This window comes from Nocardiopsis sp. iso_186 (assembly GCF_056173365.1).
In genome coordinates, this window is sequence record NZ_CM149670.1 from 576,716 (window position 1) to 692,058 (window position 115,343).

A 115,343-nucleotide genomic window follows, 5' to 3' on the forward strand; every position below is an offset into this window, starting at 1 on the left:
CTCGCCAAGGAAGGCGCCTACGCCACGCTGCGTATGCCTTCCGGTGAGATGCGCCAGGTCGAGGTCACCTGCCGGGCGACCGTTGGACAGGTCGGCAACGCCGAGCAGTCCAACATCAACTGGGGCAAGGCCGGCCGTATGCGGTGGAAGGGCAAGCGCCCGACCGTCCGCGGTGTGGCCATGAACCCGATCGACCACCCGCACGGTGGTGGTGAGGGTAAGACCTCCGGTGGTCGCCACCCGGTCAGCCCTTGGGGTAAGTCCGAGGGCCGTACCCGCAAGCAGGGCAAGGCCAGCGACCGGCTCATCGTGCGTCGGCGTTCCAAGAAGAAGCGGTAAGGAGCACGTCTGATGCCACGTAGCCTTAAGAAGGGTCCCTTCATCGACCACCACCTGCTCAAAAAGGTGGAGGACCAGAATGCGAAGGACACCAAGAACGTCATCAAGACGTGGTCCCGTCGCTCCATGATCATCCCGGAGATGATCGGGCACACGATCGCCGTCCACGACGGGCGCAAGCACGTTCCCGTGTTCGTGTCGGACTCGATGATCGGCCACAAGCTCGGCGAGTTCGCTCCCACGCGCACTTTCCGTAGCCACGTCAAAGAAGACCGCCGCAGCCGCCGTTAACGGCTGCTGTTCTGGTCGATTCAGAACCAATTCCCCACGGTGCGTGGGGGTGAGAATTCCGTGAGCGAGGGAAAAGCGATGGGAACGAGGGCACAAGCGCGGTTCGTCCGCGTTACGCCCCGGAAGGCCCGCCGAGTGGTGGACCTTATTCGCGGGCTGCCCGCTGGCGAGGCTCAGGCGGTGCTCCGGTTCGCGCCTCAGGCGGCAAGTGAACCGGTGGGCAAGGTGCTCGCGAGCGCCATCGCCAACGCCGAGCACAACGACAAGCTGGAGCGCGAGTCGCTGGTCGTCAGCAGTGCGTGGGTGGACGAAGGACCGACACTGAAGCGTATCCGCCCGCGGGGCTTCGGCCGCGCGTTCCGGGTCACCAAGCGTACGAGCCACATCACCGTGGTCGTCGGACCGCGTGAGAGCGAAAGGACCCGATAGTGGGGCAGAAGATCAACCCGCACGGGTTCCGCCTCGGTATCACCACCGACTTCAAGAGCCGGTGGTTCGCCGACAAGCTGTACAAGGACTACGTCAAGGAAGACGTAGCCATCCGCAAGATGCTGACCAGCGGCATGGAGCGCGCCGGGATCTCCAAGGTCGAGATCGAGCGCACCCGTGAGCGCGTCCGCGTCAACGTCCACACCGCCCGGCCGGGCATCGTCATCGGCCGCCGTGGTGCGGAGGCCGACCGTATCCGGGCCGGCCTCGAGAAGCTGACCAAGAAGCAGGTCCAGCTGAACATTCTCGAGGTCAAGAACCCCGAGATCGACGCCCAGCTGGTTGCGCAGGGCGTTGCGGAGCAGCTGTCCAGCCGAGTCGCGTTCCGCCGGGCCATGCGCAAGGCGATGCAGAGCGCGATGAAGAGCGGGGCCAAGGGCATCCGTATCCAGTGCGGCGGTCGTCTCGGCGGCGCCGAGATGTCGCGCTCGGAGTTCTACCGCGAGGGTCGGGTGCCGCTGCACACGCTGCGCGCCGACATCGACTACGGCTTCTTCGAGGCCCGCACCACCTTCGGCCGCATCGGCGTGAAGGTGTGGATCTACAAGGGTGAGGCTCCCGCTACTCGGGCCGAGCGCGAGGCGGCCCAGGCCGCGCAGCGCGCGCCCGGTGGCGGTGGCGGCGGCGCTGGACAGCGTCGCGAGCGCCCGCAGCGTCGTCGTCGCGGTGGTCAGGCCGAGGGCAAGGCCGGTGCTCCGGCCGAGACCGCGCCTGCCGCTGAGAAGACCGGAAACGAGGGGAGCTGACCCATGCTCATTCCCCGTAGGGTCAAGCACCGCAAGCAGCACCACCCCAGCCTCAAGGGGCACGCAAAGGGTGGTACGAAGGTCAACTTCGGTGAGTACGGAATCCAGGCTCTGGAGTCCGCTTACGTCACCAACCGACAGATCGAGTCCGCGCGTATTGCGATGACTCGTCACATCAAGCGTGGCGGAAAGGTCTGGATCACGATCTTCCCGGACCGCCCGCTGACGAAGAAGCCCGCCGAGACCCGCATGGGTTCCGGTAAGGGTTCCCCGGAGTGGTGGGTCGCTCCGGTCAAGCCCGGACGTGTGATGTTCGAGCTGGCGGGTGTGCCGGAGCCCATCGCGAAGGAAGCTCTTCGCAGGGCGATGCACAAGCTGCCGATGAAGTGCAAGTTCGTGAAGCGAGAGGCGGGGGAGTAATGGCTAAGTCCCTGACCGCCACTGAGCTGCGCGACCAGTCCTCTGAGGACCTGGTCGGCAAGCTCAAAGAGGCGAAGGAAGAGCTGTTCAACCTCCGCTTCCAGGCCGCCACCGGGCAGCTGGACAACCACAGCCGGTTGCGCACCGTCAAGCGTGAGATCGCTCGGATCTACACGGTGATGCGGGAGCACGAGCTGGGCATCGTGTCACTTGCTGCCGGCGAGTCGGCTGAGAAGACGAAGGAAGCAGCCGAATGAGCGACAACGCAGTGACGCGGGACCAGGAGCGTAACTACCGCAAGGTGCGCGAAGGTTACGTGGTCAGCGACAAGATGGAGAAGACCGTCGTCGTGGAGGTGGAGGACCGCGTGAAGCACCCGCTTTACGGCAAGGTCATCCGCCGCACCACGAAGTACAAGGCCCACGACGAGGCGAACTCCGCCGGAATCGGTGACCGGGTCCGCGTGATGGAGACCCGGCCGCTTTCCGCGACTAAGCGCTGGCGCGTCGTGGAGATCCTGGAGAAGGCTAAGTAAGGGTTCGCAGACGCGATCCCTGACCCCCGGCCGGCGGCCGATTCGTGGAGATCGGCCGCCGCAGTGGGGTGGACCACCTAGCAAGCGCGGGTCGTGAACCCGCGCGCATATATCAGGAGCAGACGTGATTCAGCAGGAGTCGCGACTCAAGGTCGCCGACAACACGGGGGCCAAGGAGATCTTGACCATCCGTGTACTCGGTGGCTCGGGTCGGCGCTACGCCGGTATCGGTGACACGATCGTGGCGACCGTTAAGGACGCCATGCCCGGCGCCGGCGTTAAAAAGGGCGATGTCGTCAAGGCCGTTGTCGTGCGCACTACCAAGGAGCGCCGCCGGCCCGACGGCTCCTACATCCGCTTCGATGAGAACGCCGCCGTGCTCATCAAGGACGGTGGGGACCCGCGAGGCACCCGTATCTTCGGCCCGGTGGGCCGCGAGCTGCGGGACAAGAAGTTCATGCGCATCATTTCGCTGGCGCCGGAGGTGCTTTAGGCGATGAAGATCAAGAAGGACGACGAGGTCGTCGTCATCGCCGGCAAGGACAAGGGCGCCACGGGGAAGGTCAAGCGAGCCATCCCCAAGGAGCAGCGTGTCGTCGTCGAGGGCGTCAACCTCATCAAGAAGCACAAGAAGGCAAACCAGGCGGGCGGCCAGCAGGGCGAGGTCGTTACCCTCGAGGCCCCGATCCACGTGAGCAATGTCGCGCTCGTCGAGGACGGCAAGCCCACCCGTGTTGGTTACCGCTTCGAGGAAGACGGAACCAAGGTTCGGATCTCCCGCCGTACTGGTAAGGACATCTGATGACGGTTACGAACGAGGTCGAGGCTCCGGCGCTTCCGCGCCTGAAGGAGAAGTACCGCGCCGAGATCATCTCGGGTCTGCGCGACGAGTTCGACATCAAGAACATCATGCAGGTCCCCGGTCTCACGAAGATCGTGGTCAACATGGGTGTCGGCGAGGCTGCGCGGGACGCGAAGCTGATCCAGGGGGCCATCGCCGATCTTACGGCGATCACCGGCCAGAAGCCCAAGGTCAACCGCGCCAAGAACTCCATCGCGCAGTTCAAGCTGCGCGAGGGCCAGCCGATCGGCGCCAGCGTCACGCTGCGCGGCGACCGGATGTGGGAGTTCCTGGACCGGCTGCTCTCCCTGGCACTTCCCCGTATCCGTGACTTCCGTGGTCTGTCCCCGAAGCAGTTCGACGGTCGTGGCAACTACACCTTCGGTCTCACCGAGCAGGTCATGTTCCACGAGGTCAACCCCGACCGGGTCAACCGTCAGCGCGGTATGGACATCACGGTCGTCACCTCGGCGACCAACGATGACGAGGGGCGCGCCCTGCTCAAGCGGCTCGGTTTCCCCTTCAAGGAAGCGTAGGGGAGATAGAGATGGCTAAAAAGGCGCTCATCGCCAAGGCGAACCGGAAGCAGAAGTTCGAGGTTCGCGCGTATACTCGATGCTCGCGGTGCGGTCGTCCGCGCGCGGTCTTCCGGAAGTTCGGCCTGTGCCGTATCTGCTTCCGCGAGATGGCGCACCGGGGCGAGCTGCCCGGCATCACCAAGTCCAGCTGGTAAAGAGCTCTGCGCGGGCCGGCCTGATCCAGGCCGGCCCCGGGCTCGCCGGCAGGCAGGCGGCCTCCCCCTCGGGTCCGGCCGCCTCGGCAACACATATTCAACCGACAGGGCACTGTGACGGGTGCTGCGCACCGACGTCACCGTGCCCATGACCACGCCGTAGGTCCTAGAGGAACTCCCGCCCCAGGCGGGGGAACGGGCTCAGAGGAAGAGACCCGTCCTTGGGGAAACCACAGCGAGGAAGGGCCAATCGGCCATGACGATGACCGACCCGATCGCAGACATGCTCACGCGTCTGCGTAACGCGAATTCGGCGTATCACGACACCGTGACGATGCCGTATTCCAAGATCAAGGCACACATCGCCGAGATCCTCCAGCAGGAGGGGTACGTCCAGGGCTGGCGTGCCGAAGACGCCGTGGTGGGCCAGAGCCTCGTGGTGGACCTGAAGTACGGTCCCACCCGTGAGCGCTCCATCGCCGGCGTCCGCCGCGTTTCCAAGCCCGGCCTCCGGGTCTACGCGAAGAAGGACAACCTTCCGCGGGTCCTGGGCGGCCTTGGTGTGGCCATCATTTCGACGTCCGGTGGCCTGATGACTGACAAGCAGGCCAAGAAGAACGGCGTGGGCGGCGAAGTCCTCGCCTACGTCTGGTAAAGGGAGAGATTTCAGCATGTCGCGAATCGGTCAACTGCCGGTCTCGGTCCCTAAGGGCGTCGAAGTCACGATTGACGGGCAAGACGTCAAAGTCAAGGGGCCGAAGGGCGAACTGAAGCACACCGTAACCCTGCCGATCACGGTCGAGCAGGAGAACGGCGAGATCACGGTCGCGCGCTCGGATGACAAGCCGGAGACGCGATCGCTGCACGGTCTGACCCGTGCGCTGATCGCCAACCTCATCGAGGGCACCTCGAAGGGGTACAGCAAGACGCTGGAGATCCATGGCGTGGGTTACCGCGTCATGGCCCGCGGATCGAACCTGGAGTTCGCTCTCGGGTTCAGCCACCCGGTCGTGGTGGAGCCCCCGGAGGGCATCACTTTCAAGGTCGAGAAGCCGACCCTGCTGCACATCGAGGGAATCGACAAGCAGCTGGTCGGGCAGGTGGCGGCCAACATTCGGAGCCTGCGCAAGCCTGACCCGTACAAGGCCAAGGGTGTGCGCTACAAGGGTGAGCACATCCGCCGCAAGGCCGGAAAGGCTGGTAAGTAAGCATGGCGAAGAAGAGGTCGTCGCTTACTCGCAAGGGCACTGCCGCACGCTCGGCCTCCCGGTCGCGCCGGCACCTGCGGGTCCGCAAGAAGGTTCAGGGTACGACCGCGCGTCCGCGTCTGGTCGTCACCCGGTCCGCCAAGCACATCGTCGCGCAGATCGTGGACGACACCCAGGGCCTGACCCTGGCGTCCGCCTCCACCATGGATGCCTCCATCCGTGGCGACGAGAGCAAGAAGACCGAGAAGTCGCAGAAGACGGGCGAGCTGCTCGCCCAGCGCGCGAAGACCGCCGGCGTGACGTCGGTCGTCTTCGACCGTGGCGGCTACCGGTACCACGGTCGCATCGCCGCGCTGGCCGACGGCGCGCGCGCGGCCGGGCTGGAGTTCTAGTGATGACTCCTGCCAACCGCATTTTCATCGACGGGAAGAGGAACCACTAATGGCTGCAGCTCCGCGGCGCGGCGCCGGTGGCGAGCGGCGCTCTGGTGGCCGTGACGATCGCCGCGGCGGCTCCGCCGACAAGGGTGTCTCCTACATCGAACGCGTAGTGAAGATCAACCGGGTCGCCAAGGTTGTCAAGGGCGGCCGGCGGTTCAGCTTCACCGCTCTGGTCGTCGTCGGCGACGGCAACGGCATGGTCGGTGTCGGCTACGGCAAGGCCAAGGAAGTTCCCGCGGCCATCGCCAAGGGTGTCGAAGAGGCCAAGAAGAACTTCTTCAAGGTCGCCCGGATCCAGGGCACGATCGTGCACCAGGTCCAGGGCGAAGACGCAGCCGGCGTGGTCATGCTCCGCCCGGCCGCTCCCGGTACCGGTGTTATCGCCGGTGGCCCGGTGCGTGCCGTGCTGGAGTGCGCCGGCATCCACGACATCCTGAGCAAGTCGCTCGGGTCGTCCAACCCGATCAACATCGTGCACGCGACGGTGGCCGCCCTCAAGGGCCTGAACCGTCCCGAGGAGATCGCGGCCCGCCGTGGGCTGCCGATCGAGGACGTCGCTCCGGCCGCCATGCTGCGCGCTCGCGCGGAAGCGAAGGCGGGGGCTTAAGTCATGGCGAAGCTGAAGATCACGCAGGTCCGATCCAAGATCGGCGGCAAGCAGAAGCAGCGTGACACCCTGACCACTCTCGGCCTCGGACGCATCGGCAAGGCCGTGGTCCGCGAGGACATTCCTCAGGTCCGTGGGCAGATCAACGTTGTCGCGCACCTCGTCACTGTCGAGGAGGTCAGCTGATGAGCGAGAAGTACTCTCCGGACGAGCTGCTCAAGATCCACCACCTGCGTCCTGCTCCGGGCTCCAACAAGGCCAAGACCCGCAAGGGCCGTGGCGAGGCGTCCAAGGGCAAGACGGCGGGTCGCGGTACCAAGGGCACGAAGGCTCGCGGTAGTGTCCCCGTCGGTTTCGAGGGTGGCCAGATGCCCCTCATCCGACGGATTCCGAAGCTCAAGGGCTTCTCCAACGCCAAGTTCAAGACCACCTACCAGGTCGTGAACTTGGACAGGATCAGCGAGCTGTACCCCGATGGTGGCGAGGTCACCGTCGAGGGTCTGGTCGCCAAGGGCGCGGTTCGCAAGAACCAGCTCGTGAAGGTCCTGGGAACCGGCGAGATCTCCGTGGCCGTCCAGGTGAGCGTCAACGCGCTCTCCGAGGCTGCCAAGGAGAAGATCGTCGCGGCCGGTGGCACTGCCACCGAGCTGTAAGCGAGATTCCCACGTGGATTCATGGGGCGTCTGCCGGGTAAACCCACTAGATTGGGTGGACCGGCAGGCGCCCCTGTCTTTTCCGGGGCCGCGAATTCTTCGGAGCGCGACTCCTGTGTGACCTGGAGTGATCAATTTTGAGTCCACTCTGGTCCACACCAATCCGCGGATGGCTGCTAATCTGCCATCTGCTTGCCAGACTTCCGGGCTCTACGTTCTCGCGTAGAGCTGACGATTACGACGATCCAGGATCGGCCGCGATGTCTCGATTCGGTCCCGCTGCCGAAGCCTCGCAGGAGGAGACGTGCTAAGTGCGTTCGTCCGTGCATTCCGCACGCCTGACCTGCGTAACAAGCTGCTTTTCACCCTATTCATCCTGACCATCTTCAGGCTCGGCTCGGTTATTCCGGCCCCTGGGGTCAACCCTGCTGTGATCAAGCAGTGTGTTGAGCAGGTCACGGACCCCGCAAGCGGCTCCAGCTCGGTGTACTCGCTGGTCAACCTGTTCAGTGGCGGTGCGCTGCTGCAGCTTGCGATCTTCGCGTTGGGCATCATGCCCTACATCACCGCGAGCATCATCTTGAACCTGCTCACGGTGGTGATCCCGCGGCTGGAGAGCCTGAAGAAGGAGGGCCAGGCCGGGCAGACCAAGATCACGCAGTACACGCGTTATCTGACGGTCGCCCTCGCGGTCCTCCAGGCCACCAGCATGATCGCCATGGCCCGCAGCGGGCAGTTGTTCCAGGGAACGTCCTGTCAGGACTCCAGCCAGTACATGAACCAGGACCTGATCACCCTCATCACGATGGTCTTCGTGATGACGGCTGGTACCTGCGTCATCATGTGGTTCGGCGAGATGATCACCGAGCGTGGCGTCGGCAACGGCATGTCGCTGTTGATCTTCGCGCAGATCGTCGCGGTCTTCCCCTCCTCCATGATGCGAATCTGGCAGGAGCAGAGCGTGTGGGTCTTCGCCATCATCTGTGTGGCGGGCCTCTTCCTCATCACGACGGTGGTCTTCATCGAGCAGGCGCAGCGCCGTATCCCGGTGCAGTACGCCAAGCGGATGGTCGGTCGCCGGATGTACGGGGGAAGCTCCACCTACATCCCGCTCAAGGTCAACCAGGCCGGCGTCATCCCCGTCATCTTCGCTTCGTCGCTGCTCTACCTTCCGCAGCTCGCGGTCGGCCTTATGGGTTCCGACTCCGAGAGTCCGGTGGTGAACTTCCTCACCAAGTACTTCGATCCCACGGGGACCCACCCGGTCTACATGGCAACCTTCTTCGCCATGATCGTGGGCTTCGCGTTCTTCTACGTCGCGATTACCTTCAACCCCACTGAAGTCGCCGACAACATGAAGAAGTACGGTGGGTTCATCCCGAGTATTCGCCCGGGGCGTCCGACTGCCGAGTACCTGGACTACGTCCTCACCCGGTTGACGACCCCTGGTGCGCTGTACCTGGGTCTGATCGCGCTGCTGCCGATGTTGGCTCTGGGAGCGTCCGGAGCCTCTGCGAACTTCCCGTTCGGCGGTACCAGCATCCTGATCATGGTCGGTGTCGGGCTGGACACGGTGAAGCAGATCGAGAGTCACCTCCAGCAGAGAAACTACGAAGGTTTTCTGCGATAGATGCGTGCCGTATTGGTGGGACCTCCCGGTGCCGGTAAAGGTACCCAGGCCCAGATCCTGGCGTCAGAGTTGTCAATTCCGAAGGTGTCCACCGGTGACATCTTCCGTGCCAACGTCAGTGGTGGCACGGAGTTGGGCAAGCAGGCAAGCGCGTTCATGGACCGGGGTGACCTCGTACCTGACGAGGTCACCAACGCCATGGTCAAGGACCGACTGGCAGAAGAGGACGCGCGGGACGGCTTCCTCCTGGACGGCTTCCCGCGCAACGTGGCCCAGGCGCGAACCCTGGACACGATGCTCGGCGAGTTGGACAGCCGGCTCGACGTGGTCCTCGAACTCGTTGTCAACGAAGAAGAGGTGATCCGTCGTCTCGCCGAGCGCGCGGCGATCGACCACCGCAGCGACGACAACGAGGAGACCATTCGTCACCGGTTGGTGGTCTACCGCGAGCAGACCGCTCCGCTGGTCTCCTTCTACGAGGAGCAGGGGCTTCTCGTGAAGGTCAACGCCATCGGTTCGGTCGAGGACGTCACCGAGCGGGCGCTTGCCGCGCTGAAGAGCAAGGCGTGATGTTTCGTAAAGGTCAGTCCAACATCCAGCTGAAGTCTCCGGCTGAGATCGTGAAGATGCGGGCTGCGGGCCAGATCGTGGCCCGCACGCTCGACACCCTGAGGGCGTCGGTTCGGCCCGGTATGACGACCCTCGACCTCGACGAGATCGCCGAGCGCAGCATCCGCGACGCGGGTGCCGTGCCGTCCTTCAAGGGCTACCACGGCTTTCCGGGGTCGATCTGCGCCTCGGTCAACGAGGAGGTCGTGCACGGGATCCCCAGCGCCGAGAGAGTACTCGCCGACGGCGACGTCATCTCCATCGACTGCGGGGCGATTCTCGACGGCTGGCACGGAGACTCCGCCATCACCGTCGCGGTCGGTGCGGTCCCCGATGCCGACCTCGCGGGAATGGCCGTCTGCGAAGAGGCCATGTGGCAGGGCATCGCGATGCTTCGCCCCGGTAACCGACTGGGCGACATCGGACAGGCGATCGGTGGTTACATCGCCTCGCAGGGCCGCTACGGCAACGTCCGTGAATACGGTGGCCACGGCATCGGCACCGAAATGCACATGGAACCGCACGTCCTCAACTACGCGCAGACCAGCCGCGGCATCAAGCTGGTCGAGGGCATGTGCCTGGCGATCGAGCCGATGGTCAACCTCGGCTCCCGCCACGTGGTCCAACTCGACGACGGTTGGACCGTTGTCACCCAGGACGGCAAGCGTTCCTCCCACTTCGAGCACTCGGTCGCCATCACCGCCGAGGGTCCTTTGGTTCTCACCGCCCGGGCGGAGAACCGGGACAAGATCGCCGACATGGGACTGCCCGACCCCGGCTTCTAGTCCGTGGCCGTTTCGGGGCTCGCGGTATTCTTCGCGAGTCCCGAGCGAGCCTTAGACTGGGGGCCACGATGGTGGTCGATGAGGTGGTGTGACGGTGTCCGAGTCAAGTCCCGAACTCAGGGCGTCCGACGGCGACCGCGACCTTGTCGCCAAGCGCCTGCAGGAACACTTCGCACAGGGCCGGCTGGACAGCGACGAATTCAACTCCCGTCTCGGATCGGTCTACCGTGCTCGGACCGCCCAGGAACTCGCGCTGGTCACCGAAGACCTTCCCGAACGCGATCTCGCCGACCTTCCCGGTCTGGTCGCCGGCTCCCCCGCCGGTGCCCGTCAAGGGGGGCTGCTCCGCGATCCCGCCCTGGTCATTCCGTGGCTCACGTGGGCCGGCGTCAACACGCTCTGCTTCTCCATCTGGTTGATGGTCTATCTCGGCGGCGGCACGCACTATCCGTGGTTCCTGTGGGTGGCGATTCCCTGGGGAGTGGTCATGCTGTTCGTGACGGCCGGAGTGGTCGCTCTCAACCGCGGACACGACCCGCAGTCCTGAGCCCCTGTCCGGCGGCGTGTAGGTGGCCGGGGCACTCGGTCCGATCCGTTAAACTGACTGTGCCCACACTCGGGTTGTTGGGTCAGTCTGCCTCCATTCGCGTCTGACGTTCACGTTGGCGTATGCTATTGCAGTTGACCTGAAGTTTCAGTGTTCAATTTCGCAGCCGGATCCGAGATCTCCATCAACGGGGTTCGTCGTGTCCGGTGCTTCCCCCGCGTGCGGGGGTGATTTCAGAAGGCGTGGAGGATATGGCCAAGAAAGACGGCGCCATCGAGATTGAGGGCTCCGTTATCGAGTCCCTCCCCAACGCTATGTTCCGAGTGGAGCTCGACAACGGGCACAAGGTCCTCGCGCACATCAGCGGCAAGATGCGAATGCACTACATCCGCATCCTTCCCGATGACCGTGTGGTCGTGGAGCTCAGCCCGTACGACCTCACCCGCGGGCGCATCGTTTACCGCTACAAGTAGCTTCTCCGCTCGCGCGCAGACCGTCGAGGTTCGGCGCGCAGGTGGACTCAAGTCCCGGAGCAACCCATGAAGGTCAAGCCGAGCGTCAAGAAGATCTGCGCGAAGTGCCGAGTGATCCGCCGCAACGGCCGGATCATGGTCATTTGCTCGGACCCGCGGCACAAGCAGCGTCAGGGCTAGTCCAGCTCTTCTCGGCGGCATCTCGGGTCGCGCACGGCCGTCACGGCCCGGCGCGGCGCACATGAAGAATCTCGTTCCGATCCCGGACCGGCGCATCGCGCCTGGAAGGGACCACCCCCGGTCGGAGGCCGGGGCCTCGTCGATTGGGCGATGAGAGGAACAGGGACGGGACAGACCTCCGCAAAGCACAAAGGAGTTCGCCCAGATGGCACGCCTTGCAGGCGTTGACCTCCCCCGCGAAAAGCGGGTGGAGATCGCTCTGACCTACGTTTTCGGGATCGGCCGCACGCGCGCGACCGAAACCCTCGCCAACACCGGTGTCAACCCCGACACCCGCGTTCACGCCCTCACCGAGGACGAGCTCGTCAAGCTCCGTGAGTGGATCGACGCCAACTACAAGGTCGAGGGCGACCTGCGGCGCGAGGTCGCAGCCGACATTCGCCGCAAGATCGAGATCGGTTGCTACCAGGGCATCCGGCACCGCCGTGGCCTTCCGGTCCACGGTCAGCGCACGCAGACCAACGCGCGTACCCGCAAGGGCAAGAAGAAGACCGTGGCCGGCAAGAAGAAGGTCGGCAAGAAGTAGTCCGTCCGGACTCGACCGTTTTTACGGGTCCGGAAGTCACAACGGACCGATGATCTTGGGAGTTTGAGGAATGCCGCCTAAGGGCCGTCAGGGCGCCGCGCGTAAGGTGCGCCGCAAGGAAAAGAAGAACGTTGTCCACGGACACGCTCACATCAAGAGCACGTTCAACAACACCATCGTGAGCATCACCGACCCGACCGGTGCGGTGATCGCGTGGGCAAGCTCCGGGCAGGTCGGCTTCAAGGGCTCTCGTAAGTCCACGCCGTTCGCCGCCCAGATGGCGGCCGAGGCCGCCGCCCGCCGCGCTCAGGAGCACGGTGTGCGCAAGGTCAACGTCTTCGTCAAGGGTCCCGGCTCCGGCCGCGAGACCGCGATCCGCTCGCTCCAGGCGACCGGCCTGGAGGTCGGCTCGATCCAGGACGTCACGCCGGTTCCGCACAACGGCTGCCGTCCGCCGAAGCGTCGCCGGGTCTGATCCCGGTCCCATTCGCACCGGTTGTGCCGTCCGCCTCGGCCGTCAGGCTTGGGCGGCGGCCCGACCGGGCACCTTCAAGGTAATAGTTGCGGCTCCACGCGCCGTGGAGCCGGCCAGTGGCCGTCATATAGCGGGCGGCCGTGGGAAAGGAAGTAACGGACAATGCTGATTGCTCAGCGTCCCACCCTGATCGAGGAGTCGATCTCCGAATACCGCTCCAAGTTCGTCATCGAACCCCTGGAGCCGGGCTTTGGTTACACGATCGGCAACTCGCTGCGTCGGACTCTCCTGTCGTCCATCCCCGGTGCGGCTGTCACCAGCCTGCGCATCGAGGGCGTCGAGCACGAGTTCACCACCGTGCCCGGCGTCAAAGAGGACGTCACCGAGATCATCCTGAACCTCAAGGGTCTCGTCGTCAGCTCCGAGCACGACGAGCCGGTGCTGATGTACCTGCGCAAGCAGGGCCCGGGTGTCGTCACCGCTGCTGACATCGCGCCCCCGGCCGGTGTCGAGGTGCACAACCCCGAGTTGCACATCGCGACCCTGAACAGCAAGGGCAAGCTGGAGATGGAGCTGACGGTCGAGCGCGGCCGCGGTTACGTCTCGGCGACGCAGAACAAGCAGCCCGGACAGGAGATCGGTCGTATTCCGATCGACTCCATCTACTCCCCGGTGCTGCGGGTGACCTACAAGGTCGAGGCGACCCGAGTCGAGCAGCGGACCGACTTCGACCGGCTCATCCTGGATGTCGAGACCAAGCCGTCCATCCGTCCCCGTGACGCGGTGGCGAGCGCTGGTAAGACCCTGGTCGAGCTGTTCGGTCTGGCCCGTGAGCTCAACGTCAACGCCGAGGGTATCGACATGGGCCCCTCGCCCACGGACGCGGCGCTTGCCGCGGACCTGGCGCTGCCCATCGAGGACCTCAACCTCACGGTGCGCTCCTACAACTGCCTGAAGCGCGAAGGCATCCACAGCGTGGGCGAACTTGTCGCCCGCTCTGAGCAGGACCTCTTGGATATAAGGAATTTCGGCGCGAAGTCCATCGAAGAGGTCAAGCAGAAGCTGATCGACATGGGGCTTTCGCTGAAGGACTCCCCGCCTGGGTTCGACCCCACGAGCGCGGCCGACTCCTACGGATCCGACGAGGACGACCAGTCCTACGTCGAGACCGAGCAGTACTAGCCCCGAAGACCTTGGTCGGCGGCCGAGTGCGGCCGGACCGATCGCACACTAGGAGAACGACACATGCCCACGCCCACGAAGGGCCCTCGCCTGGGTGGCGGCCCAGCGCATGAGCGGCTCATGCTGGCGAGCCTCGCGACTTCGCTGTTCCAGCACGGTCGGATCAAGACCACCGAGGCCAAGGCCAAGCGCCTGCGCCCCTACGCGGAGAAGCTCATCTCCCTCGGCAAGCGCGGCGACCTGCACGCGCGTCGCCAGGTGATGACCAAGATCCTGGACAAGGGCGTCGTGCACGAGCTCTTCACCGAGATCGGCCCGCGCTACGAGAACCGCAGCGGTGGCTACACCCGCATCACCAAGGTCGGTCCGCGCAAGGGCGACAACGCGCCCATGGCCGTGATCGAGCTGGTCGAGGCACTGGCTGCCCCGGCTGCCACCACGGCTCCGGCCCCTGCGCAGGAGACCAAGGCCGAGGACACCAAGGCCGAGGAGAAGTCCGCCGAGGCCGCCTCGGAGGAGACCGCTGCTCCGGCCGAAGGCGATGCCGAGGCTGCGGAGAGCACCGAGAAGTAAGGCGCTCGACGCCTGTATTCGCACCACAGGAGTGCCCGGTCCCCTCAGGGGCCGGGCATTCTTGGTATCCAAGGGGAACGGCTGTTGAACGACGAGGAACAGGTCTGGCTCCGACTCGACATCTCCTACGACGGCACCGATTTCTCCGGCTGGGCCCATCAGCCGGGGTTGCGCACCGTACAGGGGACGCTCCAGGAGGCGCTTGCCCGTGTCTTGCGGTTGGAACAAGAAGCCGCCATCGGCTGTGCCGGGCGTACCGACGCGGGTGTGCACGCTCGGGGTCAGGTCGCGGAGGTCGCGATCCCTGCTCGGCTGTGGGCCGAGGAAGGCGACCGGTTGCTGCGCAGGCTGGCGGGAGTGCTGCCCCCCGATGTTCGTGTACGCGCGGTCGGCCGTGCACCAGAGGGCTTCAGCGCGCGTTTCTCCCCCTTGTTCCGCCGCTACGTCTATCGGGTCAGTGATGCTCCGGGCGGAGTCAACCCGCTGCGCAGGAACGACGTGCTGTGGCACCGCCACCCGCTGGATGTGGACCTGATGAACCGGGCAGCGGCCAAACTGCTCGGAGAGCACGATTTCGCAGCTTATTGCCGCAGGCGTGAGGGAGCCTCCACCATTCGCGAACTTCAGCGGGTGGAGTGGGAGAGGGAGGGGGAGCACCTCTACGCCGGTACGGTCCAGGCTGACGCGTTCTGCCACAACATGGTCCGTGCCCTGGTCGGTGCGCTCCTGGCGGTGGGCGACGGGCGTCGGGGCCCCGACTGGCCGGCCGAGGTCCTGTCGGCCCGGGTGCGCGACTCTTCCGTGCATGTGGTGTCGCCGCGGGGGCTCAGCCTTGAGGAGGTGCGCTATCCCTCCGACGGCGAGCTGGCGGCACGAGCTGCGCAGACCCGCCGATTCCGTACGCTCGCCCCGAAAGACGCTTCCTGAGCGAAGGGCGCCGGACCGCCGAGAGGGCGGGAAGGGCCGGCCGGTCCGCGTAGCGCAGGGTCCGTCGGTCGCCGCCGCGGTGGGGGTCCCACCGCGGCGGCTGCCCGATCTAGAGGGCCCGTTCTCCGAGCGGCCGTAGGGCCAGGTCGATGAACTCTTCACCGGTTTCGGCGAGTGCGGAGTCCGCCTCCTCCGGTGTGCTGCCGTCGGTGTTGGCGGTCAGGGTGAAGACGACGTAGCGGCCCCACAGCGCGCCGGACGCGTGACCGCCCGCGCCTTCGAGGCGTTCCGCACCCGTTCCCTCAGGTCCGGCGAGTCCGGCGAACCATTGCAGTTCGGCGGGGTCCTGCCCCTCGTGCACAGCCTTGGCGCTGACGGTGTCGGGAAGCGCGGCGACTCCTACCGTGACGGCGCGGGTCAGCGACTCGTTGACATAGGTGGCCCGGACCACTTGTCGGCACCCGTTGTCGTCGAGGACCTGCCCGAAATCGCCCTGTGCGGTCGTCTCGCACTTGTCGGTGTCGTCGTTGACCACCAGGGTGTATGTCTCGCCGCTGATTTCGACGTTCTCCTGGGCGAAGAGCTCGCCTGGTTTGAGCGGCGCGGGATCGGTGGATTCGTCCGAGACCAGGGTGGTGTCGAAGTCCGCGGGGTCCGGTTGACCGCCGCTGGTGGCGAGCAGGAACGCCCCGCCGCCACCGATGACCACGAGTGCGGCAAAGCCCCCCGCCATGGCGAGGGTCGTGCGGTCCACTCCGCTCCCTCGGCTGCCCCGCCCGTTTCTGCCGCCACCGCCACCGCCACCGTTGCGACCGCGACCGCCGCGTTTGCTGCGGCGCTCCTCGCTGTACTCGTCGAAGCCGGAGAGGTCGATCTGAGCGGTACTGGCGGTCTTCTCCTGGGGCGGCACTTCGTCGCGGAACATGGGGCGGCCGCCGTAAAGGTCCTCGCGTACGGGCGGGATGGCCTGGGTCGCGTCCTCATCGGGTACCGGCGGGATGGCCTGGGTGACGTTGTCGTCTTCGCGCACCGGCGGGATGGCCTGGGTCACGCCCTCGTCCGCGTCCGGGTACCGGCCCTGTCCGGACTGCGGTGAGAGCACGCGTCCCTGAAGAGGCTGGCCGTGCGACTCCGGCGGCGTCGGTTGTTGGGTGTGCCAGGTGGGTGGTTGGGCGGGGTTGGCCGGTGGCGGTGGAGGGCCCTGCGGGGTCCACGGCTGCTCGGGGGCCGCCCATTGCCCCGGGGGGACATGGCCTTTTGCAGGGGGCGCGGGAGGGAGGGCATTGAGGGAGGGGCGGGGGGCCGAAGGTGCCGGCGGTGGACCGCCGGGCTGCCCATAGGACCAGGGGGGCGGTTGTTGGGTGTGCCAGGTGGGTGGTTGGGCGGGGTTGGCCGGTGGCGGTGGAGGGCCCTGCGGGGTCCACGGCTGCTGGGGGCCGTGTTGCGATGGGAGATGGCCTCCGGTCGGGGTGTCCCAAGGGGGGTGGGGTTGGCCCGGGTGGGGTGCCGGCGCCCCCTGGGCGCCCCAGCTGTTCGCCGGGTGCTGCGGACCCGAGAAGGGCTGCTCCGCAGGCGGGGTCGGAGGACCGAGGGGGTCGTCGATGCGGTAGCTGTGCCGGGGCTGGGGCCCCGAGGAGGCTCCTGGCTGGAGGGGGTCGTCCCAGGGTGTGCCTTGGGCCGCCCGGTCCTCGTCGGAGTGGGGTGTCAGGGGGTGCTGAGGCCGGGCCGAGGGGGAATCGTAACCGTCGGCGGGCTCGTTCGAGTGCGATGCGATGGGAGAACTCCGGGGACTGTCCGTGGGCGGTGAGCGGCCCTCTTCGGGGACCCCGCTCCCGCCGCGTGGTGCGTCGCGAGCTTCGTATTCTCGCGCGCCTGAGGTCGGTTGGGAACTCTTCGACCGGTGGGGGCAGGTCGTCTGCTGCTCGCGTCGGAAAACGCCGTCCGATCTACGGTGTTCGGCTTCTCCTCGGTCAACTGTGGGACGGTGGGGCCGGGGGCGGCCGGGGGCACCGGGAGGGTATGGCCCCATCGGTCGATGCGTGGGTGAAACCGGGGGCGGAGCCCCGCTCCTGGACGTGCGCGTCCGGCAGGCACAGGTGCGGGTGCGCAGGTGGAGCGGAGCGCTGTTGCTGCCGCGGAGCATGGTGTCCGGTAGCGTGACCACCCCACTGCGGGTACGCGCTATGCTCGCGTTCGCGCCGGTAGTGCCTCTCCCATCCTATTAGGTGTTTGTCTGAGGCCAATATCCCAATACTGCATCGCGTGCCGGGGGCTTTCCGTGCCGCTCTCCGCTGTCGGACAGGCGTTCCTGGTGGGCGATGGTCAACGGCGGGACCAAACCACTCATCGGGCAAGGCATAATGAGAGTGGAGTAATCACGTGCCCCGGCAGGACCACTGGCCGGCCCATGAAAACAGACGTAAGCATCATGGGCCGTTTTGACCCGTAGCGTGTCCGGTGGTTATGATTCTCCGTCGTTGTGCGTTGAGTTGCCGTGGGTTCCCACTTGATCTCGTTGGGCGCCGATCACGCATCACTGTCTGCGCACTCAGACCATCGGGCCGACCTCCACACCGCGGGTGGTCCGGTCCAGTAATACGAGTTCCCCATTTCCGCTCGCGGAGATGGACACCGCCGACTGAGAAGGCAATACGATCGTGCGCACATTCAGCCCCAAGCCCAGCGATGTCCAGCGTCAGTGGCACGTCATCGACGCGTCCGACCTCGTGCTCGGCCGGCTGGCCAGCCACGTCGCCGTGCTGCTCCGCGGTAAGCACAAGCCGTACTTCGCGCCCCACCTCGACACCGGTGACTTCGTGATCATCGTCAACGCCGACAAGGTGGCGCTGACCGGTAACAAGCTGGTGCAGAAGCGGGCCTACCGGCACTCCGGCTACCCGGGTGGTCTGCGGTCGGTCTCCTACGGCGACCTGCTCGCGAAGAACCCCGAGCGCGCCGTCGAGAAGGCCATCAAGGGCATGCTGCCCAAGAACTCCCTTGGCCGCGACATCGCCAAGAAGCTCAAGGTCTATGCCGGGCCGGAGCACCCGCACCAGGCCCAGCAGCCGGTGCCGTTCGAAATCACCAAGATCGAGCAGCCCGCTTAGGCGTTCGCGAGACTACAAGGAAGCACGAGGAGAACCGTGGTCGAGCCCACCGGCATCGAAGACGTTCAGGAATTCGACGAGAACTCCGAGGAGTTCCCGGCCGAGTACACCACCGAGAGTGCCGAGGAGCCGGGCGGGGCGTACGTTCCCACCGCTTCTGGCCCCGGCGCCGGAACCGGCCGCCGCAAGACCGCCATCGCGCGCGTCCGCATCAACCCGGGTGCCGGCGAGTGGAAGGTCAACGGCAAGCCGCTCGAGGTGTACTTCCCGGACAAGGTCCACCAGCAGCTCATCAAGGAGCCCCTGGTCGCCCTTGGTTTTGAAGACGCCTACGACGTCTTCGCCCGCCTCAACGGCGGTGGCCCCAGCGGCCAGGCCGGTGCCCTGCGCCACGGCCTCGCCCGCGCACTCGCCGGGCTGGACCCGGAGAACAACCGTCCGCCGCTGAAGAAGGCCGGCCACCTCACCCGTGACGACCGCGAGGTCGAGCGCAAGAAGGCCGGTCTCAAGAAGGCCCGCAAGGCCCCGCAGTACTCCAAGCGGTAACAGCCCTCTGGGCTCTTGCCGACTGGTTCTCGCGGCCGCGACACCGATCGCGGTCGCGGCTACGGCCCGACGGCCATCCGGATCAATCCGGGTGGCCAGTGCGGGCCGTAGCTGTTTTCTGACCAGGTTCCCACGGGTGTACTCGGTCCCCCCCTTATCGAAATGGCGTCGTGTTCGCGCCGTCATCCTGACGAAACGAGGCGATTGTTTCGTGACTCGACTGTTTGGCACAGACGGAGTCCGCGGGGTCGCGGGACGCGACCTCACCGCCGCGCTGGCGCTCGACCTCGCGGTTGTGGCCGCCCAGGTACTGGCCACCGAGCCCACGGAGGGATCCCGGCCGCTCGCGGTGGTCGGCCGGGATCCCCGTGCCTCGGGTGAGTTCCTGGAGGCGGCGGTCGTGGCCGGTCTGGCCAGCGCCGGCGTCAACGTGGTTCGACTGGGCGTGCTGCCCACCCCCGCGGTCGCCTATCTCACCGGCGCGCTGAACGCCGACTTCGGCGTCATGCTCTCGGCCAGCCACAATCCCGCCCCCGACAACGGGATCAAGTTCTTTGCCCGCGGCGGACACAAACTGCCCGATGCCGTCGAGGACGCGATCGAGGAGCGCCTGGGGCGCACCGTCGCGGGTGCGGTCGGTGCTGACGTCGGCCGGGTCACCGACTCCTCCGACGGTGGCGAGCGCTACATCGAGCACGTGGTGAACTCCCTGCCGCAGCCGCTCACCGGTCTCAAGGTGGTCGTGGACTGTGCCAACGGCGCCTCCTCGGGCGTTGCCCCTGAGGCACTGCGTCGAGCAGGGGCCGAGGTCATCGCGATCGGCGACCGGCCCAACGGGCTCAACATCAACGAGGGCTGTGGCTCCACCCACCTGGAGACGCTCAGCGCCGCCGTCCGCGAACACGGTGCCGACGCCGGTATCGCTCACGACGGTGACGCCGACCGCTGCCTTGCGGTGGCCGCTGACGGTTCCGTCATCGACGGTGACCAGATCCTGGCCATCCTCGCCCTGGAACTGCGTGAGGCGGGACGACTGGCCGAGGACACCCTCGTGGTGACGGTGATGTCCAACCTGGGGCTGAAGCTGGCGATGAAGGAGGCCGGCATCACGCTGGTCGAGACGCTGGTCGGCGATCGCTACGTGCTGGAGGCCATGCGCTCGGGGTCCTACTCGCTGGGCGGCGAGCAGTCCGGGCACGTGATCCTCCTGGAGCACGCCAGCACTGGGGATGGTCTGCTGACCGGTCTGCACCTGCTGGCCGCCATGAACCGGCGCGGTCTCGCGCTGGCGGAACTGGCCAAGGTCATGAACCGGCTTCCGCAGGTACTGGTGAACGTGCGCGGGGTTGACCGTGCGCGCGCGGGAGTGTCCCCGGAGATCGCCAAGGCGGTCGCCGAGGCCGAGGCTGAGCTCGGCGGCACCGGACGCGTCCTGCTGCGCCCCAGCGGCACCGAGCCGATGGTGCGCGTGATGGTCGAGGCCGCCGAGCACGATCGGGCGCAGGAGATCGCAGACCGCCTCGCCGATGTGGTCAGGACGGCGCTCGCCTGATCCGTCCGTGTCGTCCGCCCCGCAGCCGGGCGGGACGGCACGGGCCCGGGCGAAAGAGCAAGGGGGGCGCGGCCGATCGGCCGCGCCCCCCTGCCGTTGCGATCCCGATTCTGTCCGGACCGCTTCGCCTTACTCCACGGTGACGCTCTTGGCGAGGTTGCGCGGCTGGTTGACGTCGTTGCCCTTGGCCAGGGCGAGCTCGGAGGCGAACACCTGCATCGGCACGGTCGCCACGATCGGCTGCAGCAGGGTGGGGACGGCGGGGATCTCGATGAGGGTGTCCGCGTACGGGCGGACCTTCTCGTCGCCCTCCTCGGCGATCACGATGGTCCGGGCGCCACGGGCACGGATCTCCTGGATGTTGGACACGATCTTGTCGTGCAGCACGCTGCGCCCCTCGCGGGAGGGAACCACCACGACCACCGGTACGCCTTCTTCGATGAGCGCGATCGACCCGTGCTTCAGCTCGCCGGCCGCGAACGCCTCGGCGTGCATGTAGGCGAGCTCCTTGAGCTTGAGCGCGCCCTCCATGGCGACCGGGTAGCCCACGTGGCGGCCCAGGAACAGCACGGTGTTGGCGCCGGAGAGGGAGCGGGCCAGGTCGCGCATCGGCTCCATCATCGACAGGACCCGCTCGACCTGCTCGGGCATGCCCGACAACTGCTCGATGACGGCGTTGACCTCGTCGCCGAACTTGAGGTTGCGAACCTGGGCGAGGTAGAGCCCCACCAGGTAGCAGGCGATCAGCTGGGTGAGGAAGGTCTTCGTGGCGGCCACTCCTACCTCGGGGCCGGCGTGGGTGTAGAGCACCCCGTCGGACTCACGGGGAATCGTGGAGCCGTTGACGTTGCAGATGGCCAGCACGCGGGCGCGCTGCTCCCGCGCGTAGCGCACCGCCATCAGCGTGTCCATGCTCTCGCCGGACTGGGAGATGGCGATGACCATGGTCTGGCGGTCGAGGATGGGGTCGCGGTAGCGGAACTCGCTGGCGACCTCGACCTCGCAGGGAATGCGGCACCAGTGCTCGATGGCGTACTTGGCGATCAGGCCGGCGTGGTAGGACGTTCCGCAGGCGATGATCACGATCTTGTTGATGTCGCGCAGCTCTTCGGGGGCCAGGCGCATCTCGTCGAGGGTGAGGGTGCCGTCCACGGCGACCCGGCCGAGCAGGGTGTCGGCGACCGCGCGGGGCTGCTCGGCGATCTCCTTGAGCATGAAGTAGTCGTAGCCGCCCTTCTCGGCGGCGGAGGCGTCCCAGTCCACGTGGTATTCGCGCACCGGAACAGGGGTGCCGTCGTAGTCGGTGACCGTGACGGAGTCGGGACGCAGTTCCACGACCTGATCCTGGCCCAGCTCGATGGCGTCGCGGGTGTGCGCGATGAACGCGGCGACGTCACTGGCGAGGAAGTTCTCGCCCTTGCCGCGGCCCACCACGAGGGGGGAGTTGCGGCGGGCGGCGACGACCAGTTCGGGGTCGTCCACGGACATCGCGACGAGGGTGAACGCGCCTTCGAGCCGGTGGCAGATTCCGCGCATCGCGGCGGCGAGGTCGCCGTCACCGCGGTCCTTGAGTTCCTCGCTCAACAGGTGCGAGGCGACCTCGGTATCGGTCTCGGAGAGGAACTTGCAGCCGCGCTCCTCCAGTTCCAGACGCAGCGAGGCGAAGTTCTCGATGATGCCGTTGTGAATCACGGCGACCCGGTTGTGGTTGTCCACGTGCGGGTGGGCGTTGACGTCGTTGGGTGCGCCGTGCGTCGCCCAACGGGTGTGCCCGATCCCGATCCCGTCGGCCGATCGCGGGCGGTTCTCCAGAGCGGAGCGCAGGTTCGCGAGCTTGCCCGCGCGCTTCTCGGTTTCCAGCTTTCCGTTGTTCAGGACCGCGACACCCGCGGAGTCGTATCCCCGGTACTCCAGTCGTGCAAGACCGCCCACAACGACTTCCAGCGCCGGTTGCGGCCCGACGTAGCCAACGATTCCACACATGAGCGTCAGAGTAACCAATAAAACGGGCCGAACGGACCTCCCGTGGACTAGTCCAATGAGGATTTTCGCAGGTAGCGGTATAGACCAGTTGGTTGTCGGTCGGCTCTCCGCCCAGGTGGGGCGCGGAGTCCGGGTGCTCTGGCGGTGCGTGGGCGAAGGACCGGGGCGGTGAAAAAAGTTCCGAGATCACAGGGGGAGTCCCGGCTAGCGCAACCAGCGCGCCCGGGTCACCAGGGCGCTTCGGCCCCATGCGCGGCCGAGCCCCCAGACGTCGCCCGCTCCGGCCGTTGCCAGGCCGACGCCGACGAGGGCGTAGATCAGGTAGTGGTTCAGCAGGGGGTTGTCCGCCATCGGAAGCATTGCGAGATAGGCCAGCACCATCAGCAGCGCGTTCACCGTCGCGGCGGCGCGCATACAGATGCCCAGGGTCAGCGCCACGCCGGTCCCCAGCAATCCCAGCATGAGGAGGGTGTTGACGCCAGGCAGTTCCGACACGGCACGGAAAGCGCCGGAGAACGGGCCGCGGGTGCCGCTGAGAGCGTTCATGCTCGGACTGTTGCCGGTCAACCAGGCACGGTCCGCTGTGGTGGGCAGTCCCAGGCCGAATGTGCGGTCGAAGAACGCCCACAGGTAGAGGAAGCCCAGGCAGATGCGGGTCACGGCCCAGGTCCGGCCGGCGGGTGGTCGGCCCGGGTCGCCGCGTTGGGCGCCCGGGACGGTCGCGGTGCGGCGAGGGAGGCGGGTCGCGGACATGACGGTCAGCTCCTGAAGAGGCGAAGACGTGGTCGTATCCGGTCACGATAAACCGCACTACGCAGCGAAAAAGGGGGTATTCGCCATCGCTTGATCCAATACGAGCGCGTTTTTTGCGTTGCACCGCGGGCAAGGAGGCTGTGCGGCCGTGTCCCACCTCTCCGGTGAGGAGGGTGGCGTACCGTCGCAGTTGACAGTGGTGCGGTGGTGCCCACGGACCGGGTGCCCGCCCGTCCGCGGAGGGCGGACGCGACGCCGCCGACCGGGCTCGTCTAGGGTGGGCAACCGTGTCTTATGCGACGAAAAACGGTTTTTCGACGCCGTACGTGGAGTTGGACCGATCCGCGTGGGCGGCGCTACGTGCGGCGACGCCCCTGTCGCTGACCGAGGCGGAACTGGAGATCCTGCGGGGTACCGCGGACCCGACCTCATTGGACGATGTCCGCGACATCTACCTGCCGTTGTCCAGGCTGCTGAACCTGTACGTCAAAGCCACCCGCCAGCGCCACGCCGCGGTGCGCGGGTTCCTCGGCGAGGACGACCGGCCCATGCCTTTTGTCATCGGGGTCGCCGGCAGCGTCGCCGTGGGCAAGTCCACCACCGCCAGGCTGCTGCGTACGCTGCTCGCCCAGTGGCCCGACCACCCCAATGTCGAACTGGTCAGCACCGACAACTTCCTGTACCCCAACGCGGTGCTGCAGGAGCGCGGAATCATGAACCGCAAGGGGTTCCCCGAGAGCTACGATCGCCGGGCACTGGTCCGGTTCGTCTCCGAGATGAAGGCCGGCGCCGCGCAGATGCGGATTCCGATCTACTCGCACCTCGCCTACGACATCCTGTCCGACGCGACCCAGACGGTGCACCGCCCCGACATCCTGATCGTCGAAGGCATCAACGTGCTCCAGCCGCCCCCGACCGGGAGGCTGGCGGTAGCCGACTTCTTCGATTTCTCCATCTATGTGGACGCCAGGGCGGAAAGCATCCGAGAGTGGTACCTGGACCGCTTCCTGGAGTTGCGGCGCACCGCTTTCGAGGACCCGCGCTCCTACTTCCACGCCATGGCGACCCAGGTCCCCGAGGACCAGGCACGCGAGTTCGCGTTGCGTACCTGGAAGTCCGTCAACGAGGTCAACCTCGTGGAGAACATCATTCCGACCCGACCGCGCGCCACCCTGGTGCTGTATAAGGGCGAGGACCACCACGTCCGTCGGGTTCGGTTGCGCAAGACCTGAGCGTTGTCGGGGGGCGGTCAGCCCCTCCCGCCGCGATGGCCACCGGGCCCCAGGCACCGGCCGAACGGGCCGGTGACCGAACGCAGCCGGTCCAGCGCAGGGTCCAGGTGGTCGCGGTGCCATAGCCCCGGACCGGAGGGGCCGGCAGTCGCCGTGTCGGTGAGCTCGACGTAGGACAGTCGCAGCGCGTGCAGCCGGCCCACCGCCTCGTGGTGTTCCCACCAGGAGGGGCACCATTCGGCCCCCGAACCGATGTAGACCGGTAGCAGGAAGTCGTTCACCCAGCCCACGAGCGCGGCGAGTTCCCCGCGGTACTCCTCGCGAGGCAGGTTGAAGATGAACCGCTGCGCGCTGGGGGCCTCCTCTGCTTTAGGGGGAGCGGGGGCCAGGTCACTGAGCTGTGTCTGCAGCCTGATGACGTCCGCGCCGAGCTTGTGCATGGCGTTCTGGAGCAGGGCGACGCGGTCGGTGAGGCCGCTGTCGGCCGTGACCCGGTCGTCGGTATAGGTCATGGGAGGGTCCCGTGCTGCTATTCGGTGCCGCAAAGCGGACATGTCGGGGCGCGAAAAGTAAATCAGGCTTCATCCGGTAACCGCGCACCCTAGGACATCCACGACCGTACGCGACACTCGGCGCCCTGGTACACACCGCCCGCCCCGCACGGGCGAACCGCGGCCGTCGCCGGGCGTGTTCGACCCCGGCCCGTCCGGTGGGCGGTGGCTCCGCCCTGCTGACAGGGTGCGGCGCAGCGTATCCGGCCTCCTGGGGCCACGCGCTCCGAGTACCCCGGCGCGCGTGGCCGGGACAGCGCTTCGGAGCATGTCCGGTGGGGCATGGGGGCAGAAGTAGTCCGACACCACACAGTTGGAGGACAAGGTGCGGCAGGCTCACACCGTGCAGACCGTGCGCGAGGCCGAGGAAGCGCTCATGGCGAGCCGGCCCGAAGGAGCGCTCATGCGCGCAGCCGCCGGTGGACTGGCCGCCGTGTGCATCCGGTTGCTCCCGCGCGTGTACGGCGCACGTGTGGTCGTTCTTGTCGGCGGTGGGGACAACGGTGGCGACGCCCTCTACGCGGGGGCCGCAATCGCGCGGCGCGGCGCGCGGGTCCGGGCGCTCGTCGCAGGCTCGGCCCCGCACGCGGCCGGGCTGGCGGCGTTCCGTGCGGCAGGCGGGGCGGTGGCGGCCGGTGCCGATGCCGCGACGGAGATCGGCGCAGCCGAACTCGTCGTGGACGGTCTGGTCGGTATCGGAGGTCGTGGCGCGCTGCGCGAACCGCACGCGACACTGGCTGCGCTGACCGGGGAGGCGGACGCGCTCGTCGTAGCGGTCAACCTGCCGAGCGGAATCGACGCCGACACCGGTACGGTCTCCGGACCCTGCGTGCGCGCCGACGTCACGGTCACGTTCGGTACCCACAAGCCAGGTCTGTTCGTCGATCCCGGAGCGAGGTACGTCGGGGTCGTCGAGTTGGTTGACATCGGACTGGGACCGCGACTGCCGGCACCGCGGGTGGTGTCGCCCCAGGTAGCCGACATCGCGGCGCTGCTGCCCGAGCCCGGGCCGGAGTCCGACAAGTACCGGCGCGGTGTCCTGGCCGTGGCCGCGGGAAGCGACCGCTACCGGGGGGCCGCGGTGCTCGCGGTCGGGGGAGCACTGCGCACCGGCGTCGGTCTGCTGCGCTACGTGGGACAGCAGGGGGTCGCCACCGAGGTGGTCCACCACTGGCCCGAAGCGGTCGTCTCGGTCCTGGACCCGACCGATCCCGCCGGCCGCCTCCCCCAACGGGTCGCGGCGTGGGTGGTCGGCCCGGGGCGGGGGCTGCACCCGACCGCGGCGATGGAACTCGAGGCGGTGCTCGCCACCGATCGACCGGTGCTGTTGGACGCGGACGCCATCACTCTGCTCGCCAAGCGTCCGGAACTGGTCAGCGATCGGACCGCCCCGACCCTGCTCACCCCGCACGCGGGCGAACTCTCCCGGCTGCTGCCCGACTCCACCCCCGCCGAGGTCGAGGAACACCGCTTGGACCACGTCGTCCGTGCGGCCGAGCGCTACAACTGTACGGTCCTGCTGAAAGGGTCCACGACCCTGATCGCCGCCCCCGGGCTGCCCGTCGTCGTCAATCCGACCGGAACCCCGCTGCTGGCCACCGCGGGAACGGGCGACGTGCTCGCCGGGGCGGCCGGCGCGCTCCTGTCAGCTGGACTGTCCCCTCCCGACGCGGCCACCTGCGCCGCTTACCTGCACGGACTGGCCGCCCGCCTGGCCCATGACGGTGCCCCGGTCTCCTCCTCCGACCTGATCGGTGCACTGCCCGTGGCCTTCGCGGCGATTCTGGGCAGCGACAGCGAGGAGGGAGTACCTGCCCGGGGCAGTAAAGTCGCAGACGGCACGCGCGGACGGGGAGGCAGACGGGGATGACGGTTTCGGTGCGAATCGACGAGGACGTCAACATCCCCACTCCCGACGGCGACCGGCGCTGGGTCGTCGGTGCCGTGATCATCGATCCCGCCGGGCGTGCCTTCGCTCAGCGCCGCGCACCTGACCGCGCGGTTTTCCCCGACTCCTGGGACATCGTCGGCGGACACGTCGAGCCCGGTGAGACGGTTGTCGAGGCGTTGTCCCGCGAGATCAACGAGGAGACGGGGTGGCGTCTCAGCGAGATCGTCGCCGATCTCGGGAGCCTGACATGGACTCCGGGTGACGGCGTCGAGCGCTTCGAGGTGGATTACCTGGTCCGCGTCGAGGGCGACCTGGCGGCACCCGAACTGGAGTGGGAGAAGCACACCGAGTTCGCCTGGGTCAACGAAACCGGCCTGGACCTGCTGGCCGATCACGACGACCCCTCCCATACCTTCACCGCCGACATCATCGCCCTGGGGCTGCAGCGCGCCCGTGCGCGACAGCACTAGCCGGACCCGGGACCCGGACCGAGCGTGCGGACCGGGAGGGGGCGTCCCCCCGAATACCCCGACCGTCCGTGCTCGCGGCGCTCCTCCTGGTGCCGTAGAGCTGGAGGTCGTCTCCGTTCACGCCTGCCCGCCGCTGGCGGCCGATGACCGGCGCCTGGAACGACTACCTCGCCGCGCTCCCCGCGGCAGCCCCGGCAGCTCCGCTCCGGCTGTTGGCCGGGACTTCAACGCCACCCTCGACCACGCGGCCCTACGCGACATCCTGGCCACCGGTTACCGTGACGCGGCCGCGACGACCGGCGACGACCGGCGACGACCGGCGCGCGACCTGGCCGGATTCCGGACCGCTGCCCGGGATCACCATCGACCACGTGCTCGTCAACTCCCGGGCGCACGCCACCGCCACCAGCCTGTATCCGGTTCCGGGCACCGATCATCGCGCCCTGCTCACCGAGTTGATCCCGCCGGCATCCTGACCTCGACGGGCCTTCCCCGGATCCGAAAAAAGGGATTCGTCCCTCGGGACAGAGTGCGGCACCCGCGATAACGTAGGCACTTCGCCGGACTCGGGGCCCGGCGCAAGGACGACCGGGCACCGGACACGAGAAAACGAGGGCCATGGACGAGCAGGCCATGCTCACGCGCGATCTCGTACTGCGGATCTGCGCCACCGCCACCGAGCTCGACCGGGGCTGGATCCGTACCGATCACAAAGTGGTCGCCCCGTTCACCGCCTCGCGCGACACCTCGCTGATGGAGCGCGTCGCAGCCGGCGCCCACGTACTGGGTGTGCACCGGCTGCTGATCTGCCGGACCCGCTCCGAGCACGCATATGAGTCGGTCATCCAGGTCAACGCCGATGCCCGGTCCCTGATCGCTGTCATTCGCGACTGGGGCGGAGAACCCACCGATTTCCTCGTCTGCCTGGAGGACTTCTCCGGGGCGGTTCTGATCACCGCGGGAGAACTCACCGTCGCAGCCGGTCCCGCCGACTACGTCCGGGCGCTCGTGGGACCCGACATCGCCCAGGTCCGGGCGGAGTTCGCCGAAGAGGCGCGCAGCCGACGCGACCCCGACCTCACCCGAGCGGCCACCCGTTACGGACTGCTGGACACCAGCGGCAAGCACTCTCGCGGGTCGCGGGTCCCGGGGCCCGATCCGGCCGAGCGCGCCGCCGATCGTGTGGCGGCCATGCGTGCCGACGCCCCGGGTGCCACCGCGCTGCTGCGCACCGTACGCGGTGTGTCCGGGTGGGCGATGGTGGTCGTCCTGGCGTTGGCGCTGGTGTTCGTACCGGGGACCTCGGGAGTGGTCCCCACCGTCCTGCTGATGCTCTGGCTTCTTGCCCAGCTCGCCTGGCTCGCCCGCTCGCGCACGGTCAGTTTCGCCGCGCTACTGCGGCTGCTCGTCCTGGGCGCCCTCAGCACCTGGCCCATCGCGTTCGCGGAGCAGGCGGTCGCCACCGTCGTGGGACTCGATCCCACCAACCGTTACGCCTACGCCTATGTGGCTGTCCCGGTTGAGGAACTCGCCAAATTCACGCCTGTTCTGCTGTTCTGGCTGGTCGCGCGGCGCCGTTTCAAGCGCTTCGCCGCCGTGGACTACCTCCTGGTGGCAGCGGCCTCGGGGGCGGGCTTCCACCTGGCCGAGACCCTCATGGCGACCCTGGTGGCCGGTGGCCCTGCCACCCCTCTCGCCGTGCAGGGCGGCCTGTTCTCCGTACTGCCCGGCTGGGTGGAACTGACCGGCCCCGGTGTCCACTTCTCCGGGCACGCGGTCACCACCGGCCTGGTCGGGGCCGCGTTCGGGCTGGCAGCGGTGGGCAGCCGCCTCTACGGCCGGTGGCTGTGGATACTGCCGCCGCTGGCTCTGGGAGCGGCCGCCCTCGAACACCTCAGCTACAACGCCTTCATCGCCGGCCTGGAGCCCACACAGGTCACCTCCGTGGTGTTCGCCCTCTACGGCAGCGGTGCAGCGACCCGGTGGCTACTCCTGCTGCTCCTGGCGGTCGCCGTCGTCCTGGACTACCGGACGGCCCGGTTCGCCGCTGACTCCGCCCCGCGGCTGCCGGGCCGGGCACCCCTTGCCGCGCTCACCACCCGTGCCCACGGGCGCGCGGTCTGGCGGCGCACCCATCTGCCCGGTGACATCGCTCCGGGGTTTCGCCGGATCGCCCTGGCCTGGGCCCGGTTCCCGGTGACCCTAGCCGAGACGGCCGCCTCCATCCTGCACGAATTCGCTGTCCAGGTGGTTGCGGCCCGGTGCGGGCCGGCCGCGCTCTGCACGGCATGGCGCTTCCTGTTGCGTCGGCGCGAACACGCCATGGGAGCGGCCCGTGCCGCAGGACAGCCCTGGAGACGTGTCCCCGACCGCGCGGAACTGGCCACGGTCGGGACCGGACTCAGCCAAGTCATCGGACTGGGAACCGCGCTCGCGACCACGATCGCCGGACTACTGCTCACCGCGCCGGCCCTCGGCGTCTTTGCCGGCCCCCACCCCGCCTACGCCGTGGTGACCACGCGGGCCCTGGCCGACTGGCTCACCGGACTCTCCACCGCTGACACCCGCTGGGTCTTCGCGGGCGGCCTCGCCCTGATCTGGCTCCTGGTCAGTGGATGGACCGTGCCGCGGTCCCATCCCAGCGTCAAGGACTTCCTGCGCGACCCGGGAGGCAACGCCGGCGGCCTCCTCGGGGCGCTCGCCCCCGGCCAGGTCGCCTACGCGATCACCGGCCTCGTCGGTCTGCTGCTGCCCCCGCGGGTGACCCGGCTGCTCCAGCCCGGGCCCCGCCCCGCCCCGCCGGCGGGCTGAGCTGGTGGTGGTCCCCGGCAGGGCACGGAACGCGGAAGCGACCGGTTTCGCATCCCGCCCCCGCCCCATGCCAGACTTGCTGGTATGCCTCCTTTCGCCGAAGCCAGGATCGACCTGGACGCGATCAGTGCAAACGTGGCCTCGCTCGCCGGACGGGCGCCGGGTTCGCGCGTCATGGGTGTGGTCAAGGCCGACGGCTACGGGCACGGGATGCTGCCCGCCGCTCGGGCGGCGCTCGCCGGCGGGGCCACGTGGCTGGGGACGGCTTTCGTCAGCGAAGCCCTGGCACTGCGGGCAGCCGGTATCGAGGTCCCCGTCCTCGCCTGGATTCTGCCGCCCGGTGAGCCGTTGGCGGCAGCCGTGGACGCGGGAATCGACCTCGGTGCCAGCGCGCTCGGGACCCTCGACGAGATCACCGCGACCGCCCACCAGACCGGTCGGCAGGCGCGGGTGCACCTCAAGGCCGACACCGGACTGAACCGGGGCGGCGTCGCCGCGGGGGAGTGGGAAGCCGTCGTGGACGCCGCGGCCCGTGCCGAAGCAGACGGACTCATCAAGGCCGTCGGAGTGTTCTCCCACTTCGCCTGTGCCGACGAGCCCGGCCACCCCTCCATCGGTGCCCAGCTCTCGGCGTTCCACAGCGCGTTGGAGATCGCGGACAAGGCCGGACTGCGACCCGAGGTGCGCCACATCGCCAACTCCGCGGCCACCCTCACCCTGCCGGAGGCACACTTCGACCTGGTGCGGCCCGGAATCGCCTCCTACGGGCTCTCGCCCATCCCCGCCCTCGCCGGTTTCGGCCTGCGCCCCGCCATGACCCTCTCGGCCCGGACCGCGTCGGTCAAACGAGTGCCTGCGGGCAGTGGGGTCTCCTACGGGCACCGCTACGTAACCGACCGGGAGACCGGCCTCGCCCTGGTCCCGCTCGGGTACGCCGACGGCGTACCCCGGGCGGCCACCAACATCGGTCCCGTGTTCCTCGGCGGCAAACGCCGCACTATCGCCGGCACGGTGTGCATGGACCAGTTCGTCGTGGACGTCGGGGACGACCCCGTGGCGCCGGGGGACGCCACCGTCATCTTCGGCGCCGGTGACAACGGCGAGCCCACCGCCCAGGACTGGGCCGACGTCCTCGACACCATCTCCTACGAGATCGTCACCCGGATCGGGGCCCGGGTGCCTCGCGCCTACGTCGGAGCCGCCCGATGAGCCCGGCGGACAACCGAGCGGCCAAGGTCGCCGTCGGCATCGTCGCGGGCGGCCTCAGCCTGCTCGCAGCGGGGGTCACCGGAGCCGTCGTCGCGGAGAAGCGCGCGGTTGCGCGTATCTGGAACCGGGCCGACCCCGAGGCGGGCGAAGGGTTCGGCCACCTGCGCGGGCGTCCCGTCACCGTGGTCGCCGACGACGGGGTCCCGCTGCACGCCGAGATCGACGGTGAGGAGGAGGAACCCACCGGTACCACCGTCGTCTTCTGCCACGGCTACGCGCTCAACCAGGACTGTTGGCACTACCAGCGCCGCGACCTCACCGGCACTGGGCGCCGCGTCTTCTGGGACCAACGCGCGCACGGCCGCTCCAGGCGCGGCCGGTCCGACAACACCACCGTTGACCAGCTCGGAGACGACCTTTACCGGATCATCGCCGCCACCGTTCCCCCTACGGATCGGGTGGTGCTGGTCGGTCACTCCATGGGCGGAATGACGGTGCTCGCCCTGGCCCATTCGCACCCGGAGCTGTTCGCCGAGCGGGTGAGCGGGATCGCCCTCATCGCCACCACCGGCAAGATCAACCAGGTCACTCTGGGGCTCCCTTCGGTGCTGGGCCGGGTCATCGGAGCCTCCACCGACCCCTTCATCCGCACGCTCGCCTGGCAACCGGGACTCGTTGACCACGGACGACAGGTCGGTCGCGAGCTGTCGTTCCTTTCCTCGCGGCTCTTCGGGTTCGGCACGGGCGAGGTGAGCGCAGCCGTCGTGGACCACCTGGACACGATGTTGCGCCAGACCTCGATCGAGGTCATTGCCGAGTTCTGGCCGGCCATCGCCAGGCACGACAAACTCGATGCGCTGCATGTACTGCAAGAAGTGCCTACCCTGGTGGTGTGCGGTGACCATGACCGCATCACGCCCATCGACAACAGCGAGGCCATCAGCGAGGCGCTGCCCGAAGCCGACTTCGTGCGGGTGCCCGGCGCCGGCCATCTGGTGATGCTGGAGAAACCGCAACTCGTCACCGACGCGCTGCGCACCCTGCTGGAGCGCGTGGCGGCGCATGCCGCGCGACCGAAGCCGTCCCTCCCGAACGTGTGAGCCAATGACTCGAACCCAACCCACCACCCCGACCGCCACCGTGACCCGCATCGCGGCCACCGACACCGCGATGCGCGGCCTGGGTGCAGTCGTGGGCCGGCAGGCGCGAGCCGGCGACCTCCTCATCCTCTCCGGGCCGCTGGGAGCGGGGAAGACCACCTTCACGCAGGGGCTCGGACAGGGGATGAGCGTGCGTGGACCCGTCACCTCACCCACTTTCGCCATCGCCCGCACCCACCCCTCCCTCGTCCAAGGGCCGGCCCTCGTGCACGCCGACGCCTACCGGCTCGCCGCGGCGGAGGAGATGGAGGACCTCGACCTCGACCTGAGCCTGCCCGAGTCGGTGACCGTCATCGAATGGGGGGAGGGCCTCGCCGAAGGGCTCAGCGACGAGCGCCTGGAGGTCGCCATCGATCGGCTCGCCGACGACACCCGCACCGTACGCTTCACCGCTGTCGGGGCCCGATGGGTCAACGCGCTCGCCGGACTCGGCACCGACGAACTCGAATAGGCTGGCTGACCGTGCTCCTCCTGGCTTTCGACACCGCCACCCCCGCCGTCACCGTCGCGGTCTGCGAACCCCACGGCGACGGTGTGCGGGTATGCGCCCAGACCTCTTCCATCGACGCCCGCCGCCATGGCGAGCTGCTGGCCCCAGGCATCCACGCGGTCGTCGCGGAGGCAGGTGCCACTCTCGCCGACCTCACCCACGTCGCCGTGGGAACAGGCCCTGGGCCCTACACCGGACTCCGGGTCGGCTTGGCCACGGGCCGGGCACTCGCCGACGCACTGGACATCGCCTGCGTGGGTGTCCCCACCCTGGACGCCCTCGCCTGGGAGTCGGGCCGCGGGACCCCGTTCATCGCCGCCACCGACGCCCGCCGCAAAGAAGTCTTCTGGGCCCGTTACGACGACGCGGCCACCCGGGTGAGCGAGATCGCCGTCAACCGGCCCGCCGAGGTCGGGACCGGGGGGCTGCCCGTGATCGGGCACGGCGCCCTTCTCTACCCCGACGTATTCGGGCAGACCGCCACCGACCCGCTCTACCCTTCCGCGGGCGCACTGGGTGAGGTTGCGGTGCGCCGCCTCCTCGCCGGCGAGCCGTTGGCCGAACCCAATCCGCTCTACCTGCGTCGTCCGGACGCCCAGGTGCCGGGTACGCCGAAGAAGGTTCGTCAGTCCATGACGCCGACCGCGGAGCGGTCACGATGACCCACCCGTTGCGGTTGATGAACCCCGCAGACGTCGTGGCCGTCATGGAGCTGGAACGCACACTGTTCCCCGCCGACGCCTGGAGCGAGGCGATGATGCGCGAGGAACTGGCCGAACCCAGTCGCTACTACCTCGTTGCCGAGAACCCCGGTGGTGAGGGCATCCTCGGCTATGCGGGGCTGCGCTGCGTCGCTCCCGAAGGCGATGTGCAGACCATCGCGGTCGCTGCCGGGAACGAGGGCAAAGGGATCGGTTCCGCACTGCTCGCCGCGCTCCTGGAGGAGGCCGCCCGGCGCGGTGTCCTCGAGATGTTCTTGGAAGTGCGCTCGGACAACCCGCGCGCCCAGGACCTGTACCGCCGGTTCGGTTTTGCCGAGATCGGTGTGCGGCGCGGTTATTACGTCGGTGCCGACGCCATTGTCATGCGACGCTCCGCCACGACGGTCGAGACCACCGGTAGGGGAATACGATGATCAGCACCGACCTGCCCCTGATCATGGGCATCGAGAGCTCTTGTGACGAGACCGGTGTCGCGTTCGTACGCGGATGCGAGCTGCTCGCCGACGAGGTCGCCTCCAGCGTCAACCAGCACGTCCGTTTCGGCGGTGTCGTGCCGGAGGTGGCCAGCCGCGCCCACCTGGAGGCCATGACGCCCACTGTGCGCAGGGCCGCCCAGCGGGCCGGGGTGAAACTGTCCGATGTGGACGCGATCGCTGTCACGGCCGGCCCCGGCCTCGCCGGAGCCCTGCTGGTCGGCGTCTCGGCGGCCAAGGCGTACGCCATGGCGTTGGGGAAGCCGCTGTACGGGGTAAACCACCTGGTCGGCCATGTAGCGGTGGACCAGTTGGAGCACGGGCCGCTCCCCAAACCGGTGGTGGCGCTCCTGGTGTCAGGAGGGCATACGTCCTTGCTGCTGGTGCGCGACATCGCCACGGACGTGCAACTGCTGGGCGAGACCGTGGACGACGCGGCGGGCGAGGCGTACGACAAGGTCGCCCGGTTGCTCAGCCTCCCCTACCCGGGGGGGCCGCCCATCGACGGTGCGGCGCAACAGGGCGACGCCAAGTCCATCCACTTCCCGCGCGGCAAGTGGGGTGACGGCAGCTACGACTTCTCCTTCTCCGGTCTCAAGACCGCGGTTGCCCGCTGGGTCGAGGACGCCGAACGCAATGGGCGGCCGGTCCCGGTCCCTGACGTGGCCGCGGCCTTCCAGGAGGCGGTCGTGGACGTGCTCACCCGCAAGGCCGTCGACGCCTGCCGGGAGCACGGAGTACAGCATCTGGTCATCAGCGGGGGAGTCGCCGCCAACTCCCGGTTGCGCCGTCTCGCCGAGCAGCGTTGTGCCGCTGCCGGAATCGAACTGCGTGTCCCGCGTCCCCGGCTGTGCACCGACAACGGGGCGATGATCGCTGCCCTCGGCGCGGAGGTTGTTGCCGCAGGTCTTTTGCCCTCCCCCCTCGACCTCGCCACCGACACCTCCCTCCCCGTCAGTCAGATCCTGGCCGGCTGACCCCGCCCTTCCCGCTGGAGCCGGCAGCCCTCTCAGGCGGTCGGGCAGTCCCGGCAACGCGGGCGCTGCTCCCCGACGGCCGGCGAGCAGCAGTCCTTTGCGGGCACCCCGCACGGGCCCGACGGTCACCACATCCGCGCCCGGATGGCGTTCCGGCTCCTCGCGCAATCGCAAGGCAAGGATGAACAGCGGAGGGGCCGCACCGGGACATCCGGTGCGGCCCCTCCGTGCGGAACGGGTTACTCGTCGTCCTCGTCGTCCAGGGCACGACGTCGCTTCTTGCCGTCGCGGCCCGGGCGCAGGAGAGCCTCGGCCAGAGCGAGCATGGTCTCCTCCAAGGAGGCCAGCCGCTTGGTCATGTCGTCGTGCGAGGTCTCCACGGCGTCACTGATGGTCTCCTCGAACTCGTGCCGGTCGGGGCGCGAGCGGAGTTCGCCCAGCAGCGGGTCCAGGGAGTCGCCCAGTTTCTTGTCCAGCGAGTCGAACCGGTTGCCGTGGTCGATGATCGGTCGGTTGACCAGTTCGGTCAGACGGCGGTGCACCTCGTTGACCTCCATGGAGGCCGGGAGCTGGCCGATGCGCTGGTTCAGCGACTCCAACCGGTCGTCGATGGCCTCCAGCCGGCCGTCCACCCCGTCGAAGTGTCCGTGGACACCCTCGAACTTGCCTTCGACACCGGTGACCCGTCCGTCGAGGCCCTCCAGGCGACCGCCCAGCCCGTCGAGTTTGCCTTCCACACCCTCGAAACTGCCGTCGAAGTGGCCTTCAAAGGTGTCGAAACGGTCACTGAGACGGCCCAGTCCATGCTCGAACTTCCCGGTCAGCGAGTCGTGCTGGCTCTCGACCTTGCCGGTGACCGTGTTCAGATGCCCGTCGATGCGGTTGGACAGTTCCCGTTCCTGCTGCTCAAGGTGGCTACGGACGGACGAACGGTGCTCCTCGAACAGCTCGACCAGTGCACCGTGCTGTTCGCCGGTCTTGGCGGTGAGGGCCTGGGCGTTCTCGTCCACGAAGGCCCGTAGTTCGGTCTGGCGGGTCTCCGAGCGTTCTGCCAACGCGGAGACCGCTCCAGCCGTCTGTGCCACCGATCCGGCGACCTCGGCGATCGCGGAGGACGCCTCGGTGTGGTTGGCGTCTAGGCGCGCACGCAATGTCTCGGCGGTCTCGGCCAGTTTCTCCGACAGCACCTCGTGCTGCTCCTCGTCGCGCTCGCGCAGTTCGGCGTGCTGTGTCTCCAGCCGTTCGTGCAGTTCCGACCGGTGCTTGCGCAACTGCTCGCGCATGTCGGCGAGCCGCTCGTTGGTTGCGGTGGTGAGGGCCGCCACGGCGGTGTTCGCGTCGGCCACGGCCGCGGTCGCCTCGGCGTGGTTCTCGTCGGCCTGGGTGCTGAGGAAGTCCGTGCCGTGGGTGATCTTGGCGCTGAGGTTCTCGCCGTGTTCGTCGAGTTTGGTGCCCAGGTTCTCGTGTTGGGTGTCGAGTTTGCTGGTGACGGCGCTCTGGTGGGTTTCGGCGAGTTCCCGGGTGGCCTCGTGGTGGGCGTCGAGCTTGGTGGTGAGTGCTTCGCCGTGTTCGTCGAGTTTGGTGCCCAGGTTCTCGTGTTGGGTGTCGAGTTTGCTGGTGACGGCGCTCTGGTGGGTTTCGGCGAGTTCCCGGGTGGCCTCGTGGTGGGCGTCGAGCTTGGTGGTGAGTGCTTCGCCGTGTTCGTCGAGTTTGGTGCCCAGGTTCTCGTGTTGGGTGTCGAGTTTGCTGGTGACGGCGCTCTGGTGGGTTTCGGCGAGTTCCCGGGTGGCCTCGTGGTGGGCGTCGAGCTTGGTGGTGAGTGCTTCGCCGTGTTCGTCGAGTTTGGTGCCCAGGTTCTCGTGTTGGGTGTCGAGTTTGCTGGTGACGGCGCTCTGGTGGGCTTCGGCCAGTTCCCGGGTCGTCTCGTGCTGTTCGGCGATGGCCTGGGTCAAGGCCGCGCGGCCCTCGGCGGTCAGGCGCTCCAGGGCCTGGCGCGCATCGGTGACGGCGCCGGTGACTGCTTCGTGCCGTTCGTCGAGGCTGGCGGTGAGCCCGGTGTGATGGGTGTCCAGGCTGCTGGCCAAGGCGTCGTGACGTTCGTCCAGCTTCGCGGTGAGCGCCTCGTGGTGCTCGGTGGCCCGGTCGAGAGACTCCTCGTGTTGTTGGTCCAAGCGCTCGGTGGTCGTGGCGACGGCGCTCTCCATCGTCGCCGCGCGGGTACTCAACGACTCCAGCGCCTCGTCGATGCGGTTGAAGCGCGCGTCCACGCTCGTGGCGAGGGTCTCCATCCGCTCGCCCAGCTCGTTCAGCCGACCGCTTGAGCGCGCCGATGTGTCACTGAGGCCGGCCAACCGACTCAGCGTCGTGTCGAGGTCGCCCGCGACCGCGGTGACGTCGGATCGAAGAGAAGGCAGGTCGGCAAGCGGCTTGACCCTCACTCCGACCTGTTCGATGTGCTCGGCGAGGGTCTCGGCCCATTCCGGCGGACGCGCGGACAGCTCGTCCACGCGGGCCTGCACGCCGGCCACGGCCTCGGCCAGGGCCGACAGTTCACGTTCGCGGAATTCGCGAAGGAGCCATTCCATGCCCTCAAGGCGCTGGCGCATCTCCTCGGTGATCGCGCCCTGTGACTTCTGCTCGGAGACGTGGTCCTGGGCAGCCCGGGAGAGCAGATCCCGCATCCGGTCGGAAATCCCGGTCTGACCTCCTCCATTGAGGAAGTTGTGGTTCGTCTGTTCCACCGAGGTGCTCCTTTTGATATGGCGCCTCCCGTCCTCATCAACCTCGGACGGGTGGTGTTCCCGTGGAAGTCTGGCAAGGTATGCGGCCGGCGAAAAGGGGGTCCGGCCCCCATGTTCGTGACGTTGGGCGATGGTCCGTCTACTTTGAGTAGGCGCTATGGCCATGCGGGACGGCTAGCGAGCCGGGTGCAGCCGGTCGGACTTGGGGATTGCCAGACGAATCCACGAGACAGGGGAGAAAGGATTCAGTGAGTTCAGTTTAACGACATGATCATGGTCCACCCCAAGGAAGTGGCGAAGATACCTGTTTTTGGGGAACGCCCTTGACTTGGTTATATGTTGCTTTCCTTGGCCTTCCGCGAGGCGTGGTGGGCGTGCGGGGTTCGCGTCCCCCGGCTAGGCGTCCCCGCTGACCTCGCTGCACAGCAGGTAGAAGGGGCGATCGCCGATTCGGGTGAGGACGACCACGGCCGATTCGGGTCCGGACGCCTTGAGGTCGCGGCGCAGTTTGTCCACGTCCACGGCGGAACCGCGTTTCTTAATCGTTATCTTTCCGGCGTCGCGTTCCCGCAGCGCCGCCCTGAGTCGCTTCAGGGAGAACGGCGTCACCTCGTGGACCACGTAGGCGCGGCAGAGCGGAGTGCGGACGAGCCGGTCCGAAGTGATGTAGGCGATAGCCGGATCGATGAGCGCGCCGTCCACCGCCCGTGCCGCCTCGGCCACCAGATGCGAGCGCACGACCGCGCCGTCCGGCTCGTAGAGGTAGCCACGTGGGGCGGAAACCTCGGGGGCGCCCAGGTCGGGATCGGCCGTCAGCGTGGTTGTCCCCGGTGTCGCGCCCTTGGTCCGGATCAACGTGGCGCTCCGGGTCGGGCCGGACTCCTCGACCAGCCCCCCGAACCACAGTGCGGCTTCCTTGACCTCCCAGTCCACCGATATCCACTCGGCGCTGACCTCCTTCGGCACCAGGTCGTGCGGGATGCCAGGGGCGGCTTTCACGCAGGCGGCGGGTGCTGCCTCGGCCAGCCGGGTCACGGTGTCCCAGGAGGGGGAGTAGGCGTGGGGGTTGAAGATCCGGCCGCGCGCGCCGCGTCTGGCGGGGTCGCAGAAGACCGCCGAGTAGTCCTCGGGGGCGACCGCACTGGCGTCACCGGCGCGGACCCGCGCCAGCCCGGTCAGGCCCATCGCCTCGATGTTGGCCTGGGCCACGGTCAACGTGAACGGATCCAGGTCCACGCCTTCGACGGCCAGCCCCTCCTCCGCCATGGCGATCAGGTCCGCGCCGATCCCGCAGCACAGGTCGCCCACCGGCGGCTCGCCGCCGGGGCCCAGCCGCGCCGCGAATCTGCCCGCGCGGTGCCGTGCGACCGGAGCCCTGGTCGCCTGCTCCAGTCCATTGGGGGTGAAGAACATCCGGTCCGCGGCCGGTCCGAATTTCTCCTTGGCCCGCCCGCGCAGCCGGGCTTGGGTGAGCGCGGCGTTGACGAGCTCGGTCGTCGGTACGTCCCAGTGGCTTTTCGCCAGTGCGGGGTCGGCGCGCAACCGAGTGGCGGCTTTCAGCGGATCGGCATCGATCTCAGCGGGGTCCAGACCCTCCAATACTCCGCGTCCTGCCGGTGTGAGCAGCGCGAGTAGCCCCGCTATCGGCCCGTTTGTCACCCTCGCGTTCCCCCGTGACCTGTTGTTTGACGAGCTGGATGCACGCGACTACTGTTCCATATTGGCACTCTCAAGGGTAGAGTGCTAACCGCGACGAGGCCGGTCTGGCACCCGCGACGACAGGCCGCCGTGGTCGCCCCTTTTACCTGCATGCCGTTTCACAATCAGCGATTCTGAAGGGGGAGGTCACACCGTGTTGACCGCCACCAAGACTGTTCTCAAGCCGCTTGAGGACCGCGTCGTCGTCCAGCCGCTCGAAGCCGAGCAGACCACCGCGTCTGGCCTGGTCATCCCGGACACCGCCAAGGAGAAGCCCCAAGAGGGCCGTGTCGTTGCCGTGGGCCCGGGTCGCTGGGACGACGAGGGCGAGAAGCGTATTCCGCTGGACGTCAAGGAGGGCGACCTCGTCCTCTACAGCAAGTACGGCGGCACCGAGGTCAAGTACAACAACGAGGACTACCTCGTGCTCTCCGCCCGCGACCTGCTCGCGGTCGTCGAGAAGTAAGACCTCGGAAAACACCTTTTCCGGGTAATGCATGACGGCGCGCGGGCGGGGTTTCACGACATCCGCCCGCGCGTCTTTCATGTGCCCCCGGCGGGCGGGGTCCACTCGCCCGCCGTACTTGACTTTGAGGAACCGAGGAACCCATGCCGAAGATCCTGGAATTCGAGGACGACGCGCGGCGCTCGCTTGAGCGCGGTGTGGACCGTCTCGCCAACGCGGTCAAGGTCACGCTCGGCCCGCGTGGCCGCAACGTGGTCATTGACAAGAAGTTCGGTGCTCCCACCATCACCAACGACGGTGTGACCGTCGCGCGTGAGGTGGAGCTGGACGACCCCTACGAGAACCTGGGCGCCCAGCTCGTCAAGGAGGTCGCCACCAAGACCAACGACGCCGCCGGTGACGGCACCACCACCGCCACGGTGCTGGCGCAGGCACTGGTGCGCGAGGGTCTGCGCAGTGTTGCCGCCGGGGCGTCCGGTCTCTCCCTCAAGAAGGGCATCGACGCCGCCGCGCGCGCCGTCTCCGAGACCCTGCTCTCCCAGGCCCGCGAGATCGGCGAGCGCGCCGACATCGCCTACGTCGCGACCAACTCCGCGCAGGACGAGCAGATCGGCGAACTCATCGCCGAGGCGTTCGACAAGGTCGGCAAGGACGGTGTCATCACCGTCGAGGAGTCCCAGACCTTCGGCATGGACCTGGAGTTCACCGAGGGCCTGCAGTTCGACAAGGGCTACATCTCGCCCTACTTCGTCACCGACGGCGACCGCCAGGAGGCGGTGCTGGAAGACGCCCTGATCCTGATCAACCAGGGCAAGATCTCCAGCCTCAACGAGCTGCTGCCGCTGCTGGAGAAGATCGTCCAGACCAAGAAGCCGCTGCTCATCATCGCCGAGGACATCGACGGCGACGCGCTGAGCGCGCTCACCCTCAACAAGCTGCGCGGGGCGCTCAACGTCGCGGCGGTCAAGGCGCCCGGCTTCGGTGAGCGCCGCAAGGCCATGCTCCAGGACATCGCGACCCTCACCGGCGGTCAGGTCATCGCAGAAGAGGTCGGCCTGACCCTGGAGAACGCCGAACTCGACGTGCTGGGCACGGCACGCCGTATCACCGTCACCAAGGACGCGACGACCATCGTCAACGGTGCGGGCGAGCAGACCGAGGTCACCGAGCGGATCAGCCAGATCCGCAAGGAGATCGAAGCCAGCGACTCCGACTGGGACCGCGAGAAGCTCCAGGAGCGTCTGGCCAAGCTGGCCGGCGGCGTGAGCGTCCTGCGGGTGGGTGCGGCCACCGAGGTCGAGCTCAAGGAGAAGAAGCACCGTCTCGAGGACGCCATCTCCGCGACCCGCGCGGCCGTCGAAGAAGGCATCATCCCCGGTGGAGGTGCCTCCCTCGTACACGCGGCCAAGGCGCTGGAGGACGGCCTGGGCCTCACCGGCGACGAGGCCACCGGTGTGGCCATCGTGCGTCGTGCGCTGGTCGAGCCGGCGCGCTGGATCGCGGTGAACGCCGGCGCCGAGGGCTACGTCGTGACCGCCAAGATCGCCGAGTTGGAGCCCGGACAGGGCTACAACGCGGCCACCGGTGAGTACGGCGACCTCGTCGCCCAGGGCATCATCGACCCGGTCAAGGTCACCCGCTCCGCCGTGCAGAACGCCGCGTCCATCGCCGGCATGCTGCTCACCACCGAGGTTCTTGTCGTGGACAAGCCCGAGGAGGACGACGAGGCCGCGGGCGGCCACGGCCACGGCCACGGTCACTAGGAGCCGAGCCGGTCGCGCCCGACGTTTCGTCGAATGGGCGATACCATGCGTGTCCCGGGCGCCAGCCCGGGACACGCGCGCTTTTCGGCACTACGACAGCAAAAGTCCCAAATGTAATCATTCTGTTGCCGAGAATCGTGACGTGTGACTCTCCACGAGTGGGCATCATTCGATATGTGACGGATCTACGCGTCGCGGGGGCCATGCTCGCGCAAAGACCTGCTGTCTTGCCGAAGGCGGACGATGCGGCGCTCGACCACCTGACATCGCTGGCCGTCCAGGGGGACGACGGAGCGATGGACTCGCTCCTCCGCGAGGTCCGCCCAATGGTGCTCAGGTACTGTCGAGCCCGGCTCGCCCGCGTCTCCGGTTACGCCCACTACTCCGACGATGTGGCCCAAGAGGTCTGCATCGCCCTGCTCGTTGCCCTTCCGCGCTACCAAGACCGCGGACGCCCCTTCGCCTCATTCGTGTTCGGTATCGCCGCGCACAAGGTCGCCGACGCGCTGCGCGGCTCCACTCGCGCCGACGTCCCCACCGATTCGGTCCCCGAACGTGCCGACGACGCCCCGGGCCCGGAAGAGTCCGTGGTGCGCACGGTGGAGGCCGAGCGGGCAAGGGCACTGCTGAGCGAACTTCCCGAGCAGCAGCGACGGCTGCTCGCCATGCGTGTGATTGCGGGTCTTTCTGCTGATGAGACGGGACATGTACTGGGAATGTCGCCCGGAGCGGTTCGGGTTGCCCAGCACCGAGCTCTGGCTCGGCTTCGGCAGGTGGCCCTGGCGAACCGCCTCTTCTAGCCGTTCGCGGTCGGCCGGCCACCCTGTCGCTTTTTCCGGTTCGCGCCGTGGTGGTCGGGGCCGGGCCCGTCGGACCGCAATTCCCTGCTGCGCAGTGCCCCGAGGCCGGGGGAGCCGTCGCCGCCGGTGAGCGGTCCCGGTGCTGTGAGTCTCCCGACTCGGAGTTTGGTCCCCGCCCGGTAGTGAGTGCGGCCTAGGATGAAAAGGCAAGCTGCCGCGCGGTTGGAAGGTGTCATGTCGCTGAATCAATCGGGGAGCTCACAGGACGTCCAGAAGGTGCTCGGTCCCGGCCTCACCTATGACGACGTCCTGCTGGTGCCCGCCTACTCCGACCTTCAACCCGGCGACGCCGAGCCCACGACCAGGCTCTCCCGCAACATCACGTTGCAAATTCCGCTGCTCTCGGCGGCAATGGACACCGTCACCGAGTCCCGGATGGCCGTGGCGATGGCTCGCCAAGGTGGAGCGGGCGTGCTGCACCGCAACCTCACCATCGAGGACCAGGCCGCCCAGGTGGACCTCGTCAAGCGGTCCGAGGCCGGCATGATCACCGATCCGGTGACCTGTAGCCCCGACGACACCCTCGCCGACGTCGAGGAGCTGAGTGCCCACTACCGGATCTCCGGCGCGCCGGTGACCGACGGTGAAGGTCGCCTCGTCGGAATCGTCACCAATCGCGACATGCGTTTTGAAGAGGACCGCACCCGACTGGTCCGTGACGTCATGACACCGATGCCGCTGGTCACCGCACCGGTCGGCGTGTCGCGCGACGAGGCTTTCGTGCTTCTGCGCGACAACAAGATCGAGAAACTGCCGCTCGTCAACCAGCAGGGCCGGCTGCGCGGACTGATCACGGTCAAGGACTTCACCAAGAGCGAGCAGTACCCCGACGCCACGAAGGACGCCGAGGGCCGACTCGTGGTGGGAGCGGCCGTCGGCGTCGGTGTTGACGCGGAGCAGCGAGCCCACGCCCTGGTCGAATCCGGTGCCGACTTCATCGTGGTCAACACCGCCCACGGGCACTCCACCGGCGTCCTGGAGATGATCGCCAAACTCAAGGCCAACACCAGGGCCGACGTCATGGCGGGCAACATTGCCACCCGTGCCGGTGCCCAGGCCCTGGTTGACGCCGGTGCGGACGCCATCAAGGTCGGTGTGGGTCCCGGCTCCATCTGCACCACCCGTGTGGTTGCCGGAGTGGGCGCGCCCCAGGTCACCGCGGTTCTTGAGGCAGCGAAGGCGGCCGGACCGGCCGGCGTTCCGGTCATCGCCGACGGTGGCCTCCAGTACTCCGGTGACATCGCCAAGGCGATCGTCGCGGGTGCCAGCGCCGTAATGCTGGGCAGTCTGCTGGCCGGGGTCGAGGAGAGCCCGGGCGAACTCATCTTCATCAACGGCAAGCAGTTCAAGTCCTACCGGGGCATGGGCTCGCTGGGCGCGATGCGCGGTCGCTCGTTCTCCAAGGACCGCTACTCCCAGGCCGATGTGAGCAGCGAGGAGAAGCTGATCCCCGAGGGCATCGAGGGGCAGGTCCCCTTCCGAGGCCCACTCTCGGCGGTCGCGCACCAGCTCGTCGGTGGCCTGCGCCAGTCCATGTGGTACGCCGGGGTGCGCACGGTCGCCGACCTGCGCGACCGCGGACAGCTCATGCAGATCACCTCGGCAGGGCTCAAGGAAAGCCACCCGCACGACATCCAGATGACGGTCGAGGCGCCCAACTACCACACGCGTCGCTGACCGGCGAAGACACGGGCCGTCTGCCCTCGTCTGCGGGCCGGGGTGCTCCCGGTTCGCGGACGGGCAGCGGCCCCGGTGCCGGCCGGCACTGGCGTTTTTGCTGCTCGGCGGTAAACTCGCCGCCGAGCAGTACCGGCCGGTGGGTAGCACCGGCTACACGGACCAAGAGGGGATCGAAGCGTTGGCTCAGGTTGAGATCGGGCTCGGCAAGAACGGGCGGCGAGCCTACGAGCTCGACGAGATCGGGATCGTGCCCGCGCGTCGTACGCGTGACCCCGAAGAAGTGTCCATCGCGTGGCAGATCGACGCCTACCGGTTCGAGACGCCTCTGGTGGTCAGCCCCATGGACAGCGTGGTCTCGCCCAAGACCGCCGTCGCTGTCGGAGAACTGGGCGGCCTGGGTGTTCTCGACCTCGAGGGCCTGTGGACCCGCTACGAGGACCCCGAGCCGCTGCTGGCCGAGATCCGCGAGCTCGACACCGTCGCCGCGACCAAGCGGTTGCAGGAGATCTATGCGGCGCCCATCCAGGAGGAGCTGATCGGCCGACGCATCGAGGAGATCCGCCAGGCCGGCGTCACCACCGCGGCCAGGCTCTCCCCGCAGCGCACCGCTCAGTACCACAAGGCCGTCATCGACGCGGGTGTGGACATCTTCGTCATCCGCGGCACCACCGTGTCGGCCGAACACGTCTCGGGGCGCGCCGAGCCCCTCAACCTCAAGCAGTTCATCTACGACCTCGACATCCCCGTCGTCGTCGGCGGCTGCGCAACCTACACCGCCGCACTTCACCTGATGCGTACCGGTGCGGCCGGCGTGCTCGTGGGCTTCGGCGGCGGTTCCGGCCACACCACCCGCAGCGTCCTCGGAGTCGCGGTGCCCATGGCCAGCGCGGTTGGTGACGTCGCCGCGGCCCGCCGCGACTACCTCGACGAGTCCGGCGGCCGCTACGTGCACGTCATCGCCGACGGTGGGATGACGCGCAGCGGTGACATCGCCAAGGCCCTGGCCTGCGGCGCCGACGCCGTTATGGTCGGTTCGCCCCTGGCCCGTGCGGCGGAGGCCCCGGGAGCCGGGTACCACTGGGGGAGCGAGGCCCACCACAGCGAGCTGCCGCGTGGGGAGCGGGTGGAGGTCGGTACCGCCGGCACCCTCCGCGAGATCCTGCACGGCCCCGCCTCCACCAGCGACGGCTCGATGAACCTCATGGGTGCCCTCCGACGCACCATGGCGACCTCGGGCTACACCGACCTCAAGGAGTTCCAGCGGGTCGAGGTCGTCGTCGCACCGCACTAGCGTGCCGGCCGCGTCGGGGCACTCCTCCGGCGCGGCCCGGCCCCCTGTCCTGCCGGGCTCTCCTCCCGGCCCGAACGCCACCGGATCTGCCTATGAGTGCCGGTGTCCAGTAGCCCCCGTTGGCCGTTTCCCTGTCCGGAATAGACCGAGCGAGGTGCCGGTGACCGTTTCCCCTCCCGTGGACGGTGCACGCCCCCAGCCCCCCGGGGCTTCCGCGACCGACCACTCCTGGAAACCGGTGATCGCGGCCTGTACGGCACTGGTTGCCGTGGCCGGAGTAACCGGGACGATCCTGGCCGGTGTGTCCACGGTCGTCGAGTCGGCTGCCCCCCGTTCGCTTCCGCCCGGCCCGACCGAGTCCGCCGGCAGTGTCGAGGCGGTGCGCGAAGACACCGCACCGCGTGAGCGCTCCGCCACCGAGGAGTCCGCCGACACCCGTCCCTCGCCCATGGCCGCCGAGGTCGCAGAAGAGGCCAGTCCGGAATGGCTGGACCGGGTCTCCGCCGCCACGGGGATTCCGCGTCGTGCCCTCCAGGCGTACGCCAACGCCCAGTTGCGGTTGATGAACGAGCAGCCGCATTGCCAGATCTCCTGGCCCACACTCGCCGCCATCGGCTCGGTGGAGTCCCGGCACGGCACCTATGCCGGCGGCGAGATCGGCCCGGACGGAGTGACCACGGTCAAGGTGATCGGCATCCCTCTCAACGGGGAGAACAACACCGCGGCCATCCCCGACACCGACGGCGGACGCCTCGACGGCGACACCGAGTGGGACCGTGCGGTCGGCCCCATGCAGTTCATCCCCACCACGTGGGAGATCTGGGGTGCCGACGCCAGTGGCGGCGATGATCCCGACCCGCACAACATCGACGACACCGCGCTCAGCGCGGCCCGGTACCTGTGCCACCAGGACCGCGTCCTGACCACCTCCGAAGGATGGTGGGCGGGGATCCTCTCCTACAACCAGTCCGAGCGCTACGGCAACGACGTCCTCGACGTCGCCAACGATTACGTCAACGCGCTGAGCTGACCTCCGCATCCGGTTCGCGATCCCGACGCGGCGCACCAGACCGACACCATCCAGGCGTTATAGCCTGATAGACCCGGGTACGCGATCAAGCGCAGTCGGACAGTCACCGGTCTGGGAGGGCGTGAGATGACGGTAGCGCAGATGGGGCCCAAGGAACGGTCGGCATCGCTGGAACACATGGCCGACAACGAACTCGACGTGCTGGTCGTCGGCGGTGGGATCGTCGGCGCGGGAGTGGCGCTGGACGCGGTGTCCAGAGGACTCTCCGTGGGACTGGTCGAGGCGCGCGACTTCGCCTCCGGAACCTCCAGCCGATCCAGCAAGCTGATCCATGGCGGACTGCGTTACCTGGAGCAGTTGGACTTCGAACTGGTGCGAGAGGCGCTCACCGAACGGGGTCTGCTGCTGGGGCGACTCGCGCCGCACCTGGTGCGTCCCGTGCCGTTCGTTTTCCCTTTCACCAAGCACTGGGAGCGTCCCTATATCGGAGCCGGTGTCACGCTCTACGACGCACTGGCCCTGACGGCTGCCCACTCGCGGGGGCTGCCCGGACACCGCCACCTCACCCGCAACGGCGCGCTGCGGGTCTTCCCCGCGCTCAAGCGCGACGCGCTGGTCGGCGCGGTGCAGTACTGGGACGCCCAGGTCGATGACGCCCGCTACGTCATTGCCCTGCTGCGCACCGCTGTCACCTACGGGGCCAAGGTCGCCCCCCGGGTGCAGGCCGTCGGTTTCCTGCGCGAGGGCGAGCACGTGACGGGGGCGGCGGTCGTCGATCTGGAAACCGGAAAAGATTTCCAGATCCGCGCCAAGCAGGTCGTCAATGCCGCAGGGGTGTGGACCGATGACATCCAGGAGATGGTGGGCGGCCGGGGCCAGATCCATGTGCGCGCGTCCAAGGGCGTGCACCTGGTGGTGCCCAGGGACCGCATCCAGGCATCCTCGGGGCTGATCCTGCGCACCGAGAAGAGTGTGCTGTTCGTCATCCCGTGGGGCCGGCACTGGATCGTGGGCACCACCGACACCGAGTGGGACCTGGACAAGGCGCATCCGGCGGCCAGCCGCACCGACATCGACTACGTGCTCGACCACGTGAACGCGGTGCTACGAGTTCCGCTGAGCAGGGACGACGTCGAAGGGGTCTACGCGGGGCTGCGGCCGTTGCTGTCGGGGGAGTCCGACAACACCTCCAAGCTCTCCCGCGAGCACATGGTCGCCCACCCCGTCCCCGGCCTGGTCCTCATCGCGGGAGGCAAGTACACCACCTACCGCATCATGGCCAAGGACGCGGTGGACGCGGTGGCCCACGGGCTGGGCGGTGGTGTGCCGTCCTCTGTCACCGACCGGGTGCCGTTGGTCGGCGCGGACGGTTATGCCGCGCTGTGGAACCGCCGGCACGTGCTGGCCCGACAGTCCGGCGTGCACGTCTCCCGGATACAGCACATGCTGCGCCGGTACGGCTCGATGATCCACGAGATCCTGGATCTCATCGCCGAGCGCCCCGATCTCAAGGAGCCGTTGACCGGCGCAGAGGACTACCTGCGCGTCGAGGTGGTCTATGCGGCCGAGTTCGAGGGAGCCCGGCACCTCGACGACGTGTTGTCCCGGCGTACCCATATCTCCATCGAGACCTGGGATCGCGGCCTTGCCGTGGCCGAGGAAGCCGCGGAGCTGCTCGCCGGTCCGTTGGGGTGGGAGGCCGACCAGGTTCGGCGCGAGGTGGAGTACTACCGCAAGCGCATCGAGGCCGAGCGCGCGGCGCAGGAGCAGGACAGCGACCAGGAGGCCGACGCTGTTCAGCACGGTGCCCCCGACATCGTTCCCGCAGCCAGGGGTTGAGGGCCCGGCGGAGGTGGTTTCGGTCAGGCCGACACCACCTCCGCTGAATCCGTCTCACTGCGTGCACTGCTGAATCCCCGAGACCACTCCGGACGCGTGATTTAGCAGGTCAGAAGCGTGGTTTCGAGGGCACAACGGACTCGCTTATCATCTGGGGTAATGCTCGGGTTCACCGGTTCTTTCCGGTTGCCGGTCGCACCGATTCCCTTTGCCAGAAGGGGTGCAGGGGAGTCGCACCGCTCCGGGGAGGTCCGGGGGGCAAGCCGTGGCGGGGGACGTCCCCGTTCGGCGAATCCGAGTTGAACACCTCCGTGAACGCCCTTGCCCGGTTGGCGGTGCGCTTATCGGTCGGTCGGTTTCCCCAGGTAGGGTTTTCCGACGTCCAACCGCAGTGGGATGCTCACGCGGTGTTTGCGGTGTTCGGCGACAAATGCGGCCCATGTTCGGCTCTGGGGCCCGCGCTCGCCGCGACCGCTATTCGGAGCCAACCTGGAATCTGCCCGGCATGTCACTGACGGCATGTGGGTCTTGGAGAAATTTGTGGTCACCCTCAGCGTCATCGTTCCTATCTACAATGTCGAGCGCTATCTCGACGAGTGCTTGAGGTCCCTGCAGCTGCAGAGCTGGACCGACCTCGAAGTGGTGATGGTCGATGACGGATCTCCCGATGACAGTGCGGTCATCGCCCAGCGTTTCGCCGAAGAGGACCCGCGCTTCACGCTCGTGCGGCAGAGCAACGGCGGCCTCGGCGCCGCGCGCAACACGGGGATCCGCAACGCCTCGGGTGAGTTCCTCTCCTTCGTGGACAGCGACGACGTCATCCCGCCCTTCGCTTTCGGCTACCACATGCGCAGTCTGTTGGAGAGCGGATCGGACTTCTCCACCGGAAACGTGCACCGGTTCAGTGAGCTCGGCACGCGCCAGTCGCCGATGCACCGCAAGATCTTTCAGACCACGGTCAAGAAGACGCACATCACCGAGCGCGACACGCTTCTGATCGACCGGCTTGCCACCAACAAGGTGTGGCGCCGCGCGTTCTGGGACGCCAACGAGCTGTGGTTCCCCGAAGGCGTGCTCTACGAGGACGTGTCCGTCGTGATCCCCGCGCACTTCCTCGCCGCAGCCGTGGACGTGCTCGCCTCCCCGGTCTACCTGTGGCGCGAGCGTCCCAGCGACGACAAGTCCATCACCCAGGACCGGCTGCACGTCAAGGGCCTGGAGGATCGCTTCCGCGCGGTCCGCGAGACCAGCGACTTCCTCGCCGCGCACCGCACCCCGCTCGACAAGCGCCGGTGGGACCGCACCGGCCTCGGCAGCGACCTGCGAATTTTCATGCAGGTCCTCGACATCGCCGACGACGAGTTCCGGCAGCGTTTCCTCGACCTCGGCAACGCCTACATGGACACCATCGACCCGCAGGTGTACCAGGAGCTCTCCGCGGCCGAGCGGCTGAAGTGGCACCTGGTGCGCCGCCGCATGCTGCCCCAGTTGCTGGAGGTCCTCACCTTCAACAAGAGCGTCGAGCAGAAGAAGGCCAAGGCGGTCCGGCACGGCGTCAAGTTCTACGCCGACTACCCGTTCAAGGACGATCCCGCGGTCGGGATTCCGCGCAGCATCTACCGCCTGGACCGCGAACTCGTGATCCGGCAGAAGGCCGAGGAGGTGCGCTGGGAGGACGGCAAGCTCGTCATCCGCGGTCGGACCTGCCTGAAGTTCCTTCGTCCCAACAAGCGCATCCAGCAGCACCTGCGGGCCCGGGCGGTCAACCCCGCCACCGGCGCCGAGGTCAAACTCGCCGTCACCATGCACCAGGCCAACGAGTTCCGCCTTCCCAAGGACGCCGTCACCGCGCGCCGTGACTGGGGCGGCTACGAGATCGTGGTGGACCCCGCGGCCCTCAGGAGCGGCGGCCAGTGGCAGCCGAGCGAGTGGTTCGTCAACCTCCTGGTCTTCAACCGCGGCCTCACCCGGCGCGAGCGGCTGGCCCGGCCCAGTTCCGGTGCTCCTCAGCGACCCGCCGCCCAGAAGGTGGGCGACGACGCCTGGGTGCGTCCGTCCTGGCGCGGGTCCGACGGTCTGTGCCTGGCGGTCAACCCGCTGCGCGCGCAGTTGGCCGGGCACCGCCTCGACGGCGATGTGCTCACGCTCGACGGAACCGTTGCCGCGCCCGCGGGGGCGGCCGCCTCGCTGCGGCTCACCCGGATGCCCGGCGACGTCACCGCCGAGGTCCCGATGGAGATCACCGCAGGGGGAGCTTTCACCGCCGGCGTCCCGGTGTCAGCCCTGACCGAGGGCTTCCAGCAGCGGCGCTCCGTCGTGGGCGGCCCGGTCACCTCCGAGCGCTGGGAGGTCCATGTCGTTCTCGACAATGGCGAGGCCATCCAGGTCTCCCTGGCCGACAACACGCGCGAGGACCGCTACCGCGTGCAGGACCACCAGATCGACGTCGAATGCAACAGCGCCGGATGGGCCTTCCTCCGGGCCGGGGTGGACCGCCCCTCGATCACCGACGTGTCGTGGGAGGGCGACCTGCTGCGGGTCTCGGGGGACTTCTATGCGGCCGACCCCACCGGCCTCAGCTTCGTGCTCAAGGCCAGGGGGCGGACCGAGGAGCGCTCGTTCCCGTTGGAGCTCGACGGCTCTCGCTTCTCCGTGACGCTGAGACCCACGGCACTACCCTCCTTCGGGGCGCAGATCCCGCTCGTCGCCGGGCAGTACCGGCTCCTCGTGCGCCGTACCACCGGGCCCAACGAGTGGCAGGACAGTTACGCCCAGATCCACCACGACCTCCTGCCCTCCCTGCCGGCCGCGACCGATGCCGCCGGCCGCACCGTTTCGCTGGACGCGATCCGCCACGACGTGCCGGTCCTGACCGTGGGATCCGCGTTGCGAGCCGAGGACCGCGGGAGCTACGCCCAGCAGCAGTTGCGGGAGAAGACCTATCCCCGCTTGCGCAAGCAGCCCATCGCCCCCGGCCTGCTGTTCGACAGCTACACCGGCAAGCAGTTCTCCGACAGCCCTCGCGGGATCTACGAGGAGCTGGTGCGCCGCGGGATCGACCGTCCGGCCTCCTGGCTGGTGCGCGACCAGCAGGTGGCCCTCCCCGACGGCCTCACTCCCGTGCCGCACACCAGTCGCGAGTACTTCGACGCGCTGGCACGGTCGGAGTTCATCGTCTCCAACGCCCACCTCCCCCTGTGGTTCGAGAAGCGCCCCGGCCAGACGGTCGTGCAGACCTGGCACGGCTCCATGCTCAAGCGCATCGGCTTCGACATCGAGCACGTCCAGTTCGCCAGCCGCAACTACCACGAGCGGTTGCGCCACGAGACCAAGCAGTGGGACTTCCTCGTCTCGCCCAGCCCCTGGGCGACCCCCATCCTGCAACGGGCCTTCCAGTTCGAGGGCGAGATCCTGGAGACCGGCTACCCGCGCAACGACATCTTCCACTCGCCTCAGCGCGACGCCCTCACCCGCGAGGTGCGTAAGCGGCTCGGACTGCCCGAAGGCAAGAAGGTCGTCCTCTACGCCCCGACCTGGCGCGACGACAAGTTCTACTCGCCCGGCAAGTACAAGCTGGATCTGCACCTGGACCTTCAGCGGATGTACGAGCGGTTGGGCGACGACCACGTGCTGATGGTGCGCCGCCACCCCAACATCGTGGACCGCGTCCCGGTCGTCGGCGAGGGCTTCGTGTGGGATGTCTCGACCTATCCCGAGATCCAGGAGCTTTTCCTGGTCACCGACCTGCTCGTCACCGACTACTCGTCGCTGATGTTCGACTTCGCCAACACCGGCCGGCCGATCCTGTTCTTCACCTACGACCTGGCGGACTACCGCGACAACCTGCGCGGTTTCTACTTCGACTTCAACGAGACCGCCCCCGGTCCGCTGCTCATGACCTCTGACGAGGTGATCGGGGCGATCGAGAACATCGACGAGACACACGCCGCCCACCAGGACAAGTACCGGGCCTTCGTGAAACAGTTCTGTCCTCTCGACGACGGGAAGGCCGCGGCGCGCATTGTTGACCGCCTGTTCCCGACGCTGGGCTGACCGAGCCGAGCGGTTCGTAACGCGGGGCCCGCGATCCTTCGCGGGCCCCTGACCCTTTCCGGGAGTGGCACATGAGAATCCTGCTGACCGGCGGAGCCGGTTACATCGCGACACACACCGCAGTGGAGTTGATCGCCCAAGGGCACGATGTCGTCCTCGTCGACAACCTCGTCAACAGCCACCCCGAGGCCGTGCGCCGAGTGGAGCGCATCACCGGGCGCACCATCGCCTTCCACGTCGGGGACTGCGCGGACCCGGAGGTACTGGAGAAGGTGTTCGCCGAACACGAGATCGACGCGGTCGTGCACTTCGCCGGACTCAAGGCAGTGGGCGAGTCCACCGCCCAGCCGCTGCGCTACTACCGCAACAATCTGGACGCCATGCTGACGCTGTGCGAGGTCATGGAGGCCCGCGGAGTGCGGCGTCTGGTGTTCAGCTCCTCGGCGACCGTCTACGGTGCCTGCGAGCAGGTGCCCATCACCGAGGACATGCCACTGGGCGTCACCAATCCCTACGGTGCCACCAAGCTGTTCGGCGAGCGGATCCTCACCGATCTCGCCGACGCCTCACCCGACTGGCACATCACGCTGCTGCGCTACTTCAACCCCATCGGCGCGCACCCCAGCGGTCTGATCGGCGAAGACCCCAACGACGTCCCCAACAACCTCTTCCCCTACCTCACGAAGGTCGCCGGCGGGAAACTGCCGGTGCTCCGGGTGTACGGGGACGACTACGACACCGTCAACGGAACCGGTGTGCGCGACTATCTGCACGTCGTCAACCTCGCCCGGGGGCATGTCGCGGCCATCGACCACATCGACGACCGGGCCGGTGTAGGCGTCTACAACCTCGGGACGGGACGGGGGACCTCGGTGCTGGAGGCGGTCCGGGCATTCGAGCGGGCAGTGGGCCGCTCCCTCCCCTACGAGGTGGTCGCCCGCCGTCCCGGGGACATCGCCACCTGCTACGCCGCACCCGACGCGGCGCGGCGCGACCTCGGCTGGACCGCCCTGCACACGGTGGACGACGCCTGCGCGGACGCCTGGCGCTGGCAGCAGGCCAACCCCGACGGCTATCGCACGGCCACCTGAGCACCGCAACCGAAAGAAGGGGGTCGGTGGCACACGCCACCGACCCCCTTCACGCCTCCCGAAAAGGTCAGCCCTTCTGCTCGCTGAGGACCAGCGTGGTGCCCTGCTCCTCCGGCGGAGTGTTGGCGGCTCCCAGTTCCTCGATCTCGGCCAGCGTCTTGGTGAAGGCGCGCGTGGACAGCCACAGCTTGTAGATGAGCAGGAGCTCGAACGCCAGCATGAGGGCGGCGGCGGCGGCGATGACCACGAGCATGCCGGTGGCGGAGAAGGCCCCGACGACGGGGGCGATGATCGCCACGCTCATCTGGAACTCGATGCCGCTGAACAGGTGGGTGCGGACCCGGCTGGCCAGCAGTTGGTTGCGGAAACGCAGGTACCAGGGGAAGTGCGAGTTGAAGCGCTGCTGAAGCTTGGTCGCCCTGATCTCCCGGGCCCGCGCGCTGTGGCTGGGCACGATCACCTCGGGCTCCTGCGCCGGGGCGGGCTCCTCTTCGCCCGCGGCCGCGACGGGTTCGCTCTTCGCGACCTTCTCCTGGAGGTGCTGCAATTCGGCGTCGCCGGCGGCGGTGTGCTCCTCGGCGTCGCGCAACGCCGCGGTCAACCGCTTCTGCATGGCCTTGCGGACCTTGGCCATCTGGGAACCGTTGAGGTAGCGGAACATGTCGGTGAAGACGATGCCGACCGCGAACCAGATGAAGACGGGGTTGCCCGTCGCCGCGTACTGCCCGCCCATGAGGCCCACGGCGCAGGCCAGTACCCGGATCTGGTCGAACACGAAGTCCAGCCAGGTACCGAAGACCGAACCGGTGCCCTTCAACCGGGCGATCTTGCCGTCCATGCAGTCCAGGATGAAACTCAGGTGGAACAGCACTGCACCGGCGATCAACCACTGCGGCTGCCCGGTCGCGAAGCAGACGGCAGCCCCCATGCCCAGGACCATGGCGCCCATGGTGATCTGGTTGGGGGTGATCGACGTCCTGTTCGCCGTCACCAGGGTCAGGCGCGCGGCCACCGGGTCAACCAGGAACACGGTCCACCAGGCGTCACGTGCCTTGTATGTCTGTTCACGCACGTCATTGATCGTGAACCGCTGCATAGGGAACTCCAGAGCTCTGGACTGAGGGGGAAGAAGAGAGCAGTGATGGCGGCTATCGGCGAGAGTGCACCCGGAAACCGTGTCCACGGTGCATGCCGTGACGACCAGTAAAGAGCATCTAAAGAACGCCCGTGTTCTGATGCCGTCTCCGTCAGGTAACAGCCGGTCGCATCTTATCGAAAAAGCCCTTTCCCCTTGGGTGACAAACAGAGGTCTGCGCTGCGGTTTTCCCTTTGCCGGGGCAAATGGAGCCGCTTTGGCAAGAAGCTCCCGATGTAGGTGCGGGCATTGCGCGTCCCCAATGTCACACCCAATGCGGTGGGGGCCGCGAAGAAAAGCCCTCGACGATGGCGAAGCGGCACGGGCACACTTGGTCCGTGCTGCTGACGATCTCCGCCACCCGCTGTCCGGTCACCGAACTCGGGCTCCTGCTGCACAGCGATCCCGACACGGTGCAGACCGTCGAACAGGCCCATGGTGCAGCGCACGTCTTCTACCCGGAGGCGAACGAGCAGCGCTGCACGGCCGCGCTGCTGTTGGAGGTGGACCCGCTGCGGTTGCGGCGAACACGGGGGGGCCGCACCCCCGATTTCGCGTCGGTCCAGTACGTCAACGACCAGCCTTACGCGGCCTCCTCGCTGTTCGCGGCCACGATCGCCGCAGTCTTCCACCGTGCGCTCAACGGTGAGTGCCCGGAACGGCCGGAACGTGTGCGAACCGTGCTCGACCTCACCCTGCACCTGCCCGCCGTCCCGTGTGACGGCGGCCCCGGCCAGGCACGACAACTGTTCGAGCCGTTGGGCTGGACCGTGACGGCCGAGCCGGTCCCCCTTGACCCGGGCCTGCCGGGGTGGGGCGATTCCCGCTACCTCGCTCTCACCCTCACCGGTGAACAACGGGTGGCCGACGCGCTCAGCCACCTCTGTGTACTGCTCCCCGCCCTCGCCGGTGCGCCCCGCCTCCTGGGCGATGGCCGTGAGGCGGACCCCCTGAGGCACGCCGCCGGATGGCTGCCCGGACACCCGCACCGGGCACAGATCGCCGACCCGCCCCCGGAGGGGCACGACGAGGACGACATCGCCGTCCGGCGCCTCGTCGAGGTCGAAGGACGCTCGACAGGAACAGGCAGCCCACCGGCGCACGAGACCCCGGCCGACGGCGGGCGGCACGCCGACGCCGTACTGGCGGTACTCCTGGAGGAGAACGCCCGCAGCGTCGTTGACCTCGGTTGCGGGAGTGGTCGGCTGCTCGCCCTGCTGTGCGCCGAGCCGACCCTGGAAAGGATCACAGGGGTGGACGTGGCGGGTGCCGCGCTCCGACGGGCCGAACGCCTGCTGGGCCAGGACCGCATCGACGAGCCCGCCCGTCTGGCCCTGCTGACCGGTTCCGTCCTCTACCGCGACGACCGGTTCGCATCCCATGACGCCGCCGTTCTCATGAACGTGGTCGAGCACATCGAGCCGGGCCGACTCCCCGCCATGGAACAGGTCGTGTTCGGACACGCCGCGCCGAGGACCGTCGTGGTCACCACTCCTGAGGCCGATTCCGCCCCCCGCGACGCGGCGGAGGGGGCGGGTGCGTACCGACACCCCGATCAGCGGTTCGCGTGGACCCGCGACCGTTTCCGAGCATGGGCGCAACGTGTCGCGCGTGTCCACGGCTACCGCGTCCGGTACGTTCCGGTCGGCCCCGACGACCCAGGACCCGGCCCCGCAACCCAGATGGGGGTGTTCACCAGATGAGCAGTGAGCGGGTGCTCACCGTTCCCCAGAGCGGATTGGTCCTGCTCGTCGGTGTCCCCGGGGCGGGCAAGACCACCTTCGCCGCTCGGAATTTTCTGCCCTCCCAGATCGTGGGGCTGGACTTCTGCCGTGTCGCGGTCGGTGACGACCCCACCGATCCCACTGCTGACGGTGACGCCCTCGACCTGCTGCACCACATGGTCAGGCTGCGGCTGGGCCGCGGCCTGCTCACCGTCGTGGACGCAGGCAACGTCCAGGAGCGGGCCCGGCGGCAGTTGGCGCGCATCGCCAAGGACAACGACGTGCCGTGCACCGCGATCGTCCTGGACGTCCCCGAAAGCCCGGCCCGACAGCGCGTCCGGGAGCGTCACGGGCCCGCCGCGGATACCCGTGACGTCGCGCTCCAGTACCGCGAACTCCATCGCGGACTGGGCCGGATGCAACGACAGGGGATCGGCCGGGTCCACGTGCTGCACGGGCCGTCGGAGGTTGACACCGCGGTCATCGCCTACGAGAGGTTGACCGACGACAGGCGCGACCGCACCGGTCCCTTCGACATCATCGGCGACGTCCACGGGTGCCGCTCCGAACTTGAGGCGCTGCTCACCGAACTCGGCTACGCACTGCATCGTGACCGGCTCGGCCGGGCCGTGGACGCAACCCACCCCGAGCGCACCGTCCTCTTCGTCGGCGACCTCGTGGACCGTGGCCCCGACTCACCCGGAGTGCTGCGCCTGGTCATGGGGATGGTCGCGTCGGGCCATGCACTGTGCGTCTCGGGCAACCACGAGAACAAGCTCGTCCGGGCGCTCAAGGGCGGTGCCGTGCGGCCCTCCCACGGTCTCGCCGAGACCCTGGAGCAACTCGATGCCGAACCGGAGGAGTTCCGGGCACGGGTCCTCGCCTTCTGCGCCGGACTGGTTGACCACTACCGGCTCGACGGAGGCAGGCTGGTGGTGGCGCACGCAGGCCTCGCCGAGCGCTACCACGGGCGAACCTCGGGGCGCGTGCGTTCCTTCGCCCTCTACGGCGAGACCACCGGGGAGACCGACGAGTACGGGCTGCCGGTACGCCACCCGTGGGCGAACGACTACCGAGGACGGGCCACGGTGGTCTACGGGCATGTCCCCACGCCCGAGCCCGAGTGGGTCAACAACACCATCTGCCTGGACACCGGCTGCGTGTTCGGGGGCCGCCTCACCGCGTTGCGCTACCCCGAACGCGCGCTCGTCGCCGTTCCCGCAGAACGGATCTGGTACCGGCCGGCCCGCCCTTTCCCGAGCCCGCATGCAGGTCCTGGCGCCCCGGCCCTCCACGCGGTGGGGGCCGTCAACGCCGGCGACGTGTTCATGGACGGTGACCGCCTCGGCGGGAAGGTGGAGACCGCGCACGGAACCGTCCGGGTGGGGCCCGAGCAGGCGGCGGCGGCGCTGGAGATGATGAGCCGTTTCGCGGTGGACCCGCGCTGGCTCCTCTACCTGCCGCCCGCCATCGCCCCGGTCCCCACGTCGGGTGACCCCGCCCTGCTGGAACGTCCGGAGGAGGCGTTCACCCATTACCTCGACAACGGTGTGCACCGGGTGGTGTGCCAGGAGAAGCACGCGGGGACACGTGCGGTGGTCGTCGTATGCCGGGACGAGGGGGCGGCGGCGCGCCGATTCGTCCCCGAGGCGCTGGGGGCCGTCTACACCCGGACGGGACGGCCGTTCTTCGCAGATCCCGAGGTGGAGGCGGAGGTCCTGACCGCTCTGCGCGAGGCGGTGGGCGCTGCCGGCCTGTGGGAGGACCTGGACACCGACTGGGTGGCCCTGGACGGGGAATTGCTGCCCTGGTCGCTCGGGAAAGAAGATTTTATCCGCGACCGCTACGCCACGGTCGGTGCCGCTGCCCGTGCCGCGCTGCCCGAGGCGGCCAGGGTTCTTGCTGCTGCGGCCGAGCGGGGGCTGGACGTGGCCGGCCTGGCGCGACGGGTGGAGGAGCGCGCGACGCGGATCGAGGCGTTCAGCCGGGTGTACCGGCGCGGCGGCCGGCCCACCCGGGGGCCGGCCGGTGTGCGCTACGCGCCGTTCGCGCTGCTCGCCGCAGAGGGTGCCTCGTTCGCCGGTCGTGACCCCCTGTGGCACATGGGTCTGGCCGAGCGTCTCGCGGAGGCCGGTCCACTGGTACTGGCCACCCGCTACCTCGTGGTGGCCACCGCCGACCCCGGCGAGGTCACGGCTGCTGCGACCTGGTGGCGCGACCTGGTCAACGCAGGGGGAGCCGGGATGGTCGTCAAGCCGTCCCCTGGTGCACCGATCCGGGGAAGCGCGCGACCGGTGCAGCCGGGCCTGAAGGTCCGTTCGCCGGAGCATCTGCGCATCGCCTACGGCCCCGACTACGACGTCCCCGGGCAGTTGGCGGTCCTGCGCAACCGCCGACTGGCGAGGGTGAGCGCCATGGCGCTGAGCCAGCACGCGCTCGGTCTGGAGGCGTTGGCCAGGCACGCCCGACAGGAACCGCTGCGGCGTGTCCATCAGCCGGTCTTCGGGGTGTTGGCGCTGGGAGCCGAACCGGTGGACCCACGACTCTGACGGGGGCGGGCCTTCCGTCGCCGCGGTGGTGCTGGGCCTACCCCGCAAAGACGTGTAGGCGGGGTCGCAGTACCGCCCCTGCCGGAGGAACAATCGTTGACAGACAACGAAAACGGCGATGAGGCGGTTATGGGGAACACCACGACGAAGTACGCGGCGGTCGGGCTGGCGGCAGGGTGTGCGCTGATACTCACCGGGTGCGGCTTCCGGGTTTCCCTGGACACCGCGCTCGCCGAGGAGGAACGCAGCGACGCCTACTCAGGAGCAACGGCGTTGGAGCTGCGCAACCGCGACGGTGCGACCACCGTCGTCGGTGCCGACGTCGAGGAGATCACCCTCGAACGCGTCCTGCGCTACACCGGCGACACCCCGCCGGAGGAGCGTGTGGCAGAGGAAGGCCCGACCCTGGCCGTGACGGCGGGCGGGTGCGGAGGTTCGGTGGTGACGGTCGGTATCAACCAGTGCGCCATCGACTACACCGTCACCGTTCCCTCCGGTACCGCCGTGACCGTGGACAGCGGTGACGGTCCTGTCACCGTCGAGAACGCCGGGGAGGGCGCTGCCGTGGTGATCGAGGCCGGGGACGGGGCGATCGCGGTCAGCGGCAGTGCCGCACGGGTGGAGGCCACGACGACCGACGGGGCGGTGACTCTCACCGACATCACCGCCGAGACGGTCGTCGCGCGGGCCTTGGACGGTTCCGTCGAGGTCAGTACCACCGGAGAAGTCGAGACGCTCGACGCGTCCACCGGCGACGGCTCGATCACCATCACCGCCGGCTCCGGATTCGACGCGCTCACCGCCAAGGCGGGGGACGGCTCCATCACGGTCCTCACCCCCAGCGGCGGTGGCCCCTACACCTTGTCCACCAGCACGGTGGACGGTCGGGTGCGGGTGGACGTTCCCGAGAGCGACGACGCGCCGTCCACGATCGACCTGACCACCATCGACGGTTCCATCGAGGTACGGGAGAGCTGACCGCGCCCCGAAGGAGCGGAACCGACACGGCGCTACCGGCGTTCAGGGGTCCGGACGTGTTCGGGCAGCAGCCCGTACATCAGTGCCCGGCCCATCACCACGGACCACGGTTTGCTGGTGGTCACGTTCGTCAGGATCTCCGGCAGTGCCGCTTCGTCCCCCTCCAGTACGCGCTCGATCACCTGGTCCTGGATCACTTGTTGGATGCGCTGGGTGAACCGGGTGGGCAGCTCCCGACGGCGTTGCACCCGCTGGACCAGGGCGGGGTTGAAGGTCCTGGAGAAGCGGTCGGGTACGGCCTGGGCGCGGTAGAGGGAGTCCGCCAGCAAGTTCGCGGTGGCCACCGCGTCCTGGATCGCCAGGTTGATCCCCACGCCGCCGATCGGGCTCATCGTGTGCGCCGCGTCGCCGATGCACAGCAGGCCGGGCCTCGACCACTGGGGGAGACGGTCGAGGCCGACCTCCAGGAACGCCACGTCGTCCCACGAGGTGATCGCGGAGGTTCGGTCGGCGAGAAAGGGCAACAGCCGTCCCAGTGACTCCCGGAGTCGTTCGAGGCCGCGGGCACGGATCTCCGCGTACTCGCCCTTGCGCACGATGAAGGCGACCTGCCAGTAGTCGCCCCGGTCGAAGGCCGCGGCCATCCCGCCTCCGCCGATCCGGCCGGTGAGCCCCGAGGGGTCCTGGGGCGTGCGGGGCAGCCGCAGCCATAGGACGTCCATGGGGGCGCCCAGGTCCACGGGGGTCAGCCCGGACGCGGAGCGCAGCGTCGAGCCGCGGCCGTCTGCGGCCACGGTCAACACGGACCGGAGTTCGTGTTCGCCGTCCGGGGTCGTGTAGCGGACCCCGCGCACCGCGCCGTCCTCTTCGAGCAGGCCGCGCACGTCGGCGTTCAGCACGAGGTGAAAACCCGGATAGCGCGTGGCGTGCTCGGTGAGCATGGACAAGAAGTCCCACTGGGGAACCATCGCCACCCGCTTGTGCCTGCCGGGGACGTCGGCCAGCGAGACCTCCAGGAACGCGCGTTCGGCGGTGCCCATGCGGATGTGGGAGAGGTCGCGGTGCGGCAGGGCGTCCAGGGCGTCCAGCAGGCCCAATTCGTCGAGGAGGTCGAGGGTGGCGGGGTGCACCGTGTCGCCGCGAAAGTCGCGCAGGAAGTCGCCGTGCTTCTCCAGCACGGTGACCTCCACTCCGGCTCTGGCCAGGAGCAGACCCACCATGATGCCCGCAGGGCCGCCGCCGGAGACGGCGCAGGTGGTGGTCTGGGATCGCGTCATTGGCGAGCTCCTGGATGAGTGTGCCCCGGGGTTGCATCGGTCACTGACACACAAGCCTCTCGGGGACGGGTTGTCCACTTGCCACGCACGAAAGAACCGATCGCGCACCGCCCTGTCCGCAAGGAGATCCGACGTTGCGCACCCCGGGTTACCAGTGGGTAGTCAAGTCGTCCGGGGTCGCCTAAGCTGCCGGATATGGAAAACGTGACGGGCGCCACTACCGGTTCCACGGTGCTGCGGCCCGACCTGGTCCAACGGCTTGCGCAGCGCGTAATCGGAACCTCGCGGCACTCCGCCGTCACCACCGCGCCCTTCACCGGGGAACCGCTCGCCGAGCTCCCGCAGAGCGGGGCCGACGACGTGGCCGAGGCATTCCGGCGCGCACGCGCCGCCCAACGGGACTGGGCAGCCCGTCCGCCGCGCGAACGCGTCGCCCCTTTCCTGCGTTTTCACGACCTGGTGCTGAGACGCCAGGCCGAAATCCTCGACATCGTCCAGTTGGAGACCGGCAAGGCGCGCCAACACGCCTTCGACGAGATCTACGACTGCGCCATGACCGCTCTGTACTACGCCCGGCACGCACCTCGCCTGTTGCAGCGGAACCGCACGGCAGGCGCCATGCCGCTGGCCACCCGCGCCTACGTGAACCGTCAGCCCAAGGGCGTCGTCAGCGTCATCACGCCGTGGAACTACCCCCTGTCGCTCCCGGTCGCCGACGCCGTACCGGCCCTGCTGGCCGGCAACGCAGTGGTCGCCAAACCCGACACCCAGACCGCGCTCAGTGCCCTGTGGGCCATCGACCTGTTGGTCGAAGCGGGACTGCCCGAGGAGTTGTGGGTGCCGGTGCTGGGGGAGCCCGCCCAGGTGGGCGACCCTTTGGTGGACAACGCCGACTACGTTGCCTTCACCGGTTCCTCCGCGTCGGGGGCGGCCGTCGCCGCGCGTGCCGCGTCCCGGCTCATCGGCTGTTCCGCGGAGCTCGGCGGGAAGAACCCCATGATCGTGTGCGCGGACGCCGACCTGGACTGGACCGTGCGGGGTGCGCTGCGCGCCTGCTTCAGCAACGCCGGCCAACTGTGCGTCTCCATGGAGCGCCTCTACGTCCACGACTCCGTCCACGACGCCTTCGCCGAGAAGTTCGCCGCCGCTGTGCGTGCCATGCGCCTGGGGACGGGGTTGGACTACTCGGCCGACATGGGATCGCTCACCTACCGGCGTCAGCTCGACCGGGTCAGCGAGCACGTGGACGAGGCACGCGCCAAAGGTGCGACCGTTCTTGCCGGGGGCCGGGCCCGCCCCGACATCGGCCCCTTGTTCTACGAGCCGACCGTCCTGGCCGGTGTTGACGCCTCGATGGCCCTGTGCGCCGACGAGACCTTCGGCCCCGTCGTCTCGCTCTACCGGTTCGGTGACGAGAACGAGGCCGTCGAGCGCGCCAACGACACCGCCTTCGGCCTCAACGCCAGCGTCTGGACCCGCGACGCCGTACGCGGGCGCCGGATCGCCGAGCGGATCAAGGCCGGCACCGTCAACATCAACGAGGGGTTCGCGGCCACCTGGGCCAGCTACGGGGGACCCATCGGCGGGATGAAGCGCTCAGGGCTGGGGCGTCGGCACGGTGCCGAAGGGCTGCTGTGCTACACCGAGGCGCAGACGATCGCCAGCCAGCACCACATCAGTCTCTCCGGGATGCCCGGAGCGGACGGCGAGACCGTCGCCACGCTCTTCACCTTCGCTGCGCGCGCCATGCGCCGCCTCGGAATCCGCTGACCTCAGGTTCACGGCACCCACCGCCTTGGGAGGGCGACCTCACGGTCGGCGGGGGCCGCCTATCCGGCCAACCCCGGTAGACACCGCACTAGACTGGTGCCAATCCATATCTACCTGCTGGAAGGCCGTTACGTGTCCGTTGCCGGTGCTGCCGACAGCACGTTCGACACCGTTCTCGTCGTCAACTTCGGCGCGCAGTACGCGCAGCTGATCGCGCGACGGGTTCGCGAGTGCCACGTGTACAGCGAGATCGTCCCCTCGACCATGCCGGTCGCCGAGATGCTTGCCAAGAACCCCAAGGCCATCATCCTTTCCGGCGGCCCCTCCTCGGTCTACGCCGACGGCGCCCCCCAGGCCCCGGAAGGACTCTTCGAGACCGGGGTGCCCACCTTCGGTATCTGCTACGGCTTCCAGGTGATGGCGAGGGCGCTGGGCGGTACCGTCGCCAAGACCGGGCTCTCGGAGTTCGGCCGCACCGAGATCGAGGTCGCCACCGACACCGTCCTCTTCGACACCCTTCCCCCCCAGCAGTCGGTGTGGATGTCCCACGGTGACTCCGTCTCCGAGGCCCCGGCCGGTTTCCGGGTGGTCGGGAGTACCACCGGTGCCCCCGTCGCGGCGATGGAAGCTCCCGACCAGGGTTTCTTCGGTGTCCAGTTCCACCCCGAGGTGTTGCACAGCGAGCACGGCCAGGCGGTGCTGCGTCACTTCCTCTACGAGGGTGCGGGCTGCCGGCCCACCTGGACCATGGTCAACATCGTCGAGGAGCAGGTCGAGCGCATTCGCGCCGAGGTCGGCACCAAGCGGGTCATCTGCGCACTCAGCGGCGGTGTTGACTCCGCCGTGGCCGGAGCGCTGGTCCAGCGTGCGGTCGGCGACCAGTTGACCTGCGTCTTCGTTGACCACGGCCTGTTGCGCAAGGGTGAGGCCGAGCAGGTCGAGAAAGACTACGTGGCCGCAACGGGGGCCGCGCTCAAGGTCGTCGACGCCCAGGAGCGCTTCCTCGGTGCGCTCGCCGGGGTCACCGACCCCGAGGAGAAGCGCAAGATCATCGGACGCGAGTTCATCCGGATCTTCGAGCAGGCGGCCCGCGAGGTCGTCGCCGAGGCCGGGGACGGCGACGCCGAGGTCGAGTTCCTGGTGCAGGGCACCCTGTACCCCGACGTCGTGGAGTCCGGTGGCGGTACCGGTACCGCCAACATCAAGTCCCACCACAACGTCGGTGGGCTCCCCGACGACCTCCAGTTCACCCTTGTCGAGCCGCTGCGCGAACTGTTCAAGGACGAGGTGCGCAGGGTCGGCGAGGAGCTGGGTCTGCCGGCCGAGATGGTCTGGCGCCAGCCCTTCCCCGGCCCCGGCCTGGGAATCCGCATCATCGGTGAGGTGACCGCAGAGCGCTTGGACATCCTGCGCGAGGCCGATGCCATCGCCCGCGAGGAGCTGTCGCGCGCAGGTCTGGACCGCGAGATCTGGCAGTGCCCGGTCGTGCTTCTGGCCGACGTCCGCTCCGTTGGGGTGCAGGGCGACGGCCGTACCTACGGCCACCCGGTCGTGCTGCGTCCGGTCAGCAGCGAGGACGCCATGACCGCCGACTGGTCACGCGTCCCCTATGACGTGCTCGCCGTGATCTCCAACCGGATCACCAACGAGGTCCGCGAGATCAACCGCGTGACCCTCGACGTCACCAGCAAGCCCCCGGGCACCATCGAGTGGGAGTAGCGGCCACGTGCCGTCGATCGGGGTCTCGTTCCCGCCGAATTCCTCGGCCGCAACGAGGCCCCGATCAGTGCGCGGGGGCGGAGCGCACCGGGAGTCCGGCCGCCGCCCAGGAACGGAACCCGCCGACCAGGTCGGTCGCCCGGTGCAGTCCCAGTTCGCGCAGGCTCGCCGCGGCCAGGCTTGAGGCGTAGCCCTCGTTGCAGAACAGGATGATGTGCAGGTCCGGGCTGTCGGCTTCGGGAACACGGTCGGGGCTGGTCGGGTCCAAGCGCCATTCGAGCACGTTGCGATCGATCACCAGGGCGCCGGGGATCACGCCCTCGGTCGCGCGGTTCTCCACCGGCCTGGTGTCCACCAGCAGCGCGCCCGCAGCAAACGCCGCGTGTGCCTCGTGGGGGTCCAGCCGTTCCAGTCCGGCACGGCGCTGGTCGAGGAGGCGGTCGATCGCGCTCATGCGAGGGCTCCGTTGGTGGGCACTGCGTCCAGCGGCGGGGCGTCGGGTTCCGGGACATGGGTGAGGACGCTGTGCGTGCGGCGCAGCGCACCCGCCTCGTCCACCCGGTAGTACGACATCGCCGTGAGCGGCGGTGAGTAGGCGTGCACGCTGACCGCGGGCGCCTCGGCGATATTGACCACGTCGTGCACGTAGCCCACGGGGAAGCCGACGCTGCGTCCGGTCGTCAACCCGCGTTCGCGCAGGCCCGCGTCACCGCGGTTCTGTACGCGCCACACGCGCTCGGTCAGCTCGCCGTCCACCACGGTGAGTGCGCCCAGCGAGCCCGCGTGGTCGTGCAGCTCGGTGGACTGGGCCTGCGTCCAGCTGATCAGCCAGACGTCGGCGTAGGTCTCGCTGCGCAGCCGTACCGACCAGCGGTCGCTCGCGTCGAACTGGATCTCGTGCAGACCCGCGCGCACCTCTTCGGCGGTCTCGCGGGTGAGCTCTACGAGCTCGTCGAGGGTCAGCGGCGTCGGGCCGAGGACGCGCGCGGATGAGTCGGCGATGGTCATGTGAGGCTGTCTTTCTCCGAGGTCGGCGGTGACGGTTCAGCAGTCGCGTTCAGCGCCGCCGACACCCCTCGTCAAAGACTTCGCTCCGATGCCACACCCTGTTCCCAATCGAGGTGACGTGCATAAACTTAGTTAACCATATTTCCTACTGGAAAGGTCTTCTTTAGTGATCCGGTGCACCGGGAAGCCCGGCGTCGGGCTGGGCTATGCGGTTCCTCTGGCGACACACCAATACCACATGGTCGCATATCGACACAAACAGGTGTGTCGTGGAGGCGTGTCCCCACGGGCCGGGCCGAGGACCCACGCGCCGCGCACCCCCGCGGGTCCAGGACCGTGTGCTCACCGTCCGTCCTGGCGCCGCAGTTCGCGCCGCTCCCGGTACCGGCCCACCGTACGAACCGTGCCCACGGCGACCAACCCGGCCCCCAGGACCGGAAGCAGCCACAAGGAACTGAACCACCAACCGGTCGAGCCCTGCACGACGAACGCCAGACCCAGCAGGACGAACAGCAGCCCCGCGGTCAGCGACGCCCAGTCGGTTCTACGACGCGACATGGCGCACCTCCACTGTCCCCACCTGGGATCGCACGTCGATCACCAACGTCGCCGACGGGTCGTGCCCAACCGGTTCCACGGTCTCGGTCAACCGGTTGTCCACCCCGTACCGCTCCATGTCACCCACCTTGACCTCTCCCACACCGGATGAAGCGTTCACCACGACCCGCACCGACTCTGGTACCAGTACCTCGACGGTCCCGATGCCGACCCGTGCGCGTACCGCCAACTCCTGGCCCGGCTCAAGAGGGATCCCCGTCAGATCGATATCGGCGTTTCCCGCGGTCAAGGCGAACCCCTCCTCGGCCTGTGCCACCGTGCTCGGACCCCAGGGCGCGTCACCGAAACGCATCGTCGTCAGATCGGTCGTCGAAGCGGCCACCGCCATCACCGTCGCCACCGTCGCCACCGTCTTCACCCCTCGGCCATCGCCCGCCCACGTACCGACCACCAGCACGGCGCCCAGCAGCAACACGACCCCGCCGAGGTAGAGAGGCCCCGTCCCAGGGGCGATCAGCGACGACCACGACACCCCGCCCACCATTACGAACGTCGTGATGGTCAGCCCCGCCACCAACCACAGCGCGGCCACCAGGAGCGACGCTCCCCGTCCCTTCCGGCACGCGTCGGACCCCGTGCCCCAGCCCGGGGTGGAACCGGTGTCCTCGTCGCTCTCCTCCTCCGTCGCCTCCGCGTTGTGCTCCGCCGCGTGACGCCCCACCAACGCCAGGTTGACCGGTCCGGCCGGCGCCGCAGCCCACGGCTGTGCAGGGTTGTAGTAGGAGGCCGTCGGTTCCGGCTCCGGCGCGGCGGGGGGCGGACCGGTCGCCTTCAGCCACCCGGGGAGGTCCCGGGCGGTCTGCTGAAGATCCACACCCCGGTTGTGCGCGCTCAACCCGCTCAGGATCAAGGGCGTCGCCAACACCAGCGTTCCCCAGCCGAACCCGCCCACCAGGCTCAACGCAGTGGCGACCGCCAGCCCCACACCCAACAGCGCTACGACCGCCTTGCCCAGCAGCCGTACGCCCAGCAGCTGTTCGGCCATCGCCGGCCCACCGCGCGAGTCGCGCATCAACAGCCACGCCGCGATATACAGGAACAGGCCCGTACCGCCCACCAGGGCGGTGATCGCGAACGTCGTCCGCCACACCACCGGGTCGGTCTGGGTGTAGCGGCCCAACCCGGCGGCGACACCGGTCACCACACCGTTGACGTCGTCCTTGCGCAGCAGGCGCTCGGCGCCGTCCCCTTCCGGGGGGGCCACCCCGGTCGGAGCCGCGCCCTGGCCGGTCCCGGCAGCAGACTCACGATCCTCCATGCCCCCATCGTCGCCCCAACCGCCGGCGGTTCCCATCGGGGACCACCCTGACCCCACCCTGAACCGGCGGTCCGCAAAGCTGGGGCGTGCCCCTGATGCGACCGTGTCAACGGGCGCGGCATCCTGGTAGGGCAGCGCGAACACAATGATGGGGGACGGTTGACGACGGCGACGAAGCGGGAGACACCACAGCTCTACCGTGGGCGAAACGACCGCCTGGTAACCGGTGTGGGCTCCGGGCTCGCCCGGCATCTGGGGATCGATCCCGTCGTCGCACGCCTGGCCCTGCTCGCCCTGTCCACCGCAGGCATCGGCATCGCCGTCTACATCACCCTGACCCTGGTGGTTCCGACCGAGCCGGAGACAACCGACCCCTCCGACCCTCTCGACGTCAAGGCGCGCGCCCGGAAAAAGGGCCGCGACATCAGCCAGCTGCTCGCCTACATCGCGCTGGCCACCGGTATGGGGGTGCTGTTCCTGCTGTTCGGCGGCGTGTTCGATCCGCTGCTGTGGTTCCTCGTCTTCGGCGCGTTGGGTGGCACGATCCTCTGGCAGCAGGCCAACGCCGCCCAGCGTGACGAGTGGGTTGCCAGCACCCCCTTCCGCGGCCGCAAGGGCTGGGCGCGCACTGGAGCCGGGGTCCTGCTGGTCATCACCGGAGTCATCGGCTTCCTCGCGTTCCAACAGCAGCTGAGTGACGCCCGCGCCGGCCTGACCTTCGCCATCGCACTGCTCTCGGGGATCGCGCTGATCGCCGCCCCCTGGATCGTCGGCCTGGTCCGAGAGCGCGACAAGGAGCGCCGCGAGCGCATCCGCAGCCAGGAACGCGCCGAACTCGCCGCGCACATCCACGACTCGGTACTGCACACCCTCACCCTGATCCAACGCCGGGCGGAGGACCCGCGCGAGGTCCAGCGGCTGGCCCGCGTCCAGGAACGGGCGCTGCGAAGCTGGCTCTACCAGCGCCCCGCGGACGCCGAGACCACCGTCTCGCCCGCACTCGAACGCGTTGCCGCCGAAGTCGAGGAGGCCCACGGCGTACCGATCGAGGTCGTGTGCGTCGGCGACTGCCCCATTGACGACGGCGTCCGCGCCACCCTCCAGGCCGCCCGCGAGGCAATGGTCAACGCCTCCAAGTACGCGGGGGTGGACACCGTCGCCGTGTTCGGCGAGGTCGAACCCGACGAGGTGCTCGTCTTCATCCGCGACCGGGGGGAGGGCTTCGACCTCGACGACCTCCCCGCCGACCGGATGGGCGTACGCGGCTCCATCATCGGACGGATGGAACGCCACGGCGGGAACGCCCGCATCCGAACCGCGCCCGGCGAAGGCACCGAAGTCCAGTTGCGGATGCCCCGCGGTGCCGAGACCAGGTAGGGCGGGGCCCGCACCCGTTCACGCATCAGCGGTGGTGCCCGGAGGTGGCCGAGTCCGGCACCGGGCGCCCGCGGGCGAGCCGGCAAGGGTAGAGTCCAGCCCGTGGTAGACGAAAACTCCTTTGCATCCGGCCGGGTCCCGCGCGTCGTCATCGTGGACGACCACCGGCTCTTTCGCAGCGGTGTGCGCGGCGAACTCGGCGACGCGGTAGAGGTCATCGGCGAGGCCGGCGACGTTGACAGCGCGGTCCGCGTCATCGTCGAGCACCAGCCCGACCTCGTCCTGCTCGACGTCCATCTTCCCGGGGGCGGCGGAGTCGAGGTGCTGCGCCGTGTGCTGGCCAAGCACCCCGAGATCCGTTTCCTCGCACTGTCGGTGTCCGATGCCGCCGAGGACGTGATCGGTGTCGTCCGCGGCGGCGCACGCGGCTACGTCACCAAGACCATCTCGGGCAAGGAACTGGCCAACGCCATCGTGCGGGTAGCCGACGGCGACGCGGTGTTCTCCCCCCGGCTCGCGGGGTTCGTCCTGGACGCCTTCTCCGCCACCGACGCGCCTCCCATGGACCCCGAGCTCGACCGGCTCACCCAGCGTGAGCGCGAGGTCCTGCGCCTCATCGCCAGGGGGTACGCCTACAAAGAGGTCGCCAAGGAGCTGTTCATCTCCGTCAAGACCGTCGAGACCCACGTCTCCTCGGTCCTGCGCAAGCTCCAGCTCTCCAACCGTCACGAGCTCAGCCGCTGGGCGACCGCCCGCAAACTGGTCTGACCCCGCCCTGCGGCCGACGCGCCCCCTGCCGGCCGCCGCGTCACCGTGCGACCGGCCCCGGTGACGCACCGGCCCCCGCCCCTGCCCCGGCAGGTCAGCGCAGGGCGTCCAGCATGCGCTTGAGGAATCCGTCCGCGTCCACCTCGGTCACCAGGGTCACCGCGGGCCGATCGTCCGCACGGGGACGGGGGCGCAGGTCGGCGACGGTCGCCCCACGGGTGTGTGCTCCGTTGAGCTCGACGCGGATCGGTACCGACACCGACTCCACCACCATGAGCTCCGGGTTCACCAGGATGGCCGCGGCCAGGGGGTCGTGCATGGCGCACGCGCGCTCGCCCAGGACGCTCTCGTAGAACCCCACGTAGAAGTCCAGGAAGCGGTGCGTGTACTCGGCGCGCTCGCCTGCCACGGCTGCCAGGTCGTCCAACCATCGGCCGCCTGCCAGGGTGCGCATCGTCACGTCCAGCGCCACCAGGGAAAGGTCGAACCCGGCACCCAGCACGGCCTCGGCCGCCTCGGGATCGTTCATGATGTTGGCCTCGGCCCACGCGGTCACGTTGCCCGGTGCCTGCACGGCGCCGCCCATGACGACCACCCGCCCGGCCAACTCGGGGAGCCTCGGTTCCAAAGCCAGGGCCAGTGCGAGGTTCGTCAGCGGTCCCACCGCCAGCACGTCGATCTCCCCGGGAGATTCCCGGACCAGGCGCACCAGCAGTTCCGCGGCCGACTCGTCCACCGGTCGTGCGGTGGGCTCCGGTGCCCGCACACCGCCCAGCCCGTTCTCGCCGTGCACGTGCCCGGCCAGGTTCGGCGGCTGTACCAGCGGCCGGCCGGCCCCCGCGGCGACGGGCACCTCGGGCCGTCCGTACAGTGCCAGCAGCCGAAGCGCGTTGTCCGTGGTGATCTCTACGGAGTTGTTGCCGTACACGGTGCCGACGCCCACGATCTCCACGTCGGCGCAGGCGGCCAGGTAAGCCAGCGCCAGCGCGTCGTCGATCCCCGGATCGCAGTCCACGAAGACCCGCACATCTACCCCCAAAAAACTACTGATTCGACGGGTCAGAGCTTAGAGCCGGTACCCGACCGGTCGGGCTGTCCGGGCCGGTACCGGCCCCCATCCGGCCCAACAACCGGTCCGCGCCCACCAGGCAGAGGCCCAGAACCAGAAACGCCAGCGCGAGCAGCACCGCGTTGCCCGCCACCCCGGAGTAGCCGGCCAGTGACACGTCCACGAAGAAGTACGGGTAATCGCTCTCGGGCAGCACGATTCCGCGCACCGTGGTGAACACGACGTAGGCCAACGGATACGCCAACCACAGGACGGCGTCGCGCACCCGCAGCCCACCCCGCTCGTCGAGCAGCAGGAAGTCCACCGCGGCCATGACCGGAGTGACCAGATGCAGCAGATCGCTGGAATCGGCGAGTGAGAACGCGGCCAGGTCGGGGCCGTCGGTCAGGATGAAGTTGTAGACCAGCCCGGTGATGAGCACGAAGAAGGTGACGCCTGCTCTGACGAACGGCGGCGGTCCTGCGCGGCCGGCCAGTACCGCCCACGCCGAGGCCGCCATGCACATCCCCAGCAAAATGTTGCTCTGGTTGGTGAAGAAGACCAGCGGCGGCCACAGCCCTCTCTGCCACATCTCCGTCCCGACCCCGAACACGACCGCCGTCACGATCGCGATCCGGAACCCTCCCGCGAACACGCGCACTCGCTGAACCGCCTTTCTGCCCGTGGCTCCGATGGCGATGCTATTGCCGCAGTTCGGTGCGCTTCCAGGCGGGATGGCTCAGGTGCTGCCGGATGACACCCCCGAGTGCGGGGACCGATCCCGTGCGGCGCCCGTACCCTAGGTGGGGTGTCCTCCCAAGAACAGCTTCTCGAAGGTCTGAACGAGCCCCAGCGCGCTGCCGTCACGCACGCCGGAAGCCCCCTGCTGCTCGTGGCGGGTGCGGGTTCGGGCAAGACCCGTGTGCTCACGCACCGGATCGCCCACCTGTTGTCCGAGCGCGGGGTCCGCCCCGGCGAAGTGCTGGCGATCACCTTCACCAACAAGGCCGCGGCCGAGATGAAGCAGCGCATCGAGAAGATCCTGGGAGCCCGCGTCGCCAACACGATGTGGGTGATGACCTTCCACTCCGCCTGTGTGCGCATCCTGCGCCGCGAGGCCGGGCGACTGGGCTACCCCAGCAGTTTCACCATCTACGACTCCGCCGACTCCCAGCGGCTCATGCAGCTGGTCTGTCGCGAACTCGACCTCGACCCCAAGCGCTTCCCGCCCCGGTCCTTCTCGGCACAGGTGTCCAACCTCAAGAACGAACTGGTCGACTACGACACCTTCGCCGACCAGGCGCAGACCGAGCAGGAGAAGAAGCTCGCCGAGGCGTACCGGCTCTACCAGCAGCGCCTGCACGAGGCGGGTGCGATGGACTTCGACGACCTCATCATGGTCACCGTCAACCTGTTCCAGATGTTCCCCGACATCGCCGAGCACTACCGGCGTCGCTTCCGTCACCTGATGGTCAACGAGTACCAGGACACCAACCACGCACAGTACGAACTGGTGCGCGAACTCGTGGGGACGGGCGGGCCCGACGACGTCGTCCCGCAGGCAGAACTGTGCGTGGTGGGGGACGCCGACCAGTCCATCTACGCCTTCCGCGGGGCGACCATCCGCAACATCCTGGAGTTCGAACGGGACTATCCCAACGCTACGACGATCCTGCTGGAACAGAACTACCGGTCGAGTCAGAACATCCTCACGGCCGCCAACTCGGTGATCCAGCGCAACTCCGAGCGCAGGGCCAAGAAGCTGTGGTCCGACCGGGGGGACGGTCCGCCCATCGTCGGCTACGTCGCCGACAACGAACACGACGAGGCGGCATTCGTCGTCGGTGAGATCGACACGCTCACCGACGACGGGGTGTGCGCTCCCGGCGAGGTCGCGGTGTTCTACCGGACCAACGCCCAGTCCCGGGTGTTCGAGGACGTGTTCATCCGGACCGGACTTCCCTACAAGATCGTGGGCGGGGTGCGCTTCTACGAGCGCAAGGAGATCCGCGACGTCCTGGCCTATCTCCGGGCGTTGGCCAACCCCGAGGACACGGTCAGTCTGCGTCGGATCCTCAACGTCCCCAAACGCGGCATCGGCGACCGGGCCGAGGCGGTCGTCGAACTGTTCGCCGCACGCGAGCGGATCTCCTTCTCCCGTGCCCTGCGCCGGGCCGACGAGGCACCGGGCATCGCGACCCGTTCCCTCAAGGCGATCAAAGAATTCACCGCGCTGCTGGAGGAGCTGGAGGCGCTCGTTCCGACGAGCAGCCCGGTCGAGATCGTCGAGGCCGTGCTGGAACGCACGGGCTATCTGAGCGAACTGGCCAACTCCAAGGATCTGCAGGACGAGAGCCGGCTGGAAAACCTTGAGGAGTTCGTCGAGGTCGCCAGGGAGTTCGAGGGGTCCTTCGCCGGTTCGCCGACCGCTGACGACGGTGATGGAGAGGAGCGACCGGAGGCCGGCGAGCCGGTCGAGGCCACCCTCGTGGACTTCCTGGAGCAGGTCGCGTTGGTGGCCGACGCCGATCAGATCCCCGACGCCGACGAGCACGGCGGAGTGGTCACCCTCATGACGCTGCACGCGGCGAAGGGGCTGGAGTTCCCGGTGGTCTTCCTGACCGGGATGGAGGACGGCGTCTTCCCGCACATGCGCACGCTCGGCGACAAGGTCGCCCTGGAGGAGGAACGGCGGCTCGCCTATGTCGGGATCACCCGCGCGCAGGAACGGCTCTACCTGAGCCGCTCCGCGGTGCGCAGCGCATGGGGAACGCCCGCCTACAACCCCGCATCGCGGTTCCTCGACGAGGTTCCCAAGGAACTGGTCAACTGGCGCAGGGCCGAATCCTCGATCGCGCGTGTCCAGGCGCCGCCCCGCATGGCCAAGGCCGCCCCCCGCAAGCCCTCGCGTGACGTGCCTGCCCTCAGCCCGGGGGACAAGGTGAACCACGATTCGTTCGGCATGGGCACGGTGGTGCTCGTCAACGGGGCCGGGGACCGGACCAAGGCGCGGATCGACTTCGGTGCGGACATCGGGGAGAAGGACCTGATGGTGAAATTCGCGCCGCTCGAAAAACTGTAGCTCCGACCGCTGGGTCGGTAACCGAGGGGTTGACCAGTCGGGACACCGGAGGGGTGGGGCGGGTGCAACCGTTTTCGCCCCAACAACGGTTACTGTCCCGTCCTGAGGGGCTCCAAACCTCCGCTAGAGTCGTAGACGTCGCCGGGAACGCCGGGCAGGCCGAAAAAGCCAGGCCCGGAGGTACGGGCGACACTCTGGAGAAACCGCACGAAGCACTGCTGAGAGCGGGTACTCTGGTGGAACCGAGCGAAACGAACGCGGCCGACAGGACGCGGGCGAGCCGGTTCGCCTCACTCGAACAACGTTCGGTCCGAGCATGCTCGGACAGGCGGTAGAGTGAGAATCACTCCGGAAGACACCCTGGTACTTGACAGGGAAGAAATCAGGAGTAAGCTTGAAGGGTTGGCCCGAAACGAGAAACTCTGATAGAGTCTCACTCGGAAAGACTTAAAACTAAGCGGAAACAACGCCGCACCGATACGAAGAGCGCGACACGCGGGCCTAGCCCGCTGGGAATGCTTGTAGACGGTTAAGCGGTTGCTTTTTGAGAACTCAACAGCGCGTGTTTATTTACTTACAGCCAAGTTTGTTTTGGCTCCCGACCATCACATTGTGATGGTGAGGGATTCCTTTGATTGAATGTCAGTTTGATGTTCAGTCAGGGTTGACGCCATCTAGGTTTCCACGGTCTTCGGGTCGTGGTGGTAGACCTTAATGGAGAGTTTGATCCTGGCTCAGGACGAACGCTGGCGGCGTGCTTAACACATGCAAGTCGAGCGGTAAGGCCCTTCGGGGTACACGAGCGGCGAACGGGTGAGTAACACGTGAGTAACCTGCCCCCAACTCTGGGATAAGCCGAGGAAACTCGGTCTAATACCGGATATGACACGCTCCTGCATGGGAGGGTGTGGAAAGTTTTTTCGGTTGGGGATGGACTCGCGGCCTATCAGCTTGTTGGTGAGGTAATGGCTCACCAAGGCGATAACGGGTAGCCGGCCTGAGAGGGCGACCGGCCACACTGGGACTGAGACACGGCCCAGACTCCTGCGGGAGGCAGCAGTGGGGAATATTGCGCAATGGGCGAAAGCCTGACGCAGCGACGCCGCGTGGGGGATGACGGCCTTCGGGTTGTAAACCTCTTTTACCACTCACGCAGGCTCCCAGTTTTCTGGGGGTTGACGGTAGGTGGGGAATAAGGACCGGCTAACTACGTGCCAGCAGCCGCGGTAATACGTAGGGTCCGAGCGTTGTCCGGAATTATTGGGCGTAAAGAGCTCGTAGGCGGCTAGTCGCGTCTGCTGTGAAAGACCGGGGCTTAACTCCGGTTCTGCAGTGGATACGGGCTGGCTAGAGGTAGGTAGGGGAGACTGGAATTCCTGGTGTAGCGGTGAAATGCGCAGATATCAGGAGGAACACCGGTGGCGAAGGCGGGTCTCTGGGCCTTACCTGACGCTGAGGAGCGAAAGCATGGGGAGCGAACAGGATTAGATACCCTGGTAGTCCATGCCGTAAACGTTGGGCGCTAGGTGTGGGGACTTTCCACGGTCTCCGTGCCGTAGCTAACGCATTAAGCGCCCCGCCTGGGGAGTACGGCCGCAAGGCTAAAACTCAAAGGAATTGACGGGGGCCCGCACAAGCGGCGGAGCATGTTGCTTAATTCGACGCAACGCGAAGAACCTTACCAAGGTTTGACATCACCCATGGACTCGTGGAGACACGGGGTCATTTAGTTGGTGGGTGACAGGTGGTGCATGGCTGTCGTCAGCTCGTGTCGTGAGATGTTGGGTTAAGTCCCGCAACGAGCGCAACCCTTGTTCCATGTTGCCAGCACGTAATGGTGGGGACTCATGGGAGACTGCCGGGGTCAACTCGGAGGAAGGTGGGGATGACGTCAAGTCATCATGCCCCTTATGTCTTGGGCTGCAAACATGCTACAATGGCCGGTACAGAGGGCGTGCGATGTCGTAAGGCGGAGCGAATCCCTAAAAGCCGGTCTCAGTTCGGATTGGGGTCTGCAACTCGACCCCATGAAGGTGGAGTCGCTAGTAATCGCGGATCAGCAACGCCGCGGTGAATACGTTCCCGGGCCTTGTACACACCGCCCGTCACGTCACGAAAGTCGGCAACACCCGAAACTTGCGGCCCAACCCTTCGGGGAGGGAGTGAGTGAAGGTGGGGCTGGCGATTGGGACGAAGTCGTAACAAGGTAGCCGTACCGGAAGGTGCGGCTGGATCACCTCCTTTCTAAGGAGTCATTGAAGCCGACTGTTTTTCCTATCATGGTCGGTTGACTCGAGAGTGGAACCGATGCTGGTTGCTGATGCTGGTGCCTTCGATGGGTGCTGGTGGGTGGCTGGAGTGTTCGGTCTTGGTTGTTGAGTGGATGAACTTTGCCCCTGGTTTCCTAGAGCTGGGGGGCGCGCTGTTGGGTATCTGAGGAAGCAACCGATACCGGCTTTCTTCATCGTTAAGGGTTTGGTCGTGCGAGTGTGCCGGCTGGGCTTGGTGGGGAGGGTTGGTGGTTGTTTTCTGGTGCCGCCTCAAAGAACTCTTGGTGAGGATTTTTTCTCGTTGAGTGGTGTTTGGGTTTGCGGGTGGTGTTTTGATTTGTGAATAGTGTGCGCGAGCATCTTGTATCTGTGGTGGCCAAGTGATAGTGGCACACGGTGGATGCCTTGGCATCAGGCGCCGATGAAGGACGTGGGAGGCCGCGATAGGCCACGGGGAGCTGTCAACCGAGCTTTGATCCGTGGGTGTCCGAATGGGGAAACCTAGCCCGAGTTGTGTCGGGTTGCCGCTACCTGAATGTATAGGGTAGTTGGTGGTGACGCGGGGAAGTGAAACATCTCAGTACCCGCAGGAAGAGAAAACAATAGTGATTCCCTGAGTAGTGGTGAGCGAAAGGGGATGTGGCTAAACCGTGCGCGTGTGATACCCGGCAGGGGTTGCGTGTGCGGGGTTGTGGGATGTGCTGTGTTCAGTCTGCCGGCTGGGCGCGATGATGGTCTGATTAGCCGAAACTGGTGGTAAACGGTACCGGAGTGGGTGAGAGTCCCGTAGGTGAAGATCAGGTCTAGTCGTTGGTGTATTCCCGAGTAGCGCGGAGCCCGTGAAATTCCGTGTGAATCTGGCAGGACCACCTGCTAAGCCTAAATACGTCCTGATGACCGATAGTGCACTAGTACCGTGAGGGAAAGGTGAAAAGTGCCCCGGTGAGGGGTCGTGAAATAGTACCTGAAACCGTGTGCTGTCAAGCCGTCAGAGCCTGGACTCCTTGTGGGTGGTGGGTGATGGCGTGCCTTTTGAAGAATGAGCCTGCGAGTCATGGTGTGTGGCGAGGTTAACCCGGGTGGGGTAGCCGTAGCGAAAGCGAGTCTGAATAGGGCGTTTGAGTCGCATGCTGTGGACCCGAAGCGGAGTGATCTACCCATGTCCAGGGTGAAGCGGAGGTAAGACTTCGTGGAGGCCCGAACCCACCAGGGTTGAAAACCTGGGGGATGAGGTGTGGGTAGGGGTGAAAGGCCAATCAAACTCCGTGATAGCTGGTTCTCCCCGAAATGCATTTAGGTGCAGCGTTTCGTGTTGCTTGCCGGAGGTAGAGCTACTGGTTGGCTGATGGGCCCTACAAGGTTACTGACGTCAGCTAAACTCCGAATGCCGGTTTAAGTTAGCGAGGCAGTGAGACTGCGGGGGATAAGCTTCGTAGTCGAGAGGGAAACAGCCCAGATCATCAGCTAAGGCCCCTAAGCGTGTGCTAAGTGGGAAAGGTTGTGGAGTTGCTGAGACAACCAGGAGGTTGGCTTAGAAGCAGCCATCCTTTAAAGAGTGCGTAATAGCTCACTGGTCAAGTGATTCTGCGCCGATAATGTAACGGGGCTTAAGTACACCGCCGAAGCTGTGGACTCAACACTTTTGTGTTGTTTGGTAGGGGAGCGTCCTGCACGAGGTGAAGCTGCGAAGTGATTCTGTGGTGGATTGTGTGGGAGTGAGAATGCAGGCATGAGTAGCGAAACCAGTGTGAGAAACACTGGCGCCGATTGACTAAGGGTTCCTGGGGCAGGTTAATCCGCCCAGGGTGAGTCGGGGCCTAAGGCGAGGCCGACAGGCGTAGTCGATGGATAACGGGTTGATATTCCCGTACCCGTTCATACGCGTCCAATACTGAATCCTTTGATGCTAACCACCACTGAAGCTCATTTTCGCCTTCGGGTGTTTGTGGGTGGAGGCGTGGGATCCGATTGGGTAGTAGGTAAGTGATGGGGTGACGCAGAGGGGTAGCTCTACCGGGCGATGGTTGTTCCCGGGTCAAGCGTGTAGCCTGGAGCATAGGTAAATCCGTGTTCTGTGAAGGGTGAGGCGTGACGTCGAGGCGTTGAGCTGAAGTGAGTGATCCCGTACTGTCGAGAAAAGCCTCTAGCGAGTGTGTGGGCGGCCCGTACCCTAAACCGACGCAGGTGGTCAGGTCGAGTAGACCGAGGCGATCGGGTGAACCATGGTTAAGGAACTCGGCAAACTGTCCCCGTAACTTTGGGAGAAGGGGAGCCCTGTCTGGTGATCGAGTTTTCCTCGTGAGCTGGGTGGGGTCGCAGATACCGGGGGGAAGCGACTGTTTATTAAAAACACAGGTCCGTGCGAAGTCGTAAGACGCTGTATACGGACTGACGCCTGCCCGGTGCCGGAACGTTAAGAGGACTGGTTAGATACTTTTGTGTCGAGGCTGGGAATCTAAGCGCCGGTAAACGGCGGTGGTAACTATAACCATCCTAAGGTAGCGAAATTCCTTGTCGGGTAAGTTCCGACCTGCACGAATGGCGTAACGACTTCCCCGCTGTCTCAACCATGGGCCCGGTGAAATTGCACTACGAGTAAAGATGCTCGTTTCGCGCAGCAGGACGGAAAGACCCCGGGACCTTCACTATAGCTTGACATTGGTGTTTGGGATGGTTTGTGTAGGATAGGTGGGAGCCGGTGAAGCTGTCACGCTAGTGATGGTGGAGGCGTTGGTGAAATACCACTCTGACTGTTTCGGGCATCTAACCTGGGACCGTGATCCGGTTCGGGGACAGTGTCTGGTGGGTAGTTTAACTGGGGCGGTTGCCTCCTAAAGAGTAACGGAGGCGCCCAAAGGTTCCCTCAGCCTGGTTGGCAATCAGGTGTTGAGTGTAAGTGCACAAGGGAGCTTGACTGTGAGACGGACGTGTCGAGCAGGTGCGAAAGCAGGGACTAGTGATCCGGCACCGGCGTGTGGAAGCGGTGTCGCTCAACGGCTAAAAGGTACCCCGGGGATAACAGGCTGATCTTCCCCAAGAGTCCATATCGACGGGATGGTTTGGCACCTCGATGTCGGCTCGTCGCATCCTGGGGCTGGAGTTGGTCCCAAGGGTTGGGCTGTTCGCCCATTAAAGCGGCACGCGAGCTGGGTTTAGAACGTCGTGAGACAGTTCGGTCCCTATCCGCTGCGCGCGTTGGAGACTTGAGAAGGGCTGTCCCTAGTACGAGAGGACCGGGATGGACGAACCTCTGGTGTGCCAGTTGTCCTGCCAAGGGCATGGCTGGTTGGCTACGTTCGGGAAAGATAACCGCTGAAAGCATCTAAGCGGGAAGCTTGCTTCAAGATGAGGTCTCCCACCACTTCGAGTGGGTAAGGCCCCCTAGAGACGATGGGGTTGATAGGCCGGATGTGGAAGCCTTGTGAGGGGTGGAGCTGACCGGTACTAATCGGCCGAGGGCTTGTCCATCGCAGATGACTGGATGCTCGCGCACACTATTCGTTTTTGGCTGGCTGCCTTTTTTGGTGGTTGGTTTTCCGTGGGTTTCCCGCGCTCGCCTGTTGGGTGGGTGGTTGGGTGGAGGTTTACGGTGGTCATAGCGGGAAGGAAACACCCGGTCCCATTCCGAACCCGGAAGTTAAGCTTTCCAGCGCCGATGGTACTGCCTCCTTGCTGGGGTGGGAGAGTAGGACGCCGCCGTAATTGATGTTGGTTGGGCTCGTTTGGTTGCCTCTTGTGGGGGTGGCTGGGCGAGCCCTTCCGCATTTGCGGGGGTGTTTGTGTGTTGGGGGGGCGCTGCCCCCCTTTTTTTTATGAACGGGGCCGGACGGCAGGAGAATTCGCCCCTTCTTCCTGCGCTTCTGGGATCGTCGCCGCCTCCGCGCAGAGGCTGGCAGGAAGCCCCTCGTACTTGAGGGCGCCACGGTTTCGTGCCGCCCGCGCAGCCCGCGCCCGGTGGTGTTCTCCGCAACTGCCACTCGGTCCGATCGCGTTGCACCGTGCGCCTCATCCGGGCAGGACACCCGCTGTTTTACGTGGCAGAACTCTCACCGTGTGGTGGCTTGGGTCAACGGGCCCCGGGCCTGACCCGGTGATCGTCCACCGGCTAGGCTCCAGTTCCTGTGACATCACACGCCTTTCGCCCCGCTATCGAGCTTTTGACAATTCCTGTCCGGATTCGGTAGATCGCATGGATATCGAGATCGTCGGCCTGCTGATTCTCGCGGCTGCCGCCGCGGGCTGGGTGGACGCGGTTGTTGGAGGCGGCGGCCTCCTGCTCCTGCCCGCGCTCCTGGTGGCTTTTCCAACAGCCCCCGTGGCCAGTGTCCTGGGGACCAACAAGCTCACGGCCGTCTTCGGGACCTTCTCCGCCGCGATCACCTACGCCCGCGGATTGAAACTGGACCCGCGTGTGGTCTGGCCGACCGCGGGACTCGCCCTCGTCGGATCGGGGGCCGGGGCGGCGCTGGCGGGAGCTGTCTCCTCGGCGGCGCTGCGCCCGGTCGTCATGGTGGTTCTGCTCACTGTTCTGGCGGTCGTCGTCCTGCGGCCGGCGCTCGGCTCGGCCGCACGCCCGACGCTGCTCACCCCGCGCCGTATCGTCGCCGCCGTAACGGTGGCCGGCGTGGGAATCGCCTTCTACGACGGAATCATCGGTCCCGGTACCGGGACTTTCCTGATCATCGCGCTCACGTCGATCATCGGCATGGACTTCGTCACTGCCTCCGCGTCCGCCAAGATCGTCAATACCGCGACGAACCTGGGCGCCATCGCCGTGTTCGCCTACAACGGCAACGTGATGTGGCTGCTGGGACTGTGCCTCGCCGCCGCCAACATCGTGGGTGCACAGGTGGGCGCGCACATGGCACTGCGCCGCGGCACCGGTTTCGTGCGGGTCGTCCTCGTCGTGGTGGTGGTCGCGCTCGTGGTCAAACTCGGATACGACCAGTTCGGCTGAGTAAGCCGCTCGGTCGGGCCTCCGGTGAATTGCGCCGAGGCCGCACATGGGAAAAGAAACGGCTCGACCGTACTGCCGGTGCTGTTAGCCCCGATGTGACCCGTCACACCAATTCCCACCACAATCGCAGGAGAGAAGGGGTGAATGGCGCCCTTCGCGAGGTTTTCCGACAGGTCACGGTGCCCCCGGTGTCGGCTGTCAAGAGTCGGGACGGCTAAGCTTCCGCATGTTGCGGATGGCTTTTCGACGTACCCTCCAACGCGGGCGACCGCCCGACGGTTCCCGTGTGGCGTGATGTCGCCTCCGCAGGACACTCAGCCAGCGAGTCAAGGACGGACCCTCGTGGACCTGTTCGAATACCAGGCGAAGGAACTCTTCGCGGAGTACGGGGTTCCCGTACCCCAGGGAAAGGTGGCGAGCACGCCCGAGGAGGCGCGTGTCATCGCCGAAGAATTCGCGGCCGCGGGCAAACCCCGCGTCGTGGTGAAGGCCCAGGTGAAGACCGGCGGGCGCGGTAAGGCCGGTGGCGTCAAGGTGGCCGACGGCCCCGACGACGCGACCGCGAAGGCCGAGCAGATCCTCGGCATGGACATCAAGGGCCACACGGTCCACCGCGTCCTCGTCGAAGAGGCCAGCGACATCGCCGAGGAGTACTACTTCTCGTTCCTGCTCGACCGGGCGAACCGCACCTTCCTCTCGATCTGCTCCGCTGAAGGCGGCATGGAGATCGAGGAGGTCGCGGTCTCCAACCCCGACGCCGTCGCGAAGGTCTCCATCGACGCGATCCAGGGTGCGCCGGCCGAGATCGCCGCCGCCATCGTCGCCCAGGGCAAACTGCCCGAGGCCGCCGCGAAGGGCGCCACCGAGCTCGTCACCAAGCTCTGGGACGTCTTCGTGGCCAAGGACGCGACGCTCGTCGAGGTCAACCCCCTCATCCTGACCAAGGACGGCAACGTCGTCGCGCTCGACGGCAAGGTCACCCTGGACGAGAACGCCGAGTTCCGCCAGGACCTCGACGCGCTGTCCTTCGCGGCCGAAGGCGACCCGCTCGAGGTCAAGGCCAAGGAGAAGGGCCTCAACTACGTCAAGCTGGACGGCGAGGTCGGCATCATCGGTAACGGTGCCGGACTGGTCATGTCCACGCTCGACGTCGTGGCCTACGCCGGCGAGGAGCACGGCGGCGTGAAGCCGGCGAACTTCCTCGACATCGGTGGCGGCGCCTCCGCCGAGGTCATGGCCAACGGCCTGGAGATCATCCTGGGCGACCCCGCCGTCAAGAGCGTCTTCGTCAACGTCTTCGGTGGCATCACCTCCTGCGACGCGGTCGCCAACGGCATCGTCCAGGCCCTGGAGCTGCTGGAGGCGGGCGACAGCGACGTCTCCAAGCCGCTCGTGGTGCGTCTGGACGGCAACAACGCCGAGCTCGGACGCAAGATCCTCAACGACCGTAACCACCCGGCGGTCCGCCAGGTGGCCACCATGGACGGCGCCGCCGCACAGGCCGCCGAACTGGCCGCGAAGTAACCGGGGACTATCAACATGGCTATCTTCCTCACCAAGGACAGCAAGGTCCTCGTGCAGGGCATGACCGGCTCTGAGGGCACCAAGCACACCCGCCGCATGCTCGCTTCAGGCACCACCATCGTCGGCGGCGTGAACCCGCGCAAGGCCGGCCAGAGCGTCAACTTCGACGGCACCGAGGTTCCGGTGTTCGGTTCGGTGGCCGAGGGCATCAAGGCCACCGGCGCCGACGTCACCGTCATCTTCGTCCCGCCGAAGTTCACCAAGGACGCCGTGATCGAGGCCATCGACGCCGAGATCGGCCTCGCCGTGGTCATCACCGAGGGCGTTCCGGTGCACGACACCGCCTACTTCTGGTCCTACGCGGGCTCCAAGGGCAACAAGACCCGCATCATCGGGCCGAACTGCCCCGGTCTGATCACCCCGGGCCAGTCCAACGCGGGCATCATCCCGGCCGACATCACCAAGCCGGGCCGCATCGGGCTGGTGTCGAAGTCGGGCACGCTCACGTACCAGATGATGTACGAGCTGCGCGACATCGGCTTCTCCACCGCTGTGGGCATCGGCGGCGACCCGATCATCGGGACCACGCACATCGACGCCCTCGCCGCGTTCGAGGCCGACCCCGACACCGACGCCATCGTCATGATCGGTGAGATCGGTGGTGACGCCGAAGAGCGTGCCGCGGAGTACATCAAGAACAACGTCACCAAGCCCGTCGTGGGCTACGTGGCCGGTTTCACCGCGCCCGAGGGCAAGACGATGGGCCACGCGGGTGCCATCGTCTCCGGTTCCTCCGGTACGGCCGCCGCGAAGAAGGAGGCCCTGGAGGCCGCCGGCGTCAAGGTCGGCAAGACCCCCACGGAGACCGCCAAGCTGGCGCGCGAGCTGTTCTAGGGTTTTCCACCCCAGTGAGCCAGGGGCCCGCCGCACGCCTTCAGGGGCAGTGGCGGGCCCGCGCTGTTCTCCCGGTGTGCGCGGGTGCCGACTACCACACCGCGCAGAGGAGCCAAGTGCCGACACGCCCGGTGCAATAGGCCGCCCGGAGGGGACCGGCTGGGAGCATGAACGGGTGAGCGCGCCAGCAGGATCTCCCGTGAACCGCGGCAAGCCCCGCGGCTCCGCCGACCGCAAGCCCAGCGGGCGCGGTCGGTCGGCGGCCGCCTTTGCACCGACCGAGGACGACGCTCCCCGGCCCTTGTACACGGCAGGCGGCATGGGTGCCGCTTCGGCTGCCGCGATCGGGCTGACCACACTCGTCACACTGATCCTGATCGGTTGGGTGGCCGCTCCGCACGCCACGTTCGGTGAGGACATCGCGGACGTGTTCCGGGTGGCCGTGCAGGCGTGGCTGATCGGTCAACACGCCGGGTTCGAGATCCCCGGTGGGCACGTCGGAATGCTGCCCATCGGCCTGCTGATCCTGCCCGGCATCCTGCTGTACCGGTCGGGGAGGTGGCTGGCGCGCAGCTGTGAACTTCCGCGGCTGCGCCACGTGTTCCAGGCAGCCCTCGCTCTTGCCGGACCGTATGCGGCCATTTCCGGGACGTTGGCGTTGGTCGGGCAGACCGAGGTGATCCAGCCCAGCATGGTGCAGGCCCTTCTCTCCGGTTTCCTGCTGGCCTTCGTGGCCGGCGGACTGGGGGTGCTGCGCCAACTCCTCAAGGACAAGGCCATTCCGCGCCGCCGGTTGCTGGAGATCATGCCGGCGCGCTGGCGTTCGTTGCTGGTGGGGACGTTCAGTGCGACGTCAACCCTGCTACTGGCGGGGACACTGCTGTTCTTCGGTGCACTGGCGTTCAACATCGGGGAGGCGGTCGCCGTCACCGAACGATTGGCGCCCGGGATAGTCGGAGGGGCGCTGCTGTTGTTGATCCAGCTGATGTACCTGCCCAACGCGATCATCTTCGCCGGCTCCTACGCCATCGGTCCTGGTTTCGCCCTGGGGGCCGAAACCACGGTCGCCCCCACCGGCGTCGTCCTGGGGCCGGTCCCCCACCTGCCGATGCTGGCCGCGCTGCCCGAAAGCGGCCCGGCCCCCGTGCTGTCGTTGGTGGCGCTGGCCGCACCGCTGGTGGCCGGAGGCGTCGGTGGGGCACTGACGTTGCGCAGTGCGCCCACGGTGGTCAGCGAGGCGGCGCCGTTGTGGGGATTCGTCTGCGGGTTGACCACGGGGATCGTGTGGGCCGGTCTCGCGGTGTTGGCCGGCGGCCCGTTGGGGGCGCAACGCCTGGCCGAGGTGGGACCCTCTCCCTGGCACGTCGGCCTGGTCACCGCACTTGAGGTGGGCGTGGCGGCGGCGATCACCGCGTGGGTGGCGAACTGGCTGTACTTTCGCACCCCGCGCAGCGCCAGGCAGGCTGGTGCCGCCAAACGGCGGCGGTGGATGCCCCGGTTGCGGCGGCGACCCAAGGCCGAGCGCACCGCGATCCCTGCGGTTGCCGGTCTCCGACCGGGTACGAGGGAGAGGGGTGGGCAAGCCCCCGCGCCGACCGAGCCTGTCGAGGGCCGTGGGCCCGTCAACGAGCCGGAGCCCGCCACCGAACCCGATTCCGGAAACGACGGCGCGGCGGTGGCATCGCGTCCGGCCAAGCAGCGGCGACGGCGGTGGACGCCCCGGTTGCGGCGGCGGACCAAGGCCGAGCGCACGGCTGTTGCCACTGACGAGGACGCGGAGCTCTACGGGATCACCTACGAGGCAGGTCCCGAGTCCGCGGAGGCGGACACTCCCCGACCGCTGGACGACGATGCGGCCCCGGCCCCGTGACCGGGCGCAGCCGTTGTGAACCAGCCGGCGGGGGCGCTACAGCAGCTCGGCGATCTGGGGGTAGTCGCTGAAGCGCTCTTCCAGGGCCTTTTTGTACGTGGCGTCGCACTGGTCCTGGGAGCTGACGGTGTTGGCCTTGGCGGTGCACTCGCGCAGAGCGGTGTTCTCGTCCCACAGCACGGCGGTCTGGACGGCGAACAACGCGGAGAAGGCGATGCCCACGATCCCCACGATGATGCTCAGCATCGCTCCGGGCGCCTGCGCGCCGTTGGCCTTGGCGCTGCGCCGGGCGCGGATGCCCTGGATGATCCCGAACACCGACAGGATCGCACCGTAAGGCGGCAGGAGAAGCCCTGCGGTGGAGAAGAAGAGTCCCCAGAGGCCGCCCCGCTCGACAGTGGGCTGCTGCCCTTCGGTCTGCTGCGTGGACGGCTGGTCTGTCACTTGGGGCTCCTAGCGGCTTCGCGGAGGTGAGAAAGCATGTGAGGTAGACGCTACCCGTCTCTGGGTGAAACCTCGTACCCCGGTCCTGCGGGGGGCGTCGTGTTCCCGTGAACACGGTGCGCGCGGTCGGTTTTCGGGGCCGACCCCTGAAGGAGGGACCGCGTGGGGATAGGCTGAGCAGCGGCACGGAGGCGTTCAGGCCCCCGCTGCGGTCCGCCTTTGGCGGACCGGCCCGCATTCCGGATGCTGCGCGCTTCGGTCGCGCCCCCGGGAACGGGGACGCCGTTGTCGTCCCCACTTTGTTTTCCCATGAGGAGGAAGCACACTGTCGGCGCGAGTAGTCGTTCTCATCTCGGGCACGGGCAGCAACATGGCGGCCCTGCTCGACGCGGCCGCGGATCCCGCGTATGGCGCGCAGATCGTCGCGGTCGGTGCCGATCGCGAGGCGGCGGGCCTGGCCCACGCAGAGCAGGCCGGTATCCCCACGTTCCTGATCCCTTTCTCCGACTACGCCGACCGGGCGGAGTGGAACCGCGCGCTGGCCGCGCGGATCTCCGGGTTCACGCCTGACCTGGTGGTATCCGCCGGGTTCATGCGGATCCTGGGCCGCGAGGTGCTCAGCGAGCACACGGTCGTCAACATTCATCCGGCACTGCTGCCGGCCTTCCCCGGAGCGCACGCCGTCCGCGATGCGCTGGCCTACGGGGTCAAGGTCACCGGTGCCACCGCGCACTTCGTCGACGAGGGCGTCGATACCGGGCCGGTGATCGAACAGGTCACCGTCCGGGTCGAGGACGGCGACGACGCTGCGGTGCTGCACGAGCGCATCAAGGGCGTCGAGCGCCGCATGCTCGTGGACGTGGTGGGCAGACTGGCCCGTCAAGGCTGGGCCCTTGACGGCCGACAGGTGAAACTGGGCCCAGCGCCCGGAAGCTATGCGACAGAGGAGAACCGGTGACCCAGCAGGCCGTTCGGCGTGCGCTGATCAGCGTTTACGACAAGACCGGAGTGGAGGCGCTGGCTCTCGGCCTCGCCGAGGCGGGTGTGGAGATCGTCTCCACCGGCTCGACCGCAGCCCGGTTGAGCGCCCAGGGGGTGCCGGTGACCCCGGTCGAAGCCGTCACGGGTTTCCCCGAGTGCTTGGAAGGCCGGGTCAAGACCCTGCACCCCGCGGTGCACGCCGGGATTCTGGCCGACCGGACCAAGGCCGAGCACCGGGCGGCCCTGGAGGAGCTGGACATCGCCCCCTTCGATCTCGTCGTGGTGAACCTCTATCCGTTCGCCGACACCGTCGCTTCGGGGGCCTCTCCCGAAGAGTGCATCGAGAAGATCGACATCGGCGGACCGACCATGGTCCGCGCCGCTGCCAAGAACCACCCGAGCGTTGCGGTCGTGGTGGACCCCGCGGCCTATGACCGCGTGCTGGAGGCCGTCCGGGCGGGCGGATTCACCCTGGACCAGCGCAAACGCCTGGCTGCGGGGGCGTTCGCGCACACCGCTGCCTATGACGCCGCAGTCTCCAGCTGGTTCGCCTCCGCCTATGCGCCCGACGAACTGTCGGTGGCGTCGGGGTGGCCCGACTTCGCTGCGGAGTCCTACGAGCGCGCCGCCACGTTGCGTTACGGGGAGAACCCCCACCAGAGCGCTGCCCTCTACCGTTCCGGCTCCGGTGCCTCGGCAGCCGGCCTGGCCGGTGCGCGCCAGTTGCACGGCAAGGAGATGTCCTACAACAACTACGTGGACGCCGATGCCGCGCTGCGTGCCGCCCACGACTTCACCGACCCGTGCGTCGCGATCATCAAGCACGCGAACCCGTGCGGTATCGCTGTGGGCGACGACATCGCCGAAGCGCACCGCAAGGCCCACGCCTGTGACCCGGTGTCGGCGTACGGCGGGGTCATCGCCACGAACCGGACGGTGGACGCGGCGATGGCCGCGCAGGTCGCCGAGGTCTTCACCGAGGTCGTCGTCGCCCCGGGCTTCGACTCCGACGCCCTGGAACTGCTCACCCGCAAGAAGAACATCCGGCTGTTGGAGGTGACCGCGCCGGGCCTCTCGGCCCGCGCGGAGATGCGTCAGATCAGTGGCGGTGTCCTCATTCAGATGGCCGACCTCGTCGATGCCCCCGGAGACGACCCGGCGGCCTGGGAGTTGCGTGCTGGGCCGGCCGCGGACGAAGCGGTGCTGGCCGACTTGGCGTTCGCGTGGCGGGCTGTGCGTGCGGTCAAGTCCAATGCGATCCTGCTGGCCGCGGACCGTGCGACGGTGGGCGTTGGCATGGGGCAGGTCAACCGGGTGGACTCGGCGCGTCTGGCAGCCGCCCGGGCGGGGGAGCGGGTCCGCGGTGCTGTTGCCGCCAGCGATGCGTTCTTCCCCTTCGCGGACGGGCTTGAGGTCCTGACCGATGCGGGAGTGCGCGCCGTTGTGCAACCGGGGGGTTCGGTTCGTGACGAGGAGGTCGTGGCCGCCGCGGAGAAGGCGGGCGTGACCATGTACTTCACCGGTACTCGGCACTTCTTCCACTAGGTCCCGGGTTCGTTGACCTGCGGGCGTCTCGCCCCGGAAGCGGGGTGGGACGCCCGTGTCCATTCGGCAAGAGAGGGATACGGTGACTGCGCAGATTCTCGATGGCAAGGCGACCGCCGCGGCGATCCGGGCGGAGCTGACCGAGCGGGTGGCGGCGCTGCGGGCCAAGGGGGTCGTTCCCGGACTGGGTACGGTCCTGGTCGGTGACGACCCGGGCAGCCACTCCTACGTGCGCGGCAAGCACCGCGATTGCGCGGAGGTAGGGATCGCCAGCATTCGCCGGGACCTGCCCGCCACGGCGACCCAGGAGGATGTGGAGCAGGCTGTTGCCGAGCTCAACGCCGACCCGGCCTGCACCGGCTACATCGTGCAACTTCCGTTGCCCAAGGGGCTGGACGAGAACCGGGTGCTGGGGCTGATCGACCCGGCCAAGGACGCCGACGGTCTGCAACCCGTCAATCTGGGGCGGCTGGTCCTCATGCAGAAGGCCCCGTTGCCGTGCACGCCGCGCGGCATCGTCGAGCTGTTGAACCGCTACGGTGTTTCGCTCAAGGGCGCCGACGTGGTTGTGGTCGGCCGGGGCGTGACGGTGGGACGGCCGCTGGGGCTGCTGCTGACCCGGCGTTCGGAGAACGCGACGGTGACGTTGTGCCACACCGGGACCCGCGATCTCGCCGAGCACACGAGGCGCGCCGACATCGTGGTGGCAGGCGCAGGCGTTGCCGGTCTGATCACGGCCGACATGGTGAAGCCCGGTGCAGCGGTATTGGACGTGGGCGTCTCGCGCACCGCCGAGGGCAAACTGGTGGGCGATGTGGCTGCGGACGTACGTGAGACGGCTGCCTATGTGGCGCCCAACCCCGGTGGAGTGGGGCCGATGACGCGGGCGATGCTGTTGGCCAATGTGGTCGAGGCGGCGGAGGCGGCCGCGGTCTGAGCGGCTCGTGGCCGGGGCACGGAGGTGTCCGGCCGGGCTCGGGTGGGAAGCCCCTGAACGCGGGGCTTCCCACCCGGACTAGCTCGCCTTTCGGTCCAGGACCGGGATCGGGCGTACCAGGCCCAGGGCGACGACCTCGTTGGCCAGGCGGGTTCGCCTGTTGACTCCTTCGCCGATACGGAATTTCTGGTACAGGCGTAGTAGGTGCTGTTTGACGGCCGCCTCGGTGACGACAAGGGCTTCGGCGATCTCCCGCGCTGTTGCGGGGGAGACGAATGCTTCGTCGGACAGGGCCGGGCGGCACAGCGCGGTCAGGACATCGAGTTCGCGACGGGTGAGCTCGGGAGCCGCGCCGCGGCGCAGCTCCACGTCGGGGTTGAGTTCCTCCTGGATGAGGCCGCCGATCTTGCAGCGCGCGGCGCCGAAGCTGACGACATCGCCCTCCTCTAGGACTCGGCGGGCGATGGGGCGGCCGTTGACGCGGGTGCCGTTGCGCGACAACCCGAGGTTGACGACATAGACGTAGGGGCCGCGGCGAATGAACTCCGCGTGGAGCTGTGAGACGCTCGGGTCGGTGAGGTGGATGTCGGCCCCACCCCCACGTCCCACAGTGGTGACCTCTGCTGCGAGGGGTTGTACGTCACCACTCTCCTCGACCCGTATATAGGGCCCGTCCACGGTTGTTCCTCCCAACGTGGGGCGCGACCTGCGGTAATGGGTGCGACGGGGCGTTGTGGCACGCGCGGGGGCAGGGGTGGCCCGCGATGCCGTCGCCGACTGAGTGGGGTTCATAGGGGATCGTCCTCGCTCACCGTGGCACTCATCTCATGATTGGTTACCCGTGACACGTCACTTCTACGCCCTTGTTGGTGAGGAAGGGCGTCATCTCAGGGGGTTTGCGACATTTTTGAGAAATTCGGGTGGCTTGCTCGTCGGGGTGTAAGGTGACCGAATTCCCGCACCCTTGGTGCGGGTGTGGTGAAGGTCATCGGTCAATTTTTGAGCGTGGCCAGCGATGTCGTGAAGTCGCCGATGACTGTTGGTGGTGACTGGCCGCCGAATGAGGCGTGTTTCGGTCGCGGCATAATCTTTCATGGCCGGACCGCGCCATGACACTCATCACCGGTCCGGTCGGTCCCGCAATGGTGTGCGCTAGCGTGAGGTTACGGTGAGCCAGAAAACGGTGGAGGCAGCGGTAGCACGCCAATCTGATCCCCCCGAGGAGCCCGGGGGCGACACGGTCAACTCCGGTTCCGCCCCGCGGGCGGAAGTTCCCGGCTGGCTGTCGCAGGTGCCCTATTTCCTGGTGCTGTCCATGATGAGTTCCGGGATCGTGGTGGTCGCCGCGGCGTATTTCAAGCGCGGCCCCGCCATCATCGCCGGTGCGCTGCTGCTCGGAGCGATCTTTCGCTTGCTCCTGCCGCCCAAACGGGTCGGCATGCTTGCGGTGCGGCGTAGGTGGATCGACGTCACCACGCTGGTCACTCTCGCGGTGCTCCTCATCGTCTTGGCATGGGTCGCGCCACAGCTCTGATCCGGGTCTCTAATAAGCTTGATATCGAGATACCGCATAGTCCGACAGATGAAGCCATCGGGACATGTCCGGATCGGCCCCGCCGACCGGGCGTGCGCAGGACTCTTGCGGCGAGCAGATGGCCACGGCATGGACCCGCCGCACGGCGCGGTCGGCCGCAGGGCCAGTAGCCGGCCCCGAGCCGGCCGAAACGAAGGGACAGCCACACAGCCATGGCCAAGATCAAGGTCGCGAACCCCGTAGTAGAGCTCGACGGCGACGAGATGACGCGCATCATCTGGTCGTTCATCAAGGAGCGGCTGATCCTGCCGTACCTCGACATCGACCTGAAGTACTACGACCTGGGGATCGAGGAGCGCGACCGCACCGACGACCAGATCACGGTGGACGCCGCCAACGCCATCAAGCAGTACGGCGTCGGCGTCAAGTGCGCGACCATCACTCCCGACGAGGCCCGGGTCGAAGAGTTCGGCCTCAAGAAGATGTGGCGCTCGCCCAACGGCACCATCCGCAACATCCTCGGCGGCGTGGTCTTCCGCGAGCCGATCATCTGTTCCAATGTTCCGCGTCTGGTCCCCGGCTGGACCAAGCCGATCATCATCGGCCGTCACGCCCACGGCGACCAGTACAAGGCCACGGACTTCAAGGTCCCCGGCCCCGGCACGGTCACCATGACCTACACGCCTCAGGACGGCGGCGAGCCCGTCGAGTTCGAGGTCGCCAACTTCCCCGAGGGCGGCGGCGTCACCATGGGGATGTACAACTACCGCAAGTCCATCGAGGACTTCGCCAGAGCGAGCCTGAACTACGGCCTCGACCGCGGCTACCCCGTCTACCTCTCCACCAAGAACACCATCCTCAAGGCCTACGACGGCCAGTTCAAGGATGTCTTCGCCGAGATCTTCGAGGCGGAGTTCAAGGAGAAGTTCGACGCCGCGGGCATCACCTACGAGCACCGGCTGATCGACGACATGGTCGCCGCTGCGCTCAAGTGGGAGGGCGGCTACGTCTGGGCCTGCAAGAACTACGACGGTGACGTGCAGTCCGACACTGTTGCGCAGGGCTTCGGCTCGCTGGGCCTGATGACCTCGGTGCTGCGCACCGCTGACGGCCAGACCGTCGAGGCCGAGGCAGCGCACGGCACGGTCACCCGGCACTACCGCCAGCACCAGCAGGGCAAGCCGACCTCGACCAACCCGATCGCCTCCATCTTCGCCTGGACCCGGGGCCTGGAGCACCGCGGCAAGCTCGACAACACCCCCGCGGTGATCGAGTTCGCCACCACCCTTGAGGACGTCGTCATCAAGACCGTCGAGGGCGGTCAGATGACCAAGGACCTCGCGCTCCTGGTCGGCCCGGAGCAGGAGTGGCTCACCACCGAGGCGTTCCTCGCCGCGCTGGACGAGAACCTGCAGAAGCGTCTCGCCTGACGCCTGATGTTCCCGTGTTGGGAGGGCGGTGCCGGCCGTAGCGTCGGTGCCGCCCCCTCGGCCTGCTGTTCTGGGGGGTTGCGGGCGAGATGTCACTGGTTGGCCGGCAGCCCCGGGGAACAGTGGCGCAGATCATTGCTCGCGCTTGGCCAAGCCGGACCGGTGGCCTTTACTCCCGGGCCCGTAGTGTCTTACTTGAGACGGAGACGAGATCCCGTTCTCAGTAATAACCGACGTGACCGGCCGAGCGCCCGCTGGGGGGTAGGCGCGCACGGCGCGGAGCGTCACCGGAAGGTCCCGCAGCTGAACAAGCGCGGGACCTTCCCTCTTTTCCATGCGAGCGGGCGTCCCCTGCCGTTCGGGCCGGATCAGTCCTGTAGGGCCGACTCCGGAATCTCCTGGCCGGTGCGCATCGCTTCGAACATCTCCTCCGAGAGGCCCTCGTCCCACAGCACCACCGAACCCGCGCCCGGCAGAGTCGGGGTGGAGCCCACCGGAACGGTCGTGGTGCTCGGCTGGTCGCGCATCGCCAGCGCCATGCCGGCGAGGTTGCTCAGGTGGTCGTCGTCGTCCACGCTGAAGGTCGCGGTCCCGTTGACCACCAGGGGGACCGAGCGGAACGGGTTGACCAGGGTGGAGGGGGCGGTTGCCTTCGACACCAGCGCGCTGAAGAACTCGCGCTGGCGCTGGATCCGGTCCAGGTCCGCGCGGGCGGAGGCGCGGGTGCGCACGTAGCCCAGCGCGGTCGCGCCGTCCATCTCCTGGCAGCCGGCCGCGATGTCCAGCCCTGCCTTGGGGTCCTCCATCGGTTCCTCCGGGCACATCTCCACGCCGCCGATCGCGTCCACGATGTTGACGAACCCGGCGAACCCGATTTCCACGTAGTGGTCGATGCGCACCTGGCTGGCCTGCTCGAAGGATTGCACCAGGGTCGCGGGTCCGCCGCCCAGGTCCTCGGCGAAGGCCGCGTTGATCTTGTTCTCGCCGATCCCGGGGATGCTCACGTAGGAGTCGCGCGGCACACTGACGATGGAGGGCCGCCCGCTCTCGGGAACGTAGAGCACCATGATGGTGTCGGTGCGTTTGCCCTCGGCGCGTCCGGTGCGCAGCGAGTTCATGTCCTCGTCGCTGAGCCCGTCCCGGCTGTCCGATCCCACGATCATGTACGTGGTCCCCGGTTGGTCCGCGGGGCGGCCCTCGTAGTCGGTGAGCGCATCCACCCGCTGTAGGCGGGAGTCGGCCCAGAAGTAGAAGACCGTGGGGACCAGGACGAGCAGCGCGATGACGACCACGGCGATCGTGCGCCGTCGCCGCGCCCGGCGCTCCTTGTCACGGCGGTTGCGCCCTGTGCCGTCATGGATTCTGCCGCGTCCTCCTGAGGCGGAGCCGCGCCGTGTTGACGATCCGGGGTCCACCGGGGGCATCCGCTTGGTGGGCTGGGTACGTCCCGCCGACCGCTGAGCCGAATCGCGCTCCCGGTAAAGCCTGTTGATCTCGTCGGGCACGCCCCCGTCGGCGCCGCGCCGGAAAACCCCGGTACGGTCCGCACTGGGCCTGCGCTTACGCCCATCTGATCTGTCAGCCATCGCCTTGGTTGCCCGTCCGTTCGCCGTCGCTATGCCTTATTGGACTCGCCACATGGTATTTCGGTTCTATTGGGGGAAGACCGCGCCTGGTTTGCCGCATCATGCCTGGTCCGGCAAGCGCCGTTGGAGGTGTTGACGCTGATGCGGGGCGGAGCCGGAGGGGTCGCCCCAGGTCCTTGCCGGGGTGGGCACCCGATAACGTCGTGACCGGCTCGGGAGGTGACGGTGACGGGATTGTTCGGTATCCGGCGGCGCAGTGGTGCACCGCTCGTGCACATGGGGGAACGGGTCGAGCCGGAGCGTGAGGCCCGTGTGCTGGCCGAGCTGTTCTCCGCGGTCTACGGTATGCCGCCCGCGGGGGTGTGGCGAGCGCCCGCCGCAGCCGCGGTGATCGGGGACGACGGTCCGCTGGGCGACGGTGTGCTGTTGTCGGTCGCGCTGCCGTGGGGGGCGTCCGTCGCACTGGCCCCGGCCACCGATGGAGTGGTCCAGGTGCGCCGTGCCGAGCGTCCCCGCCGGGTCGTCCGCGGCGACGCCACCGTCGCGGTCCTCACCGCGCTGGCCGAGGCCGGATACGGTCTGCCCTCGGGGACGGGGGTCCGCGTCCTGGTGCGCGCCGCGCCGCTGGGGGGCGTCGCTCCGCTCATCGCGGCGGTCCTGCTGGCGCTAGCCGAGGTCTTCGCCGGACCGGAGCCCTCCCGTGACCGGGCTTCCCTGGTGCGCATCGCTCATCGTGCGCACGAGGGGGCGCCCGGGAACCCCGCCGACCTCGATGCCTCGCTGCGTTGTGCAGAGGGGCGGGCCCTGTTGACGGATCGGCGCAGCGGGACCGGGCGCACGATGGCGTTCGCACTGGCCGGCGCCAGACTGCGGCTCCTGGTCACCGACACGGGGGCGGCGCGGGCCGCCGACCAGTTCGCTGCACGGCGCGTGGAGTGCGACAAAGCGGCAGCGCAGCTGGAGGTGGCGAGCCTGCGTGACGTCAACGACCTCTCGGGAGCCCTGACGGTGCTCCACGATCCGGCCCTCCGGTTGCGTGCCAGGCACGTGGTGACCGAGGGGCATCGGGTCAACGCCCTGGTCGGGCTGCTGCGCGCCGGCGCCGCCGGAGATATCGGCGCGCTGCTCAACTCCTCGCACCTGTCCTTGCGCGACGCGTTGGGGGTTTCCACCCCACAGGTGGATGCCGCGGTCGACACCGCTGCCCGACGCGGGGCCAGGGGCGGGCGGATGAGCGGGCCACTGGGTTTGGCGCTCTCGGTGGTGCCAGAGGGGCGGGCTGCTCCGATCGCCGAGGCCGTGGCGGCTGCCTTCGCCGCGCATCGTTGGTCTGCCCCGGTGTTCTTCAACGCTGTACCGGCCGGGGGAGCGGGCCGGGTCGGGTAGCGCCGGCCGTACGGCAGGCCGGCCCCGAGGGCGTTCGACGGCGCCCCGCCCATTACGGGAGCAACCGTTGCATGGCAGGGTGGAACAGGTCCGCTGCGGGGCGTTGCCCATGAGACGGCCCGTTTCGGGACACACGGTGCGTTCTCCCCGACCGGCGTGGCGACCGGGGCTACGCTACGTCCCCATCGAAACCGGTCGATCATGCTGGAGGCGGAGTGACCTCATTGTCGGTGCGAGTCCGGACCGGGGTGCAGCGTTATCAGCACGCGGCGATGGATTACTACTGGGCGCTGCGTGAACGCAGGCCGGGCATCGACCACATCGTGCGGGCCTACGAGCGCTACGCCGACCAGCGCGGCAACCAGTTGGCGGCATCCGTCACCTACTTCTCCTTCCTGTCCTTCTTCCCGCTGATCGCGCTGGCCTTCTCGGTCCTGGGGTACGTGGCCGTCTTCGACATGGGCGCCCGCTCCTACATGGAACAGGCGATCGACGACCTGTTGCCGGGACTGGCCGAGCAGCTCCCGATCGACCAGGTCGCCCAGGCGCGTACCGGTGCGGGGGTGATCGGTCTGCTGGGCCTGCTCTACGCGGGGCTCGGCGCGATCGCGGCGCTGCGCGAGGCGCTGCACATCATCTGGTTGAAGAATCCCGCGGACGGCCCGAACTTCCTGCTCGCCAAGCTCTGGGACGTGGTCGTGGTGGTTCTTCTGGGGGCCGCGCTGCTGGCCTCGGTGGCCTTCACCAGCGTTGCCCAGGCTGCGACGAGCTGGCTGCTGTCGTGGGTGGCGTTGGACGGCGCGTGGTTCGCTCTGGTGGCGACCCGGCTGCTCGGATTGGCGATCGCCATCACCTTCGACACTTTCATCTTCATGGTGTTGTTCGCCCGGCTCTCGGGGACGCGTCGGCCGTGGCGCCTGCTGTGGAGGGGGGCACTGCTGGGTGCGGTCGGTTTCGAGGCGCTCAAGGCGCTGGGCGCGCTCCTGATCGCCGGGACGCTGTCCAACCCGGTCTTCGCCTCGTTCGCGGTGGTCGTGGGATTGCTGGTGTGGATCAACGTCGTGCTGCGGTTCGTCATTTTCGCGGCGGCCTGGACCGCGACCTGGCTTCCGATCCAGCCGCCCTACCTGGGGGCGGTCCCCATGAGCGTGCCGGTCTCCGCGTCGGCCGCCGAACCCGCCGTCCTGACCCGTTGGGAGCAGCGCAGCGTCCACTATTGCGCGACGTTGCCGGCCAGGCCCAGCCACGAGCAGGCGCTGCGCTCCGAGCGACTGCTGCGCAACCGGAGACTGGTGGACCGCGCCCGGTCGCTGGCCACGCCGTTGCTTCTGGGGACGGGGGCGCTCGCCTTGCTGGTGTGGTCACGGCACCGGCGTACGATCCGACGCGGCCGGTGACCGCTCACATCACGTGTTGGTCACTTCGACAGGGTTTCAACTTCCGTTGTGTAGCGTGATCATCGACAAGTGGGGCCGAACCGTCAGAATGTGATGGAACCGTGCGTCCCGGTGGCCGTTGCTAGCAACGTTTGCTCATGGTGCGTTCGGGAAATGGTGGTCCGATACGACGACGGCATGGTCATTTCGGATCATGCTGCGGTGTTCTCCTGCGGTCCGGTGCGGGTCTCTGTAATCCTCGGCACGGAAGAACGGATACGCCCGCAGTCAAAGTCCCAGCCCACCGGCCTGTCACCGCGCATCGACCGTCGATAGGAAGTGAAACCGGCCATGGAACGTACTGACATCTCCTCCGGTGTCTCGCCTATCGTGCGTCTGGAGCCGGTACACGACCCGGCTGCACGACAGCGCGGAGGTTGAGCATGGCCATTCGATTCAACTCTTCGGAGCGGACGACCCTCGGGGTCGAGTGGGAACTACAACTGGTTGACAGCGCTACGCGACACCTGCGCCAGGAGGCCCAGCAGCTGCTCGGACGCCTTCCCGAACTCAGCCAGGGAAACCACCCCCCGCTCCGTCACGAGTTGATGCAGTGCACGGTCGAAGTGGTGACCGGTATCTGCGAGACCGTCGAAGAGGCCAGGACCGATCTCGCCAGAACCATCGAACGGTTGCAGCAGGCGACCGACCCCAGCGGGATCGGGCTGATCTGCTCGGGGACCCACCCCTTGGACGACTGGCGCGACCAGACGCTCTCCCCCGTACAGCGCTACGGCGAGCTCATCGAGCAGATGCAATGGCTGGCGCGGCGCATCCTCACCTTCGGGGTCCACGTCCACGTGGGAGTGAGCTCCCAGGACCGGGCCATCCCGATCGTGAACGCTCTGGCCAACTACCTCCCGCACTTCCTCGCGCTCACCGCCTCCAGCCCGTTCTGGAGCGGCCACGACACCGGGCTCGCCTCCAGCCGTTCCATCGTCTTCGGGGCGCTTCCCACCGCGGGCCCGCCGCCCCGTCTGCCGCACTGGGGCGCGTTCGAGGAGTACATGGAGACGCTCCTGCGCGCGGGAACGATCGCCAGTATCAAGGAAGTGTGGTGGGACGTCCGTCCGCACCCGGACTTCGGCACGGTGGAGATCAGGATGTTCGACGGCATCCCCACCCTGCGCGAGGTCGGGATGGCGGCGGCGCTCTCCCAGAGCCTCGTGCAGTTGTTTGAACAACAGCTCGACCGCGGTTACAGTCTTCCCAGCCCGCCCACATGGGTCGTGACCGACAACAAGTGGCGGGCCACCCGGTACGGCCTGGATGCACGCGTTATCACTGATGAGCGTGGAAGTACCGCCCCTCTGCGCGACGACCTCTACGAGCTCGTCCGCGAGTTGAAGCCGGTGGCCGCGCGCCTCGGTTGCGCCGCTGAGCTGGACGTCGTGTCCGAGACCTTGAGCAACGGCGCCTCCTATGAGCGCCAGCGGGCCATTATCGAGCAGGGCGGGACGCTCAACGACGTGGTGGACGCCCTTTCGGTCGAGTTCAGGGACGGTGCGCCCGGGGCAGCTCTCGGGCCCCTGCCCGCCGCGGGCGCCGGCGGCGCGCAACCGGAAGCCGACCATGACCGGACAGATCCGTCGAGGAAGAGGGGACCCTCGCATGCAGGGACGTGACCTGCGAGAACAAATGTCGGCTTTTTTGGAGCGTCGGGAGCGTGAGTTCGTCGAGTTCCGGCGCGACCTGCACATGCACCCCGAGTTGGCCTTCGCCGAGCATCGCACGACGCAGCGCCTCATGGAACGTCTGAGCGCAGTCGGCCTGCAACCACGTCAGCTTCCACAGGGAACCGGGCTGGTCTGCGACATCGGTTCGGGGAAGGGGCCGCTCGTCGCGCTGCGCGCCGACATCGACGCCCTGCCGCTCAACGACGAGAAAGACGTGGCCTACCGTTCCACGGTGCCCGGTGCGGCCCACGCGTGCGGCCACGACGTGCACACCACCGTCCTGCTGGCCACCGGTCTGTTCCTGGCCCAGCAGGAGCGTGCCGGCGCGCTTCCGGGCCGGGTCCGGCTGATCTTCCAGCCCGCCGAGGAACTGCCGGGCGGTGCCCGTGAGGTCATCAACGCCGGTGGTATCGACGGTGTGAGCCGTATCTTCGCCCTGCACTGCGATCCGCGGCTGCCGGTGGGCAAGGTGGGACTGCGCCAGGGCCCGATCACCGCTGCGTGCGACCAGCTGCTGGTGCGCCTCTCCGGCCCCGGCGGTCACACCGCCCGACCGCACCTCACCGCCGACCTGGTCTACGCACTGGGCAAGATCGTCACGGAACTGCCCGCTGCGCTGTCGCGCCGGGTGGACCCTCGTTCCGGACTGAGCCTGGTGTGGGGCCGGATCAGTGCCGGCTCGGCCCCCAACGCCATCCCCGACGACGGGGTGGCGGAAGGGACGCTGCGCTGCCTGGACGACGAGGCATGGCACTCCGCCCCTGATCTGATCAAGGAGCTGCTGGACGCGGTTGCCACCTCCTACGGGGTGACCGCCGAACTCGACTACCGGCGCGGGGTGCCGCCGACCATCAACGAGGAGAGCAGCGTGCAGATGCTGCGCGACGCGTGCGTGCAGATCCTCGGTCCGCAGTCGGTCGCGCCCACTCCGCACAGCCTGGGCGGAGAGGACTTCGCCTGGTACCTGGAGACCGTTCCGGGGGCCTACGCGCGCCTGGGAACGCACTGGACCTCTCCGGACGTGCCGATGCTCGACCTGCACCGCGGCACTTTCGACGTGGACGAGCGCGCCATCGGCGTGGGGGTACGGCTGATGGCCGCCACCGCGTTGACGGCGTTGTGGGGCGGCGATTTCCCTACCGCTGACGAAAGCGTGGAGAATTCGGCACTGGCCTGAGCCTTTCCCGGGGGCGGTATCCGGTTGCCGGGCCAAAAGCCGTACGTCCTGCGGCCCCCGGGCCGGTCTGTCGGCTCTGGTGCCTGGTGGGTGGCATCCTGAAGCCCATGAGCCAAACGCTGACCCTGGAGCAGATCCGGCGCGCCCCCAAGGTGCTGTTGCACGACCACCTCGACGGTGGTCTGCGTCCGGAGACGATCATCGAACTCGCCGACGCGATCGGCTACGCCGGCCTGCCCAGTAGCAACGCCACCGAGCTCGGCGCCTGGTTTACCGCCGCTGCCGACTCCGGTTCGCTGGAGCGCTATCTGGAGACCTTCGGCCACACCGTCGCGGTCATGCAGACCCGCGACGCCTTGGAGCGGGTCGCTGCCGAGTGTGCCGAGGACCTCGCCGCAGACGGTGTCGTCTACGCCGAGGTGCGCTATGCCCCTGAACAGCACCTGGAAGCCGGCCTGGAACTGGAAGAGGTCGTCGAGGCCGTTCAAGCCGGCTTCGCGCTGGGCTGCGCACGTGCTGCCGGGCGCGGAGAGTCGATCCGGGTGGGCACGCTGCTCACCGCCATGCGCCACGCCGCGCGGTCCAGCGAGATCGCGGAACTGGCCGTGCGCTACCGTGACGCCGGCGTGGTCGGGTTCGACATCGCCGGGGCCGAGGCGGGGCACCCGCCCACCCGGCACCTGGACGCCTTCGAGTACCTGCGTCGGGAGAACGCCCACTTCACCATTCACGCGGGGGAGGCGTTCGGGCTGCCTTCGATCTGGGAGGCACTGCAATGGTGCGGGGCCGACCGTCTGGGGCACGGTGTGCGCATCGTGGACGACATCCACCACGGCGGTGACGGGCAGCCGAGTCTGGGCCGTCTGGCCTCCTATGTGCGTGACAAGCGTGTTCCGCTGGAGATGTGCCCGAGTTCCAACGTGCAGACGGGGGCCGCTGAGTCCATTCAGTCCCACCCCATCGGACTGCTGCGCCAGCTGCGTTTCCGGGTCACCGTCAACACCGACAACAGGTTGCAGAGCGGTACGACCCTGTCGGCCGAGTTCGCCAAGCTGGTCGAGGCGTTCGACTACGACTGGGACGACCTGGAATGGTTCACCGTCAACGCCATGAAGTCGGCGTTCGTGCCCTTCGATGAGCGTCTGGCGCTCATCAACGGCCGGATCAAGCCCGGGTTCGCGCAGCTGAAGTGGGCCACGCAGTGAAGACCTTCAAGCAGCCGGTGCCCCGGGTGCTGGCCTGGGTCTGGCTGGGTGTCGTCGCGTTCAATCTCGTGGACCTGGCCATGCGCGGACGCACATCGGCGGCGGTCGTCGCCGCGGCGGTGCTCTTGTGTACCGCGGGCGCGGCCTACGTATTGGCGTTGCGGCCCAAGATCGTCACGACTCCGCTGGGGGTGCGCGTCATCAACCCGCTGCGCGAGACCTTCGTTCCGTGGAGTGCGTTCACCTGGGCCGACGTCACCGACGTGTTGCGGGTGCACGCGGGGGGCCAGGTGATCCGCTCCTGGCCGTTGCGGGAGACCAAACGTGCCCACGTGCGCGCGAACCTGCGTTACGCCGAAGACGGATGGGGCGGGGACCAGCAGGACGATCCGCGCGCGATGCGTCCGGTGACGTTGATGGCGTGGGAGTTGCGGGGGGAGGCCGAGCGGAGGAAGGCCCGGCCGTCCGAAGAGGCGGAGGGGGGCGGGGCCGTGGGCACCGAGCCCACGGTCCTGGTCTCGCCTGACGCCGTGGTGGCGCTGGCTGTTCCGGTGATCCTGCTGGTCGCAGTGCTGTTCTTCCTCTGACCCGTTGGCCGGACCGGATTTTTTCGGGTTTCCCGGTGATCGACTTGACCCGGGCCGAGAATGAATGGTTAGGTAAGGTATGCCTAAGACAAAGGGTTCGGGGGTTGGCGGAGCGCGGACCGTCGCCCCGGACCTGTTGCCTCAGGTGATGTACGGGTCAACTGAATAGCGGGTGCGCGCCTCACGGGCCGCGAATCGCCACTCGCGGTTGCCTCTGCCGGGCGGGTTGACACGACTCCCGGACGAGCTGCCAACGGCGCGCACACCATGGAAAAGTACGGTTCGGTCCGTTCACGGGTCTGCGGGGACTTCGAGGACCGGGTCGTACGGAAGCACGACAGGCAGCGGTCGCGGTGTCGGCACAGTCATCCCCGGCCTCGGGATGCTGCTCGCCACGCAGTGCCGGTTCGTCGCCCGGTGTATGTCGGACTTCGCCGGTTCCTTTGGGGGAGGGCGCCCGCCCCGAGCGCGGAAGGGGTGTCGCGCCTTCCCCCAGGACTGTTCCACCAGACCCGAACCGTCAAGAGCGCCGCGGGCCGCCGAGGATCGATTCCCCGGCGGCCCGCGGCGCTCTTGACGTCTGGGCCTTCGCGGTCACAGGCGGAGCAGGAACCGGTTCAGCAACTGCCCCATCGGCTGCGCGTAGTACTGCGCGACGGCGAGCAACTGCCCGGTGTCGCGGGGGCCGCTGCCGGAGTAGAGGGCGTCTTCGCCCACCACGGACACGCTCAGTACCTCCGCGCCCATCTCCACCGCCGCGATGGTCTCCAAAACCGTGGCCGATCCGACCAGGTCCGCGCCCGCTGTGCGCAGCAGGCCCAGCTCGGCCGGGGTGCCCGGTTGCGGCCCCCGCACCGCTCCGTAGACGCCCTCGGCCAGGGAGAGGTCGGCCTCGTGAGCCGTGTCGCGCAGCCGTTGCGAATAGGCCCGGGTCAGGTCCACGAAGTCGGGGCCCACCAGCGGTGATGCGGCCATCAGGTTGATGTGGTCGCGTACCAGGATCGGCTGTCCCACCTGGAAGTCGGTGCGCAGCGTGCCCACCGTGTCGGTGAGGACGACGGTCCGTGCGCCGGTGCTGATCCCGGTCCGGACGGCGTGCGCCACTCGCAAGGGGCCGTAACCGTCGTAGAAATTGGTGCGTCCGACGAAGACGAGCACGTGCTTGGCGCCCACCCACACGCTGTGCACCGACTCCGTGGACCCCTCCTGTGCCGGACCGAAACCGACCAGGGAGGCCGGATCGACTTCGGCGTCGGGACTCCCCAGGACCGTGACAGCCTCGGCGAAACCGGGGCCGAGGATGACGACCGCGTCGAAGGCGTCGGCGCTCATCCGCTCCAGTAGTTCCTCCGCCGCGGCGGCCGCGTGCTTCTTGGCCTCCGCGGTGCTCGACACAGGGCGACCTTGCGTGGATTCGCTCACATCTCGGACCCTACTCCGCGATGACCGATTCATTTCGGATCGCCACGCAGAGTGATTGTCGTCCTATCGGTCAACCGCTGTGCAGGGGCGGGACCGGAGATCGGCCACGTACTCCGCGTGGGCTCCTGCCTTCTCCGCGCTCTCAGCGATCATGCCGAGGTAGAGGGCCGTGGGCAGGCCGCCCTCGTAGTCGTCGAGCACGTAGACCCAGGCCGTCACCTCGCCCTCCATGAGGGTCACCACCCGGACCTTGATCCTGGTCGAAGTGCCCAGGTCGCTGCGCTCCCGGGCTTCCAGCAAGGGGTCGTCCCACTCGGGCACGTCGTACAGCGCGACGAACACGCTGGCGTCGGCGTCCTCGACGATGGTGGCCAGAGCGCCGCCGTCGGGGCCGCGTCCGCCGAAGGTCAACCGCCAGCCTTCCAGCCAGCCGGTGCTCCACAGCGGTGAGTGCGGCGCGCGCTTGGCCATCTGCTCGGGGTCGAGGTTGCTTCCATATGCGGCGTACAAAGGCACGCGCGTCATGCTACGTGCTGGTGAGGGGACTCGGTGCTGAAACGCCCATATGACATGGAGGAGAATGGGGAGGGCAGTGACCGGCGGGCGAACCGCGCGACGGTCGCCGGCGGCCGTGGCGAACCCGCTGCCGCGAGGCTCAGAACGCGCGATACGAGGAGTGGATCAGACGTGACGAAGGTCGTCATCATCGGAGGCGGACCCGGAGGCTACGAGGCGGCGCTCGTAGCCGCCCAGCTGGGAGCCGACGTGACGGTCGTGGACCGCGACGGCATCGGCGGCGCCTGCGTGCTCACGGACTGCGTGCCGTCCAAGACGCTGATCGCGACCTCGGTGCGCACCACCTACGTCAAGGACTCCGCCAGACTCGGCATCAACGTCGGCAACGAGCCGGAGGACAAGGACCTGGTCTCCGTCGATCTCAAGACGATCAACGCCCGCGTCAAGCGGCTCGTCCAGGCCCAGTCCGCCGACACCGCCGCCCGCCTGCGGACGGAGGGCGTCACACTCGTCTCCGGCGAGGCCCGCCTCGTTGACCCGCACATCGTTGCGGTGGGCGACCAGCGGCTGCGCGCCGACGTGGTCCTCATCGCCACCGGTGCCCACCCGCGCGAGCTTTCCACGGCCAAGCCCGATGGCGAGCGCATCCTCACCTGGCGTCAGCTCTACGACCTCGACGAACTGCCTGAACGCCTCATCGTCGTCGGCTCCGGGGTGACCGGTGCGGAGTTCGCCAACGCCTACCAGGCACTGGGCTCCGACGTCACCCTCGTCTCCTCCCGCGACCACGTGCTCCCCACCCATGACACCGACGCGGCCGAGGTCCTGGAGGAGGTGTTCATCCGCCGCGGTATGACGGTGCTGGGCAACTCCCGCGCGGAGTCGGTGACCCGTACCGAGACCGGCGTGCGGGTGAGGCTCGCCGACGGACGCACCGTTGACGGCAGCCACTGCCTGATGACGGTCGGCATGATCCCCAACACCGACGACCTCGGGCTGGAAGAGGCCGGAGTACGCCTGGACAACGGCGGGTTCGTCCAGGTGGACCGGGTTTCACGGACCTCCACCCCCGGCGTGTACGCGGCCGGTGACTGCACCGGGATCAACATGCTCGCCTCCGTGGCCGCCATGCAGGGGCGCATCGCCATGTGGCACGCGCTCGGCGAGGCGGTTTCCCCGCTCAAGCTGTCCAACGTCTCCTCCACGGTGTTCACCCACCCCGAGCTCGCCGCCGTGGGTGTCAGCGAGGCCGACGTCGAAGAGGGACGGGTGGACGCGCGCGTGGTCAACCTGCCGCTGGACACCAACCCGCGCGCCAAGATGCACGGGACCAAGGACGGCTTCGTCAAGCTCATCTGCCGCCAGCACACCGGCATCGTGCTGGGCGGGGTCATCGTCGGCCCCCGCGCCAGCGAGCTGATCCTGGGCGTCTCGCTGGCCGTGCAGCAACGCCTCACCGTGGACGACATCGCGCACACCTTCGCGGTCTACCCCTCCCTGTCGGGCAGCGTCACCGAGGCGGCCCGTTCGCTGATGCGGGCATCCCCCGAGTAGCCGGCACCGCCGACAAGGACGGCCCCGGTCAGTGACCGGGGCCGTCCTTGTGGTGCTGTGTGGTGCGGGTGTGCGCGGAGGGCTAGAAGTCGCCGAATCCGCCGAAGTCGCCACCGCCGCCGAAGTCGCCGAAGTCGCCGCCTCCGAAGTCCCCGCCGCCGACGTCGCCGCCGCCCATGTCACCCTCGTAGCCGCCGCCCATGCCGGCGCCCATCATTCCGCCACCCATCATGGACCCCATCATGGAGCCCATCATCATGCCGGTGAACATACCCATCATCATGTCCGTGCCGAAGTAGCCGCCCGCGTAGGGCGCGTAGGCCGGGCCGGCGTCGTAGTAGGGGCGCCGTTGGCCGTCGACCTCGACCATGCGCACGTCGGGGTGCGCGCCGGAGAGCACGTCGTGGGAGCAGGCCGCGCAGGCCGGAACCGAGCGCGGTGCGCCGCCCATGGGCGCCCACATGACGTCCTGCTCGGACGGTCCGTGCTGGGGGTTGAAGAAGCAGGGCTTGCGGCGGTCGGGCACCTCTTCGCCCTGCATCCGCGCCCGGGTGGCGACCATGTAGTAGCGGCCGTCCTCCAGGGAGTTGGTGACCTCCTGGATTTCCTCGGGGCGCTGGATGGTGTCCAGTTGGGTCTTGGCCCGGTCGTAGGAGTCCATCGCGTGGGTGTAGTCGGTGCGGGTGGCGTCGTCCACCCGGCTGAGGTCGATGTCGAGCTGGGCGATGTCCTCGCCCAGGCGAACGACGTCCTCGGTCGCCATCTGCTTGATCTCCAGCAGCTCCTGGGCGGCCTTGGCCTCGCGCTTCTTCTTGGAGTTGTAGATGAAGAAGCCACCGCCGACCACGGCGAGGGCAAGCAGGCCCAGCAGCACCAGGCCGAAGGTCCCCGACGCCTGTGCGGAGCTGGCCGCGTCGTCGGCACCGCCGGCGACGCCCACCATCCCGTCAACGGGGTTGGCGGTGCGGTTCCACTCGTTGTAGATGGAGCGCTGGTCGCCCTCGGAGATGACGTCGGAGCGCAGCACCTTGCTGCCGCCCGCGGCCAGCGCGTAGGTGCCCTCGCCGACCTCGTCGCGCAGCTCGGAGAGGAACGCCGCCGACGTGGTCTCGGAGGCGAACACGCCGTCCGCCACGATCACGAAGTAGACGGGGGTCTCGGCGCTTTCGGCGGCCGAGGCCATCGCGTCGATCTCCGCCTGCGGGATGTCCTGGGCGCTGGCGTCGTCAACATAGATGTGGCTGCTCTTCAGGGCGCTCGCAACCTCCGAGACGCCCGGGGCCTCGGCCGCGCTCGCCGGCGCGGCGGCCATGAAGACTGTCAGCACTGCGGCGAGCAGTGCGGGTAGTGTCAATCGGCGCAACATGATCGTTCCTCTCGCCTCCCTCACGCCTGTTCGACGAACGGCTAGGGGGTTTGGTTCCCGGATGGTCCAAGCAGCGGCGCGGCCCCAACAGCCTAGACGTGCGCAGAACCGGTCAGGAGCCTTCGCGGAGATCGCCGCGCAGAATGCGTTGCACCAGGTCCGAGCGGAGCGTTCCGTACCCCGTAGCGGCCCAGACACTGCGTTCGGCGGGGACCTCGTAGTAGGGAATTCGTCGCCCCTCGTGCGTGGCGGGCAGGGCCTCGGGCTCACGGTGGGTCTTCAGCGCACCGGCACATTGGACGCAGGCCGGTACCCGCACGCGTTGACGGGAACCCACGGCCCGCCAGGAGGCGGGGGCCGTGGCGCCCTTGTGCAGCGGGTTGAAAAAGCAGTGCGGTGAGGGTGCTGGAGCGGAGCGTCCGGCCCGCGTCGCCTCCAGCGCCTCGGAACTCATGTCCAACAGGACCCGCACCCCGGCCAGGCCGGCCAGGTCGGAGGTCTCGTCCAGCGCCTTGCCCGCTGCCTGACCGGCGTCCAGTGCCTTTTGGAAGGCGGTTCCCGCTTTCTCCGACGCACCCTCCAGGGAGAAGGACGCCAGGCGTTCGCCCTGCTCGGTGACCGCTGACCGCAGTTCCGAGCGCAGTTGCGCGGCCTGGGCGGTGTCGATCGCGGCGAACGTGCTGTGCGGCAGCGGCGGGGGCAGGGCGTTCGTCCGGCGCCGGCGTACCAGGAGCAGCCCCAGTCCGACCACGACCACCAGGAGCGCGCCGCCACCGAGCAGCAGTCCCGTGCCGGACCTCGCCCCCTGGCCGCTCGCGCCGCTGAGCAGGCCGCCGAGACCGGACCCGCCGGTGTCGCGTTCCTCGTAGAGCCGCTCGTACTCCTGCTCACCGGTGCCCGCCGCCGTCAGGTTGACCGCGCGTTCCAACCGGGTGGCCAACGGCGCGTTGTCCATCTCGGGGTCGATGTTCACGGCCAGGGCCGCATAGAGCGCGTGCGAGGATCCGCCGCCGTAGTCCTTGCCGTCCAACCGGGAGTCCGCCCCCATGGCCAGGAAGCGCCCGTCTCCTTCGAGGCGATCGCTCACCACCCCTATGAGCTGCTCTTCGTCACCGTCCCAGGCGTCGCCGCGCACCAGCGGGACCACGATCACGTAGATGGACTCGTCGGAGGACTCGATCTGCTCCACCAGCCCCTCCTGGGCTTCCGCCGACAGCACCGACTCCAGGGAGGGGTTGACGTACACGGGCCGCTGGGAGAGGGCGTCGGCGATGGTGGCGGAGGGGGAAGGGGAGTCCTGGGCGACGGCTGCCGTCGGCCACGACAGCATCGCGGCGGCGGCGAGGGCGGCCAGGCGGATCAGGCGGCGGCCGGCAGCGGGGCGGGGGTCAGACATCGAGCTCCTTCAAGGCGTACCGGGCCAGGTCCGGGACCGTTTCTCCGTAGCGCGTCGTGACCCACACGGTGTCGGTCGCGAAGTGCGGTTTCTTGTCCAGCATCAGTACGCGTGAGGCCAGGTGTCCCTGACGCGCCAGGCAGTGCGCGCAGATCGGTGCGAGTCGCCCCAACCGCGGGATCGGATGCTTGCCGCTGTCCGGCGGAGCCGACCCGTGCAACGGGTTGACCATGCACGCCCCGGGGAGCCGGGGAGGGCAATCGGGGTCGGTCAGGGCGCGGCCGTTGCGTGCCACGACGATGGCGCCCACGAGGTTCTCCGGACTGGCCCCGGGGGTGGTCGCAGTGAGGTTCGCGAAGTCGTAGGCGGTGCGGATCCTCTCGCGGTCGGTGTCGGGACTCGCGGTCTCCACGGCCTTGGCGAGCGCGCGCAGTTCGGTGTGCAGCAGCGCGGTGAGCGTGCGGCGGCTGGGACGCCTGGGTGCCCGGCGCCTGGCCCGCAGGACGGCGGGCAGGTCGAGGTCGCGGGGGTCGGGAGGCCGAAGCGAGATCCCGGCTGTGCGCAGCCCGAGCCGCACGAGGAACGCCAGGAGCAGGACGGCCCCGTAGAGCAGTGCGCCGACGAGGGGCCCGATGACCAGCAGGCCGCCCCAGAAGTCGCCGGTCGCCAGCGGGTTGGTGGGACTGGCGGAGGCCTCGTCCTCCCGTTCCTCCTGCCGCTGCACCGCACGGGGGAGCTCGTCGCGCACCGGCGCCTCCGGCGCCGTGCGCACCTCCTCCAGGACGGCCACGATTCCCGCCACGTCGTAGGGAGGGCCGTCGGCGGCCGATTTGATGTCGTAGGAGCTCAGGCCCACCCCCAGTACCGCGAGGTCGGTGTAGAAGCCCTGGTACTCGGCGGATCGGCTCCAGGGGACCTCGATGCGCAGGTAGACGCCGTCCTCGTCCATGACGTGGTGGAGGGCGTGCAGGAAGAGGTCGCCGTCGCCCCCGGACTCGTCTTCGGGGCTGCTGCGCACGACCACCGCGTACACCGGGACCGGCTGGTCGTCCAGGGCGGCCCGGATCCGCGCCGTCTCGGCCGCGCTCAGACCGCCGGCGGAGTCGATGTCCACGAACAACGGGTCCTCGCGCAGCGCCGCGGCGATGCGCTCCACCCGTTCGGTGTCGTGAACGTACGGGGGGGTCGGGGAGAATTCGACCGCTCCGGCGGGGACGGCCACGAAGGACAGGGCGAATACCGCGGCCGCCGTGGCCGCCACCCGCCTCACTTGCGGCCCCGTTTGGCTCGTCTGCGCCGCTGGGACCGGTTGCCCGGTCCGGAAGGGGCGGACGTGACCGGCCGAGACGGGGGAGTCCGCACCTGGCGGGGCGCCGTGGGAGCGGAACCGAGACGGTAGCGGCGGTGGAGCAGCGCCCCGCCGGCGATGGTCGCCAGGCCGCTGATCACGGCGCCGATGAGCAACCCTTGGTTGCGGATCCCCGCGCTGCTCTCCGGGTCGAGCTCGGCGGCCAGCCCGGCGAGGAACCCGTCCCGCTCGTAGCCGTCCCCGGTGTCATCGGCACCGGATCGGTAGAGCTCCTGCCTGCGCTCGTAGCGGGCCTTTGCCTCGGCCGGGCCGGCGGCCAGGTTGTCCACGATGCGCTCCACGACGTCGGGGGCCGGGGTTGCGTAGTCGAAGGAGGGGACCATGGTCGCCTCCATGGTCGCCTCGCGCAGCGGGACCTGCACCCCGTAGGCGAGGGCGTAGTTGGTGGCACCGCTGTGGTCGAGCAGGAGGTAGACGCCGTCTTCGCCGAGGCGGTCGTGCACGGCCGCCAGGAAGCCGTCGTCGAGCATCTCCCCGTAGGAGGTCAGCCGGGGCGCCACGATGACGTACATCGGGAATTCCAGACGTTCGACCTGGGCGGTGATCCTGCTCCGGGAGTCGGAGAGGTCGAGGACGCCGGCGAAGTGGTCGCTGACGTACACGGGGTCCTCGGCCAGCTGCTCGGCCAGGTAGGCCGGGTAGGTCTGCACCGCTTGGGTCTCCTGTGCGGCGACGGGGAGCACCGGAAGCGCCGCGAAAGCCGCGATCGCGGCCAGGGCTGCTGTCACGGCGGCACGAAGCGAGCCGGGGGGTGGGGACATGCCCAGATTGTAGGTGAAAGCCCTGTCCGACCTCCAGAGCAGAGGCGGGGCCGCCCCGCATGGGGCGGCCCCGGAAAAACGGCGGTGCGGTGCGTCAGGCGCCGGAGGACGACTTGGCGGTGCTCGCAGCCGGCTCTGCCGTCGCCCCGGTGGTTTCCGATGCGGCGGCCTCGGCGGAGACCGTGGCGGTGGTGTCCGTGGTGCTGTCCTCGGAGACGAAGCCGTCGAGGCCGCGCGGGGCGTTGTAGCGCTCCAGGTCGATGATGCCCTCGCGCTTTGCCACAATTGCCGGGATCAGGGCCTGGCCCGCGACGTTGGTCGCGGTGCGTCCCATGTCCAGGATCGGGTCAACGGCCAGCAGCAGCCCCACGCCCTCCAGGGGCAGGCCCAAGGTGGACAGCGTGAGGGTCAGCATGACGGTGGCGCCGGTGGTGCCCGCGGTCGCCGCGGAGCCGATGACCGACACGAACACGATCAACAGGTATTGGGTGATGCTCAGGTCGATCCCGAAGAACTGCGCGATGAAGATCGCCGCGATCGCCGGGTAGATCGCCGCGCAGCCGTCCATCTTGGTGGTCGCACCGAAGGGGACCGCGAAGGACGCGTAGGACTGCGGCACACCGAAGTTGGTGACGGTGACGCGCTGGGTGACGGGCAGCGTGCCCATCGAGGACCTGGACACGAAGCCCAACTGCACGGCCGGCCAGACACCCGTGAAGTACTTGACCGGAGAGAGGCCGTTGGCCAAGGTCAGTAGCGGGTAGACGACGAAGAGCACCAGTGCCAGGCCGATGTAGATCGCCAGGGTGAACGAGCCCAGCGCGCCGATGGTGGTCCAGCCGTAGCTGTAGACGGCGTTGCCGAGCAGGCCCACGGTGCCCAGCGGGGCGAGCCGGATGACCCACCACAGCACCTTGAGGACCACGTCGAGCGCGGACTGGGTGAAGGCGAGGAAGGGCTCGGCGGACTTTCCGACCTTGACCGCCGCGATGCCGATGGCGATGGCGATCACGATGAGCTGGAGCGCGTTGAAGCTGAGGGAGGTGCTGAGCACGCCCGCGTCGTCGGCGCTGGTGCTGGCGGTCAGCCCCAGGAAGTTGGCGGGCACGATGCTGTCCAGGAAGGCCAGCCACGATCCGGTGCTGGAGGGTTCGCTCACACCGGAGGGGTCAACGCCGGTGCCCACGCCGGGGCGCATGACGAGGCCCAGGCCGATGCCGATGGCCACGGCGATGAGCGCGGTGATGGCGAACCACAGGAGGGTCTGCCCGGCCAGGCGCGCGGCGTTGGTCACGTTGCGCAGGTTGGCGATGGAGGAGATGACGGCCAGCAGGATCAGCGGCGGGACGATCGTGCGCAGCAGCGCCACGAAGGTGGAGCCGATGGTGTCGAGGGTGACGGCCAGCCAGTTGGGATCGCCGGCCTCGCCGACGGGGCCCAGTTGGCGGGCGACGACACCGAGCACGATGCCCAGGACGAGCGCGATGAGTACTTGGACCGCGAACGGGACGCGGCGAAGTGCGGACAGCACGGGAATGCTCCAGGGATGAGGGAGGCGTGGAGGGGCCCGCCGGGATGGTGGTGGACCGGTCTCCGTGACAAGCGGGAGCGCCGTTGACGACACGGCGTATGGAAGACGCGCGGAGCTTTACTGCTCTGGTCGAGCCGAAGCTAACGACACGCGTGGCTGGCGAGGCGGCACAGATCGATGTGCCACCGCCTGGTCAGTCCCCAAAGATTGGTCACGAGAAAACACAATAACCGGACAAGCGGCTTTATTCCTACCCTCAAGAGGTCGATTCGGTTTGATTCTCCCTGCGGCCCGGCCCGGGCCGGCTCCCGAGACCGCGCGACGATGCCCGAACCGCCGGAACGGCCGGGAAGGACGTTGCCCCTCGTGCCCCGGGGCACGAGGGGCAACGCCCCGTCTACGGCCGGGTGCACCTAGGCGCTCGTGATCGCGCAGACCACCGCTCCGTTGCCCACGGTCTCCCCGGTCGCCACTGACAGCCCCGAGACCGTCCCGGCCTTGTGGGCCGTCAAGGGCTGCTCCATCTTCATGGCCTCGATGACCACGACGGTGTCGCCCTCGGCGACCTCGGCCCCGTCCTGCACCACCAGCTTCACCACGGTCCCCTGCATCGGCGACACCAGCGCGTCGCCGCTGACGGCGGTCGCGGCCTTGGCGCGTTTGCCACTGCGCCTCGCGGTCTTGGCCGCCCCAGCGCCATCGGCCGCGGTGGCACCCAGCCCCGCGGGCAGTACGACCTCCACCCGTCGGCCCCCTACCTCGACGGTGACCCGTTCGCGCGGCTCGGTCTCCACCGCGTCGGCCACATCTCCCGCATACGCGGCGATGGTGGTGGTGAATTCCGTCTCGATCCAGCGCGTGTGCACGGTGAAGGGCTCGGCGGCCTCGGCGGGTGCGAACGCGGGGTCGGTCACCACGGCCTGGTGGAACGGGATCACCGTGGGCATGCCGCCCACCTCGAACTCGGCGAGGGCCCGCCGCGACCGCTCCAGCGCCTCGGTGCGGGTCCGGCCGGTCACGATCAGCTTGGCCACCAGTGAGTCGAACGCTTGAGGAACGGTGAATCCGGCCTCGCAGCCGGTGTTGACCCGGACCCCCGGGCCGCCCGGCAGATTCAGCGTGGTGATGGTGCCGGGTGCGGGCATGAAGTTGCGCCCGGCGTCCTCGGCGTTGATCCGGAACTCGAAGGAGTGCCCGCGCAGCACCGGGTCGTCGTAGTCCAGCACCCCGCCCTCGGCGATCCGCAGCATCTCGCGCACCAGGTCGATGCCCGCGACCTCCTCGCTCACCGGGTGCTCCACCTGGAGACGGGTGTTGACCTCCAGGAACGAGACCGTGCCGTCCTGGCCGACCAGGAATTCGCACGTACCCGCGCCCACGTACCCCGCCTCACGCAGAATCGCCTTGGACGAGGAGTACAGCAGCTCCGACTGCGCGTCGGTGAGGAACGGGGCGGGCGCCTCCTCGACGAGTTTCTGGTGGCGTCGTTGCAGCGAGCAGTCGCGGGTGGAGACCACCACGACGTTGCCGTGCGCGTCGGCCAGGCACTGGGTCTCCACGTGGCGGGGGCGGTCCAGGTAACGCTCCACGAAGCACTCGCCGCGCCCGAAGGCCGTGACCGCCTCACGCACCGCCGAATCGTAGGCCTCGGCGACCTCCTCCAGGGCACGCGCGACCTTCAACCCGCGCCCCCCGCCGCCGAACGCCGCCTTGATGGCGATGGGCAGCCCGTGCTCCTCGGCGAACGCCAGGACCTCCTCTGCGCCCGACACCGGGTCGGGGGTACCCGCGACCAGTGGTGCGCCGACCTTCTGCGCGATGTGGCGGGCCTGGACCTTGTCGCCCAGCGCGGTGATGGCCGCGGGCGGCGGTCCGATCCAGGTCAGCCCGGCGTCGATGACGGCCTGGGCGAAGTCGGCGTTCTCCGCGAGGAACCCGTACCCGGGGTGCACCGCGTCGGCACCCGAGACCTCGGCAACCGCCAGCAGTTTGGCGATGTCGAGGTAGGACTCCGCGGGGGTGGCGCCGCCCAGGGCGTGCGCCTCGTCGGCAATTTTGACGTGCAGGGCGTCGAGGTCGGGGTCGGCGTAGACCGCGACACTGCCCAGACCGGCGTCGCGGCAGGCGCGTGCCACCCGTACCGCGATCTCGCCCCGGTTGGCGATCAGAACTTTACGCACGGTCGAACATTCCTCCTGGAGCGGGGTCGGATGCCGGGCAGCCGACGCGTTCGGCGGGTCGTGGAGTGGGTGGGCCCGGACGGCCGGTGCGGTCCGGCAGTCCGGAGCACAGGTGGGACCGGGCAGGCACAGCCGCTCATCCGGGGTGGAAGCTGCGTCGCCAGGTGCCGGGGCCCGGTCGTTGCGGTGCGCGCACCAGGCGGGCACGGTTGCGCCAGGCGGAGTCGGGCTCGGGCGCGACGTCCCGGGCAGCCCGGGCCGCCCGGGCGCGGGCGGTGAGGACCGCGACCAGGGCGGCGATCTCCTCGGGGCCGGGATCGCCCCGCACCACCTGGAGGAAGGGCGCGGAGCGGGGTTCCGTTGCGTCGGCGGCCATCAGAGGGGGATGTTCCCGTGCTTCTTGGGCGGCAGCTGCGCGCGTTTGCCGCTCAGCGAACGCAGCGCCTTGGCCACCGAGGTGCGCGTCTCCGAAGGCAGGATGACGCCGTCCACGTAACCGCGTTCGGCCGCCGAATAGGGGTTGAGGAGGCGGTCCTCGTATTCGCCGATCAGCCGGGTGCGCTCGTCCTCGACGTCCTCGGCCGCGGCCAGGGCGCGCCGGTGCAGGATGTTGACCGCGCCCTGGGCGCCCATCACCGCGATCTGCGCGGTCGGCCAGGCCAGGTTGATGTCGGCCCCCAGATGCTTGGAGCCCATCACGTCGTAGGCGCCGCCGAACGCCTTGCGGGTGATGACGGTGATCAGCGGGACGGTGGCCTCGGCGTAGGCGTAGAGCAGTTTGGCGCCGCGCCGGATGATCCCGTTGAACTCCTGGTCGGTGCCGGGCAGGAACCCGGGCACGTCCACCAGGGTCAGGACGGGGATGTTGAAGGCGTCGCAGGTGCGCACGAAACGCGCCGCCTTCTCGGAGGCGTCGATGTCCAGGCAGCCGGCGAAGCTCATCGGCTGGTTGGCCACGATGCCCACCGATCGGCCCTCCACCCGGCCGTAGCCCACCACGATGTTGGGCGCGAACAGCGCCTGCACCTCAAGGAAGTCACCGTCGTCAACGATGTGCTCGATGACCTGGTGCATGTCGTAGGGCTGGTTGGCGGAATCGGGGATGAAGGCGTCCAGTTCCAGGTCGGTCCCGGTCACCTCCGGCTCGATCTCGGCGTCGCCGACCGGGGGATCCTCCAGGTTGTTGGCCGGGAGGTAGGACAACAGGGTCTTGACGTACTCCAGGGCGTCGGCCTCGTCGCTGCCCATGTAATGCGCGACGCCGGACTTGGTGTTGTGCGTGCGCGCGCCGCCCAACTCCTCCATGGAGACGTCCTCGCCGGTGACGGTCTTGATCACGTCGGGCCCGGTGATGAACATCTGTGAGGTCTGGTTGACCATCACGATGAAGTCGGTGAGTGCTGGGGAGTAGACGTGACCGCCGGCTGCCGCGCCCATGACCAGGGAGATCTGCGGGACGACCCCGGAGGCGTGCACGTTGCGCTTGAAGATCTCGGCGTAGAGGCCGAGCGCGACCACCCCTTCCTGGATGCGCGCGCCACCGCCCTCGTTGATGCCCACGACCGGGCATCCGGTCTTGAGCGCATGATCCAGGACCTTGACGATCTTCTCGCCGTAGACCTCGCCCAGCGAGCCGCCGAAGACGGTGACGTCTTGGCTGAACACCGCGATGGGGCGGCCGTCCACCGTTCCGTAGCCCGTGACGACGCCGTCGCTGTAGGGGCGGTTGTGCTCCAGCCCGAAATTGGTGGATCGGTGTCGGGAAAGCGCGTCGAACTCCACGAAGGAGC

At 68.0% G+C, this 115,343-nt stretch carries 102 protein-coding genes and 3 rRNA genes (2 of these 105 running past the window's edge); 78 read left to right on the top strand and 27 right to left on the bottom strand.

The window, feature by feature from the left end:
- From rplB to truA, 28 genes are all read left to right on the top strand, one after another.
- Positions 1-339: the 3' end of a 50S ribosomal protein L2 gene (rplB, locus tag AC0VYP_RS02655; protein WP_285760771.1), read on the top strand. Its footprint begins 495 nt before the window's first position; 339 of the gene's 834 nt are visible here — the last part of the coding sequence; its start codon lies beyond the left edge, outside the window; its stop codon occupies positions 337-339.
- 12 nt (positions 340-351) lie between these two features.
- Complete coding sequence (gene rpsS / locus AC0VYP_RS02660; protein ID WP_285760772.1) at positions 352-630, top strand: 30S ribosomal protein S19; 279 nt, start codon at positions 352-354, stop codon at positions 628-630.
- Positions 631-708: 78 nt separating this feature from the next.
- Positions 709-1,059, top strand: a complete 351-nt coding sequence (gene rplV, locus AC0VYP_RS02665) for a 50S ribosomal protein L22 (RefSeq protein ID WP_285760773.1) — start codon at positions 709-711, stop codon at positions 1,057-1,059.
- Positions 1,059-1,865: a 30S ribosomal protein S3 gene (gene rpsC, locus AC0VYP_RS02670; protein WP_475472300.1), complete on the top strand. Its 807-nt coding sequence runs from the start codon at positions 1,059-1,061 to the stop codon at positions 1,863-1,865. Before rplV ends, rpsC begins: the two co-directional genes overlap by 1 nt.
- Positions 1,866-1,868: 3 nt before the next feature.
- Positions 1,869-2,285 (top strand): 50S ribosomal protein L16, encoded by a 417-nt coding sequence (gene rplP / locus AC0VYP_RS02675; RefSeq protein WP_285760775.1) that lies wholly within the window; start codon positions 1,869-1,871, stop codon positions 2,283-2,285.
- Entirely contained in the window at positions 2,285-2,542 is a 258-nt protein-coding gene (gene rpmC, locus AC0VYP_RS02680) for a 50S ribosomal protein L29 (RefSeq protein ID WP_285760776.1), read from the top strand. The genes rplP and rpmC overlap by 1 nt, the downstream gene beginning before the upstream one ends.
- Positions 2,539-2,820: a 30S ribosomal protein S17 gene (rpsQ, locus tag AC0VYP_RS02685; RefSeq protein ID WP_285760778.1), complete on the top strand. Its 282-nt coding sequence runs from the start codon at positions 2,539-2,541 to the stop codon at positions 2,818-2,820. The genes rpmC and rpsQ overlap by 4 nt, the downstream gene beginning before the upstream one ends.
- 124 nt (positions 2,821-2,944) lie before the next feature.
- Positions 2,945-3,313 carry a 50S ribosomal protein L14 gene (gene rplN / locus AC0VYP_RS02690; protein WP_285760779.1) on the top strand — a complete coding sequence of 123 codons (369 nt, stop codon included), beginning with the start codon at positions 2,945-2,947 and terminating at the stop codon, positions 3,311-3,313.
- Positions 3,314-3,316: 3 nt separating this feature from the next.
- Complete coding sequence (gene rplX, locus AC0VYP_RS02695; RefSeq protein WP_285760780.1) at positions 3,317-3,622, top strand: 50S ribosomal protein L24; 306 nt, start codon at positions 3,317-3,319, stop codon at positions 3,620-3,622.
- The gene (gene rplE / locus AC0VYP_RS02700; RefSeq protein ID WP_475472303.1) at positions 3,622-4,197 is read left to right on the top strand and encodes a 50S ribosomal protein L5; all 576 of its coding nucleotides are present in this window, start codon (positions 3,622-3,624) and stop codon (positions 4,195-4,197) included. Before rplX ends, rplE begins: the two co-directional genes overlap by 1 nt.
- A gap of 11 nt (positions 4,198-4,208) precedes the next feature.
- Positions 4,209-4,394 (top strand): type Z 30S ribosomal protein S14, encoded by a 186-nt coding sequence (locus AC0VYP_RS02705; RefSeq protein WP_067964592.1) that lies wholly within the window; start codon positions 4,209-4,211, stop codon positions 4,392-4,394.
- A gap of 256 nt (positions 4,395-4,650) precedes the next feature.
- Entirely contained in the window at positions 4,651-5,049 is a 399-nt protein-coding gene (gene rpsH / locus AC0VYP_RS02710) for a 30S ribosomal protein S8 (RefSeq protein WP_285760785.1), read from the top strand.
- A 16-nt stretch (positions 5,050-5,065) separates the two neighbouring features.
- Positions 5,066-5,602 carry a 50S ribosomal protein L6 gene (gene rplF / locus AC0VYP_RS02715; RefSeq protein ID WP_475472306.1) on the top strand — a complete coding sequence of 179 codons (537 nt, stop codon included), beginning with the start codon at positions 5,066-5,068 and terminating at the stop codon, positions 5,600-5,602.
- 2 nt (positions 5,603-5,604) lie between these two features.
- Positions 5,605-5,994, top strand: a complete 390-nt coding sequence (gene rplR / locus AC0VYP_RS02720) for a 50S ribosomal protein L18 (protein ID WP_285760787.1) — start codon at positions 5,605-5,607, stop codon at positions 5,992-5,994.
- A 49-nt stretch (positions 5,995-6,043) separates the two neighbouring features.
- Positions 6,044-6,649, top strand: coding sequence for a 30S ribosomal protein S5 (gene rpsE, locus AC0VYP_RS02725; protein WP_285760788.1), 606 nt, complete (start codon positions 6,044-6,046; stop codon positions 6,647-6,649).
- 3 nt (positions 6,650-6,652) lie between these two features.
- A complete protein-coding gene (gene rpmD / locus AC0VYP_RS02730) occupies positions 6,653-6,835 on the top strand; it encodes a 50S ribosomal protein L30 (protein ID WP_285760789.1) in 183 nt (60 codons plus the stop codon).
- Complete coding sequence (gene rplO / locus AC0VYP_RS02735) at positions 6,835-7,302, top strand: 50S ribosomal protein L15 (protein WP_285760790.1); 468 nt, start codon at positions 6,835-6,837, stop codon at positions 7,300-7,302. Before rpmD ends, rplO begins: the two co-directional genes overlap by 1 nt.
- Positions 7,303-7,606: 304 nt before the next feature.
- Positions 7,607-8,932, top strand: a complete 1,326-nt coding sequence (secY, locus tag AC0VYP_RS02740) for a preprotein translocase subunit SecY (protein ID WP_285760791.1) — start codon at positions 7,607-7,609, stop codon at positions 8,930-8,932.
- Complete coding sequence (locus tag AC0VYP_RS02745) at positions 8,933-9,502, top strand: adenylate kinase (protein ID WP_475472309.1); 570 nt, start codon at positions 8,933-8,935, stop codon at positions 9,500-9,502.
- Positions 9,502-10,326 (top strand): type I methionyl aminopeptidase, encoded by an 825-nt coding sequence (gene map / locus AC0VYP_RS02750; protein WP_285760855.1) that lies wholly within the window; start codon positions 9,502-9,504, stop codon positions 10,324-10,326. Before AC0VYP_RS02745 ends, map begins: the two co-directional genes overlap by 1 nt.
- 94 nt (positions 10,327-10,420) lie before the next feature.
- Positions 10,421-10,873: a DUF1707 SHOCT-like domain-containing protein gene (locus tag AC0VYP_RS02755; RefSeq protein WP_285760793.1), complete on the top strand. Its 453-nt coding sequence runs from the start codon at positions 10,421-10,423 to the stop codon at positions 10,871-10,873.
- A 251-nt stretch (positions 10,874-11,124) separates the two neighbouring features.
- Entirely contained in the window at positions 11,125-11,346 is a 222-nt protein-coding gene (infA, locus tag AC0VYP_RS02760; protein ID WP_017593374.1) for a translation initiation factor IF-1, read from the top strand.
- A 66-nt stretch (positions 11,347-11,412) separates the two neighbouring features.
- On the top strand, positions 11,413-11,526 hold the full coding sequence (gene rpmJ, locus AC0VYP_RS02765; protein ID WP_013156136.1) for a 50S ribosomal protein L36: 114 nt from the start codon (positions 11,413-11,415) through the stop codon (positions 11,524-11,526).
- Positions 11,527-11,731: 205 nt separating this feature from the next.
- Positions 11,732-12,112: a 30S ribosomal protein S13 gene (rpsM, locus tag AC0VYP_RS02770; protein WP_285760795.1), complete on the top strand. Its 381-nt coding sequence runs from the start codon at positions 11,732-11,734 to the stop codon at positions 12,110-12,112.
- Between the two features lie 70 nt (positions 12,113-12,182).
- On the top strand, positions 12,183-12,587 hold the full coding sequence (gene rpsK, locus AC0VYP_RS02775; RefSeq protein WP_475472312.1) for a 30S ribosomal protein S11: 405 nt from the start codon (positions 12,183-12,185) through the stop codon (positions 12,585-12,587).
- A gap of 162 nt (positions 12,588-12,749) precedes the next feature.
- Positions 12,750-13,769 (top strand): DNA-directed RNA polymerase subunit alpha, encoded by a 1,020-nt coding sequence (locus AC0VYP_RS02780; RefSeq protein ID WP_475472313.1) that lies wholly within the window; start codon positions 12,750-12,752, stop codon positions 13,767-13,769.
- Positions 13,770-13,832: 63 nt separating this feature from the next.
- Entirely contained in the window at positions 13,833-14,342 is a 510-nt protein-coding gene (gene rplQ, locus AC0VYP_RS02785) for a 50S ribosomal protein L17 (RefSeq protein ID WP_285760799.1), read from the top strand.
- A gap of 84 nt (positions 14,343-14,426) precedes the next feature.
- Positions 14,427-15,269: a tRNA pseudouridine(38-40) synthase TruA gene (truA, locus tag AC0VYP_RS02790; RefSeq protein WP_475472315.1), complete on the top strand. Its 843-nt coding sequence runs from the start codon at positions 14,427-14,429 to the stop codon at positions 15,267-15,269.
- 109 nt (positions 15,270-15,378) lie between these two features.
- Here truA and AC0VYP_RS02795 read toward each other — a convergent pair whose 3' ends face one another.
- Entirely contained in the window at positions 15,379-16,371 is a 993-nt protein-coding gene (locus AC0VYP_RS02795; RefSeq protein WP_285760800.1) for a hypothetical protein, read from the bottom strand.
- 1,555 nt (positions 16,372-17,926) lie between these two features.
- Between AC0VYP_RS02795 and rplM the strand changes: the two genes are divergently transcribed.
- The 3 genes from rplM (at position 17,927) to glmM (ending at position 20,474) form a co-directional block, all read left to right on the top strand.
- Positions 17,927-18,376 carry a 50S ribosomal protein L13 gene (gene rplM / locus AC0VYP_RS02800; RefSeq protein WP_285760801.1) on the top strand — a complete coding sequence of 150 codons (450 nt, stop codon included), beginning with the start codon at positions 17,927-17,929 and terminating at the stop codon, positions 18,374-18,376.
- 36 nt (positions 18,377-18,412) lie between these two features.
- Positions 18,413-18,922, top strand: coding sequence for a 30S ribosomal protein S9 (gene rpsI / locus AC0VYP_RS02805; RefSeq protein WP_285760802.1), 510 nt, complete (start codon positions 18,413-18,415; stop codon positions 18,920-18,922).
- 211 nt (positions 18,923-19,133) lie between these two features.
- Positions 19,134-20,474 (top strand): phosphoglucosamine mutase, encoded by a 1,341-nt coding sequence (gene glmM / locus AC0VYP_RS02810; protein WP_475472318.1) that lies wholly within the window; start codon positions 19,134-19,136, stop codon positions 20,472-20,474.
- Between the two features lie 129 nt (positions 20,475-20,603).
- On the opposite strand, the gene glmS is transcribed toward glmM, so the two are convergent.
- Together glmS and AC0VYP_RS02820 are read right to left on the bottom strand one after the other, a co-directional pair.
- Positions 20,604-22,457, bottom strand: coding sequence for a glutamine--fructose-6-phosphate transaminase (isomerizing) (gene glmS / locus AC0VYP_RS02815; RefSeq protein WP_475472320.1), 1,854 nt, complete (start codon positions 22,455-22,457; stop codon positions 20,604-20,606).
- A gap of 204 nt (positions 22,458-22,661) precedes the next feature.
- Positions 22,662-23,210 (bottom strand): hypothetical protein, encoded by a 549-nt coding sequence (locus tag AC0VYP_RS02820; RefSeq protein WP_475472322.1) that lies wholly within the window; start codon positions 23,208-23,210, stop codon positions 22,662-22,664.
- Between the two features lie 326 nt (positions 23,211-23,536).
- On the opposite strand from AC0VYP_RS02820, the gene coaA reads away from it, so the two are divergent.
- Positions 23,537-24,442 (top strand): type I pantothenate kinase, encoded by a 906-nt coding sequence (gene coaA / locus AC0VYP_RS02825; RefSeq protein WP_475472324.1) that lies wholly within the window; start codon positions 23,537-23,539, stop codon positions 24,440-24,442.
- A gap of 17 nt (positions 24,443-24,459) precedes the next feature.
- On the opposite strand, the gene AC0VYP_RS02830 is transcribed toward coaA, so the two are convergent.
- The gene (locus AC0VYP_RS02830) at positions 24,460-24,954 is read right to left on the bottom strand and encodes a DUF4913 domain-containing protein (protein WP_475472326.1); all 495 of its coding nucleotides are present in this window, start codon (positions 24,952-24,954) and stop codon (positions 24,460-24,462) included.
- A gap of 364 nt (positions 24,955-25,318) precedes the next feature.
- Between AC0VYP_RS02830 and AC0VYP_RS02835 the strand changes: the two genes are divergently transcribed.
- From AC0VYP_RS02835 to tsaD, 10 genes are all read left to right on the top strand, one after another.
- Positions 25,319-26,863, top strand: coding sequence for an NAD(P)H-hydrate dehydratase (locus AC0VYP_RS02835; RefSeq protein WP_475472328.1), 1,545 nt, complete (start codon positions 25,319-25,321; stop codon positions 26,861-26,863).
- Entirely contained in the window at positions 26,860-27,354 is a 495-nt protein-coding gene (locus AC0VYP_RS02840; protein WP_475472330.1) for an NUDIX hydrolase, read from the top strand. The genes AC0VYP_RS02835 and AC0VYP_RS02840 overlap by 4 nt, the downstream gene beginning before the upstream one ends.
- A 143-nt stretch (positions 27,355-27,497) precedes the next feature.
- Positions 27,498-27,830 carry a hypothetical protein gene (locus AC0VYP_RS02845; RefSeq protein ID WP_475472332.1) on the top strand — a complete coding sequence of 111 codons (333 nt, stop codon included), beginning with the start codon at positions 27,498-27,500 and terminating at the stop codon, positions 27,828-27,830.
- 142 nt (positions 27,831-27,972) lie between these two features.
- The gene (locus AC0VYP_RS02850; RefSeq protein ID WP_475472334.1) at positions 27,973-30,165 is read left to right on the top strand and encodes a PrsW family glutamic-type intramembrane protease; all 2,193 of its coding nucleotides are present in this window, start codon (positions 27,973-27,975) and stop codon (positions 30,163-30,165) included.
- Positions 30,166-30,249: 84 nt separating this feature from the next.
- Positions 30,250-31,374: an alanine racemase gene (gene alr / locus AC0VYP_RS02855; RefSeq protein WP_285760814.1), complete on the top strand. Its 1,125-nt coding sequence runs from the start codon at positions 30,250-30,252 to the stop codon at positions 31,372-31,374.
- Entirely contained in the window at positions 31,371-32,474 is a 1,104-nt protein-coding gene (locus AC0VYP_RS02860; protein ID WP_285760815.1) for an alpha/beta fold hydrolase, read from the top strand. Before alr ends, AC0VYP_RS02860 begins: the two co-directional genes overlap by 4 nt.
- 4 nt (positions 32,475-32,478) lie before the next feature.
- Positions 32,479-32,985 carry a tRNA (adenosine(37)-N6)-threonylcarbamoyltransferase complex ATPase subunit type 1 TsaE gene (tsaE, locus tag AC0VYP_RS02865; protein WP_475472336.1) on the top strand — a complete coding sequence of 169 codons (507 nt, stop codon included), beginning with the start codon at positions 32,479-32,481 and terminating at the stop codon, positions 32,983-32,985.
- A gap of 11 nt (positions 32,986-32,996) precedes the next feature.
- Positions 32,997-33,686 (top strand): tRNA (adenosine(37)-N6)-threonylcarbamoyltransferase complex dimerization subunit type 1 TsaB, encoded by a 690-nt coding sequence (gene tsaB / locus AC0VYP_RS02870; protein WP_475472338.1) that lies wholly within the window; start codon positions 32,997-32,999, stop codon positions 33,684-33,686.
- Entirely contained in the window at positions 33,683-34,159 is a 477-nt protein-coding gene (rimI, locus tag AC0VYP_RS02875; RefSeq protein ID WP_285760819.1) for a ribosomal protein S18-alanine N-acetyltransferase, read from the top strand. Before tsaB ends, rimI begins: the two co-directional genes overlap by 4 nt.
- Positions 34,156-35,196 carry a tRNA (adenosine(37)-N6)-threonylcarbamoyltransferase complex transferase subunit TsaD gene (gene tsaD / locus AC0VYP_RS02880; RefSeq protein WP_475472339.1) on the top strand — a complete coding sequence of 347 codons (1,041 nt, stop codon included), beginning with the start codon at positions 34,156-34,158 and terminating at the stop codon, positions 35,194-35,196. Before rimI ends, tsaD begins: the two co-directional genes overlap by 4 nt.
- A gap of 239 nt (positions 35,197-35,435) precedes the next feature.
- On the opposite strand, the gene AC0VYP_RS02885 is transcribed toward tsaD, so the two are convergent.
- The gene (locus AC0VYP_RS02885) at positions 35,436-37,937 is read right to left on the bottom strand and encodes an apolipoprotein A-IV repeat region-like domain-containing protein (RefSeq protein WP_475472341.1); all 2,502 of its coding nucleotides are present in this window, start codon (positions 37,935-37,937) and stop codon (positions 35,436-35,438) included.
- Positions 37,938-38,333: 396 nt separating this feature from the next.
- The gene (locus tag AC0VYP_RS02890; protein ID WP_475472342.1) at positions 38,334-39,596 is read right to left on the bottom strand and encodes a class I SAM-dependent methyltransferase; all 1,263 of its coding nucleotides are present in this window, start codon (positions 39,594-39,596) and stop codon (positions 38,334-38,336) included.
- A 193-nt stretch (positions 39,597-39,789) separates the two neighbouring features.
- Here AC0VYP_RS02890 and groES point away from each other — a divergent pair, with 193 nt between their 5' ends.
- The 9 genes from groES to galE all read left to right on the top strand — a co-directional run bounded on the left by groES (position 39,790) and on the right by galE (position 53,708).
- Positions 39,790-40,101 carry a co-chaperone GroES gene (gene groES, locus AC0VYP_RS02895; RefSeq protein WP_475472343.1) on the top strand — a complete coding sequence of 104 codons (312 nt, stop codon included), beginning with the start codon at positions 39,790-39,792 and terminating at the stop codon, positions 40,099-40,101.
- A gap of 143 nt (positions 40,102-40,244) precedes the next feature.
- Positions 40,245-41,864: a chaperonin GroEL gene (gene groL / locus AC0VYP_RS02900; protein WP_475472344.1), complete on the top strand. Its 1,620-nt coding sequence runs from the start codon at positions 40,245-40,247 to the stop codon at positions 41,862-41,864.
- A 203-nt stretch (positions 41,865-42,067) separates the two neighbouring features.
- A complete protein-coding gene (locus AC0VYP_RS02905) occupies positions 42,068-42,664 on the top strand; it encodes a sigma-70 family RNA polymerase sigma factor (RefSeq protein WP_285760859.1) in 597 nt (198 codons plus the stop codon).
- A gap of 234 nt (positions 42,665-42,898) precedes the next feature.
- Positions 42,899-44,401, top strand: a complete 1,503-nt coding sequence (gene guaB, locus AC0VYP_RS02910) for an IMP dehydrogenase (protein ID WP_475472346.1) — start codon at positions 42,899-42,901, stop codon at positions 44,399-44,401.
- A 181-nt stretch (positions 44,402-44,582) separates the two neighbouring features.
- A complete protein-coding gene (locus AC0VYP_RS02915; RefSeq protein WP_285760861.1) occupies positions 44,583-45,695 on the top strand; it encodes a GuaB3 family IMP dehydrogenase-related protein in 1,113 nt (370 codons plus the stop codon).
- Positions 45,696-45,855: 160 nt separating this feature from the next.
- Complete coding sequence (locus tag AC0VYP_RS02920) at positions 45,856-46,725, top strand: lytic murein transglycosylase (protein WP_285760826.1); 870 nt, start codon at positions 45,856-45,858, stop codon at positions 46,723-46,725.
- 126 nt (positions 46,726-46,851) lie between these two features.
- Entirely contained in the window at positions 46,852-48,564 is a 1,713-nt protein-coding gene (locus AC0VYP_RS02925) for a glycerol-3-phosphate dehydrogenase/oxidase (protein ID WP_285760827.1), read from the top strand.
- A gap of 540 nt (positions 48,565-49,104) precedes the next feature.
- The gene (locus tag AC0VYP_RS02930; RefSeq protein WP_475472348.1) at positions 49,105-52,617 is read left to right on the top strand and encodes a bifunctional glycosyltransferase/CDP-glycerol:glycerophosphate glycerophosphotransferase; all 3,513 of its coding nucleotides are present in this window, start codon (positions 49,105-49,107) and stop codon (positions 52,615-52,617) included.
- A 71-nt stretch (positions 52,618-52,688) separates the two neighbouring features.
- Positions 52,689-53,708, top strand: coding sequence for a UDP-glucose 4-epimerase GalE (gene galE, locus AC0VYP_RS02935; RefSeq protein ID WP_475472350.1), 1,020 nt, complete (start codon positions 52,689-52,691; stop codon positions 53,706-53,708).
- 67 nt (positions 53,709-53,775) lie between these two features.
- Here the strand turns inward: galE and AC0VYP_RS02940 are convergent, their stop codons facing one another.
- On the bottom strand, positions 53,776-54,780 hold the full coding sequence (locus AC0VYP_RS02940) for a CDP-alcohol phosphatidyltransferase family protein (protein WP_349497220.1): 1,005 nt from the start codon (positions 54,778-54,780) through the stop codon (positions 53,776-53,778).
- Between the two features lie 371 nt (positions 54,781-55,151).
- On the opposite strand from AC0VYP_RS02940, the gene AC0VYP_RS02945 reads away from it, so the two are divergent.
- The 3 genes from AC0VYP_RS02945 (at position 55,152) to AC0VYP_RS02955 (ending at position 60,094) form a co-directional block, all read left to right on the top strand.
- Positions 55,152-56,546 (top strand): 3' terminal RNA ribose 2'-O-methyltransferase Hen1, encoded by a 1,395-nt coding sequence (locus tag AC0VYP_RS02945; protein WP_475472352.1) that lies wholly within the window; start codon positions 55,152-55,154, stop codon positions 56,544-56,546.
- Positions 56,543-59,116 (top strand): polynucleotide kinase-phosphatase, encoded by a 2,574-nt coding sequence (locus AC0VYP_RS02950; RefSeq protein WP_475472354.1) that lies wholly within the window; start codon positions 56,543-56,545, stop codon positions 59,114-59,116. Before AC0VYP_RS02945 ends, AC0VYP_RS02950 begins: the two co-directional genes overlap by 4 nt.
- A 96-nt stretch (positions 59,117-59,212) precedes the next feature.
- Positions 59,213-60,094 (top strand): DUF4097 family beta strand repeat-containing protein, encoded by an 882-nt coding sequence (locus AC0VYP_RS02955; protein ID WP_475472355.1) that lies wholly within the window; start codon positions 59,213-59,215, stop codon positions 60,092-60,094.
- Between the two features lie 32 nt (positions 60,095-60,126).
- Here AC0VYP_RS02955 and AC0VYP_RS02960 read toward each other — a convergent pair whose 3' ends face one another.
- Positions 60,127-61,371, bottom strand: a complete 1,245-nt coding sequence (locus AC0VYP_RS02960; protein WP_475472357.1) for an FAD-dependent oxidoreductase — start codon at positions 61,369-61,371, stop codon at positions 60,127-60,129.
- A 195-nt stretch (positions 61,372-61,566) separates the two neighbouring features.
- Between AC0VYP_RS02960 and AC0VYP_RS02965 the strand changes: the two genes are divergently transcribed.
- Positions 61,567-63,141 (top strand): succinic semialdehyde dehydrogenase, encoded by a 1,575-nt coding sequence (locus AC0VYP_RS02965; RefSeq protein WP_475472359.1) that lies wholly within the window; start codon positions 61,567-61,569, stop codon positions 63,139-63,141.
- Between the two features lie 132 nt (positions 63,142-63,273).
- Positions 63,274-64,860, top strand: coding sequence for a glutamine-hydrolyzing GMP synthase (guaA, locus tag AC0VYP_RS02970; RefSeq protein ID WP_475474140.1), 1,587 nt, complete (start codon positions 63,274-63,276; stop codon positions 64,858-64,860).
- A 64-nt stretch (positions 64,861-64,924) separates the two neighbouring features.
- Here the strand turns inward: guaA and AC0VYP_RS02975 are convergent, their stop codons facing one another.
- The 4 genes from AC0VYP_RS02975 to AC0VYP_RS02990 all read right to left on the bottom strand — a co-directional run bounded on the left by AC0VYP_RS02975 (position 64,925) and on the right by AC0VYP_RS02990 (position 67,744).
- Positions 64,925-65,314 (bottom strand): rhodanese-like domain-containing protein, encoded by a 390-nt coding sequence (locus AC0VYP_RS02975; protein WP_475472361.1) that lies wholly within the window; start codon positions 65,312-65,314, stop codon positions 64,925-64,927.
- Positions 65,311-65,868 carry a cysteine dioxygenase gene (locus tag AC0VYP_RS02980; RefSeq protein ID WP_285760841.1) on the bottom strand — a complete coding sequence of 186 codons (558 nt, stop codon included), beginning with the start codon at positions 65,866-65,868 and terminating at the stop codon, positions 65,311-65,313. Before AC0VYP_RS02980 ends, AC0VYP_RS02975 begins: the two co-directional genes overlap by 4 nt.
- A gap of 342 nt (positions 65,869-66,210) precedes the next feature.
- Positions 66,211-66,426: a hypothetical protein gene (locus AC0VYP_RS02985; RefSeq protein WP_475472363.1), complete on the bottom strand. Its 216-nt coding sequence runs from the start codon at positions 66,424-66,426 to the stop codon at positions 66,211-66,213.
- Positions 66,413-67,744, bottom strand: coding sequence for a PspC domain-containing protein (locus AC0VYP_RS02990; RefSeq protein WP_475472365.1), 1,332 nt, complete (start codon positions 67,742-67,744; stop codon positions 66,413-66,415). Before AC0VYP_RS02990 ends, AC0VYP_RS02985 begins: the two co-directional genes overlap by 14 nt.
- 159 nt (positions 67,745-67,903) lie before the next feature.
- On the opposite strand from AC0VYP_RS02990, the gene AC0VYP_RS02995 reads away from it, so the two are divergent.
- Positions 67,904-69,121, top strand: a complete 1,218-nt coding sequence (locus AC0VYP_RS02995; RefSeq protein WP_475472367.1) for an ATP-binding protein — start codon at positions 67,904-67,906, stop codon at positions 69,119-69,121.
- A 102-nt stretch (positions 69,122-69,223) separates the two neighbouring features.
- Positions 69,224-69,889, top strand: coding sequence for a response regulator (locus AC0VYP_RS03000; RefSeq protein WP_285760845.1), 666 nt, complete (start codon positions 69,224-69,226; stop codon positions 69,887-69,889).
- A 94-nt stretch (positions 69,890-69,983) separates the two neighbouring features.
- On the opposite strand, the gene AC0VYP_RS03005 is transcribed toward AC0VYP_RS03000, so the two are convergent.
- Both AC0VYP_RS03005 and AC0VYP_RS03010 read right to left on the bottom strand, forming a co-directional pair.
- On the bottom strand, positions 69,984-70,916 hold the full coding sequence (locus tag AC0VYP_RS03005; RefSeq protein ID WP_475474142.1) for a nucleoside hydrolase: 933 nt from the start codon (positions 70,914-70,916) through the stop codon (positions 69,984-69,986).
- 16 nt (positions 70,917-70,932) lie between these two features.
- On the bottom strand, positions 70,933-71,598 hold the full coding sequence (locus AC0VYP_RS03010; RefSeq protein ID WP_285760846.1) for a Pr6Pr family membrane protein: 666 nt from the start codon (positions 71,596-71,598) through the stop codon (positions 70,933-70,935).
- A 147-nt stretch (positions 71,599-71,745) separates the two neighbouring features.
- Between AC0VYP_RS03010 and pcrA the strand changes: the two genes are divergently transcribed.
- From pcrA to AC0VYP_RS03050, 8 genes are all read left to right on the top strand, one after another.
- On the top strand, positions 71,746-74,019 hold the full coding sequence (pcrA, locus tag AC0VYP_RS03015) for a DNA helicase PcrA (RefSeq protein WP_475472369.1): 2,274 nt from the start codon (positions 71,746-71,748) through the stop codon (positions 74,017-74,019).
- 711 nt (positions 74,020-74,730) lie between these two features.
- A 16S ribosomal RNA gene (locus AC0VYP_RS03020) occupies positions 74,731-76,263 on the top strand.
- A gap of 399 nt (positions 76,264-76,662) precedes the next feature.
- A 23S ribosomal RNA gene (locus tag AC0VYP_RS03025) occupies positions 76,663-79,758 on the top strand.
- A 116-nt stretch (positions 79,759-79,874) separates the two neighbouring features.
- Positions 79,875-79,991, top strand: a 5S ribosomal RNA gene (gene rrf, locus AC0VYP_RS03030).
- The 16S, 23S and 5S rRNA genes sit together here, the layout of an rRNA operon.
- Positions 79,992-80,478: 487 nt before the next feature.
- On the top strand, positions 80,479-81,246 hold the full coding sequence (locus AC0VYP_RS03035; RefSeq protein WP_475472371.1) for a TSUP family transporter: 768 nt from the start codon (positions 80,479-80,481) through the stop codon (positions 81,244-81,246).
- Between the two features lie 342 nt (positions 81,247-81,588).
- Positions 81,589-82,770, top strand: a complete 1,182-nt coding sequence (gene sucC / locus AC0VYP_RS03040; RefSeq protein WP_285761108.1) for an ADP-forming succinate--CoA ligase subunit beta — start codon at positions 81,589-81,591, stop codon at positions 82,768-82,770.
- Between the two features lie 15 nt (positions 82,771-82,785).
- Complete coding sequence (sucD, locus tag AC0VYP_RS03045; RefSeq protein WP_475472373.1) at positions 82,786-83,664, top strand: succinate--CoA ligase subunit alpha; 879 nt, start codon at positions 82,786-82,788, stop codon at positions 83,662-83,664.
- A gap of 319 nt (positions 83,665-83,983) precedes the next feature.
- On the top strand, positions 83,984-85,534 hold the full coding sequence (locus tag AC0VYP_RS03050) for a cell division protein PerM (RefSeq protein ID WP_475474143.1): 1,551 nt from the start codon (positions 83,984-83,986) through the stop codon (positions 85,532-85,534).
- 36 nt (positions 85,535-85,570) lie between these two features.
- On the opposite strand, the gene AC0VYP_RS03055 is transcribed toward AC0VYP_RS03050, so the two are convergent.
- On the bottom strand, positions 85,571-85,978 hold the full coding sequence (locus AC0VYP_RS03055; RefSeq protein WP_285761110.1) for a DUF4190 domain-containing protein: 408 nt from the start codon (positions 85,976-85,978) through the stop codon (positions 85,571-85,573).
- Between the two features lie 325 nt (positions 85,979-86,303).
- Here AC0VYP_RS03055 and purN point away from each other — a divergent pair, with 325 nt between their 5' ends.
- From purN to AC0VYP_RS03070, 3 genes are all read left to right on the top strand, one after another.
- On the top strand, positions 86,304-86,936 hold the full coding sequence (gene purN / locus AC0VYP_RS03060) for a phosphoribosylglycinamide formyltransferase (protein WP_285761264.1): 633 nt from the start codon (positions 86,304-86,306) through the stop codon (positions 86,934-86,936).
- Complete coding sequence (gene purH, locus AC0VYP_RS03065; RefSeq protein WP_285761111.1) at positions 86,933-88,504, top strand: bifunctional phosphoribosylaminoimidazolecarboxamide formyltransferase/IMP cyclohydrolase; 1,572 nt, start codon at positions 86,933-86,935, stop codon at positions 88,502-88,504. Before purN ends, purH begins: the two co-directional genes overlap by 4 nt.
- 82 nt (positions 88,505-88,586) lie before the next feature.
- Positions 88,587-89,441: a bifunctional methylenetetrahydrofolate dehydrogenase/methenyltetrahydrofolate cyclohydrolase gene (locus AC0VYP_RS03070; RefSeq protein WP_285761112.1), complete on the top strand. Its 855-nt coding sequence runs from the start codon at positions 88,587-88,589 to the stop codon at positions 89,439-89,441.
- Positions 89,442-89,519: 78 nt separating this feature from the next.
- On the opposite strand, the gene AC0VYP_RS03075 is transcribed toward AC0VYP_RS03070, so the two are convergent.
- Positions 89,520-90,119: an FHA domain-containing protein gene (locus AC0VYP_RS03075; RefSeq protein WP_475472375.1), complete on the bottom strand. Its 600-nt coding sequence runs from the start codon at positions 90,117-90,119 to the stop codon at positions 89,520-89,522.
- A gap of 490 nt (positions 90,120-90,609) precedes the next feature.
- Here AC0VYP_RS03075 and AC0VYP_RS03080 point away from each other — a divergent pair, with 490 nt between their 5' ends.
- On the top strand, positions 90,610-90,975 hold the full coding sequence (locus AC0VYP_RS03080; protein WP_475472376.1) for a DUF3017 domain-containing protein: 366 nt from the start codon (positions 90,610-90,612) through the stop codon (positions 90,973-90,975).
- A 212-nt stretch (positions 90,976-91,187) separates the two neighbouring features.
- Positions 91,188-92,405, top strand: coding sequence for an NADP-dependent isocitrate dehydrogenase (locus AC0VYP_RS03085; protein ID WP_285761114.1), 1,218 nt, complete (start codon positions 91,188-91,190; stop codon positions 92,403-92,405).
- A gap of 368 nt (positions 92,406-92,773) precedes the next feature.
- Here AC0VYP_RS03085 and AC0VYP_RS03090 read toward each other — a convergent pair whose 3' ends face one another.
- Positions 92,774-93,991 (bottom strand): LCP family protein, encoded by a 1,218-nt coding sequence (locus AC0VYP_RS03090; RefSeq protein WP_475472377.1) that lies wholly within the window; start codon positions 93,989-93,991, stop codon positions 92,774-92,776.
- A 225-nt stretch (positions 93,992-94,216) separates the two neighbouring features.
- Here AC0VYP_RS03090 and AC0VYP_RS03095 point away from each other — a divergent pair, with 225 nt between their 5' ends.
- The 6 genes from AC0VYP_RS03095 to AC0VYP_RS03120 all read left to right on the top strand — a co-directional run bounded on the left by AC0VYP_RS03095 (position 94,217) and on the right by AC0VYP_RS03120 (position 101,458).
- Complete coding sequence (locus AC0VYP_RS03095) at positions 94,217-95,377, top strand: galactokinase (RefSeq protein WP_475472379.1); 1,161 nt, start codon at positions 94,217-94,219, stop codon at positions 95,375-95,377.
- A 215-nt stretch (positions 95,378-95,592) separates the two neighbouring features.
- Complete coding sequence (locus AC0VYP_RS03100) at positions 95,593-96,774, top strand: YhjD/YihY/BrkB family envelope integrity protein (protein WP_475472380.1); 1,182 nt, start codon at positions 95,593-95,595, stop codon at positions 96,772-96,774.
- Positions 96,775-97,196: 422 nt separating this feature from the next.
- The gene (locus AC0VYP_RS03105) at positions 97,197-98,438 is read left to right on the top strand and encodes a glutamate--cysteine ligase (protein WP_285761118.1); all 1,242 of its coding nucleotides are present in this window, start codon (positions 97,197-97,199) and stop codon (positions 98,436-98,438) included.
- The gene (locus AC0VYP_RS03110; RefSeq protein WP_285761119.1) at positions 98,425-99,666 is read left to right on the top strand and encodes a M20 family metallopeptidase; all 1,242 of its coding nucleotides are present in this window, start codon (positions 98,425-98,427) and stop codon (positions 99,664-99,666) included. Before AC0VYP_RS03105 ends, AC0VYP_RS03110 begins: the two co-directional genes overlap by 14 nt.
- A 107-nt stretch (positions 99,667-99,773) precedes the next feature.
- Positions 99,774-100,871: an adenosine deaminase gene (locus AC0VYP_RS03115; protein ID WP_285761120.1), complete on the top strand. Its 1,098-nt coding sequence runs from the start codon at positions 99,774-99,776 to the stop codon at positions 100,869-100,871.
- Entirely contained in the window at positions 100,868-101,458 is a 591-nt protein-coding gene (locus tag AC0VYP_RS03120; protein ID WP_285761121.1) for a PH domain-containing protein, read from the top strand. Before AC0VYP_RS03115 ends, AC0VYP_RS03120 begins: the two co-directional genes overlap by 4 nt.
- A gap of 594 nt (positions 101,459-102,052) precedes the next feature.
- Here the strand turns inward: AC0VYP_RS03120 and AC0VYP_RS03125 are convergent.
- Positions 102,053-102,853 (bottom strand): phosphorylase family protein, encoded by an 801-nt coding sequence (locus AC0VYP_RS03125; protein ID WP_285761122.1) that lies wholly within the window; start codon positions 102,851-102,853, stop codon positions 102,053-102,055.
- A gap of 90 nt (positions 102,854-102,943) precedes the next feature.
- The gene (locus AC0VYP_RS03130) at positions 102,944-103,405 is read right to left on the bottom strand and encodes a gamma-glutamylcyclotransferase family protein (protein ID WP_432707508.1); all 462 of its coding nucleotides are present in this window, start codon (positions 103,403-103,405) and stop codon (positions 102,944-102,946) included.
- A 162-nt stretch (positions 103,406-103,567) separates the two neighbouring features.
- Between AC0VYP_RS03130 and AC0VYP_RS03135 the strand changes: the two genes are divergently transcribed.
- Entirely contained in the window at positions 103,568-104,950 is a 1,383-nt protein-coding gene (locus AC0VYP_RS03135) for an NAD(P)H-quinone dehydrogenase (protein ID WP_285761124.1), read from the top strand.
- Positions 104,951-105,032: 82 nt separating this feature from the next.
- Here AC0VYP_RS03135 and AC0VYP_RS03140 read toward each other — a convergent pair whose 3' ends face one another.
- From AC0VYP_RS03140 to AC0VYP_RS03175, 8 genes are all read right to left on the bottom strand, one after another.
- Positions 105,033-106,316: a chemotaxis protein CheA gene (locus AC0VYP_RS03140; RefSeq protein WP_285761125.1), complete on the bottom strand. Its 1,284-nt coding sequence runs from the start codon at positions 106,314-106,316 to the stop codon at positions 105,033-105,035.
- 112 nt (positions 106,317-106,428) lie between these two features.
- Entirely contained in the window at positions 106,429-107,712 is a 1,284-nt protein-coding gene (locus tag AC0VYP_RS03145) for a hypothetical protein (protein ID WP_475472384.1), read from the bottom strand.
- Positions 107,705-108,973: a hypothetical protein gene (locus AC0VYP_RS03150; protein WP_475472385.1), complete on the bottom strand. Its 1,269-nt coding sequence runs from the start codon at positions 108,971-108,973 to the stop codon at positions 107,705-107,707. The genes AC0VYP_RS03145 and AC0VYP_RS03150 overlap by 8 nt, the downstream gene beginning before the upstream one ends.
- Before the next feature lie 5 nt (positions 108,974-108,978).
- Positions 108,979-109,842, bottom strand: coding sequence for a hypothetical protein (locus AC0VYP_RS03155; protein WP_475472386.1), 864 nt, complete (start codon positions 109,840-109,842; stop codon positions 108,979-108,981).
- A gap of 94 nt (positions 109,843-109,936) precedes the next feature.
- Complete coding sequence (locus AC0VYP_RS03160) at positions 109,937-111,373, bottom strand: dicarboxylate/amino acid:cation symporter (protein ID WP_285761129.1); 1,437 nt, start codon at positions 111,371-111,373, stop codon at positions 109,937-109,939.
- A 413-nt stretch (positions 111,374-111,786) separates the two neighbouring features.
- Complete coding sequence (locus AC0VYP_RS03165) at positions 111,787-113,553, bottom strand: acetyl/propionyl/methylcrotonyl-CoA carboxylase subunit alpha (RefSeq protein WP_475472387.1); 1,767 nt, start codon at positions 113,551-113,553, stop codon at positions 111,787-111,789.
- A 136-nt stretch (positions 113,554-113,689) separates the two neighbouring features.
- Entirely contained in the window at positions 113,690-113,929 is a 240-nt protein-coding gene (locus AC0VYP_RS03170) for an acyl-CoA carboxylase subunit epsilon (protein ID WP_285761131.1), read from the bottom strand.
- On the bottom strand, positions 113,929-115,343 hold the 3' portion of the coding sequence (locus tag AC0VYP_RS03175) for an acyl-CoA carboxylase subunit beta (RefSeq protein ID WP_475472389.1). The gene runs 190 nt beyond the window's last position; 1,415 of the gene's 1,605 nt are visible here — the last part of the coding sequence; its start codon lies beyond the right edge, outside the window; the stop codon is at positions 113,929-113,931. Before AC0VYP_RS03175 ends, AC0VYP_RS03170 begins: the two co-directional genes overlap by 1 nt.

Bases quoted from the DNA above. Each gene is read 5' to 3' on its own strand.
- rpsS (WP_285760772.1), top strand. From the start codon at position 352: ATGCCACGTAGCCTTAAGAAGGGTCCCTTCATCGACCACCACCTGCTC.
- rplV (WP_285760773.1), top strand. From the start codon at position 709: ATGGGAACGAGGGCACAAGCGCGGTTCGTCCGCGTTACGCCCCGGAAG.
- rplP (WP_285760775.1), top strand. From the start codon at position 1,869: ATGCTCATTCCCCGTAGGGTCAAGCACCGCAAGCAGCACCACCCCAGC.
- rpmC (WP_285760776.1), top strand. From the start codon at position 2,285: ATGGCTAAGTCCCTGACCGCCACTGAGCTGCGCGACCAGTCCTCTGAG.
- rpsQ (WP_285760778.1), top strand. From the start codon at position 2,539: ATGAGCGACAACGCAGTGACGCGGGACCAGGAGCGTAACTACCGCAAG.
- rplX (WP_285760780.1), top strand. From the start codon at position 3,317: ATGAAGATCAAGAAGGACGACGAGGTCGTCGTCATCGCCGGCAAGGAC.
- rplE (WP_475472303.1), top strand. From the start codon at position 3,622: ATGACGGTTACGAACGAGGTCGAGGCTCCGGCGCTTCCGCGCCTGAAG.
- AC0VYP_RS02705 (WP_067964592.1), top strand. From the start codon at position 4,209: ATGGCTAAAAAGGCGCTCATCGCCAAGGCGAACCGGAAGCAGAAGTTC.
- rpsH (WP_285760785.1), top strand. From the start codon at position 4,651: ATGACGATGACCGACCCGATCGCAGACATGCTCACGCGTCTGCGTAAC.
- rplF (WP_475472306.1), top strand. From the start codon at position 5,066: ATGTCGCGAATCGGTCAACTGCCGGTCTCGGTCCCTAAGGGCGTCGAA.
- rplR (WP_285760787.1), top strand. From the start codon at position 5,605: ATGGCGAAGAAGAGGTCGTCGCTTACTCGCAAGGGCACTGCCGCACGC.
- rpsE (WP_285760788.1), top strand. From the start codon at position 6,044: ATGGCTGCAGCTCCGCGGCGCGGCGCCGGTGGCGAGCGGCGCTCTGGT.
- rpmD (WP_285760789.1), top strand. From the start codon at position 6,653: ATGGCGAAGCTGAAGATCACGCAGGTCCGATCCAAGATCGGCGGCAAG.
- rplO (WP_285760790.1), top strand. From the start codon at position 6,835: ATGAGCGAGAAGTACTCTCCGGACGAGCTGCTCAAGATCCACCACCTG.
- AC0VYP_RS02745 (WP_475472309.1), top strand. From the start codon at position 8,933: ATGCGTGCCGTATTGGTGGGACCTCCCGGTGCCGGTAAAGGTACCCAG.
- map (WP_285760855.1), top strand. From the start codon at position 9,502: ATGTTTCGTAAAGGTCAGTCCAACATCCAGCTGAAGTCTCCGGCTGAG.
- infA (WP_017593374.1), top strand. From the start codon at position 11,125: ATGGCCAAGAAAGACGGCGCCATCGAGATTGAGGGCTCCGTTATCGAG.
- rpmJ (WP_013156136.1), top strand. From the start codon at position 11,413: ATGAAGGTCAAGCCGAGCGTCAAGAAGATCTGCGCGAAGTGCCGAGTG.
- rpsM (WP_285760795.1), top strand. From the start codon at position 11,732: ATGGCACGCCTTGCAGGCGTTGACCTCCCCCGCGAAAAGCGGGTGGAG.
- rpsK (WP_475472312.1), top strand. From the start codon at position 12,183: ATGCCGCCTAAGGGCCGTCAGGGCGCCGCGCGTAAGGTGCGCCGCAAG.
- AC0VYP_RS02780 (WP_475472313.1), top strand. From the start codon at position 12,750: ATGCTGATTGCTCAGCGTCCCACCCTGATCGAGGAGTCGATCTCCGAA.
- rplQ (WP_285760799.1), top strand. From the start codon at position 13,833: ATGCCCACGCCCACGAAGGGCCCTCGCCTGGGTGGCGGCCCAGCGCAT.
- glmS (WP_475472320.1), bottom strand. From the start codon at position 22,457: ATGTGTGGAATCGTTGGCTACGTCGGGCCGCAACCGGCGCTGGAAGTC.
- AC0VYP_RS02820 (WP_475472322.1), bottom strand. From the start codon at position 23,210: ATGTCCGCGACCCGCCTCCCTCGCCGCACCGCGACCGTCCCGGGCGCC.
- AC0VYP_RS02830 (WP_475472326.1), bottom strand. From the start codon at position 24,954: ATGACCTATACCGACGACCGGGTCACGGCCGACAGCGGCCTCACCGAC.
- AC0VYP_RS02840 (WP_475472330.1), top strand. From the start codon at position 26,860: ATGACGGTTTCGGTGCGAATCGACGAGGACGTCAACATCCCCACTCCC.
- AC0VYP_RS02845 (WP_475472332.1), top strand. From the start codon at position 27,498: ATGACCGGCGCCTGGAACGACTACCTCGCCGCGCTCCCCGCGGCAGCC.
- AC0VYP_RS02850 (WP_475472334.1), top strand. From the start codon at position 27,973: ATGGACGAGCAGGCCATGCTCACGCGCGATCTCGTACTGCGGATCTGC.
- alr (WP_285760814.1), top strand. From the start codon at position 30,250: ATGCCTCCTTTCGCCGAAGCCAGGATCGACCTGGACGCGATCAGTGCA.
- AC0VYP_RS02860 (WP_285760815.1), top strand. From the start codon at position 31,371: ATGAGCCCGGCGGACAACCGAGCGGCCAAGGTCGCCGTCGGCATCGTC.
- tsaE (WP_475472336.1), top strand. From the start codon at position 32,479: ATGACTCGAACCCAACCCACCACCCCGACCGCCACCGTGACCCGCATC.
- rimI (WP_285760819.1), top strand. From the start codon at position 33,683: ATGACCCACCCGTTGCGGTTGATGAACCCCGCAGACGTCGTGGCCGTC.
- tsaD (WP_475472339.1), top strand. From the start codon at position 34,156: ATGATCAGCACCGACCTGCCCCTGATCATGGGCATCGAGAGCTCTTGT.
- groL (WP_475472344.1), top strand. From the start codon at position 40,245: ATGCCGAAGATCCTGGAATTCGAGGACGACGCGCGGCGCTCGCTTGAG.
- AC0VYP_RS02905 (WP_285760859.1), top strand. From the start codon at position 42,068: ATGCTCGCGCAAAGACCTGCTGTCTTGCCGAAGGCGGACGATGCGGCG.
- guaB (WP_475472346.1), top strand. From the start codon at position 42,899: ATGTCGCTGAATCAATCGGGGAGCTCACAGGACGTCCAGAAGGTGCTC.
- AC0VYP_RS02925 (WP_285760827.1), top strand. From the start codon at position 46,852: ATGACGGTAGCGCAGATGGGGCCCAAGGAACGGTCGGCATCGCTGGAA.
- galE (WP_475472350.1), top strand. From the start codon at position 52,689: ATGAGAATCCTGCTGACCGGCGGAGCCGGTTACATCGCGACACACACC.
- AC0VYP_RS02945 (WP_475472352.1), top strand. From the start codon at position 55,152: ATGGCGAAGCGGCACGGGCACACTTGGTCCGTGCTGCTGACGATCTCC.
- AC0VYP_RS02950 (WP_475472354.1), top strand. From the start codon at position 56,543: ATGAGCAGTGAGCGGGTGCTCACCGTTCCCCAGAGCGGATTGGTCCTG.
- AC0VYP_RS02960 (WP_475472357.1), bottom strand. From the start codon at position 61,371: ATGACGCGATCCCAGACCACCACCTGCGCCGTCTCCGGCGGCGGCCCT.
- AC0VYP_RS02965 (WP_475472359.1), top strand. From the start codon at position 61,567: ATGGAAAACGTGACGGGCGCCACTACCGGTTCCACGGTGCTGCGGCCC.
- AC0VYP_RS02975 (WP_475472361.1), bottom strand. From the start codon at position 65,314: ATGAGCGCGATCGACCGCCTCCTCGACCAGCGCCGTGCCGGACTGGAA.
- AC0VYP_RS02980 (WP_285760841.1), bottom strand. From the start codon at position 65,868: ATGACCATCGCCGACTCATCCGCGCGCGTCCTCGGCCCGACGCCGCTG.
- AC0VYP_RS02985 (WP_475472363.1), bottom strand. From the start codon at position 66,426: ATGTCGCGTCGTAGAACCGACTGGGCGTCGCTGACCGCGGGGCTGCTG.
- AC0VYP_RS02990 (WP_475472365.1), bottom strand. From the start codon at position 67,744: ATGGAGGATCGTGAGTCTGCTGCCGGGACCGGCCAGGGCGCGGCTCCG.
- AC0VYP_RS03035 (WP_475472371.1), top strand. From the start codon at position 80,479: ATGGATATCGAGATCGTCGGCCTGCTGATTCTCGCGGCTGCCGCCGCG.
- sucD (WP_475472373.1), top strand. From the start codon at position 82,786: ATGGCTATCTTCCTCACCAAGGACAGCAAGGTCCTCGTGCAGGGCATG.
- AC0VYP_RS03050 (WP_475474143.1), top strand. From the start codon at position 83,984: ATGGGTGCCGCTTCGGCTGCCGCGATCGGGCTGACCACACTCGTCACA.
- AC0VYP_RS03085 (WP_285761114.1), top strand. From the start codon at position 91,188: ATGGCCAAGATCAAGGTCGCGAACCCCGTAGTAGAGCTCGACGGCGAC.
- AC0VYP_RS03090 (WP_475472377.1), bottom strand. From the start codon at position 93,991: ATGGCTGACAGATCAGATGGGCGTAAGCGCAGGCCCAGTGCGGACCGT.
- AC0VYP_RS03105 (WP_285761118.1), top strand. From the start codon at position 97,197: ATGGCCATTCGATTCAACTCTTCGGAGCGGACGACCCTCGGGGTCGAG.
- AC0VYP_RS03110 (WP_285761119.1), top strand. From the start codon at position 98,425: ATGCAGGGACGTGACCTGCGAGAACAAATGTCGGCTTTTTTGGAGCGT.
- AC0VYP_RS03115 (WP_285761120.1), top strand. From the start codon at position 99,774: ATGAGCCAAACGCTGACCCTGGAGCAGATCCGGCGCGCCCCCAAGGTG.
- AC0VYP_RS03130 (WP_432707508.1), bottom strand. From the start codon at position 103,405: ATGACGCGCGTGCCTTTGTACGCCGCATATGGAAGCAACCTCGACCCC.
- AC0VYP_RS03140 (WP_285761125.1), bottom strand. From the start codon at position 106,316: ATGTTGCGCCGATTGACACTACCCGCACTGCTCGCCGCAGTGCTGACA.
- AC0VYP_RS03145 (WP_475472384.1), bottom strand. From the start codon at position 107,712: ATGTCTGACCCCCGCCCCGCTGCCGGCCGCCGCCTGATCCGCCTGGCC.
- AC0VYP_RS03155 (WP_475472386.1), bottom strand. From the start codon at position 109,842: ATGTCCCCACCCCCCGGCTCGCTTCGTGCCGCCGTGACAGCAGCCCTG.
- AC0VYP_RS03170 (WP_285761131.1), bottom strand. From the start codon at position 113,929: ATGGCCGCCGACGCAACGGAACCCCGCTCCGCGCCCTTCCTCCAGGTG.